The organism is Curtobacterium aurantiacum, assembly GCF_018598555.1.
Lineage (GTDB): Bacteria > Actinomycetota > Actinomycetes > Actinomycetales > Microbacteriaceae > Curtobacterium > Curtobacterium aurantiacum.
Genome location: NZ_JAHEWN010000003.1, coordinates 1 through 114,656, shown reverse-complemented (window position 1 = coordinate 114,656; position 114,656 = coordinate 1). Strand labels below are relative to the sequence as shown.

The 114,656-nt window shown below is 70.1% G+C and carries 115 protein-coding genes (1 of these 115 running past the window's edge); 96 read left to right on the top strand and 19 right to left on the bottom strand.

What is annotated here, in order from left to right; all coding sequences use genetic code 11:
- From fusA to map, 27 genes are all read left to right on the top strand, one after another.
- A protein-coding gene (fusA, locus tag KK087_RS04135; protein WP_214529442.1) for an elongation factor G crosses the window boundary here: on the top strand, positions 1-1,609 show its 3' portion. 509 nt of this gene lie to the left of the window's left edge; the window shows 1,609 of its 2,118 coding nt (coding positions 510-2,118); its start codon lies off the left edge, out of view; the stop codon is at positions 1,607-1,609.
- 147 nt (positions 1,610-1,756) lie between these two features.
- A complete protein-coding gene (gene tuf, locus KK087_RS04130; RefSeq protein ID WP_214529441.1) occupies positions 1,757-2,944 on the top strand; it encodes an elongation factor Tu in 1,188 nt (395 codons plus the stop codon).
- A gap of 172 nt (positions 2,945-3,116) precedes the next feature.
- Complete coding sequence (locus tag KK087_RS04125) at positions 3,117-4,094, top strand: DNA topoisomerase IB (RefSeq protein ID WP_214529440.1); 978 nt, start codon at positions 3,117-3,119, stop codon at positions 4,092-4,094.
- A 79-nt stretch (positions 4,095-4,173) separates the two neighbouring features.
- Complete coding sequence (locus tag KK087_RS04120) at positions 4,174-5,001, top strand: DarT ssDNA thymidine ADP-ribosyltransferase family protein (protein ID WP_214564290.1); 828 nt, start codon at positions 4,174-4,176, stop codon at positions 4,999-5,001.
- A gap of 521 nt (positions 5,002-5,522) precedes the next feature.
- Entirely contained in the window at positions 5,523-5,831 is a 309-nt protein-coding gene (gene rpsJ / locus KK087_RS04115) for a 30S ribosomal protein S10 (protein WP_017885534.1), read from the top strand.
- A 12-nt stretch (positions 5,832-5,843) separates the two neighbouring features.
- Positions 5,844-6,500: a 50S ribosomal protein L3 gene (gene rplC / locus KK087_RS04110; RefSeq protein WP_017885533.1), complete on the top strand. Its 657-nt coding sequence runs from the start codon at positions 5,844-5,846 to the stop codon at positions 6,498-6,500.
- 2 nt (positions 6,501-6,502) lie between these two features.
- Positions 6,503-7,162, top strand: coding sequence for a 50S ribosomal protein L4 (gene rplD, locus KK087_RS04105; RefSeq protein WP_214564289.1), 660 nt, complete (start codon positions 6,503-6,505; stop codon positions 7,160-7,162).
- Positions 7,159-7,458 carry a 50S ribosomal protein L23 gene (gene rplW / locus KK087_RS04100; protein ID WP_027466729.1) on the top strand — a complete coding sequence of 100 codons (300 nt, stop codon included), beginning with the start codon at positions 7,159-7,161 and terminating at the stop codon, positions 7,456-7,458. Before rplD ends, rplW begins: the two co-directional genes overlap by 4 nt.
- An 18-nt stretch (positions 7,459-7,476) precedes the next feature.
- Positions 7,477-8,316, top strand: a complete 840-nt coding sequence (gene rplB / locus KK087_RS04095; RefSeq protein ID WP_194651094.1) for a 50S ribosomal protein L2 — start codon at positions 7,477-7,479, stop codon at positions 8,314-8,316.
- Positions 8,317-8,327: 11 nt separating this feature from the next.
- On the top strand, positions 8,328-8,609 hold the full coding sequence (rpsS, locus tag KK087_RS04090; RefSeq protein WP_017885529.1) for a 30S ribosomal protein S19: 282 nt from the start codon (positions 8,328-8,330) through the stop codon (positions 8,607-8,609).
- A 25-nt stretch (positions 8,610-8,634) separates the two neighbouring features.
- A complete protein-coding gene (gene rplV / locus KK087_RS04085; RefSeq protein WP_017885528.1) occupies positions 8,635-9,027 on the top strand; it encodes a 50S ribosomal protein L22 in 393 nt (130 codons plus the stop codon).
- The gene (gene rpsC / locus KK087_RS04080; protein WP_017885527.1) at positions 9,027-9,839 is read left to right on the top strand and encodes a 30S ribosomal protein S3; all 813 of its coding nucleotides are present in this window, start codon (positions 9,027-9,029) and stop codon (positions 9,837-9,839) included. Before rplV ends, rpsC begins: the two co-directional genes overlap by 1 nt.
- A 2-nt stretch (positions 9,840-9,841) precedes the next feature.
- Positions 9,842-10,261 carry a 50S ribosomal protein L16 gene (rplP, locus tag KK087_RS04075; protein WP_017885526.1) on the top strand — a complete coding sequence of 140 codons (420 nt, stop codon included), beginning with the start codon at positions 9,842-9,844 and terminating at the stop codon, positions 10,259-10,261.
- The gene (rpmC, locus tag KK087_RS17605) at positions 10,261-10,581 is read left to right on the top strand and encodes a 50S ribosomal protein L29 (protein ID WP_017885525.1); all 321 of its coding nucleotides are present in this window, start codon (positions 10,261-10,263) and stop codon (positions 10,579-10,581) included. Before rplP ends, rpmC begins: the two co-directional genes overlap by 1 nt.
- Entirely contained in the window at positions 10,581-10,865 is a 285-nt protein-coding gene (rpsQ, locus tag KK087_RS04065; RefSeq protein ID WP_017885524.1) for a 30S ribosomal protein S17, read from the top strand. The genes rpmC and rpsQ overlap by 1 nt, the downstream gene beginning before the upstream one ends.
- Before the next feature lie 31 nt (positions 10,866-10,896).
- Positions 10,897-11,265 (top strand): 50S ribosomal protein L14, encoded by a 369-nt coding sequence (rplN, locus tag KK087_RS04060; RefSeq protein WP_017885523.1) that lies wholly within the window; start codon positions 10,897-10,899, stop codon positions 11,263-11,265.
- Positions 11,266-11,268: 3 nt separating this feature from the next.
- Positions 11,269-11,628, top strand: a complete 360-nt coding sequence (gene rplX, locus KK087_RS04055; RefSeq protein ID WP_214529438.1) for a 50S ribosomal protein L24 — start codon at positions 11,269-11,271, stop codon at positions 11,626-11,628.
- A complete protein-coding gene (gene rplE, locus KK087_RS04050; protein ID WP_214529437.1) occupies positions 11,628-12,218 on the top strand; it encodes a 50S ribosomal protein L5 in 591 nt (196 codons plus the stop codon). The genes rplX and rplE overlap by 1 nt, the downstream gene beginning before the upstream one ends.
- Positions 12,219-12,371: 153 nt before the next feature.
- Complete coding sequence (gene rpsH, locus KK087_RS04045; RefSeq protein ID WP_017885519.1) at positions 12,372-12,770, top strand: 30S ribosomal protein S8; 399 nt, start codon at positions 12,372-12,374, stop codon at positions 12,768-12,770.
- A 6-nt stretch (positions 12,771-12,776) separates the two neighbouring features.
- Entirely contained in the window at positions 12,777-13,313 is a 537-nt protein-coding gene (rplF, locus tag KK087_RS04040) for a 50S ribosomal protein L6 (RefSeq protein ID WP_017885518.1), read from the top strand.
- Positions 13,314-13,315: 2 nt separating this feature from the next.
- Entirely contained in the window at positions 13,316-13,690 is a 375-nt protein-coding gene (gene rplR, locus KK087_RS04035) for a 50S ribosomal protein L18 (RefSeq protein WP_031259041.1), read from the top strand.
- Positions 13,687-14,550: a 30S ribosomal protein S5 gene (gene rpsE / locus KK087_RS17240; RefSeq protein WP_214529436.1), complete on the top strand. Its 864-nt coding sequence runs from the start codon at positions 13,687-13,689 to the stop codon at positions 14,548-14,550. The genes rplR and rpsE overlap by 4 nt, the downstream gene beginning before the upstream one ends.
- Positions 14,550-14,735, top strand: coding sequence for a 50S ribosomal protein L30 (gene rpmD / locus KK087_RS04025; RefSeq protein WP_173168934.1), 186 nt, complete (start codon positions 14,550-14,552; stop codon positions 14,733-14,735). The genes rpsE and rpmD overlap by 1 nt, the downstream gene beginning before the upstream one ends.
- The gene (rplO, locus tag KK087_RS04020) at positions 14,732-15,196 is read left to right on the top strand and encodes a 50S ribosomal protein L15 (RefSeq protein WP_110893938.1); all 465 of its coding nucleotides are present in this window, start codon (positions 14,732-14,734) and stop codon (positions 15,194-15,196) included. The genes rpmD and rplO overlap by 4 nt, the downstream gene beginning before the upstream one ends.
- Positions 15,197-15,343: 147 nt before the next feature.
- Positions 15,344-16,666: a preprotein translocase subunit SecY gene (secY, locus tag KK087_RS04015; protein ID WP_214529435.1), complete on the top strand. Its 1,323-nt coding sequence runs from the start codon at positions 15,344-15,346 to the stop codon at positions 16,664-16,666.
- Positions 16,663-17,253, top strand: a complete 591-nt coding sequence (locus KK087_RS04010) for an adenylate kinase (protein ID WP_214529434.1) — start codon at positions 16,663-16,665, stop codon at positions 17,251-17,253. Before secY ends, KK087_RS04010 begins: the two co-directional genes overlap by 4 nt.
- An 8-nt stretch (positions 17,254-17,261) precedes the next feature.
- Positions 17,262-18,092, top strand: coding sequence for a type I methionyl aminopeptidase (gene map / locus KK087_RS04005; protein WP_214543353.1), 831 nt, complete (start codon positions 17,262-17,264; stop codon positions 18,090-18,092).
- Between the two features lie 149 nt (positions 18,093-18,241).
- On the opposite strand, the gene KK087_RS04000 is transcribed toward map, so the two are convergent.
- Complete coding sequence (locus KK087_RS04000) at positions 18,242-19,522, bottom strand: LCP family protein (protein ID WP_214564288.1); 1,281 nt, start codon at positions 19,520-19,522, stop codon at positions 18,242-18,244.
- Positions 19,523-19,813: 291 nt separating this feature from the next.
- Between KK087_RS04000 and infA the strand changes: the two genes are divergently transcribed.
- From infA to glmM, 17 genes are all read left to right on the top strand, one after another.
- Entirely contained in the window at positions 19,814-20,035 is a 222-nt protein-coding gene (gene infA / locus KK087_RS03995) for a translation initiation factor IF-1 (protein WP_017885509.1), read from the top strand.
- Positions 20,036-20,105: 70 nt separating this feature from the next.
- Positions 20,106-20,222, top strand: coding sequence for a 50S ribosomal protein L36 (gene rpmJ / locus KK087_RS03990; RefSeq protein ID WP_071276701.1), 117 nt, complete (start codon positions 20,106-20,108; stop codon positions 20,220-20,222).
- 186 nt (positions 20,223-20,408) lie between these two features.
- Positions 20,409-20,783, top strand: a complete 375-nt coding sequence (gene rpsM, locus KK087_RS03985) for a 30S ribosomal protein S13 (RefSeq protein ID WP_017885508.1) — start codon at positions 20,409-20,411, stop codon at positions 20,781-20,783.
- Between the two features lie 9 nt (positions 20,784-20,792).
- Positions 20,793-21,191 carry a 30S ribosomal protein S11 gene (rpsK, locus tag KK087_RS03980; protein WP_017885507.1) on the top strand — a complete coding sequence of 133 codons (399 nt, stop codon included), beginning with the start codon at positions 20,793-20,795 and terminating at the stop codon, positions 21,189-21,191.
- A gap of 205 nt (positions 21,192-21,396) precedes the next feature.
- Positions 21,397-22,392 (top strand): DNA-directed RNA polymerase subunit alpha, encoded by a 996-nt coding sequence (locus tag KK087_RS03975; protein ID WP_214529429.1) that lies wholly within the window; start codon positions 21,397-21,399, stop codon positions 22,390-22,392.
- A 63-nt stretch (positions 22,393-22,455) separates the two neighbouring features.
- Positions 22,456-23,034, top strand: a complete 579-nt coding sequence (gene rplQ / locus KK087_RS03970; RefSeq protein WP_214529427.1) for a 50S ribosomal protein L17 — start codon at positions 22,456-22,458, stop codon at positions 23,032-23,034.
- Positions 23,035-23,175: 141 nt separating this feature from the next.
- On the top strand, positions 23,176-24,294 hold the full coding sequence (locus KK087_RS03965) for an FUSC family protein (RefSeq protein ID WP_214529426.1): 1,119 nt from the start codon (positions 23,176-23,178) through the stop codon (positions 24,292-24,294).
- Positions 24,295-24,370: 76 nt separating this feature from the next.
- Complete coding sequence (gene truA / locus KK087_RS03960) at positions 24,371-25,279, top strand: tRNA pseudouridine(38-40) synthase TruA (RefSeq protein ID WP_214564287.1); 909 nt, start codon at positions 24,371-24,373, stop codon at positions 25,277-25,279.
- Entirely contained in the window at positions 25,276-26,019 is a 744-nt protein-coding gene (locus tag KK087_RS03955; protein WP_214564286.1) for an MBL fold metallo-hydrolase, read from the top strand. Before truA ends, KK087_RS03955 begins: the two co-directional genes overlap by 4 nt.
- Positions 26,020-26,224: 205 nt before the next feature.
- Complete coding sequence (locus tag KK087_RS03950) at positions 26,225-26,680, top strand: hypothetical protein (RefSeq protein WP_214564285.1); 456 nt, start codon at positions 26,225-26,227, stop codon at positions 26,678-26,680.
- A 61-nt stretch (positions 26,681-26,741) separates the two neighbouring features.
- Positions 26,742-27,599 carry an ATP-binding cassette domain-containing protein gene (locus KK087_RS03945; RefSeq protein ID WP_214564284.1) on the top strand — a complete coding sequence of 286 codons (858 nt, stop codon included), beginning with the start codon at positions 26,742-26,744 and terminating at the stop codon, positions 27,597-27,599.
- The gene (locus KK087_RS03940) at positions 27,596-28,306 is read left to right on the top strand and encodes a hypothetical protein (protein ID WP_111224633.1); all 711 of its coding nucleotides are present in this window, start codon (positions 27,596-27,598) and stop codon (positions 28,304-28,306) included. Before KK087_RS03945 ends, KK087_RS03940 begins: the two co-directional genes overlap by 4 nt.
- A gap of 1 nt (position 28,307) precedes the next feature.
- Positions 28,308-28,556 (top strand): hypothetical protein, encoded by a 249-nt coding sequence (locus KK087_RS03935; protein WP_214564283.1) that lies wholly within the window; start codon positions 28,308-28,310, stop codon positions 28,554-28,556.
- A 91-nt stretch (positions 28,557-28,647) separates the two neighbouring features.
- Positions 28,648-31,725 carry an ExeM/NucH family extracellular endonuclease gene (locus tag KK087_RS03930; RefSeq protein WP_214564282.1) on the top strand — a complete coding sequence of 1,026 codons (3,078 nt, stop codon included), beginning with the start codon at positions 28,648-28,650 and terminating at the stop codon, positions 31,723-31,725.
- Positions 31,726-32,054: 329 nt separating this feature from the next.
- Complete coding sequence (gene rplM / locus KK087_RS03925; RefSeq protein ID WP_194629034.1) at positions 32,055-32,501, top strand: 50S ribosomal protein L13; 447 nt, start codon at positions 32,055-32,057, stop codon at positions 32,499-32,501.
- A gap of 36 nt (positions 32,502-32,537) precedes the next feature.
- Positions 32,538-33,023: a 30S ribosomal protein S9 gene (rpsI, locus tag KK087_RS03920; protein ID WP_027466716.1), complete on the top strand. Its 486-nt coding sequence runs from the start codon at positions 32,538-32,540 to the stop codon at positions 33,021-33,023.
- A 22-nt stretch (positions 33,024-33,045) separates the two neighbouring features.
- Entirely contained in the window at positions 33,046-34,419 is a 1,374-nt protein-coding gene (gene glmM / locus KK087_RS03915) for a phosphoglucosamine mutase (RefSeq protein WP_214543348.1), read from the top strand.
- 94 nt (positions 34,420-34,513) lie between these two features.
- On the opposite strand, the gene coaA is transcribed toward glmM, so the two are convergent.
- The 3 genes from coaA to KK087_RS03900 all read right to left on the bottom strand — a co-directional run bounded on the left by coaA (position 34,514) and on the right by KK087_RS03900 (position 37,248).
- Positions 34,514-35,458 carry a type I pantothenate kinase gene (gene coaA, locus KK087_RS03910; protein WP_214529416.1) on the bottom strand — a complete coding sequence of 315 codons (945 nt, stop codon included), beginning with the start codon at positions 35,456-35,458 and terminating at the stop codon, positions 34,514-34,516.
- A 106-nt stretch (positions 35,459-35,564) separates the two neighbouring features.
- Positions 35,565-36,050, bottom strand: coding sequence for a glutathione peroxidase (locus tag KK087_RS03905; RefSeq protein WP_071245463.1), 486 nt, complete (start codon positions 36,048-36,050; stop codon positions 35,565-35,567).
- A 10-nt stretch (positions 36,051-36,060) separates the two neighbouring features.
- Positions 36,061-37,248, bottom strand: coding sequence for an ATP-binding protein (locus KK087_RS03900; RefSeq protein WP_214529413.1), 1,188 nt, complete (start codon positions 37,246-37,248; stop codon positions 36,061-36,063).
- A gap of 116 nt (positions 37,249-37,364) precedes the next feature.
- Here KK087_RS03900 and glmS point away from each other — a divergent pair, with 116 nt between their 5' ends.
- The 11 genes from glmS (at position 37,365) to KK087_RS17810 (ending at position 46,620) form a co-directional block, all read left to right on the top strand.
- Complete coding sequence (gene glmS, locus KK087_RS03895; protein ID WP_214543347.1) at positions 37,365-39,212, top strand: glutamine--fructose-6-phosphate transaminase (isomerizing); 1,848 nt, start codon at positions 37,365-37,367, stop codon at positions 39,210-39,212.
- Between the two features lie 7 nt (positions 39,213-39,219).
- Complete coding sequence (locus KK087_RS03890) at positions 39,220-39,615, top strand: holo-ACP synthase (RefSeq protein ID WP_214543346.1); 396 nt, start codon at positions 39,220-39,222, stop codon at positions 39,613-39,615.
- Positions 39,612-40,715, top strand: a complete 1,104-nt coding sequence (gene alr, locus KK087_RS03885; protein WP_214564281.1) for an alanine racemase — start codon at positions 39,612-39,614, stop codon at positions 40,713-40,715. Before KK087_RS03890 ends, alr (KK087_RS03885) begins: the two co-directional genes overlap by 4 nt.
- Positions 40,712-41,878, top strand: a complete 1,167-nt coding sequence (gene alr / locus KK087_RS03880; protein ID WP_214564280.1) for an alanine racemase — start codon at positions 40,712-40,714, stop codon at positions 41,876-41,878. Before alr (KK087_RS03885) ends, alr (KK087_RS03880) begins: the two co-directional genes overlap by 4 nt.
- On the top strand, positions 41,875-42,390 hold the full coding sequence (gene tsaE / locus KK087_RS03875) for a tRNA (adenosine(37)-N6)-threonylcarbamoyltransferase complex ATPase subunit type 1 TsaE (protein ID WP_307859968.1): 516 nt from the start codon (positions 41,875-41,877) through the stop codon (positions 42,388-42,390). Before alr (KK087_RS03880) ends, tsaE begins: the two co-directional genes overlap by 4 nt.
- Before the next feature lie 92 nt (positions 42,391-42,482).
- The gene (locus KK087_RS03870) at positions 42,483-42,845 is read left to right on the top strand and encodes a GNAT family N-acetyltransferase (RefSeq protein ID WP_307859967.1); all 363 of its coding nucleotides are present in this window, start codon (positions 42,483-42,485) and stop codon (positions 42,843-42,845) included.
- 40 nt (positions 42,846-42,885) lie between these two features.
- A complete protein-coding gene (locus KK087_RS03865; RefSeq protein WP_214564279.1) occupies positions 42,886-43,485 on the top strand; it encodes an NAD(P)H-dependent oxidoreductase in 600 nt (199 codons plus the stop codon).
- Positions 43,486-43,525: 40 nt separating this feature from the next.
- The gene (gene tsaB / locus KK087_RS03860) at positions 43,526-44,161 is read left to right on the top strand and encodes a tRNA (adenosine(37)-N6)-threonylcarbamoyltransferase complex dimerization subunit type 1 TsaB (protein ID WP_214564278.1); all 636 of its coding nucleotides are present in this window, start codon (positions 43,526-43,528) and stop codon (positions 44,159-44,161) included.
- Positions 44,158-44,703: a ribosomal protein S18-alanine N-acetyltransferase gene (rimI, locus tag KK087_RS03855; RefSeq protein ID WP_214564277.1), complete on the top strand. Its 546-nt coding sequence runs from the start codon at positions 44,158-44,160 to the stop codon at positions 44,701-44,703. Before tsaB ends, rimI begins: the two co-directional genes overlap by 4 nt.
- Positions 44,690-45,745, top strand: coding sequence for a tRNA (adenosine(37)-N6)-threonylcarbamoyltransferase complex transferase subunit TsaD (tsaD, locus tag KK087_RS03850; RefSeq protein ID WP_111023300.1), 1,056 nt, complete (start codon positions 44,690-44,692; stop codon positions 45,743-45,745). Before rimI ends, tsaD begins: the two co-directional genes overlap by 14 nt.
- A gap of 86 nt (positions 45,746-45,831) precedes the next feature.
- A complete protein-coding gene (locus KK087_RS17810) occupies positions 45,832-46,620 on the top strand; it encodes a DUF4190 domain-containing protein (RefSeq protein WP_214564276.1) in 789 nt (262 codons plus the stop codon).
- A gap of 39 nt (positions 46,621-46,659) precedes the next feature.
- Here the strand turns inward: KK087_RS17810 and KK087_RS03840 are convergent, their stop codons facing one another.
- Complete coding sequence (locus tag KK087_RS03840) at positions 46,660-47,862, bottom strand: class I SAM-dependent methyltransferase (protein WP_214564275.1); 1,203 nt, start codon at positions 47,860-47,862, stop codon at positions 46,660-46,662.
- 160 nt (positions 47,863-48,022) lie between these two features.
- On the opposite strand from KK087_RS03840, the gene groES reads away from it, so the two are divergent.
- Positions 48,023-48,319, top strand: coding sequence for a co-chaperone GroES (groES, locus tag KK087_RS03835; protein ID WP_017885484.1), 297 nt, complete (start codon positions 48,023-48,025; stop codon positions 48,317-48,319).
- 165 nt (positions 48,320-48,484) lie between these two features.
- Positions 48,485-49,447, top strand: a complete 963-nt coding sequence (gene rarD, locus KK087_RS03830; RefSeq protein WP_214564274.1) for an EamA family transporter RarD — start codon at positions 48,485-48,487, stop codon at positions 49,445-49,447.
- Positions 49,448-49,558: 111 nt separating this feature from the next.
- On the opposite strand, the gene KK087_RS03825 is transcribed toward rarD, so the two are convergent.
- Positions 49,559-50,887, bottom strand: a complete 1,329-nt coding sequence (locus tag KK087_RS03825; RefSeq protein ID WP_214529390.1) for an ABC transporter substrate-binding protein — start codon at positions 50,885-50,887, stop codon at positions 49,559-49,561.
- A gap of 261 nt (positions 50,888-51,148) precedes the next feature.
- On the opposite strand from KK087_RS03825, the gene KK087_RS03820 reads away from it, so the two are divergent.
- The gene (locus KK087_RS03820; protein WP_214564273.1) at positions 51,149-51,949 is read left to right on the top strand and encodes an SDR family oxidoreductase; all 801 of its coding nucleotides are present in this window, start codon (positions 51,149-51,151) and stop codon (positions 51,947-51,949) included.
- A 172-nt stretch (positions 51,950-52,121) separates the two neighbouring features.
- On the opposite strand, the gene KK087_RS03815 is transcribed toward KK087_RS03820, so the two are convergent.
- Both KK087_RS03815 and guaB read right to left on the bottom strand, forming a co-directional pair.
- Positions 52,122-53,018 (bottom strand): hypothetical protein, encoded by an 897-nt coding sequence (locus KK087_RS03815; RefSeq protein ID WP_214564272.1) that lies wholly within the window; start codon positions 53,016-53,018, stop codon positions 52,122-52,124.
- 194 nt (positions 53,019-53,212) lie between these two features.
- Complete coding sequence (gene guaB / locus KK087_RS03810; RefSeq protein WP_214529385.1) at positions 53,213-54,715, bottom strand: IMP dehydrogenase; 1,503 nt, start codon at positions 54,713-54,715, stop codon at positions 53,213-53,215.
- 325 nt (positions 54,716-55,040) lie between these two features.
- On the opposite strand from guaB, the gene KK087_RS03805 reads away from it, so the two are divergent.
- The 7 genes from KK087_RS03805 (at position 55,041) to KK087_RS03775 (ending at position 62,528) form a co-directional block, all read left to right on the top strand.
- Positions 55,041-56,351: a branched-chain amino acid ABC transporter permease gene (locus KK087_RS03805; RefSeq protein ID WP_214564403.1), complete on the top strand. Its 1,311-nt coding sequence runs from the start codon at positions 55,041-55,043 to the stop codon at positions 56,349-56,351.
- A 12-nt stretch (positions 56,352-56,363) separates the two neighbouring features.
- Complete coding sequence (locus tag KK087_RS03800) at positions 56,364-57,350, top strand: branched-chain amino acid ABC transporter permease (RefSeq protein ID WP_214543335.1); 987 nt, start codon at positions 56,364-56,366, stop codon at positions 57,348-57,350.
- Positions 57,343-58,233: an ABC transporter ATP-binding protein gene (locus KK087_RS03795; protein WP_214529381.1), complete on the top strand. Its 891-nt coding sequence runs from the start codon at positions 57,343-57,345 to the stop codon at positions 58,231-58,233. Before KK087_RS03800 ends, KK087_RS03795 begins: the two co-directional genes overlap by 8 nt.
- Positions 58,230-59,048 (top strand): ABC transporter ATP-binding protein, encoded by an 819-nt coding sequence (locus tag KK087_RS03790; protein ID WP_214529379.1) that lies wholly within the window; start codon positions 58,230-58,232, stop codon positions 59,046-59,048. Before KK087_RS03795 ends, KK087_RS03790 begins: the two co-directional genes overlap by 4 nt.
- Before the next feature lie 145 nt (positions 59,049-59,193).
- Positions 59,194-59,385: a hypothetical protein gene (locus KK087_RS03785; protein WP_214564271.1), complete on the top strand. Its 192-nt coding sequence runs from the start codon at positions 59,194-59,196 to the stop codon at positions 59,383-59,385.
- Positions 59,386-59,461: 76 nt separating this feature from the next.
- Entirely contained in the window at positions 59,462-60,580 is a 1,119-nt protein-coding gene (locus KK087_RS03780; protein WP_027466694.1) for a GuaB3 family IMP dehydrogenase-related protein, read from the top strand.
- A gap of 61 nt (positions 60,581-60,641) precedes the next feature.
- Positions 60,642-62,528 carry a glycerol-3-phosphate dehydrogenase/oxidase gene (locus tag KK087_RS03775; RefSeq protein WP_214529375.1) on the top strand — a complete coding sequence of 629 codons (1,887 nt, stop codon included), beginning with the start codon at positions 60,642-60,644 and terminating at the stop codon, positions 62,526-62,528.
- A 180-nt stretch (positions 62,529-62,708) separates the two neighbouring features.
- On the opposite strand, the gene KK087_RS03770 is transcribed toward KK087_RS03775, so the two are convergent.
- On the bottom strand, positions 62,709-63,212 hold the full coding sequence (locus KK087_RS03770; RefSeq protein ID WP_214564270.1) for a hypothetical protein: 504 nt from the start codon (positions 63,210-63,212) through the stop codon (positions 62,709-62,711).
- Between the two features lie 75 nt (positions 63,213-63,287).
- Between KK087_RS03770 and KK087_RS03765 the strand changes: the two genes are divergently transcribed.
- From KK087_RS03765 to guaA, 5 genes are read left to right on the top strand one after another with little or no spacing between them, the layout of a single operon-like run.
- Positions 63,288-63,818 (top strand): cation:proton antiporter regulatory subunit, encoded by a 531-nt coding sequence (locus tag KK087_RS03765; protein WP_017885470.1) that lies wholly within the window; start codon positions 63,288-63,290, stop codon positions 63,816-63,818.
- A 3-nt stretch (positions 63,819-63,821) separates the two neighbouring features.
- Positions 63,822-65,273 (top strand): cation:proton antiporter, encoded by a 1,452-nt coding sequence (locus tag KK087_RS03760; protein ID WP_214564269.1) that lies wholly within the window; start codon positions 63,822-63,824, stop codon positions 65,271-65,273.
- Positions 65,274-65,278: 5 nt separating this feature from the next.
- The gene (locus KK087_RS03755) at positions 65,279-66,055 is read left to right on the top strand and encodes an SURF1 family cytochrome oxidase biogenesis protein (protein ID WP_214529370.1); all 777 of its coding nucleotides are present in this window, start codon (positions 65,279-65,281) and stop codon (positions 66,053-66,055) included.
- Between the two features lie 10 nt (positions 66,056-66,065).
- A complete protein-coding gene (locus tag KK087_RS03750) occupies positions 66,066-66,512 on the top strand; it encodes a DUF3817 domain-containing protein (protein ID WP_214529368.1) in 447 nt (148 codons plus the stop codon).
- The gene (guaA, locus tag KK087_RS03745; RefSeq protein ID WP_214564268.1) at positions 66,509-68,089 is read left to right on the top strand and encodes a glutamine-hydrolyzing GMP synthase; all 1,581 of its coding nucleotides are present in this window, start codon (positions 66,509-66,511) and stop codon (positions 68,087-68,089) included. Before KK087_RS03750 ends, guaA begins: the two co-directional genes overlap by 4 nt.
- A 324-nt stretch (positions 68,090-68,413) precedes the next feature.
- On the opposite strand, the gene KK087_RS03740 is transcribed toward guaA, so the two are convergent.
- Positions 68,414-69,277, bottom strand: a complete 864-nt coding sequence (locus tag KK087_RS03740) for a Bax inhibitor-1/YccA family protein (protein ID WP_214564267.1) — start codon at positions 69,275-69,277, stop codon at positions 68,414-68,416.
- A gap of 31 nt (positions 69,278-69,308) precedes the next feature.
- Positions 69,309-70,304, bottom strand: coding sequence for a DUF817 domain-containing protein (locus tag KK087_RS03735; protein WP_214564266.1), 996 nt, complete (start codon positions 70,302-70,304; stop codon positions 69,309-69,311).
- Between the two features lie 106 nt (positions 70,305-70,410).
- On the opposite strand from KK087_RS03735, the gene KK087_RS03730 reads away from it, so the two are divergent.
- From KK087_RS03730 to KK087_RS03705, 6 genes are all read left to right on the top strand, one after another.
- Positions 70,411-71,421 (top strand): glycerophosphodiester phosphodiesterase family protein, encoded by a 1,011-nt coding sequence (locus tag KK087_RS03730; RefSeq protein WP_214564265.1) that lies wholly within the window; start codon positions 70,411-70,413, stop codon positions 71,419-71,421.
- A 12-nt stretch (positions 71,422-71,433) separates the two neighbouring features.
- Positions 71,434-73,872: an ATP-dependent helicase gene (locus tag KK087_RS03725; protein ID WP_214564264.1), complete on the top strand. Its 2,439-nt coding sequence runs from the start codon at positions 71,434-71,436 to the stop codon at positions 73,870-73,872.
- A gap of 99 nt (positions 73,873-73,971) precedes the next feature.
- Positions 73,972-75,918 (top strand): LamG-like jellyroll fold domain-containing protein, encoded by a 1,947-nt coding sequence (locus tag KK087_RS03720; RefSeq protein WP_214564263.1) that lies wholly within the window; start codon positions 73,972-73,974, stop codon positions 75,916-75,918.
- A 119-nt stretch (positions 75,919-76,037) separates the two neighbouring features.
- Complete coding sequence (locus KK087_RS03715; protein WP_214564262.1) at positions 76,038-77,462, top strand: pyridoxal phosphate-dependent decarboxylase family protein; 1,425 nt, start codon at positions 76,038-76,040, stop codon at positions 77,460-77,462.
- The gene (locus KK087_RS03710) at positions 77,459-78,889 is read left to right on the top strand and encodes a lysine N(6)-hydroxylase/L-ornithine N(5)-oxygenase family protein (protein ID WP_214564261.1); all 1,431 of its coding nucleotides are present in this window, start codon (positions 77,459-77,461) and stop codon (positions 78,887-78,889) included. The genes KK087_RS03715 and KK087_RS03710 overlap by 4 nt, the downstream gene beginning before the upstream one ends.
- Positions 78,886-81,300: a GNAT family N-acetyltransferase gene (locus tag KK087_RS03705; protein ID WP_214564260.1), complete on the top strand. Its 2,415-nt coding sequence runs from the start codon at positions 78,886-78,888 to the stop codon at positions 81,298-81,300. Before KK087_RS03710 ends, KK087_RS03705 begins: the two co-directional genes overlap by 4 nt.
- A 29-nt stretch (positions 81,301-81,329) precedes the next feature.
- Here KK087_RS03705 and KK087_RS03700 read toward each other — a convergent pair whose 3' ends face one another.
- From KK087_RS03700 to KK087_RS03680, 5 genes are all read right to left on the bottom strand, one after another.
- Entirely contained in the window at positions 81,330-81,968 is a 639-nt protein-coding gene (locus tag KK087_RS03700) for a pyridoxine/pyridoxamine 5'-phosphate oxidase (RefSeq protein WP_214529350.1), read from the bottom strand.
- 64 nt (positions 81,969-82,032) lie between these two features.
- A complete protein-coding gene (locus KK087_RS03695) occupies positions 82,033-82,866 on the bottom strand; it encodes an oxygenase MpaB family protein (protein ID WP_307859962.1) in 834 nt (277 codons plus the stop codon).
- The gene (locus KK087_RS03690) at positions 82,863-83,228 is read right to left on the bottom strand and encodes a hypothetical protein (protein ID WP_214564259.1); all 366 of its coding nucleotides are present in this window, start codon (positions 83,226-83,228) and stop codon (positions 82,863-82,865) included. The genes KK087_RS03695 and KK087_RS03690 overlap by 4 nt, the downstream gene beginning before the upstream one ends.
- 50 nt (positions 83,229-83,278) lie before the next feature.
- Positions 83,279-83,578, bottom strand: a complete 300-nt coding sequence (locus tag KK087_RS03685) for a hypothetical protein (protein WP_214529345.1) — start codon at positions 83,576-83,578, stop codon at positions 83,279-83,281.
- A 230-nt stretch (positions 83,579-83,808) separates the two neighbouring features.
- The gene (locus KK087_RS03680; RefSeq protein ID WP_214564258.1) at positions 83,809-85,440 is read right to left on the bottom strand and encodes a RecQ family ATP-dependent DNA helicase; all 1,632 of its coding nucleotides are present in this window, start codon (positions 85,438-85,440) and stop codon (positions 83,809-83,811) included.
- A 220-nt stretch (positions 85,441-85,660) separates the two neighbouring features.
- Between KK087_RS03680 and sucC the strand changes: the two genes are divergently transcribed.
- From sucC to KK087_RS03640, 8 genes are all read left to right on the top strand, one after another.
- Positions 85,661-86,830 (top strand): ADP-forming succinate--CoA ligase subunit beta, encoded by a 1,170-nt coding sequence (sucC, locus tag KK087_RS03675; protein WP_214564257.1) that lies wholly within the window; start codon positions 85,661-85,663, stop codon positions 86,828-86,830.
- 11 nt (positions 86,831-86,841) lie between these two features.
- A complete protein-coding gene (sucD, locus tag KK087_RS03670) occupies positions 86,842-87,729 on the top strand; it encodes a succinate--CoA ligase subunit alpha (protein WP_214543322.1) in 888 nt (295 codons plus the stop codon).
- Between the two features lie 140 nt (positions 87,730-87,869).
- The gene (locus KK087_RS03665; RefSeq protein WP_214564256.1) at positions 87,870-89,909 is read left to right on the top strand and encodes a cell division protein PerM; all 2,040 of its coding nucleotides are present in this window, start codon (positions 87,870-87,872) and stop codon (positions 89,907-89,909) included.
- Between the two features lie 41 nt (positions 89,910-89,950).
- The gene (purN, locus tag KK087_RS03660; protein ID WP_071404669.1) at positions 89,951-90,544 is read left to right on the top strand and encodes a phosphoribosylglycinamide formyltransferase; all 594 of its coding nucleotides are present in this window, start codon (positions 89,951-89,953) and stop codon (positions 90,542-90,544) included.
- The gene (gene purH / locus KK087_RS03655) at positions 90,541-92,175 is read left to right on the top strand and encodes a bifunctional phosphoribosylaminoimidazolecarboxamide formyltransferase/IMP cyclohydrolase (protein WP_214543320.1); all 1,635 of its coding nucleotides are present in this window, start codon (positions 90,541-90,543) and stop codon (positions 92,173-92,175) included. The genes purN and purH overlap by 4 nt, the downstream gene beginning before the upstream one ends.
- Positions 92,176-92,756: 581 nt before the next feature.
- A complete protein-coding gene (locus tag KK087_RS03650; RefSeq protein WP_214564255.1) occupies positions 92,757-94,565 on the top strand; it encodes an ABC transporter ATP-binding protein in 1,809 nt (602 codons plus the stop codon).
- A gap of 161 nt (positions 94,566-94,726) precedes the next feature.
- A complete protein-coding gene (locus KK087_RS03645) occupies positions 94,727-96,526 on the top strand; it encodes an ABC transporter ATP-binding protein (RefSeq protein WP_214531516.1) in 1,800 nt (599 codons plus the stop codon).
- Positions 96,527-96,563: 37 nt separating this feature from the next.
- The gene (locus tag KK087_RS03640; RefSeq protein WP_214531506.1) at positions 96,564-96,992 is read left to right on the top strand and encodes a DUF805 domain-containing protein; all 429 of its coding nucleotides are present in this window, start codon (positions 96,564-96,566) and stop codon (positions 96,990-96,992) included.
- A gap of 48 nt (positions 96,993-97,040) precedes the next feature.
- Here KK087_RS03640 and KK087_RS03635 read toward each other — a convergent pair whose 3' ends face one another.
- Both KK087_RS03635 and KK087_RS03630 read right to left on the bottom strand, forming a co-directional pair.
- Positions 97,041-97,415 (bottom strand): MGMT family protein, encoded by a 375-nt coding sequence (locus tag KK087_RS03635; RefSeq protein WP_307859959.1) that lies wholly within the window; start codon positions 97,413-97,415, stop codon positions 97,041-97,043.
- A 14-nt stretch (positions 97,416-97,429) separates the two neighbouring features.
- Positions 97,430-97,885: a GNAT family N-acetyltransferase gene (locus KK087_RS03630; protein WP_027466669.1), complete on the bottom strand. Its 456-nt coding sequence runs from the start codon at positions 97,883-97,885 to the stop codon at positions 97,430-97,432.
- 85 nt (positions 97,886-97,970) lie between these two features.
- Between KK087_RS03630 and KK087_RS03625 the strand changes: the two genes are divergently transcribed.
- The 3 genes from KK087_RS03625 (at position 97,971) to KK087_RS03615 (ending at position 102,982) form a co-directional block, all read left to right on the top strand.
- On the top strand, positions 97,971-99,224 hold the full coding sequence (locus KK087_RS03625; RefSeq protein ID WP_214531507.1) for an ROK family transcriptional regulator: 1,254 nt from the start codon (positions 97,971-97,973) through the stop codon (positions 99,222-99,224).
- Positions 99,225-99,350: 126 nt separating this feature from the next.
- Positions 99,351-100,292 (top strand): hypothetical protein, encoded by a 942-nt coding sequence (locus KK087_RS03620; protein ID WP_214564254.1) that lies wholly within the window; start codon positions 99,351-99,353, stop codon positions 100,290-100,292.
- Between the two features lie 275 nt (positions 100,293-100,567).
- Complete coding sequence (locus KK087_RS03615; RefSeq protein WP_214564253.1) at positions 100,568-102,982, top strand: lamin tail domain-containing protein; 2,415 nt, start codon at positions 100,568-100,570, stop codon at positions 102,980-102,982.
- Between the two features lie 159 nt (positions 102,983-103,141).
- Here the strand turns inward: KK087_RS03615 and KK087_RS03610 are convergent, their stop codons facing one another.
- Positions 103,142-103,654: a hypothetical protein gene (locus tag KK087_RS03610; RefSeq protein WP_214564252.1), complete on the bottom strand. Its 513-nt coding sequence runs from the start codon at positions 103,652-103,654 to the stop codon at positions 103,142-103,144.
- A 138-nt stretch (positions 103,655-103,792) separates the two neighbouring features.
- Here KK087_RS03610 and KK087_RS03605 point away from each other — a divergent pair, with 138 nt between their 5' ends.
- From KK087_RS03605 to KK087_RS03565, 9 genes are all read left to right on the top strand, one after another.
- Positions 103,793-104,347 carry a DUF805 domain-containing protein gene (locus KK087_RS03605; RefSeq protein ID WP_214564251.1) on the top strand — a complete coding sequence of 185 codons (555 nt, stop codon included), beginning with the start codon at positions 103,793-103,795 and terminating at the stop codon, positions 104,345-104,347.
- A 9-nt stretch (positions 104,348-104,356) separates the two neighbouring features.
- Positions 104,357-104,764: a PhzF family phenazine biosynthesis protein gene (locus tag KK087_RS03600; protein WP_250900803.1), complete on the top strand. Its 408-nt coding sequence runs from the start codon at positions 104,357-104,359 to the stop codon at positions 104,762-104,764.
- 213 nt (positions 104,765-104,977) lie between these two features.
- Complete coding sequence (locus KK087_RS03595) at positions 104,978-106,336, top strand: extracellular solute-binding protein (protein ID WP_214564250.1); 1,359 nt, start codon at positions 104,978-104,980, stop codon at positions 106,334-106,336.
- 107 nt (positions 106,337-106,443) lie between these two features.
- On the top strand, positions 106,444-107,394 hold the full coding sequence (locus tag KK087_RS03590) for a carbohydrate ABC transporter permease (protein ID WP_017888131.1): 951 nt from the start codon (positions 106,444-106,446) through the stop codon (positions 107,392-107,394).
- 5 nt (positions 107,395-107,399) lie between these two features.
- Complete coding sequence (locus KK087_RS03585; RefSeq protein WP_439647685.1) at positions 107,400-108,293, top strand: carbohydrate ABC transporter permease; 894 nt, start codon at positions 107,400-107,402, stop codon at positions 108,291-108,293.
- Positions 108,294-108,404: 111 nt separating this feature from the next.
- Positions 108,405-111,488, top strand: a complete 3,084-nt coding sequence (locus KK087_RS03580; protein ID WP_214564249.1) for an alpha-mannosidase — start codon at positions 108,405-108,407, stop codon at positions 111,486-111,488.
- Positions 111,489-111,811: 323 nt separating this feature from the next.
- Positions 111,812-112,771 (top strand): hypothetical protein, encoded by a 960-nt coding sequence (locus tag KK087_RS03575; protein WP_214564248.1) that lies wholly within the window; start codon positions 111,812-111,814, stop codon positions 112,769-112,771.
- Between the two features lie 47 nt (positions 112,772-112,818).
- Positions 112,819-113,559 (top strand): histidine phosphatase family protein, encoded by a 741-nt coding sequence (locus tag KK087_RS03570; RefSeq protein WP_214564247.1) that lies wholly within the window; start codon positions 112,819-112,821, stop codon positions 113,557-113,559.
- Positions 113,549-114,412: an NAD(P)H-hydrate dehydratase gene (locus KK087_RS03565; RefSeq protein ID WP_214531515.1), complete on the top strand. Its 864-nt coding sequence runs from the start codon at positions 113,549-113,551 to the stop codon at positions 114,410-114,412. Before KK087_RS03570 ends, KK087_RS03565 begins: the two co-directional genes overlap by 11 nt.
- Positions 114,413-114,656: the final 244 nt, after the last annotated feature.

Genomic DNA, 114,656 nt, shown 5'->3' with positions numbered 1-114,656 from the left:
CGAGAGCTCGTTCGAAGGCGTCGTCGACCTCGTCCAGATGCGTGCACTCACCTGGCGCGGCGACGCCAAGGGTGACGTCGCGATGGGCGCGAAGTACGAGATCGAAGAGATCCCGGCCGACCTGCAGGACCGTGCCGCCGAGTACCGCGAGAAGCTCATCGAGCGCGTGGCCGAGGCGGACGACGTCCTCATGGAGCGCTACCTCGAGGGCGACACCGACTTCTCGGTCGCCGAGATCAAGGCAGCCATCCGTGCCCTCACCGTGAGCAGCACGCTCTACCCGGTCCTCTGCGGTTCCGCGTTCAAGAACCGTGGTGTCCAGCCGATGCTCGACGCCGTCATCGACTACCTCCCGTCCCCGCTCGACGTGCCGCCGATGATCGGCCACGACGTCAAGGACGAGGAGAAGGAGATCATCCGCAAGCCCGACGCGACCGAGCCGTTCTCGGCCCTCGCGTTCAAGGTCGCGGTGCACCCCTTCTTCGGTCGTCTCACGTACGTCCGCGTCTACTCCGGCTCGATCGAGTCCGGTGCCCAGGTCATCAACTCGACCAAGGGCAAGAAGGAGCGCATCGGGAAGATCTTCCAGATGCACTCCAACAAGGAGAACCCGGTCGCCAACGTGACCGCTGGCCACATCTACGCGGTCATCGGCCTCAAGGACACCACCACCGGTGACACCCTGTGCGACCCGACCAACCAGGTCGTCCTCGAGTCGATGACGTTCCCGGAGCCGGTCATCGAGGTCGCCATCGAGCCGAACACGAAGGCCGACCAGGAGAAACTCTCCACGGCCATCCAGAAGCTCGCCGAAGAGGACCCGACGTTCCGCGTCGAGCTCAACGCCGAGACCGGTCAGACGACGATCAAGGGCATGGGCGAGCTCCACCTCGACATCCTCGTCGACCGCATGAAGCGCGAGTTCCACGTCGAGGCGAGCGTCGGCAAGCCCCAGGTGGCCTACCGCGAGACGCTCACCAAGGTCGTCGAGCGCTACGACTACACCCACAAGAAGCAGACCGGTGGTTCCGGCCAGTTCGCGAAGGTGCAGATCGCGCTCGAGCCGATGGAGGTCACGAGCGAGAAGGTCTACGAGTTCGTCAACGCGACCTCGGGTGGCCGTGTCCCGCGCGAGTACATCCCGTCGGTCGACGCCGGTATCCAGGACGCCATGCAGGTCGGCATCCTCGCGGGCTACCCGACGGTCGGCGTGAAGGCCACCCTCAAGGACGGCGCGGCGCACGACGTCGACTCGTCCGAGATGGCGTTCAAGATCGCCGGTTCGATCGCCTACAAGGAAGCCGCTCGCAAGGCGGGTCCGGCGATCCTCGAGCCGATCATGGCCGTCGAGGTCCGTACTCCTGAGGAGTACATGGGCGACGTCATCGGTGACCTGAACTCCCGTCGTGGCCAGATCGCCTCGATGGAGGACGCCTCGGGCGTCAAGGTGGTCCGCGCGAGCGTGCCGCTGTCCGAGATGTTCGGCTACGTCGGCGACCTGCGGTCGAAGACCTCTGGTCGTGCGGTCTACTCGATGACCTTCGAGACCTACAGCCAGGTCCCGGCCAAGGTCGCCGAGGAGATCATCGCGAAGAACGCGGGGGAGTAGCGCTCAGCGCTTCTCCACAGGCGGGGGCGCCCGGCGACGGGCCCCTCGCCACCAAGTAAAGTACAGACACACACCGCGCACCAACGGTCCCGAGCCCATCCAGGGCCGGCCGGGGGTGACGCTTCCGAGTCCTGAGGAGGACCCACAGTGGCCAAGGCCAAGTTCGAGCGCACCAAGCCGCACGTCAACATCGGAACCATCGGTCACGTCGACCACGGCAAGACCACGCTCACGGCGGCGATCACCAAGGTTCTGCACGACCAGTACCCGGACCTCAACGAGGCCCGCGACTTCGCGCAGATCGACAACGCTCCCGAGGAGCGCCAGCGCGGCATCACGATCAACATCTCGCACGTCGAGTACCAGACCGAGAAGCGTCACTACGCGCACGTCGACGCCCCCGGTCACGCCGACTACGTGAAGAACATGATCACGGGTGCGGCACAGATGGACGGCGCGATCCTCGTGGTCGCCGCCACCGACGGCCCGATGCCCCAGACGCGTGAGCACGTCCTGCTCGCCCGCCAGGTCGGCGTCCCCTACATCGTCGTCGCACTGAACAAGTCCGACATGGTGGACGACGAGGAGATCCTGGAGCTCGTCGAGCTCGAGGTCCGCGAGCTCCTCGGCTCGCAGCAGTTCGACGAGGACGCCCCCGTCGTGCAGGTCTCGGCGCTCAAGGCGCTCGAGGGCGACGAGAAGTGGGTCAAGTCGGTCCAGGACCTCATGGCCCAGGTCGACGAGCACGTGCCGGACCCGGTGCGCGCCACCGACCAGCCGTTCCTGATGCCGATCGAGGACGTCTTCACGATCACCGGTCGTGGCACGGTCGTCACCGGTCGCGTCGAGCGTGGCACGCTCAACCTGAACGAGGAGGTCGAGATCGTCGGCATCCGCGCGACGCAGAAGACCACCGTCACGGGCATCGAGATGTTCCGCAAGCTGCTCGACCAGGCGGTCGCCGGTGACAACACCGGTCTGCTCATCCGTGGCCTCAAGCGCGAGGACGTGGAGCGCGGCCAGGTCGTCGTGAAGCCGGGTTCGGTCACGCCGCACACCGAGTTCCAGGCGAACGCGTACATCCTGACCAAGGACGAGGGTGGGCGTCACAACCCGTTCTACGCGAACTACCGCCCGCAGTTCTACTTCCGCACCACGGACGTCACCGGCGTCATCACGCTGCCCGAGGGCACCGAGATGGTCATGCCCGGTGACACCGTCGCCATGACCGTCGAGCTGATCCAGCCGATCGCCATGGAGGAGGGCCTCCGCTTCGCCATCCGTGAGGGTGGTCGTACGGTCGGCGCCGGTACGGTCGAGAAGATCCTCAAGTAACTCTCGTTACCTGCGACAGCGGGGTCGGGCCTCCGGGCCCGGCCCCGCTTCGTCGTGTGCGGCCGCTGCCGGGCCGTACAGGGCACCGGACGGGAGGCTCGGGGCTGCGTCCGCCCCGCGCCTCCCGTCCGCCCCGTGACCCGTCACAGGCGTCCCGGAGTTGGCTCGACGAGTGACACGTCTCCGCAGATCCGCGACCTCCGGTCGCGGCTACCACCGCGTCCGATCCGGGAGCGGTTTCTCGTTCCGCGACCCCGACGGCAAGACGGTGACCGACCCGGAGGAGCGCCGTCGGCTCGAGGAGTTCGTGATCCCGCCGGCGTGGGACGACGTCTGGATCTCCCCGTACGCCAACGGGCACATCCTCGCCACCGGTACGGACGGGGCCGGCCGACGGCAGTACATGTACCACCCGTCGTGGCGTGAACGGATGGACCGCATCAAGTACGACCGCGCCCTCGCACTCGCCGAGTCGCTGCCGGTCGCCCGACGTGGTGTGACCCAGGACCTCCGTCGCCCTGAGCCGGACCGCCGCCGGGCGCTGGCCGCGGCGTTCCGCATGCTCGACCAGGGATCGCTCCGGGTCGGGTCCGAGCGGTACGCGACCGAGCACGGCAGCCGGGGACTCTCGACGCTGCTCTGCGCGCACGCCCACGTCTCGGGTGACGACATCGAGCTCGACTTCCCGGGCAAGAGCGGACAGGAGTGGTCGTCGTCGATCCACGACCACGACCTCGCGCGTGTCATCGCGGGCATGAAGCGCCGTGGCCCGAACGCGCGGCTGCTGTCGTTCCGCGAACGTCGTGGGGCCGAGTGGGAGCCCCTCTCCGCCGAGGACATCAACGCCTACGTGAAGGAGCGCGCCGGCGACGAGTTCACCGCGAAGGACTTCCGCACGCTGCACGGGACGGTCGCCGCTGCCGTGGACCTGGCGAAGACCGGGCCGCAGTCGTCGCAGGCGAAGCGGAAGAAGGCCGTTTCGCATGCCGTGAAGGCCGCCAGTGAAGAACTCGGCAACACCCCGACGGTGTGCCGACAGAGCTACATCGACCCCCGTCTGCTCGACGCGTACGATCACGGGGAGACCATCGATCCGAACCGCCTGGCGTCAGCCGAGGCCGAGGTCCGGGCCCTGCTCTACCGACAATGACCCCGGGACGGCCCGGATGACGTAGCGTTGGTCGACGTGCCGGACCACCCCACACGGCACGGAAGGACCCACAACAGTCGTGACCGACGAGTGCATCCACGGTTTCCCCACCGAGCTCTGCGACATCTGCGCACCCCGGCAGCGCGAAGCGTCGGAGATCCCAGCCACCCCGGCCCCCCGCCGGACCCGCATCACCACCAACCTGCGCGTCGACCCACCGGCCTCCGGCCCCGGGACGTCGCTCCGGTCGCCGACGTCGCTCCGCTCGTCGTCCGCCGACCTCCCCGAGGCGCGTGAGTTCGCAGCGCTCCGTGCCCACCACGTGACCCACATCGACAACCTCGACGGCATCGTCGGGGCTGCTGCGATCCTCGCATCCGACCAGGCCGAGCCCGTCGTCGACGTCAGCTCCGCCGGTACCCGCGCCGCCCGCGCCGAGGCCGAGGCGCCGGACGGCTCCTCGATCGCCGGGCACGTCCCGTTCATGCTCTCGCCCGATGCCACCCGCTGGGACGAGCTCCGGACGGGCGCCGAGGGTGAGCGCTGGTCGGACGCGGCCCGCCGGACACGTGCCGTCGACTACGTCGTGCTCGTCGTGCCGGTCTCGGCGTTCGGTGCCTCCGTCATCGTCGCCGACCAGGACGCCGACGCCGACGACGTCCGGTTCGCCGTCGGCCCGGACGCCGCGACGAACCTGATCCGGCGCACGGACTTCAGCGACCCGGAGATGCACGGCCTCGAGCTGCTCGCCGGCCCGAGCGTGCCGTTCACCTCGGTGGCCGTCATCGGTGTGCCGAACGACAAGGCTCGGCAGACCGTCCGCGCCGTGCTCGCCGACCACGGGGGACACGCGCCCCGGGTGGCCGTCTTCCCGCCGTGGTTCGTGCCGCCGGTGACCGCCGAGTGACGGTCTCCTGACACGTGTCGACGCACCCTCCGGACCATGTCCGGAGGGTGCGTCGCGTTGCGGGGCCGAGCCGGGCCTCCATGCCGTCCGATCCGCGTGCATCCGGGAAAACGAGCCGGCGGGACACGCCCGGCAATTCACGACACGCCCGGGTTGCACGTGGGCCGGGGCTATGCGAGACTTGTCCGGTTCCGAATTCCCCGTGGGTGTACGCCCACAGGATCACTGCTCTGGCAGTGCACAACCCCCTTGTTCAGCAGGGCTGGGTTGGGCCGCAGGCAGCAGAACACGACTCCCCGAGAGGTGACGGACGCAGTGTACGACTGCTGCGCCCGGAGCACGAGGCAGTCGATTGCCCACGCTGGACGGCCACGGTCGCCCGCGAGGTTGACAGGTGAACAGCGGTCATCCCCAGTGGATGCGGCCGGTTGGTTCAGGAAAACAGCACGGTCCGCAGGAATGCGGAACCGAGCGGCGTCAGGCGGCCAGAGGGTGCGCGGCGCAGAGAGGACAAGAGACACATGGCGGGACAGAAGATCCGCATCCGGCTCAAGTCGTATGACCACGAGGTCATCGACACGTCGGCCCGGAAGATCGTCGACACGGTGACCCGTGCCGGTGCGACCGTGGTCGGCCCGGTGCCGCTCCCCACCGAGAAGAACGTGATCGCAGTGATCCGTTCCCCTCACAAGTACAAGGACTCGCGCGAGCACTTCGAGAAGCGCACGCACAAGCGGGTCATCGACATCGTCGACCCGACGCCGAAGGCCGTGGACTCGCTCATGCGACTCGACCTGCCGGCCGACGTCAACATCGAGATCAAGCTGTAAGGGGGCTGACCAATGGCGAACTCAACCAAGACCGTCAAGGGCCTCCTCGGCAAGAAGCTCGGGATGACCCAGGTGTGGGACGAGAACAACAAGTTCATCCCCGTCACCGTGATCGAGGTCGGCCCGAACGTGGTCACCCAGATCCGCAACGCTGAGCGCGACGGCTACGAGGCGATCCAGATCGCCGCCGGTGCGATCGACCCGCGCAAGGTCAACAAGCCGGCCGCTGGCCACTTCGAGGCCGCTGGCGTGACCCCGCGTCGCACCCTCACCGAGATCCGTACCAACGACTCCGCTGAGTACACGCTCGGCCAGGAGCTCACCGTGGACAGCACGTTCACGGCGGGCCAGAAGGTCGACGTCGTCGGTACCTCCAAGGGCAAGGGCTTCGCCGGTGTCATGAAGCGCCACGGCTTCCACGGCGTCGGCGCCTCGCACGGTGCGCACCGCAACCACCGCAAGCCCGGCTCGATCGGTGCTTCCTCGACCCCGTCGCGCGTCTTCAAGGGCATGCGCATGGCTGGTCGTATGGGTGGCGACCGCGTGACCGTCCTCAACCTCACGGTGCACGCCGTCGACGCCGAGAAGGGTCTGCTGCTCGTCAAGGGCGCCGTCCCCGGTGCTCGTGGCCGCTCCGTCTTCGTCCGCACCGCCGTGAAGGGTAAGTGATCATGGCCACCACGACCGCAACCACGATCGACGTCCTCGACGCATCGGGTGCCAAGTCCGGCACCGTCGAGCTCCCCGCAGCTCTCTTCGACGTCGAGACCAACGTCCCGCTGATCCACCAGGTCGTCACCGCGCAGCTCGCAGCCGCGCGTCAGGGCACCCACAAGACCAAGAACCGTGGCGAAGTCCGCGGTGCCGGTCGCAAGCCGTTCAAGCAGAAGGGCACCGGCCGCGCCCGTCAGGGTTCCGTCCGTGCTCCTGAGCACACCGGCGGTGGCGTCGTCCACGGACCGACCCCGCGCGACTACTCGCAGCGCACCCCGAAGAAGATGATCGCCGCTGCTCTGCTCGGCTCGCTCTCGGACCGCGCCCGCGGTGGCCGCATCTCCGCTGTGGAGGGCTTCGTCGCGGCTGAACTGCCGTCGACCAAGACCGCCCGCACGCTCCTCGAGAAGGTCGCGCCCGTCAGGAACGTGCTCGTCGTGCTCGAGACGGACGACGAGCTGACGCTCAAGTCGATCCGCAACCTGTCGAACGTCCACGCGCTCTCGTACGGCCAGCTCAACGCCTACGACGTGCTGCGTTCGGACGCCGTCGTCTTCAGCAAGAGCGCCCTCGACGCCTTCATCGCGTCGAAGACCGCGAAGGAGATCACCGCATGAGCGGCTTCAACAAGGACCCGCGCGACGTCATCATCTCGCCGGTCGTCTCGGAGAAGAGCTACGCGCTCATCGACCAGGGCAAGTACACGTTCATCGTGGACCCCCGCTCGAACAAGACCGAGATCAAGCTCGCCATCGAGAAGATCTTCGACGTCAAGGTCGCGAGCATCAACACGCTGAACCGTCCGGGCAAGACCCGTCGCACCAAGTTCGGTCTCGGCAAGCGCAAGGACACCAAGCGCGCCATCGTGACGCTCAAGTCCGGTTCGATCGACATCTTCACGGCTGTCGGCTGAGGACCAGAGGGATAAATCATGGCTATTCGTAACTACAAGCCGACGACCCCCGGTCGTCGCGGCTCGTCGGTCGCCGACTTCGCTGAGATCACCCGTTCGACTCCGGAGAAGTCCCTGCTTCGTCCGCTGCCGAAGACCGGTGGTCGCAACAGCTCCGGCCGCATCACCACGCGTCACATCGGTGGTGGCCACAAGCGCCAGTACCGCGTGATCGACTTCCGTCGCTCCGACAAGGACGGTGTCGACGCCAAGGTCGCTCACATCGAGTACGACCCCAACCGCACTGCGCGCATCGCGCTCCTGCACTACGTGGACGGCACGAAGCGCTACATCATCGCGCCGAACAAGCTCAAGCAGGGCGACGTCATCGAGCAGGGCGCCGGCGCCGACATCAAGCCCGGCAACAACCTGCCGCTGCGCAACATCCCCGTGGGTACCGTCGTGCACGCCATCGAGCTCCGCCCCGGTGGCGGCGCCAAGATGGCCCGCTCGGCCGGCGCTTCGGTGCGTCTCGTCGCCAAGGACGGCCCCTACGCGCAGCTCCGTCTGCCGTCGGGCGAGGTCCGCAACGTCGACGCACGCTGCCGCGCCACCATCGGCGAGGTCGGCAACGCCGAGCAGTCGAACATCAACTGGGGCAAGGCCGGCCGCATGCGCTGGAAGGGCGTCCGCCCGACCGTCCGTGGTGTCGCGATGAACCCGGTCGACCACCCGCACGGTGGTGGTGAGGGCAAGACCTCCGGTGGTCGCCACCCGGTCAGCCCCTGGGGTCAGTCCGAGGGCCGTACGCGCAAGCCGAACAAGCCGAGCGACAAGCTCATCGTCCGTCGCCGTAACGCCGGCAAGAAGCGCAAGTAGGAGTTCAGAAGATGCCACGCAGTCTGAAGAAGGGCCCCTTCGTCGACGAGCACCTGCTCCGCAAGGTCGTCACGCAGAACGAGGCCAACACCAAGAACGTGATCCGCACCTGGTCGCGTCGGTCGATGATCGTCCCGAACATGCTCGGTCACACGATCGCCGTCCACGACGGTCGCAAGCACATCCCGGTGTTCGTCACCGAGTCAATGGTCGGTCACAAGCTCGGCGAGTTCGCGCCGACCCGCACCTTCCGTGGTCACGTGAAGGACGACAAGAAGGGCCGTCGCCGCTAAGGCGGCGACGCAGAGGAGGAACGAAATGGTGGAGTCGATCGCACGCGTGCGACACATCCGCGTCACGCCTCAGAAGGCCCGTCGCGTCATCGAGCTGATCCGCGGCAAGCAGGCCCACGAGGCCCTCGCCATCCTGAAGTTCGCCCCCCAGGGCGCTTCGGAGCCCGTGTACAAGCTGGTCGCCTCGGCGATCGCGAACGCACGGGTCAAGGCGGACTCGACGAACAGCTTCCTCGACGAGCGCGATCTCTACGTGAGCCGCGTCTTCGTCGACGAGGGCACGACCCTGAAGCGGTTCCAGCCGCGCGCCCAGGGCCGCGCCTTCCGCATCAACAAGCGCACCAGCCACATCACGGTCGTCCTCGCGACGCCGGACGAGGTCGAGGCTGCCGCGACGAGCAAGAAGGCGAGCAACTAATGGGCCAGAAGGTCAACCCGTACGGTTTCCGTCTCGGGATCACGACGGACCACGTCTCGCACTGGTTCACCGACAGCAAGAAGGCCGGTCAGCGCTACGCCGACTACGTGGCCGAGGACATCAAGGTGCGCGAGTACCTGAAGAAGACCCTCGACCGCGCAGGTGTCGCCCGCATCGAGCTCGAGCGCACCCGTGACCGTGTCCGCGTGGACATCCACACGGCTCGTCCCGGCATCGTCATCGGTCGCCGCGGCGCCGAGGCGGAGCGCGTTCGCGGTGAGCTCGAGAAGCTCACCAAGAAGCAGATCCAGCTGAACATCCTCGAGGTCAAGAACCCCGAGACCGAGGCTCAGCTCGTCGCGCAGGGCATCGCCGAGCAGCTCTCCGCTCGTGTCGCGTTCCGTCGCGCCATGCGCAAGGGCCTGCAGGGTGCACAGCGCGCCGGCGCCAAGGGTGTCCGTATCCAGGTGTCGGGCCGTCTCGGCGGCGCCGAGATGTCGCGTTCGGAGTTCTACCGCGAAGGCCGTGTGCCGCTGCACACGCTCCGCGCGAACATCGACTACGGCTTCTACGAGGCCCGGACCACGTTCGGCCGCATCGGCGTGAAGGTCTGGATCTACAAGGGCGACATCACGAACAAGGAGCTCGCTCGCGAGCAGGCGAACCAGCGTTCGTCGCGCCCCGAGCGTCGTGGCGGCCCGCGCGGTGAGCGTGGCGACCGTGGCGGCGACCGTCGTGGCGGCGACCGCGGTGACCGCCGCCCGCAGCAGGCCCCGCAGGACGCGCCGGCCGGCGCAGGAGTTGAGGCGTAACCATGCTTATTCCCCGTCGAGTCAAGCACCGCAAGCAGCACCACCCGAAGCGTTCGGGTCAGGCCACCGGTGGCACCAAGGTCAGCTTCGGCGACTACGGCATCCAGGCCCTCACCCCGGCGTACGTGACCAACCGTCAGATCGAGTCCGCTCGTATCGCCATGACGCGTCACATCAAGCGTGGTGGCAAGGTCTGGATCAACATCTACCCGGACCGTCCGCTGACCAAGAAGCCCGCCGAGACCCGCATGGGTTCCGGTAAGGGTTCGCCCGAGTGGTGGGTCGCGAACGTGAAGCCGGGCCGGGTGCTCTTCGAGCTCTCCGGCGTCAGCGAGGAGATCGCCCGTGAGGCGTTGACTCGTGCAATCCACAAGCTGCCCCTCAAGGCACGCATCATCAAGCGCGAGGAGGGCGACGCATAATGGCGATCGGTTCCAAGGAGCTCCGTCCGACGGAGCTCGACACGTTCGAGAACGAGCGTCTCGCTGACGAGCTGAAGAAGGCCAAGGAGGAACTCTTCAACCTCCGCTTCCAGTCGGCCACCGGCCAGCTGGAGAGCCACGGTCGTCTCCGTGCCGTCAAGCGCGACATCGCCCGCATCTACACCGTCCTCCGCGAGCGCGAGCTCGGCATCCGTGCCACTCCCGCGCCCGTCGAGACCGCCCCCAAGGCCAAGAAGACGACGAAGAAGGCTGACAAGCCGGCCGAGTCGACCGAGGCCGAGACCGCCGAGGAGAAGTAATGGCGAACGAAGAGAAGAACTCCGCCGCCCTCACTCGCGGCTACCGCAAGACGCGTCGCGGCTACGTGACGAGCGACAAGATGGACAAGACCATCGTGGTCGAGGTCGAGGACCGCGTGAAGCACGCGCTCTACGGCAAGATCATCCGTCGTACGTCCAAGGTGAAGGCCCACGACGAGCTCGGCACCGCTGGTGTCGGCGACCTCGTCGTGATCAGCGAGACCCGTCCCCTCAGCGCCTCCAAGCGCTGGCGCCTGGTCGAGATCCTCGAGAAGGCCAAGTAGGCCTCGGCCTGCTTCGGAATAGGAGACAGCAGTGATTCAGCAGGAATCCCGCCTGAAGGTCGCCGACAACACGGGTGCCAAGGAGATCTTGACCATCCGCGTGCTCGGTGGCTCGGGTCGTCGCTACGCCGGTCTCGGTGACGTCATCGTCGCCACGGTGAAGGACGCCATCCCCGGCGGCAACGTGAAGAAGGGTGACGTCGTGAAGGCGGTCATCGTTCGCACCAAGAAGGAGACCCGTCGTCAGGACGGCTCCTACATCAAGTTCGACGAGAACGCGGCAGTGATCCTCAAGGCCGACGGCGACCCGCGCGGTACGCGCATCTTCGGTCCGGTCGGTCGCGAGCTCCGTGACAAGAAGTTCATGAAGATCATCTCGCTCGCGCCGGAGGTGCTGTAAGCCATGGCGAACATCAAGAAGGGTGACCTCGTCCAGGTCATCACGGGCGCGACGCAGGAGCGTGGCGGCGACCGTGGCAAGCAGGGCAAGGTCATCGAGGTCCTCAAGGACAAGAACCGCGTCGTCGTCGAGGGCGTGAACTTCATCACGAAGCACGTCCGCGTCGGCCAGACGCAGCGTGGTTCGAAGACCGGTGGCATCGAGCAGCACGAAGCCTCGATCCACGTCTCGAACGTCGCGCTCGTCGACCCGAAGACGAAGAAGCCGACCCGTGTCGGCTTCCGCACCGAAGAGGTGGAGAAGGACGGCGTCAAGAAGACCGTCCGTGTCCGCTACGCGAAGAAGTCTGGTGAGAAGCTCTGATGACTGACACGACTGCTGCGCCCGCTGGCAAGACCCAGCCGCGCCTCAAGCAGAAGTACCTGGCCGAGATCAAGACGGCCCTCACCGAGCAGTTCGGCTACGCGAACGTCAACCAGGTCCCCGGCCTGGTCAAGGTCGTCGTGAACACCGGTGTCGGCGAGGCCGCTCGTGACTCGAAGATCATCGAGGGGGCCATCAAGGACCTCACGGCGATCACGGGCCAGAAGCCCCAGGTCAACATCGCCCGCAAGTCCATCGCACAGTTCAAGCTGCGCGAGGGTCAGGCCATCGGCGCGCACGTCACCCTCCGCGGTGACCGCGCGTGGGAGTTCATCGACCGCCTGGTCACGCTCGCACTGCCCCGCATCCGCGACTTCCGCGGTCTCAGCGACAAGCAGTTCGACGGCAACGGCAACTACACCTTCGGTCTCACGGAGCAGTCCGTGTTCCACGAGATCGACCAGGACCGCATCGACCGTGTCCGCGGCTTCGACATCACTGTCGTCACCACCGCGAAGACGGACGACGAGGGACGCGCGCTGCTCCGTCAGCTCGGCTTCCCGTTCCGCTCCAACGAGCAGACGGTCTAAACTACTTCGGGCGGTGCGGGCCGGAGGATTCACGTCCTCCGGCCCGCACGCACGAACACACCGATCCTGGGGAACCGCTCCGGGATCACTCGATCGCTCAGGTCGGCATTCGTGGAACGGGTGTCGAAACCAGGCGAGAAATGGACGAACATCATGACGATGACCGATCCGGTCGCAGACATGCTGACCAGATTGCGGAACGCGAACTCCGCGCACCACGACGCCGTCGCGCTCCCGAGCTCCAAGCTCAAGAAGAACATCGCCGACATCCTCAAGCGTGAGGGCTACATCAGCGAGTGGAAGGTGGAGGACGCTCGAGTCGGGCAGACCCTCACCATCGACCTGAAGTACGGCCCCGAGCGCGAGCGTTCGATCGCCGGCATCAAGCGTGTCTCGAAGCCGGGCCTCCGGGTCTACGCGAAGTCGACGGAGATCCCCCAGGTCCTCGGTGGCCTCGGCGTGGCGATCCTCTCGACCTCCTCCGGCCTCCTGACCGACCGCGAAGCCGAGCAGAAGGGCGTGGGTGGGGAAGTCCTCGCCTACGTGTGGTGATCGACAATGTCACGAATCGGACGTCTTCCCATCGACATCCCCGCCGGCGTCACCGTCTCCGTTGACGGTCAGAACGTGGCGGTCAAGGGCCCGAAGGGCGAGCTCGCGCTCGTCATCGCGGAGCCCATCCAGGCCAAGGTCGAGGAGAACCAGGTCCTCGTCACCCGTCCGGACGACGAGCGCGAGTCGCGGTCGCTCCACGGACTGACCCGGACCCTCATCGCCAACAACATCATCGGCGTGACCCAGGGCTACACCAAGGGCCTCGAGGTCGTCGGCACCGGTTACCGTGTCGCGGCCAAGGGCTCGAACCTCGAGTTCGCGCTCGGGTACTCCCACTCGATCACGGTCGAGCCGCCCGCGGGCATCAGCTTCGCGGTCGAGGGCAACAACAAGGTCACGGTCGCCGGCATCGACAAGCAGGCAGTCGGCGAAGTGGCGGCGAACATCCGGAAGCTCCGGAAGCCCGAGCCGTACAAGGGCAAGGGTGTCCGTTACGCCGGCGAGAACGTGCGCCGCAAGGCCGGAAAGTCAGGTAAGTGATCATGGGACTCCTCAAGACACGAGGCAAGAGCAAGGCGGCCGCCAAGGCGCGTCGTCACAACCGTCTCCGCAAGAAGATCACCGGCACCGAGGCTCGTCCCCGTCTCGCCGTCACCCGCTCGTCGCGTCACGTGTTCGTGCAGGTCATCGACGACGCGAAGGGTCACACCCTCGCCAGCGCCTCGACGATGGAGGCAGACCTCCGCTCGTTCGATGGCGACAAGACCGCCAAGGCCCGTCGCGTCGGTGAGCTCCTCGCCGAGCGCGCGAAGTCGGCTGGCGTCGAGGCCGTGGTCTTCGACCGCGGTGGCAGCAAGTACGCCGGTCGCGTCGCCGCGATCGCCGATGGTGCCCGTGAAGGAGGGCTGAACCTGTGAGCGACAACGCGAACACCAACGAAGACGCCAAGACCGAGGCCGTCGAGGCCACGGACGCCGTCGAGACCACGGAGGCCACTGCGGCCCCCGAGGCGAGCACGGAGGCACCCGCAGAGGGCGCCGAGGCACCTGCAGAGGGTGCCGAGGCCACCGACACGGCCGCGAAGGGCAAGGAGGCGGAGGCACCTGCCGTCGCCGAGCGCCCCGTCGAGACCGCCGCCGGTTCCGCGTCCAACAACCGCGACTCGGCCGACAACCGTGGCCGTCGTGGTGGCGGTCGTGACCGTCAGCAGGGCCGCGACCGCAACAACCGCGGTGGCGACAGCCAGTTCCTCGAGCGCGTGGTGACCATCAACCGCGTCTCGAAGGTCGTCAAGGGTGGTCGTCGCTTCAGCTTCACGGCGCTCGTCGTCGTCGGTGACGGCAACGGCCTCGTGGGCGTCGGCTACGGCAAGGCCAAGGAGGTCCCCACGGCGATCTCCAAGGGCGTCGAAGAGGCGAAGAAGAACTTCTTCCGCGTCCCCCGCGTCGGCAACACGATCCCGCACCCGGTGCAGGGTGAAGCCGCCGCTGGCGTCGTCCTCCTGCGTCCGGCCGGTCCCGGTACCGGTGTCATCGCCGGTGGTCCGGTCCGTGCCGTGCTCGAGTGCGCCGGCATCCACGACGTCCTGAGCAAGTCGCTCGGTTCGTCGAACACCATCAACATCGTGCACGCGACCGTCGAGGCTCTGAAGCAGCTCGAGGAGCCCCGCGCCGTCGCGAGCCGTCGTGGCCTCGACGTCGAGCGGGTCGTCCCGGCTCGTCTGCTCCAGGCCGAGGCCGCAGCCCTGCGTGCCACGACCGAGAAGGCAGGTGCGTGATGGCGACGCTGAAGATCACGCAGATCAAGTCCGTTATCAGCGAGAAGCAGTACCAGCGCGACACCCTGCGCAGCCTGGGCCTCAAGCGCATCGGCCGTACGGTCGAGCGTGAGGACAACGCCCAGAACCGCGGGTACATCGCAACGGTGGCGCACCTCGTGAAGGTCGAGGAGGTCGACGCATGAGCGACGAGAAGAACGAGCGCGTGCAGGTGCTGAAGCTGCACCACCTCCGCCCCGCCGAGGGCGCCAAGAAGGACCGCACCCGTGTGGGTCGCGGTGAGGGCTCGAAGGGCAAGACCGCTGGACGTGGTACCAAGGGCACGAAGGCCCGTTACCAGGTCCGGGTCGGCTTCGAGGGTGGGCAGATGCCGCTGCACATGCGCACCCCGAAGCTCCGCGGGTTCAAGAACCCGTTCCGGGTCGAGTACCAGGTCGTGAACCTGGACAAGATCTCGGAGCTCTACCCCGACGGTGGCGACGTCACCGTTGCGGGCCTGGTCGCCAAGGGCGCCGTCCGCAAGAACGAGAAGGTCAAGGTTCTCGGTCAGGGTGACATCAACGTGAAGATCACGGTCACGGTCGACAAGGTCTCGGCGTCCGCAGCCGAGAAGATCGTGGCTGCTGGCGGCACCGTCTCCCAGTAACCCCCGTCGGCGGCCCGTGCGTTTGCGCACGGGCCGCCGTTACGGTTTCCTTGACAGTGGCCGGCATCCGCCAGCCGGGTCGGCCCTGCCGACCGACACCGGTACGGCCTCAATCGACGGCCCCGGTCCCAGAAGTTCGGAGTCCTCGTGTTCAGAGCGGTCGCGCGCATCATGCGCACCCCTGATCTTCGCAAGAAGATCGGCTTCACCCTCGCGATCATCGCGCTGTTCCGTCTCGGGTCGTACATCCCGGCACCGTTCGTCGACTACGCCGCTGTGCAGAGCTGTCTCGCCAGTGCGTCGTCGTCCGGTGGCCTCTACGACCTGATCAACCTCTTCTCCGGCGGCGCGCTGCTGAAGCTCTCGGTCTTCGCGCTCGGCATCATGCCGTACATCACGTCGTCGATCATCGTGCAGCTGCTGCGCGTGGTCATCCCGCACTTCGACTCCCTCTACAAGGAGGGCCAGTCGGGCCAGGCGAAGCTGACGCAGTACACGCGCTACCTCACGATCGCGCTCGGTGTCCTGCAGTCGACCACGCTGATCACGGTCGCCCGTTCTGGCGCCCTCTTCGGCACGAACGCCTCGGCGTCCTGCACGTCGATCATCTCGAACGACAGCTGGTACGCCATCATGCTGATGGTCGTCACGCTGACCGCCGGCACCGGCCTCATCATGTGGATGGGCGAGCTCGTCACCGAGCGCGGCATCGGCAACGGCATGTCGCTGCTCATCTTCACGTCGATCGCGGCGCAGTTCCCGTCGGCGCTCTGGGCGATCGAGCAGTCGCAGTCCTTCGAGCTCTTCCTGTTCGTGATCCTGGTCGGACTCGTGATCATGATGGCCGTCGTGTTCGTCGAGCAGTCACAGCGGCGGATCCCCGTGCAGTACGCCAAGCGTATGGTCGGGCGGCGGACGTACGGCGGCAACAACACCTACATCCCGATCAAGGTGAACATGGCCGGCGTCGTGCCCGTCATCTTCGCCTCGTCGCTCCTGTACCTGCCGGCCCTGGTCGCGCAGTTCAACCAGCCCTCCGACGGCTCCGAGCCGGCAGCGTGGGTGACCTGGGTCCAGAACAACCTGACCTCGGGTGACAACTGGTTCTACATGGTCCTGTACTTCCTGCTCATCGTCGGGTTCACGTACTTCTACGTGGCGATCACCTTCAACCCCGAAGAGGTCGCCGACAACATGAAGAAGTACGGCGGGTTCATCCCCGGCATCCGTGCCGGTCGTCCGACCGCCGAGTACCTCGACTACGTCCTCACCCGGGTGACGCTGCCCGGCTCGCTCTACCTCGGTCTCATCGCGCTCATCCCGCTGGCAGCACTGGCGCTGTTCGGCGCGAACCAGAACTTCCCGTTCGGTGGCGCGAGCATCCTCATCATCGTGGGTGTCGGTCTCGAGACCGTGAAGCAGATCGACTCCCAGCTGCAGCAGCGTCACTACGAAGGGCTTCTCCGTTGAGCGCACGTCTCATCATCGTCGGACCTCCCGGAGCCGGGAAGGGCACCCAGGCAGGCCGCATCGCCGAGTCCTTCGGGATCCCTGCCATCTCCACCGGGGACATCTTCCGCAAGAACGTGGCAGAGGGCACGCCGCTCGGTGTGCAGGCGAAGGCGATCATGGACGCCGGCGACTACGTGCCGGACTCGCTGACGAACGAGCTCGTGAAGTCCCGCCTGCAGGAGCCCGACGCCGAGCACGGCTTCCTGCTCGACGGCTATCCCCGCACGGTGGGCCAGGTCGAGTACCTCGACGCGTTGCTCGCTGAGCAGGGCACCGGGATCGACGCGGTCGTGCAGCTCGTCGCCGACCAGGACGAGCTCGTCGGCCGCCTGCTGAAGCGTGCCGAGGACCAGGGTCGCAGCGACGACAACGAGGAGACGATCCGTCGTCGCCAGCAGGTCTACGCCGAGCAGACGGCACCCATCGTCGCGGCGTACGGCGAGCGCGGCCTCGTGGTCGACGTCGACGGCCTCGGCGGCATCGACGAGGTCGGCGACCGCATCCAGACGGCACTGGCGGGCCGCGGGCTCTCCGCGACCGTCTGACCAGCGCGGTGCGGTTCAAGAAGCCCTCGATCTACAAGACCCCGGACGAGCTCCGGGCGATGGTCCGGCCGGGTCAGCTGACGGCCGAGGCGCTCGACGCCGTCCGTGCTGCGATCCGCCCCGGCACCACCACCGGTGAGCTCGACGCCATCGCCGAGCGGACGATCCGTGACGGCGGCGGCATCCCGAACTTCCAGCTGGTCCCCGGCTACCGCCACACGCTGTGCGTGTCCGTGAACGACGAGATCGTGCACGGCATCCCCGGAGACCGCGTGCTCGCGCCCGGCGACATCGTGTCGGTGGACGCGGGCGCCGAGGTCGACGGCTGGAACGGCGACAGCGCGTTCACCACGGTCGTCCCCGGCGGCGACGCGGGGATCACGACGGCGCGTCAGACGCTCTGCGACACGACGGAGCGGTCGCTCTGGCACGGCATCGCTGCGCTCGCGCACGCGAAGAACCTGCACGAGGTCGGCTCTGCCGTCGAGGACGCGATCGACGAGACCGGTTCGTGGGGCATCGTCGAGGACTACACGGGGCACGGCATCGGTCGCTCGATGCACGAGGATCCCCCGGTGTTCAACTACCGCGTCCGTGGCGCCGGTCCTGCTGTCAAGCCGGGCCTGGTGGTCGCGATCGAGCCGATGGTCACGGCCGGCACCATCGACAGCTCGACGGACGACGACGAGTGGACCGTCCGCACGCTGGACGGGTCCGACGCCGCGCACTGGGAACACAGCGTCGCGGTGCACGCAGACGGCATCTGGGTGCTCACGGCCGCCGACGGCGGCGCTCGGGGCCTGGCCCCGCTGGGTGTGACGCCCGTCCCGATCCCGTAGGACGGGCCTCCAGTCCAGAGCGCTGCCAGCGTTCGGTGCCTCTCCCCGTGCGACGGCCGGGAGGCCCGGTTCGGCTCCGCCCGTTCCGTACCCCGCGCAGACGCTCCCGTCCATGGCACGTGTGCGGCCGGCGGCGCCGGCGGCCGCCGTCAGTTGCCGACGGAGCAGGTCTCCTCGGAGGCGCTCTGCCCGGTGATCGAGGACGGCAGTGGTGTCGCCGATGCGGTCGGGGTCCGTGTGGCGGTCGTGTTCGGCGTCGGCGCGGGGGTGCCCGTGGGCGACGACGTGTCGGTGGAGGTTCCGGTGGAGCCCGCCGACCCGGTACCGCCGGACGACGTCCCGCCGCTCGACGACTCCTCGGACGCGCGACCGGTGCTCGAGTCGCTCAACGAGGACCGGACGTCGTTCTGCAGCGCCACGTTGAGGGTGTGGGCCGTCTCCTGGTCCACGATCACCCGGGCACTGTCGGCGGGGTCGTCGGCGACCGGGTACTGCACGAAGAGCATGTTGGCGGTGCTCATGCCGCGGAGCGCGGAGGCGAGCCCGACGAGGGTGCGGGTCTGGGCGAGGCCGTCGGACAGGGTCATGTTGGACAGGGCGGCACCGGCCAGCTTGTAGAGCGTGATCGGGTTCGAGAGCGTGCCGTCCGAGGTGACCTTGCGGAGCAGCGCCGACAGGAACACCTGCTGCGAGCTGATGCGGGCGAGGTCGCTGCCGTCACCGACGCCGTGGCGGGTGCGGAGGAAGGCGAGGGCGTCCGAGCCCTCGAGCGAGTGCGAGCCCGCGGTGAGGTGCAGACCGGTGAACGTGTCGTCGATCGGCTGGGCGACGCAGACGTCGACGCCACCGAGGGCGTTCGACATCTCGATGACGCCGTCGAAGGTGATGAGGCCGGCGTAGGGGATGCTCAGGCCGGTGAGGTTCTCGACAGTGTCCACGACGCAGGAGACGCCGCCGTTGCCGAGCGCGGTGTTGAACATCGCGGCCGTCGCCGCCGGGTAGGTGGTGCCGGTGGCGGGGTTGGTGCACGCCGGGATCGGGACCATCAGGTCGCGGGGGAAGCTGACCGCGGTGAGCTGCTGGTGGTCCTCGGAGATGTGGATGAGCATCGTGACGTCGTTGCGCGCGCCCTCGACGTCCTCGTCGGAGTCGAACTGCCCCACGCGGGTGTCGCTGCCGATGAGCAGGATGTTCGCGCCGCCCTTGATGGCGGTGATGTCGGCGGTCTTCGCGGTGCTCTGGTCGTCGGTGCTGAGCTGGACGGTCTGCGGTGCGGTCGCGAGCTGTGCCCCGGCGATCGCGGCGACGCTCGTGCCGCTGACGAGCACGACGGCGACCGCCGACGCCACGACGGTGACGAGCGTGCCCCAACCCCGGCGACGGGCCTGCTTGCCGTGTCGGGCGAAGGGACGTCGGGTGGCGTCGGGCACGTGGTCTCCGTTCGGTGGTCCGGCGCGCTGTGCTCGCACGGACGTGGCTGCGGAGCAAAACTACGGTCCTCGCGCATGTGCGCGCCCGGAGCGCGCCGTCAAACCACTGTGGAGCGCTCAGACACGACGCCGGAAGCCCCAGACAGGGGGCGTTCCGCACCAGCACTTGGCAATTGGGGGATTACCACATAGGATCGATCTTTGGTGTGTCATGCCCTCTCGGGTGTGGCGACCGACCCGCAGACCGGTTCGGGGATCACACCAGTTCCACAACCAAGCGACAGTGAGGCTATGGCCAAGAAAGACGGCGTCATCGAGATCGAAGGCTCGGTGCTCGAAGCTCTGCCCAACGCGATGTTCCGCGTTGAGCTGACGAACGGACACAAGGTCCTCGCGCACATCTCCGGGAAGATGCGCCAGCACTACATCCGCATCCTCCCCGAGGACCGCGTGATCGTGGAGCTGAGCCCGTACGACCTGACCCGCGGCCGGATCGTCTACCGCTACAAGTGATCCGCGAGCTGGAAAGGAACGGCACGGCAATCCTGCCGAGCACGAAGCCAGCGAGCACGAGGAAAGAACCATGAAGGTCAACCCCAGCGTCAAGCCCATGTGCGAACACTGCCGAGTGATCCGCCGCAAGGGCCGCGTCATGGTGATCTGCAAGAGCAACCCGCGTCACAAGCAGCGCCAGGGCTAGTCCCGGGCGCGTGACCGGCGCCGACAGTGTCCAGCGGACACCAGGCTGCTCGAGCACGACCCACAACTGAAGATCGACAACGCAGTACCAGAACCCGGTCGCACGACGGCCGGGGGACACCTCGGGGCGGAGGCCCGAGCACCGGTACTGCGCCACACCTCCATCGACAACAGGAGCAGCCATCACATGGCACGTCTAGCAGGCGTCGACATCCCGCGCGAGAAGCGCGTGGAGATCGCACTCACGTACATCTACGGCGTCGGCCGTACCCGCGCCGTCCAGGCACTCACGGAGACCGGTATCTCCGGTGACATCCGCGTCAAGGACCTGACCGACGACCAGCTCGTCGCCCTCCGTGACTTCATCGAGGGCAACTTCAAGGTCGAGGGTGACCTCCGCCGTGAGGTCGCCGCCGACATCCGACGCAAGGTCGAGATCGGCAGCTACGAGGGTCTCCGCCACCGTCGTGGTCTCCCGGTGCGCGGTCAGCGCACCAAGACCAACGCTCGTACCCGCAAGGGACCGAAGCGCACCGTGGCAGGCAAGAAGAAGGCTCGATAGGAGACCCCGATGGCTACCCCCAAGACTGCCGCGCGCAAGCCGCGCCGCAAGGAGAAGAAGAACGTCGCCGTGGGCCAGGCCCACATCAAGAGCACGTTCAACAACACGATCGTCAGCATCACCGACCCGTCGGGTGCCGTCCTCAGCTGGGCGTCCTCGGGAGCCGTGGGCTTCAAGGGTTCGCGCAAGTCGACGCCGTTCGCGGCGCAGCTCGCCGCCGAGTCCGCTGCGCGTCAGGCGCAGGAGCACGGCGTCAAGAAGGTCGACGTCTTCGTGAAGGGCCCGGGTTCGGGTCGCGAGACCGCGATCCGCTCGCTCCAGGCCGCTGGCCTCGAGGTCGGCTCGATCAACGACGTCACGCCGCAGGCGCACAACGGGTGCCGCCCGCCCAAGCGCCGTCGCGTCTGACGCGAGGAGCAACCGGCCGCGCCCTGCTCGTCCCCTGACCGGACCCAGTCCGGCGGGGGCGGGCAGGGCCCGCGGCCATTCCTGGTCGTTCGATCGCGCACGTGTGTGCGCGTGATCACAACTCAACAGACCCGTCGGGGCCCATGCGGCCCCGTCGTACCGCCAAGTGTCATATAGCGGACACTTCGCCGAAAGGAATCCCACAGTGCTCATTGCACAGCGCCCCACCCTGACCGAGGAGCCGATCTCCGAGCACCGCTCGCGCTTCGTCATCGAGCCGCTCGAGCCGGGCTTCGGTTACACCCTCGGCAACTCGCTGCGCCGCACGCTCCTCTCCTCGATCCCCGGCGCGGCTGTCACCAGCATCCGCATCGACGGCGTCCTCCACGAGTTCAGCACCGTTCCCGGTGTCAAGGAAGACGTCACCGAGATCATCCTCAACATCAAGAGCCTGGTCGTCTCCAGCGAGCACGACGAGCCCATCACGGCGTACCTGCGCAAGCAGGGTGCCGGTCAGGTCACCGCAGCGGACATCTCCGCTCCGGCCGGCGTCGAGATCCACAACCCGGAACTCGTCATCGCGACCCTGAACGACACCGCGCGCTTCGAGCTCGAGCTCACGATCGAGCGTGGCCGTGGCTACGTCTCGGCCACGCAGAACCGTTCCGAGTTCAGCGAGGCCGGTCAGATCCCGATCGACTCGATCTACTCGCCGGTCCTCAAGGTCACCTACCGCGTCGAGGCGACGCGTGCCGGTGAGCGCACGGACTTCGACCGCCTGGTCGTCGACGTCGAGTCGAAGCCGGCGATCACGCCGCGCGACGCCATCGCGTCGGCCGGTCGCACGCTCGTCGAGCTGTTCGGGCTCGCCCGCGAGCTCAACACCGCGGCCGAGGGCATCGAGATCGGCCCCGCGCCGGTCGACGCCGTGCTCTCGAACGAACTGCAGACCCCGATCGAGGACCTCGACCTGTCGGTCCGCAGCTACAACTGCCTGAAGCGGGAGGGCATCAACACGGTGTCCGAGCTCGTCGCCCTGTCGGAGACGCAGCTCATGAACATCCGCAACTTCGGTCAGAAGTCGGTGGACGAGGTCAAGGACAAGCTCACCGAGCTCGGCCTGTCCCTCAAGGACACCGTCCCCGGATTCGACGGCGCCCACTTCTACAGCGGGTACGACGAGGACGAGTCCAACAACTGACCTCGCGCTCACGCGCAAGCGCGCTGACACCGCGCGCACCACTTTCACCACTGGAGAACTGACATGCCGAAGCCCACCAAGGGCCCCCGCCTCGGTGGCGGTCCCGCCCACGAGCGCCTGCTCCTGAGCAACCTCGCCAACGCCCTCTTCACCCACGGTCGCATCACGACCACCGAGACGAAGGCCAAGCGCCTCCGTCCGGTCGCCGAGCGTCTCATCACGTTCGCGAAGCGTGGCGACCTGCACGCGCGTCGTCGCGTGATCGGCATCCTGCGCGACAAGTCCGTCGTGCACACGCTGTTCACCGAGATCGCTCCGCAGGTCGAGGACCGCCAGGGTGGTTACACCCGCATCACGAAGCTCGGCTTCCGCAAGGGCGACAACGCCCCGCTGGCGTCGATCGAGCTCGTCCTCGAGCCCGTCTCGAGCACGCCCGCCCCGGTGAAGCGCGACGCTGCTCCGGCCGCTGCCGCTGCTCCGGTCGCCGAGCCCGCCGCCGACGAGACCACCGAGGAGGCCCCGGTCGAAGAGACCGAGACCACCGAGGAGTCCGCCCCGGTCGAGACCGAGACCGAGACCGACGCTGCCGCTGAGGTCGAGGCCGACGCCGCCGAGAAGTCGGACGACGCCGACACCAAGTAGTCCGGTGCCCTCCGGGGCGCTGAACCACCACGAGGAAGCCCCCGCGACCCAGGTCGCGGGGGCTTCCTCGTGTCCGCAGGGCCGACGGCAGCTGCGCCGCGCCGCGTACGGTGGCCGATCAGCAGGACAGGGAAGGAAGTCATGGCGTTCCAGCACGTGACGGGTCTGGGCACCCGGGTCTGGCGGTGGAGCCGGACCTCCGGCACGCAGCCCCGCCTGCTGCACGCCGGCAAGGCAGCCGCCGCCGCGGTGATCGCATGGTTCATCGCGCAGCACATCCCCGGCGTCGCGGCCGAGTACCCGTACTACGCGCCGCTCGGTGCCGTCGTCGCGATGCAGACCACGGTCTTCGCGGGCATCCGGAGCGGCGTGCAGACCCTGGTCGGCATCGCGCTCGGCATCGTCATCGCCGGTTTCACGATGTGGGTCGGCGACCCCGGCTTCCTGGCGATCGCGCTCGCGGTCGGCGTCGGGGTGCTGGTGGGCGGGTTCCGCGTACTGGGGGAGGGCAGCTCGTGGGTGTCCACCGCGGCACTCTTCGTCCTGCTCGTGGGCGGTGCGCACGCTGAGGGCTACTCGCTCGGGTACCTGGTGCAGATGGCCGTGGGCGTCGTGGTCGGCCTACTCGTGAACTTCCTGGTGTTCCCGCCGCTGCACTTCTGGGACGCCGAGCACCGCATCGACGCGGTCAACGGCGTGCTGGCGGACCACCTCGACGGCCTGGCTGCCGTGCTCGAGGAGGGCAAGCGCGACGAGAAGGCGTGGGACCACCAGCAGGACCGCCTGGACCGTGCGATCGCCGACGTGCGGTCACGGGTGGCGATCGCCCACGAGAGCCGCCGGCTCAACCCCCGCGGCGCCCTTCGCGGGTCCCGCGCCCGGCTGCAGAAGGACGGCGCCCGCTTCCGGGCCCTCGAGCGGGTCGCCTGGTACACGACCGACCTCACCGAGCTCGTGGCACGCTCCGGCCCGGTGTCCGAGGGGGTCGGGCGTCCCGACCCGGCGTTCGCTGCCCCCATCGCCGAGGCACTGCGGAAGATCGCGAGCACGATCCGCGGTGACTCCCCGGAGGACCAGGCCGAAGAGGCCATCGCACGCCTCGAGACCGCGCTCGACGCATCGCGTGAGAACCCCTCCCACGTCGCGGTCACCTCGGCCGCGCTCGTCGCCCTGCGCGGGATCGTCGAGTCCGAGCGGCGTGCGACCGACGACCTCGACACCCGGACCGGTCCGTCGGCGTTCGGTCGTCCGCGCGGCTGAGCGGCTGCGGGCGGTCGCCGTCCGGCAGACCGAGCGCGGGCCGGGAGGCACGGATCACCCCCGCTACGGTGGTCACGTGGACGAGACGGTCGGCTTCCAGGACCCCGACAGCGCGGACGACGTGCGGCTGCGGCTGGACATCGCCTACGACGGTGCGTCGTTCTCCGGGTGGGCCCGACAGCCCGGGCTCCGGACCGTGCAGGGCGCGCTCGAGACCGCACTCGCCACCGTCTTCACCCGCTGGGGCGAACCGCCGTTGCTGACCGTCGCCGGACGCACCGACGCCGGGGTGCACGCCACCGGGCAGGTCGCGCACCTCGACCTGTCGGCAGAGCAGTGGGCAGCGCTCGCCGCCAAGCGCGGTTCGGGACGCTCACCCCTGGACGGACTGGTCAAGCGGATCAACGGCATCGCGGGCCCCGAGGGGGACGTCGTCGTCACCGGTGCCTCGGTGGCGCCCGCCGGGTTCGACGCCCGGTTCTCCCCGCTCTGGCGCCGGTACGAGTACCGGATCGCGGACGCCGACGCCCCGCGCGATCCACGTCGACGCGGGCACACGGTCTGGCACGGGGCGCGGCTCGATCCGGCAGCGATGGAGCACGGTGCGCTGACGCTGCTCGGGTTGCACGACTTCGCGACGTTCTGCAAGCCGCGCGAGGGGGCGACGACCATCCGGACGCTGCAGCAGTTCCGCTGGGACCGTGAGCCGGACGGCGTGCTGGTGGCGCGCCTCCAGGCCGATGCCTTCTGCCACTCCATGGTGCGGGCGATGGTGGGGGCGACCATCGCCGTCGGCGAGGGCCGTTTCGGCCCGGACCGCCTCGAGGAACTGCGCGTCGCCGAGGAGCGCACGAGCGCCTTCAAGACGGCACCGGCGAAGGGACTGACGCTGACCGAGGTGGGGTACCCGGCGGACGCGGAGCTCGCGGAGCGGGCGGAGCAGACCCGGGCCCGACGGTCGGTGGACGGTACCGTCGAGGGATGAGCCCGCGCGAACCCCGTTCCGTCGTGTCCGTCGCCCCAGGAGTCGTCTTCGTCGAGGGCCCGGTGTCCAACTGGGTGGTCCTGGCCGAAGAAGACGGCGTCGCACTGATCGACGCCGGGTACCCGGCCGACACCGAGCTCGTGCTCGACACCGTGCGGGCAGCCGGCCACGACCCTGCCGACCTCCGGCGCGTCTACGTCACGCACGGACACGTCGACCACGTCGGAGGCATCCCCGGGATCCTCGAACGCCATCCCGACGTCGAGGTGCTCGCCCACGCCGACGAGCTCGGCAACGTGCGCGGACCGGAGCGGCAGCAGGTCACACCCGCGGAGATCGGTGGTCGGCTCGCCAGTCCGCGCGTGCTCGCCTGGCTGGCCCGCGCGATCCGCTCCGACGCCCTGCGGCCGACCACCGTGCCGTCGGCACGGGCCTTCACGGGTGCGGACTTCGCCGGACGGGCGATCACGCCGTTCCCGGCGGTCGGGCACACGGACGGCTCGACCGCCTACCTGCTCCCCGCCGCGGACGCGATCGTCACGGGTGACGCGGTCGTGAGCCGGCACGACACCCAGCCCGGGTCGTGGGCCCCGCGGCCCCGGATGATCACGTCGTTCTTCACCGCCGACCAGGACCGCGCGCTCGAGTCCGCGCGGGCGCTGCCGTTCCCGGCGCTCGTGCTCCCCGGGCACGGACCGGCCGTCCGTCGCGTCGGGGGGACATGGTTGCCCATCGGCTGATGTTGCCGGACGTGATCGTCCGCCCTGGCCCCCTGGCCCCCTGGCCCCTGGCCGACGTGGACCAGCCGGCGGGCGCGGAGCTTGCGGAGCGGGCGGAACTCGTGCGAGCGCTGCAAGCCTGACGACTGTTCGACACTTCGTTGTGGTGTTGTTATATATCTCAGACCGAAACGCTGGAATATGAGCGTTTGGTCTGGCACGATCGGTGCACGGCGAAGAAGCCGCAACGATTGGGGTAAGGATGAATCGAATTCGTACGGTCGGGGTGATCGGGGCGATCGTCACCGGCGCCATGCTGAGCACGGTGGGCGCAACAGCTGCGGCGGCAGCGCCTGCGTCGACGATCTCCGTATCGGCCAATGCCGGAGAGCGCGGCGTTTCAGGAGTAGTCCCGATGAGATCGAGCCCCGTGCCGAGCTCACCTGTTCCTCAGGGGGAGAACTCGACCAACAGGGTGCCGATCGGATCGATCGTCAACTGGATCAAGAAAAACGCCTCGTCGATCATGACCGGGATGAAGAACGCGGTCCGAGGGGGAATCAACAACTTCAAGAGGTGGTGGAACGGACTGGCGGGGTGGATCCGCGCTGGCATCACCGCAGTCGGGAACATGAGCGTAACCGAACTGTTCAGCGCGCTCTGGAACTACTTCTTCGGTTGATCGATGACGGCTGCGGGGAGTGGTGCAACGCTCCCCGCAGCCGTAGCGCGAGAGGAGCACAATGCTCGAAATGGTCGACGTTCGCTTGCGCGGGCGTGGCCGTCCACGCCTGGACGGAGTGAACCTCCGGCTCGCTCCAGGCGTCGTGTACGGCCTGATCGGTCCGAACGGGGCGGGGAAGTCCTCGCTGATGTCAGTCCTTGCGCGTTTGGTCCCGGCCTCGTCGGGAGAGCTGTCGTCGCCTCCGACCCTCGTCGGGGCCGTTCTGTCGGAAAACGGACTTCACCCGGGTCGGACTGTCCGCGAGACGATTCGCCTCCGCGGCTCCTACGCGCGGTTGGGACGGGAAGTCGCGGACGATGCGCTCCGCCGAGCCGGCCTGGAGTCCGTTGCGCGCCGGAAGGTCGGTGCGCTGTCTCTCGGGATGCGCATGCGCCTGGCGATCGCCGCGGCGACCATCGGCGAGCCCGGTCTTCTGATCCTCGACGAACCGATGAACGGTCTCGACCCGGACGGTATCTCGTGGGTCAGGTCGGTCATCGCGGACATGCGGAGCCGGGGCGTGATCGTCGTGGTGTCGAGTCATCTCTTAAGCGAACTGGCACAATTCATCGACGTCGCGGTGATCATCAGCGCCGGAACGATCACCCGCATCGAGTCGATGCGCCGCGTCACACAACCCGGCTGTCTCATCCGGGTGAATGATCCGGCTGCTTTGGTAGACATCTTCGGGCTGAAGGGGTGCTGCAGCACGATCCGCGGTGAATGGGTGAGCGTCGACCTGCCTGCGCCGGAAGCTGTTCGTGAAGCGGTCACCAACTCACTCGACGTCTTCGGCGTCGAGGAACGTGGGACCGACCTCGAGGACCTCTACGCGACCACAACAACGGGTGAGTACTTGGCAGGGGGCGCGCGATGATCTCCTTCGTCCAGAGCTCGCTCCTGGAGCTCCGCAAGCGCACCGACACGCAGGGCTCCATCACTGCATACGCGCTGTTGAGTGCCTTGGTCATCGCGTGCGGTGTGCTCAGTGTCTGGGTGGTGAAGTCCGCTCCCTCCTTCGGAGCCGGCGAAGTGCTCGTGATCGTCGGTCTCCCGGCCGCGCTCGCCTCGGCGATCGTCGGCGTCGTGTTCGGCGTGGGTGACGGACGGGTGGGCGGGGAACGCGACGGGATACTCACTTGCCTCTCCCGCGACACCCTCTACCTCGCGCGTGGATGTGCCTGTGTCGCGATGGTGGCTGGTCTGGTCATTGCGAGCACAGCTGTGGCACTTCTCTCCGTCGTGGTGGCCAGCGCGCTCGGCGGCGAGTTGTCGTCGGTGTCCTTCGTGACGCAACTCGGAGAGGTCGCATCGCTCGCTCTCGCGGCGGCAGCCCTGGGCTTTGGCATCGGTGCGTCGCTCAGAGGTCTCGCGGTTGCACTGGCGAGTGTCCTCTTGATCATCCTCGTCGTGGACACGACACTGGCGCTCGCCGGCCCCTGGACGGACTTCATCCGGTTCAGCACCGTTCAAGCCGGAGTGACCGGGGATGCTCCTTTCCTGCCTTCCTTGACGTCTGGGCTCCTGTGGATCGGTGTGCCTCTGGTCGGAGGCTGGCTCCGCACGCGTTCAGCGGAGGTGTGACGTGGCAGGCACAAGAACGCTCCGTCGAAGTCGATCGGTCGGCACCGCGAGCCTCATCCTCATTGCGACCCTCGGCGTGTTCGTCGTCGGGGTCGACGGCCAGGTGCCGCTGATCCGACTCGTCGCTGCCGGAATCGCGGTGCTCGCTGGTGCGGCCTCGCTCTGGCTCACGCGCAAGCGGAGCGGCCTGTCCAGTTGGTACGCGATCACCATCGCTGTCGTGCTCCTCCGGCTGGCGAGCGGAGCATGAACCGGGGGCCCAGCCCGCCCCTGATGTTGCCGAGCGCAATCATTCACCTCGGCGCAACCTGAACGTCCCCGCAGATCGGTAGCCTGCGGGCATGGCCAACACCCTCGGACGCACGTTGTTGTGCGCCACCGCGGCCGCGACGCTCCTCGCGGCCCCGCTCGTCACCGTCACCGCAGCGACCGCGAACCCCGAGGGGACCGACCTCGTCATCGAGGAGGCCTACCTGAAGGCGGGCAGCAAGGGCGCGTTCTACAACCAGAAGTTCGTCGAGATCGGCAACCCGACCGACGCCCCGGTGTCGCTCGAAGGATGGTCGCTGCAGTACCGCTCCGCGACGGGCACCGGCACGTTCTCGGCCAGTGCGCTCGAGGGCACCGTGCCGGCGAAGGGCACCTTCCTGGTGTCGATGGCGGGCAACGGCGGGGCCACCGCGGCCGGTGAAGACCTGCCCGCAGCCGACGACACCGCGTCGCTCAACCCGTCCGGCACCACGGGCACGCTCGTGCTCTCCGACGCGACCGCACCCCTGGCGCTCGCCGCCGGCCCCGTCGCCACCGGCACCGACGGCGTGGTCGACCTGCTCGGCTACGGCGCATCGAACACGTACGAGTCGACCGTGCGCACCGTGACCGGGGACAACTCCGTGCCGAACGGCCTGGTCCGCCAGGGCACCACGGACACCGACGTCAACGGTGCGGACTTCTCGGTGACGACGACGCTCACGCCGCGGAACGCCGCGGGCGAGACGACGGCACCGACCGAGCCCACGGAGCCGACCGACCCGGGTGACGGCGGGACCCCCGCGCCCGGCACCCCGGCCGAGACGGTGACCATCGCCCAGCTGCAGGGCACCACGGACACCTCGCCGTACGCCGGCAAGAACGTCACGACCGACGGTGTCGTCACCGCGGTCTACGGCACCGGCGGCTTCAACGGGTACACGATCCAGACGCCGGGCACCGGCGGCGCGATCGACCTCGGTGCCCACACCGCGTCCGACGCCGTTTTCGTCTTCTCGTCCGCCACCGCCGGCCTCGTGCAGCAGGGCGACCACGTCCGGGTCACCGGTGCCGTGTCCGAGTACTTCGGCCTGACCGAGCTCACCGTGTCGGCGGCGTCCTCGCTCCAGAAGCTGACCGACCCCGTTGTGGCGCCGCAGCCCGCCGCGGTCGCGTTCCCGTCGTCCGACGCGCAGCGCGAGTCGCTCGAGAGCATGCTCGTCGCACCGCAGGGCGCGTACACCGTCGCCGACAACTACACCACGAACCAGTACGGCGAGGTCGTGCTGGCCAGTGGCGAGGGGCGGCTCGTGCAGCCGACCGAGGTCGGACGTCCGGGATCTGCCGAAGCGAAGGCCGCCGAGACGTCCAACGCCGCACGCAAGGTCACGCTCGACGACGGCGCGAGCACGAACTTCCTGACGCAGGCCAACAAGGGCATCCCGGTGTCGTGGCTCACCCAGGGCCCGGTCACCGTCGGAGCCACCGCCAGCTTCACGGATCCGGTCGTCCTCGACTACCGCAACAGCGGATGGAAGTTCCAGCCGACCGCGCCGATCACGGGCGCGACCCCGGCGGCCGACCTGCCGGCGTCCTTCTCGGACGTGCGACAGCCGAAGCCGCAGGACGTCGGTGGCGACCTGAAGCTCGCCGGCTTCAACGTGCTGAACTACTTCCCGACCACGGGTGACGAGCTCACCGGCTGCACGTACTACACGGACCGCGCCGGCGACCCCGTGACCGTGAACTCCGGCTGCGACGCCCGCGGTGCCGCCGAGCAGGAGGACTTCCTGCGCCAGCAGGTCAAGATCGTCAAGGCGATCAACGGCCTGGACGCCGACGTCGTCTCGCTCGAGGAGATCGAGAACTCGGCCCGCTTCGGGCAGGATCGCGACGCCGCCGTGGCCACCCTGGTCGACGCGCTCAACGCCGCCACCGGCCAGGACACCTGGGCCTACGCGAAGTCCCCGGCCGTCGTGCCCGCGAGCGAGGACGTCATCCGCCTCGCCCTCATCTACAAGCAGGACCGCGTCGAGCCCGTCGGTGAGTCCACGATCCTGCTCGACGACGCGTTCACGAACGCCCGCCAGCCCGTCGCGGACGCGTTCCGCCCGGTCGGCGGCACCGCGGACGACGACTTCCTGGTGATCGCGAACCACTTCAAGTCGAAGGGCTCCGGCACCGGCGAGAACGCCGACCAGGGTGACGGACAGGGTGCGTCGAACGCCGACCGCGTCGAGCAGGCGAAGGCCCTCGTGACGTTCTCCACCGACATGCAGGAGCAGTACGGCACCGACAAGGTGTTCATGCTCGGCGACTTCAACGCCTACAGCAAGGAGGACCCGGTGGTGGTCCTCGACGAGGCGGGGTACACCGACCTCGGCCCGGCGCTCGACAGCACCGAGTACTCGTACGTGTTCTCCGGCCTGAGCGGCTCGCTCGACCACGTGTTCGCGTCGGAGGCCGCGCTCGAGACGGTCACGGGCGTGGACATCTGGAACATCAACTCGGTCGAGTCGGTGGGCCTGGAGTACAGCCGCCACAACTACAACGCGACGAACCTGTACACCGACGACGTGTACCGGGCGAGCGACCACGACCCGATCCTCGTCGGCTTCGACCTCGACGCTGAGGGGACGGACCCGGGCACCGACCCGGGCACGGACCCGACGCCGGTGCCGACGCCGACGCCGGTGCCGACCCCGACCCCGGTGCCGCCGTTCGACGGGATCACCCCGCCGGCCGGCCCGGTGGCACCGTCGGAGTCGCTGTTGACGGAGACGAACCGTGGTGGGGTGTCCGCTCCGGCGTCGGCTCGTGCGGGGGAGACGATCACGGTGACGGTCGGCACGGCGTCGACCGGTGACACGGTCAACGTGTGGCTGTTCTCGACCCCGACGCTGATCGGTACGGCTACGGTCGCATCCGACGGGACGGTTCGGGTGACGATCCCCGCGGACACGATGGCTGGGGTGCACCGGTTGGCGGTGACGGCTGCGGACGGGTCACTGATCGGGTGGACCCCGATCACGATCACGGTTGATGGTCAGTTGGCGTTCACGGGTGCCGAGGGGCTCGGTGCCGGTGCGCTGGTGGCGTTCCTGCTGCTCGCGGCGGGTGCGGGTGTGCTGATCGTGCGTCGCCGACGTCGGGCTGCGGCTGCGGAGTAGTCCCCACGCCCCACGGGGGCGATGCGTGTGCAGAAGACGTCGGGTTCGCGGTGCGGACCCGACGTCTTCTGCTCACTCGGTGCAGTGTGCTGGGCCCAGGGCGGCCTGGAGGCGCGGTGCGGGGCCGGCACGCGCCTCCAGACCGGCAAGCGGCCGCGTTTGACCGCGGTGACCCGCATCGGCTAGGCTCTCACCTTGGTCTGCGCGCTCCGCGCGCGGACAGTCAGATGAGCCCTCCACCCGAGGTGTTCCGCGTGCTTCTGCACGGGGAACCCCCGACCGGAGCGGGATTCACGGACTCCTCACCTCGACACGAAAGCAGCACTCCTGTGACTCGCACGTTCTCACCGAAGCCGGCAGACGTCCAGCACGACTGGATCGTCATCGACGCCACCGACGTCGTCCTCGGCCGCCTCGCCACCCACGCCGCGGCGCTCCTGCGCGGCAAGCACAAGGCCACCTTCGCCCAGCACATGGACATGGGTGACTTCGTCATCATCGTGAACGCCGACAAGGTCGCCCTGACCGGTTCGAAGCTCGCGAAGAAGGTCTACTACCGTCACTCGGGCTACCCGGGCGGCCTGACGGCGACCTCCTACCCGGAGATGCTCGAGAAGCACCCCACCCGCGCCGTCGAGAAGGCGATCCGCGGCATGCTGCCGAAGAACACCCTCGGCCGCGAGCAGCTCAAGAAGCTGAAGGTCTACGCCGGCGCGGAGCACCCGCACGCCGCGCAGCAGCCCAAGGCGTACATCTTCGACCAGGTCGCACAGTAGTTCCGGCCACGACGACTTCAAGGACACAGAAAACTCATGGCTCAGATCGCTGATTCCCTCGACCAGACCCCGGAGAGCTTCACCACGGAGAGCGCACCCGCCGCTGCCGAGGCCGCTCCCCGTCAGATCCTCAACGTCTCCGGCGGTGCCGTCGGGCGCCGCAAGGAGGCCATCGCGCGCGTTCGCCTCGTCCCGGGCTCCGGCACGTTCGTCGTGAACGGCCGCACGCTCGAGGACTACTTCCCGAACAAGCTGCACCAGCAGCTCATCAACGACCCCTTCAAGGTGCTCGAGCTCCTCGGCTCGTACGACGTCGTCGCCCGCATCACCGGTGGTGGCCCCTCGGGTCAGGCCGGCGCGCTCCGCCTCGCCATCGCCCGCACCCTGAACGAGATCGACCGCGAGAACAACCGCGCGACCCTCAAGAAGGCCGGCTTCCTCACCCGTGACGCTCGCGTCATCGAGCGCAAGAAGGCCGGTCTCAAGAAGGCCCGCAAGGCTTCGCAGTTCTCGAAGCGCTAGTCGTCACCGGCTGAAGATCGCCATGCCGCGTCTGTTCGGTACCGACGGGGTTCGTGGTCTCGCCAACGGCGAGCTGACGGCCGCGCTCGCACTGGGTCTTGCCCAGGCGAGCGCGGCCGTCCTCACACACGGACACCACGCCGACGCCCGCCGGGCGTCCGGTCGCCCGCGCCCGCGCGCGGTCCTGGCGCGCGACCCGCGCGTCTCCGGTGAGTTCCTCGGTGCCGCCGTCGCGGCCGGGCTCGCCTCCGCCGGCGTCGACGTGCTCGACGCCGGGGTCATCCCCACCCCCGCTGCGGCGTACCTGGTCGCGGACATCGACGCCGACTTCGGCGTGATGATCTCCGCATCGCACAACCCCGCTCCCGACAACGGGATCAAGTTCTTCGCCACGGGTGGCCGCAAGCTGCCGGACGAGGTCGAGGACCGCATCGAAGCGGCCATGCACGACCACTCCGCGCCCACCCCCACCGGCATCGACGTCGGGCGCATCTCGCGGTTCGCCGACGCCGAGGACCGTTACGTGGTGCACCTGCTCGGCACGCTGCCGCACCGGCTCGACGGCATCCACGTCGTCCTCGACTGCGCCAACGGTGCCGCCGCCGGCGTCTCGCCCGAGGTCTTCGTCAACGCGGGGGCCCGCGTGACGCTCATCGGCGCCGACCCCGACGGCTGGAACATCAACGACGGTGTCGGCTCGACCCACATCGACAACCTCGCCCGCGCGGTGCTCGAGCACGGTGCCGACGTCGGCATCGCGCACGACGGCGACGCGGACCGCTGCCTGGCGGTCGACGCCGCGGGCAACGCGATCGACGGTGACCAGATCATGGCGATCCTCGCGCTGTCCCTGCAGGAGCGCGGACGCCTGAAGGACGACACCCTCGTCGCCACGGTCATGTCGAACCTCGGGCTGAAGCGCGCCATGGCCGACGCGGGCATCACCGTGATCGAGGCCGGCGTGGGCGACCGCTACGTGCTCGAGAAGATGACCGAGGGGGACTACTCCATCGGTGGCGAGCAGTCCGGTCACATCATCTTCAACGAGTTCGCCACCACGGGCGACGGCATCCTGACCGGGCTGCACCTGGTCGCCGAGATGGCACGGACGGGCAAGACCCTGCAGGAGCTCGCCTCGTGCATGACGGTGTTCCCGCAGGTGCTGCTCAACGTCCGGGGCGTCGATCGCCACGGGCTCGCCGACCAGGGGGTGCAGGACGCCATCGCCGCCGCCAGCGAAGCGCTCGGGGACAGCGGCCGCGTGCTGCTCCGTCCGTCGGGCACCGAGCCGGTCGTGCGCGTGATGGTCGAGGCCGCCTCGCAGGACGACGCCCAGCGCATCGCCGAGGAGCTCGCCGCCGTGGTGCAGGACCGCCTGGCGCTCGACGCCGCGTAGGGGTTCTCCTCCGCAGAACACCGGTGTTCGCCGGTTGAACACGCGCAGACCGCGGTTCAGCTCGCGAACACCGGTGTTTTGCTGTCCCCCCAGCTCAGATCTTGCGGAGCAGGACCGAGTTCACCTTGTGGTTCGCGCCCTTCTTCAGCACCAGGGTGGCGCGGGAGCGCGTGGGCAGCACGTTCTCGAGCAGGTTCGGCTCGTTGATCGCCCGCCAGACCTCGGTCGCGGTCCGCACGGCGTCCTCCCGCGAGAGCGAGGCGAACCGGTGGAAGAACGAGTCGGGGCTCGAGAACGCCTCCTCCTGCAGGGCGAGGAACCGGTCGACGTACCAGGACTCGATGTCCTTCGTCTTCGCGTCGACGTAGATGGTGAAGTCGAACAGGTCGGACAGTGCGAGCCGCCCGTGCACCGGCGGGGCCAGCACGTTCAGCCCCTCGACGATGAGCACGTCGGGCTGCCGGACGACGATCTCGGCATCCGGCACGATGTCGTAGACCAGGTGCGAGTAGTACGGCGCGCGGACCTCGGTCGCCCCGCTCTTCACCTGGCTCACGAAGCGCAGCAGGGACCGTCGGTCGTACGACTCCGGGAAGCCCTTGCGGTCCATGATCCCGCGGCGCTCGAGCTCGGCGTTCGGGTACAGGAAACCGTCGGTCGTCACGAGCTCGACCCGAGGCGTGTCCGGCCAGCGCTTCGTCAGCTCGCGCAGCAGACGCGCGACGGTGGACTTGCCGACGGCCACCGAGCCGGCGACGCCGATGACGAAGGGTGTCCGGCTGGCCCGCTCACCGAGGAACCGGCTCGTCTCGGCGTGCAGGTTCCGCGCGCCGGCGGCGTAGAGCGTGAGCAGGCGGGACAGGGGCAGGTAGACCTCCTGCACCTCCTGCATGTCCAGCCGGTCGCCGAGACCGCGCAGCTGCACGATCTCGGTCTCGGTGAGCGACAGGTGCTCCTTCGGGGCGAGCTGCGACCACTCGTCACGCGGGATCTCCACGAAGGGGGTCGGGTGCGCGACGGCGGTCTCCGAGAACGGCATGGGATCGAGCGTACAGACGCCAGGCCCGGGGAACGTGAGCCGGTCCGCTCACGTGCCCCGGGCCTCCCGGCCAGTGCTCGGTGCGCGTCCGGCAGGACGCGGCGCGTCAGGCGGGGAGGGCCGCCTCGATGGCGGCGACGACCTCGGGGGCGTCCGGCTTCGTGGTGGGACGGAAGCGCGTGACGGTGCCGTCGGGGGCGACGAGGAACTTCTCGAAGTTCCACGCGACCCGGCCGGCCTTGCCGTCGGCGTCCGGGGTCTCCTTGAGGGCCTGGTAGAGCGGGTGAGCGCTCTTGCCGTTGACCTTGACCTTCTCGGACATCGGGAACGTCACACCCCACGTGGTCGAGCAGTACTCGTCGATCGCCTCGGACGAGCCGAGCTCCTGCAGGAACTGGTTGCTCGGGAAGCCCAGCACCGTGAACCCGCGGGGGCCGTACTGCTTCTGCAGGGCTTCGAGCTGCTCGTACTGCGGGGCGAGGCCGCACCGGGACGCGACGTTCACGACCAGGACGGCCTTGTCGGCGTAGGCGCCGAACGTGGTGTCCTCGCCGTGCAGCGTGGTGATGGCGATGTCGTCGAAGCGTCCCATGGCCCGGACGCTAGTCCACGATGTCGAGATCGGCCTGACGGCGGACGAACTCGCCCATGTTCGGCACCGTGAACGCCACCTTGCCACGCTCGGGAGCGTAGATGATGCCCTTCTCGATCAGTCCCTGTCGTGCCGGGCTGGTCCCCTTCGGTTCCGCACCGAGGCGCGATGCCACGACGGCAGTCCCGGAGACGCCGGCCGAGTCGTCGGACATCGCCACGAGGTACTGCCGCTCTGCGGGTGTGGCACGGTCCCAGCGGGCCGGGAAGAAACCGCTGTCGAGTTCTGCGTTACCGCGGTCGACGGCGGCTGCTGCGTCATCGTGGGTGATCCGTCGGTCGGCCGCGAGGTCCCACGCCGCCGCCCCGTAGGTCTGGAGGTAGTACGGGTACCCGCCCGAGGCATCGATGAGGAGATCGAGCGCGGCGGCGTCGAAAGCCACCCCGGAGCGGGCGGCCGGAACCGTGAGTGCGTCAGCGGCTGCTCCCGACGGGAGCGACCCGATCTCCCGGTAGTCGAAGAGGCGCTCGGCGTAGGACCGGGCCGCCGTCAGCTTGGCCGGTACGTTCGGCAGACCGGCCCCGACCATCACGAACGGCCAGCCACGTTGTCCGGCCCGGTGCTGGACGGACAACAGCGCGGAGAGCAACTCGATGTCGAGGTCCTGGACCTCGTCGATGAAGAGTGCGAGCGCCCGGTTCTGCTCCCGCAGCGCAGGGGCGAGGTCCTCGACGAGTTCCTCGAGGTCGATCTCGATGACGCCGGAGTCCGCGCGACCCTCGACGGCGGAGAACCCCAGGTCGAAGCCGATGTTCCCGAAGTGCACACCGAACGACGTGACCGTGCCGAGCGCGCGCTGCACGGCTGCGCTGACCGAGCGGCCGCGGGCGAGGCGACGTGCTGCGAGCGCGATCTCTCGCGCGAGCCTCCGTCGAGCACCCTCGCGGCCGGACACGCTCGTCTGTCCTTCGACGTCGACGACCAACCACTCCGCGGCGTCAGCCTGCATGCGGAACTGGTTCAGGAGGACGGTCTTCCCGACCCCACGCAGCCCGTGGAGGATCATGCTGCGCGTTCCGAGCGCGCGCCGCGACCGTGCCACGACGAGGTCGAACGCCTCGATCTCGGCGTCGCGCCCGACCAGCTCCGGGGGGCGCAGGCCGGCGCCTGGCGAGTACGGGTTCAGTGCGGCGTGCATCGAGAAGACTCTACGCTTGTCTAACGTATCCCGCAGAAAGCTCCCGATTGTGCTCGATTCGTTCCCCTCGGTCGCTTCGCAGGGTCGGCGTCCAGGCAGACCGTAGGATCGGTTCCATGTGTGGAATCGTCGGCTACGTCGGCAGCAACAGCAGCCAGGACGTCCTCCTCGGTGGTCTCCGTCGTCTCGAGTACCGCGGGTACGACTCGGCGGGCATCGCCGTCGTCGACCCCGCCGGAGACCTCGTCTCGGCCAAGAAGGCGGGCAAGCTCCAGGCCCTCGTCGACGAGCTCGAGTCGTCGCCGATCCCGGACGGCACGACCGGCATCGGGCACACCCGCTGGGCGACCCACGGCGGGCCGACCGACGGCAACGCCCACCCGCACCTGGCCGACGGCGACAAGCTCGCCCTCATCCACAACGGCATCATCGAGAACTTCTCCGAGCTCCGCGCCGAGCTGCAGGCCGAGGGCACCGAGTTCCGCAGCGAGACGGACTCCGAGGTCGCCGCGCACCTGGTCGGACGGGCCTTCCGCGAGACCGGTGACCTGACCGCCGCCATGCAGCAGGCCGTGCAGCGGCTCGAAGGGGCGTTCACGCTCCTCGTCGTGCACGCCGACCAGCCCGGCGTCGTCGTCGGCGCCCGTCGCAACTCGCCCCTCGTGGTCGGACTGGGCGACGGCGAGAACTTCATGGGCTCGGACGTCGCCGCGTTCGTCGCCTACACGCAGCGCGCGCTGTCGATCGGGCAGGACGAGATCGCCACGATCCGTCCCGACGGCGTCGACGTCATCCACTTCGACGGCACCCCTGCCACGCCGAGCGAGTTCGAGGTGAACTGGGACGCCTCCGCCGCCGACAAGGGCGGCTGGAGCTCGTTCATGGCGAAGGAGATCAGCGAGGAACCCGAGGCCGTCGCGAAGACGATCCTCGGCCGCGTCCACGACGGCGCCGTCACCCTGACCGACCTCGACCCGATCGCCGAGCGCCTGGCGACCGTCGACCGGGTCATCGTGATCGCCTGCGGCACCGCGGCCTACGCCGGCATCCTCGGCAAGTACGCCATCGAGCAGTGGGCACGCGTCCCGGTCGAGGTCGAGCTCGCCCACGAGTTCCGCTACCGCGACCCGGTGCTGAACGAGCGCACCCTGGTCGTCTCGATCAGCCAGTCCGGCGAGACCATGGACACGCTCATGGCCGTCAAGTACGCCCGCGAGCAGGGCGCGCAGGTCCTGTCGATCTGCAACACCCAGGGCGCCACCATCCCGCGCGAGTCCGACGCGGTCATCTACACGCACGCCGGTCCCGAGGTCGCCGTCGCGTCGACCAAGGCGTTCATCGCCCAGGGCGTCGCGCTGTACCTGCTCGGACTGCACCTGGCGACGCTGCGCGGCACGCTCACCACAGAGCAGATCGCGGAGCAGGTCGCCGAGCTCGAGGGGCTCGCGCCGAAGCTGCAGCAGACCATCGACGACGCTGCGGGCATCAAGGACCTCGCCCGCTGGATGGCGGACACCCGGAGCGTGCTGTTCCTCGGCCGCCACGTCGGGTACCCCATCGCGCTCGAGGGTGCGCTGAAGCTCAAGGAGCTCGCGTACATCCACGCAGAAGGCTTCGCCGCCGGTGAGCTCAAGCACGGTCCGATCGCGCTGATCGAGCCGGGCCAGATCGTCTTCGTGATCGTGCCGTCGCCGCGTGACCCGCGGTCGCTGCACCCGAAGGTCGTCTCGAACATCCAGGAGATCCGCGCCCGCGGAGCCCGGGTGATCGCGATCGCGGAAGAGGGCGACGCCGCGGTGCTGCCCTTCGCCGACGAGGTCCTGCGGATCCCGCTCGCGACGCCGCTGTTCGAGCCGCTGCTGGCCGTGGCACCGCTGCACATGTTCGGCATGGAACTCGCCGCGGCCAAGGGCCTCGACGTCGACCAGCCACGCAACCTCGCGAAGTCGGTCACCGTCGAGTAGTCGAACGGTGATCATCGGCATCGGGGTCGACGTGGTCGACCTGGAGCGGTTCGAACGGGTGCTGTCGCGCACGCCGGCGATGCGGGCGCGGCTGTTCACGCCGTCCGAGCAGGTCCGCGAGGGCGAACCCCGGCCGATCGCGTCCCTCGCGGCTCGGTTCGCGGCCAAGGAAGCCCTGATCAAGGCCTTCGGGTCGAGTGCCGGGCTCAGCTGGCAGGACCTCGAGGTCGTGTCGGACGACCAGCGCAACCCGTCGCTGACGTTGCACCAGGGCGCACGGCAGGTGGCGGATGCGCGTGGCGTCACGGCGGTGCACCTGTCGCTCTCGCATGATGGAGGGATCGCGACCGCGTTCGTGGTCCTGGAAGGAACAGACGTGGTCCTGGAAGGAACGGTCCAGTGAGTGCGTTCACCGGCATCACGGTCGATCGCGGAGCCCTGATCGAGAACTACGCGACGATCGCCGACCGGGTCGCCCCGGCCGGGGTCATCGCTGTCGTCAAGGCGAACGCCTACGGCCACGGAGCACTCGACGCCGCACAGGCGTTCGTCGACGCCGGGGCCGAGTGGCTCGGGGTCGCCGACATCGACGAGGCCGTCGCGCTCCGTCAGGGCGGCATCGACGAGGGCGTCCGGATCCTCGCCTGGCTCCACGCCCCCGACGAGGACTTCCGCCGCGCAGCGCAGTTCGACATCACTCCGGCGGTGTCGAGCGTCGAGCAGCTCTCCGCGGCCGCCGACTCCGACGTCCGCGCCGTGCACCTGTGCGTCGACACGGGCCTGAGCCGCAACGGCGCGGTCGAGTCCGAGTGGGCCGAGCTCTTCGCGACGGCCGGCGCCCTGGCCCGTGGTGGCAACCGCACCCGGGTCGAGGGGCTCATGTCCCACCTGTCGAACGCGTCGCGCACCGACGACCTCGACCAGGACGCCGCACTGCAGCGGGCGCTGGACGGCCTCGCCGCGAACGGCATCGTGCCGGACGTGGTGCACCTCGCCGCGAGTGCCGCGAGCATCGCCGTGCCGGAGACCCGCCATGACCTGTCCCGTGTCGGGCTCGCACTGTACGGGTTGAGCCCCTTCGACGGCCGTACCTCGGCCGACCTCGGGCTGCGCCCGGCGATGCGGGTCACCGCCGCCGTCCTGCGCACCGTGCCGGTCGGCGCGGGCGAGGGCGTCTCCTACGGCTACACCTGGCGTACCGAGACGGAGACCCGTCTCGCCGTGATCGGCCTCGGCTACGCGGACGGCTTCGACCGTGACTTCGGCAACCGGGTCTCGGTCCGCATCGGCGACCGGCTGTTCCCGGTGGTCGGCCGGGTCGCCATGAACGCCATGCACGTCGACATCGGTGACGCCGACGTGCAGGTCGGCGACGAGGCGGTGCTGTGGGGCGACCCCGCGAACGGCGACCCCGCCGTCGAGGACTGGGCCGACGCCGTCGGCACGATCAACTACGAGGTGGTCGCCCGCATCGGCCGCAGCGTGGAACGGAGGACGACGTGAGCTCGGCTCCGCTGCGTCAGGCGCGCATCGACCTCGATGCCTACCGCGCCAACCTCGACCTGGTCCGCGAGTGGATGGACCCGGTCGCCGTCATGGCGATCATGAAGGCCGACGCCTACGGGCACGGCCTCGAACCGATCGCGCTCGCCGCGGTGGACGCCGGCATCCGCTGGATCGGTGTGCTGACGGTCCCCGCCGCCCTGCGCCTGCGCTCGATCGGCGTCGGCGAGGACGTCCACCTGTTCACCTGGCAGCACGACCCCGACCTCGACTTCCGCGATGCCATCGACTCGGCCGTCGACCTCGGCGTCTCGAACGTCGCCGAGCTGCAGCGCATCGTCGAGGCCGTCGACCAACGTCCGGCCCGTGTGCACCTGGGCGTCGACTCCGGCCTGCACCGCGACGGCGCCACCCCGGCGGACTGGCCGGCGCTCGTCGAGCTCGCCCGGGATGCCCAGCGGAACGGCCGCATCGAGGTCGTCGCCGCGTACACCCACCTGGCGGAGTCCTCCGACGACGAGGACAGCGCCGCGGTCGCCGTGTTCGACGCCGCGGTCGAGATCGCCGAGGACCTCGGGCTCGACGTCCCGATGGAGCACGTCGCCGCGTCGCTCGCCGGGCTCGAGCGCAAGGAGTTCCGCAAGGACATGGTCCGGATGGGAGCGAACCTGTTCGGTATCCCCGGGGCCGACGGCGTCTCGGCGGCCGACCTCGGGCTCGAGCCGGTGATGACGCTGACCGCCTCGGTCGCGAAGACGAAACGCGTCCCCGTCGACACCGGTGTCTCGTACGACTACACGTACCGGACCGCGACCGAGACGACCCTCGCACTCGTGCCCGTCGGGTACGCCGACGGGGTCCCGCGTCTGGCACAGGGCCGCATCGAGGTCGCGATCCGCGGCAAGCGCTACCCGATCGCCGGCCGTGTGGCGATGGACCAGTTCCTGGTGGACGTCGGTGACGACGACGTGCAGACCGGCGACACCGTCGTGCTCTTCGGGACCGGCGAGCACGACGAGATGACCGTGCTCGACTGGGGCCGGTCCCTCGACACCATCGGCGAGGAGATCGTCTGCCGGATCGGGGCCCGCGTGCCCCGGGTCTACGAGGGACACGAGGTCGAGGGTCGGGTCGGCGCCTACCTGCGGGGCGAACGGCCGTGACCGGGTCGGCTCACGTCCTGCTCGACACGACCGTCGACAGCACCGAGGCCATGGGGGAGCTGGGCGCCCGGCTGGCCGCCGTGCTGCGTGCCGGCGACCTCGTCGTGCTGACGGGGCCGCTCGGTGCCGGCAAGACCACCATGACCCGGGGCCTCGGCGCCGCACTCGGCGCTCGGGGGCAGGTGTCCAGTCCGACCTTCGTGCTCGCCCGGACGCACCCCACCACGGCCGGCCCGGACCTGGTGCACGTCGACGCCTACCGCCTGTCCGACCCGGTCGAGCTCGACGACCTCGACCTCGACTGGGACGCCGCGATCGTCGTCGTCGAGTGGGGCCGCGGCATGGTCGACGACATCAGCGACAGCGTGCTCGACGTCGCGATCACCCGCGCCACCGGTGCCGACGAGGCCGACCCGGACGCCGACGACACCGACCCGGACGACGTCCCCGACGAACCCCGCCGCGTCGTCGTCACCGCGACCGGTCCGCGCTGGGCGGGCGTGACCCTCTGACCCTCCAGCCCATCGGTGCCGACGACGTCGGGGCGCTCCGTGCGTTCCTCGTCGAGGCGGACCTGACCCTGGCTGGTCTCGACGCACCGACCGTGCGGCTGTGGGTCGACCGCGACGACGACGGCAGCGTGGTCGGCAGCACCGGGTACGAGACGAGTGCCGACGGTGTGCACGTCCTCGTCCGCAGCGTGGCCGTTGCGCCGCAGCACCGCGGGGCCGGGGGCGGCACCCGCCTCGCGCGGTTCGCGATCGACCGCGCGGCAGAGGGCGGTGCCGAGCGTGCGTGGCTGTTCTCGCGCCGGTCCGGTCCGTTCTGGCAGTCGCTCGGCTTCACCCCTGCCGACCGTGACGCCCTGGCCGCCGCGCTGCCGGACACCCACCAGGTCCGACTGTTCGGCAGGACCGGGCAGCTGGAGCACGAGGTCGCGTGGTCCCGCGACCTGGCAGCCCTCTGACCGATCCGGTGCCACCCAGCCGGTCTCGCGAAGATGGGGTGTGCCGACTCTCATCGTGACCGCCCACCCCGACCCCGATTCGCTGACGCACCACGTCGCGCACCGGCTGCGCGACGCCCTGCCGTCGGGTTCCACGGAACTGGCCGACCTCGCCGCCGAGGGCTTCGACCCACGGTTCACCCTCGCCGACCGGCAGACGTACCGCACCGGGGCGGACACCCCGCCCGACGTGGTGGCCGAGCAGCAGCGGATCGACCGTGCCACCGACCTCGTGCTCGTGTTCCCCGTCTGGTGGTGGTCGATGCCCGCACTGCTCAAGGGGTGGATCGACCGGGTCTTCGTGAACGGCTGGGCGTTCGACGTCGGACTCGAGGGCGGCATGCGTCGGAACCTCGACCGCCTGACCGTGCACCTGGTGCCGATCGCCGGTGACGACGCCGGTGTCTACGAGCGCCACGGGTACGGCGAGGCCCTCCAGACGCAGGTCGTGCACGGGATCGTCGACTTCTGCGGGGCTCGGCGAGGCATCACCGCGTTCGTGCACGAGTCCGAGTCCGACGACAGCGCGGTCCGGGAGCGTGCGGTCGCGTCGGCCGTCGACGTGGTCCGGCACCGCATCGTGGGCGACCACGAGCACTGAGCGGCCCGGAAGCACCGGACGACCCGCCTACGATGGACGGGTGCTGCTCGCGATCGACACCTCCGCCGGGACCTCCGTCGCCGTCGTCGACCCGGCCACCGGCCGGGCCCTCGCGACCCGGGACACCGAGGACAGTCGCCGGCACGCCGAGGTCATCGGCCCGTTCCTCGCCGAGGTCCTCACCGAGGCCGGCATCACCGCCGCGGACGTCACCGGCGTCGTCACGGGCACGGGCCCCGGCCCCTTCACCGGCCTGCGCGTCGGCATCGCCGCCGCCCGCACCTTCGCCGCAGCCCGCGGCGTCCCCGTCCTGCCCCTCGTCAGCCACGACGCCGTGGCCGCCGACCAGCGGGCCGACGGCCTCGCCGGCCCGTTCGTCGTCCTCACGGACGCCCGCCGCCGCGAGGTCTACTGGAGCGCCTACGACGCCGACGGCGTCCGCGTGGCCGGCCCCGGACTCGCCAAGCCCGCCGATCTCGACGAGGCGATCCGCGCCTCCCGGTCCGGAGCGGTCGGCTGGGACCGCGTGACGGCCCTGTCCATCCCAGCCTGGAGGCTCGGTGCGCTCGCCGCGGACCGGCTCGCGTCCGGCACGGCGTTCGATGCGGACACCCCCCTGTACCTGCGCGACCCCGACGTCACCGTGCCGGGTGCGCCGAAGCGGGTGAAGCAGTGACCCTGCCGGACGGGCTCCGCCTGCGGCGGGCCCACCCGCAGGACCTCGACGACATCATGTGGCTCGAGCACGTCTCGTTCCCGACGGACGCCTGGTCGGCGTCGCAGATGTCGGGCGAGCTGTACTCGCCGCACGGGTACTACATCCTGATCGAGACGGTCGACGACACGTCCGCGCCGCTCGTCGTCGGCTACGCCGGGCTCTCGTCGCTCGCAGGCAACCCGGTGGCCGACGTGCAGACCATCGCGGTCGCGGCGGACCAGCGCGGCAAGGGGCTCGGTCGGGTCCTGTTCACGGAGCTGCTCGACGAGGCACGACGCCGCGGTGTGCGCGAGGTCTTCCTCGAGGTGCGCGCGGACAACCCCGTGGCGCAGGCGATGTACACCGCGTTCGGGTTCGAGCACATCGCGACGCGTCCCCGCTACTACCAGCCGGACGGCGTCGACGCGTGGGTGATGCGGGCGGAGCTGCCCGGCCCGGACGTCGAGCGGTCGTCGGGCGTCGGACCCATCGGACAGGAGGCCCTCGGTGAGCGCGACTGAACCACTGGTGCTCGGCATCGAGACGAGCTGCGACGAGACGGGCGTCGGCATCGTGCGGGGGAGCACCCTGCTGGCGAACGTGATCGCCTCGAGCATGGACGAGCACGCGCGCTACGGCGGGGTCGTGCCCGAGGTCGCCGCACGGGCCCACCTGGAGGCGATGACCCCGACGCTGCACGAGGCGCTCGAGCGTGCCGGCGTCACCCTCGACGAACTCGACGCCGTCGCGGTGACCGCCGGGCCGGGCCTGGCGGGGGCGCTCATGGTCGGGGTGGGAGCCGCGAAGGCGCTCGCCGTGGCCACGGGCAAGCCCCTGTACGGCGTGAACCACCTGGTCGGGCACGTCGGCGCCGACGTGCTGCGCGAGGACGGCAGCGAGATCGAGCTGCCGACGATCGCGCTGCTGGTCTCCGGCGGCCACACGTCACTGCTGCTGGTGCGCGACCTGGTCGGCGACGTCGAACTGCTCGGCGAGACGATCGACGACGCGGCGGGCGAGGCCTTCGACAAGGTCGCCCGGTTGCTCGGGCTGCCGTACCCCGGCGGGCCGCAGATCGACCGTGCCGCGGCCGAGGGCGACCCGACGGCGATCCGGTTCCCCCGGGGACTGACGCTGCCGAAGGACATGGCGGCGCACCGGTACGACTTCTCGTTCTCGGGACTCAAGACCGCCGTCGCGCGGTGGGTCGAACGCTGCCGCGACGAGGGGCGCGAGGTGCCCGTGGCCGACGTCGCCGCGAGCTTCCGCGAGGCCGTCGTCGACGTCCTGCTGACCAAGGCGCTGAACGCCTGCCGCGACACCGGCGTCGATCGGCTGCTGCTCGGCGGTGGTGTCGTCGCGAACGCCCGGCTGCGCCAGGTCGCCGAGGAACGCTGCGCCGCCGCCGGGGTGCGGCTGCGGATCCCGCCGTTCGACCTGTGCACCGACAACGGCGCGATGATCGCCGCCGTCGGGGCGCGCCTGGTCGCCGAGGGGCACGCCCCGAGCGACCTCGGCATCGCCGCGGACTCCACCCTGCCGGTGACGACCGTCCAGGTCTGACCCGGTCGGCCCCGGTCCTTCTTCGGGAGCCTGTGGGAGGATTCACACGGGCGTCGGAGAGACCGGACGCCCGAGAGGGGTGGACGGTGTCCGATCAGAACGAGTGGCCGAAGCCGGGCGAGACGCCGAACGGAGGCGCCGACGGACAGCCCGACGGCACGCCCGCCCCGGACGCACCGCAGGCTCCTGACGCACCGCAGGCCCCGTCAGCACCGGAAGCGCCTCAGCACCCGTACGGCCAGCAGCAGCCGTCGAACCCGTACGGCCAGCAGCAGGACCCGTACGGTTCTCCCCAGCAGCAGAACCCCTACGGCGCTCCGCAGCAGCAGAACGCGTACGGCGCGCAGCCGTCGAACCCGTACGGCGCTCCGCAGCAGCAGAACCCCTACGGTGCGCAGCAGCAGCAGCAGAACGCGTACGGCCAGCCGCAGCAGCAGAACCCGTACGCCGCTCCGCAGCAGAACGCCTACGGCGCCCCGCAGAACCCGTACGGCCAGCAGCAGAACCCGTACGCGCAGCCGCAGCAGCAGCCCTACGCGTCGAACCCGTACACGTACCAGCCCTACGCGCAGCGGCCGAAGACGAACGTGCTGTCGATCCTGTCGATCGTCTTCGCGTTCGGCGGCATCATCGTCTGGCCGATCATCATCCTGACGAGCCCGGCCGGCGCCATCATGGGCCACGTCGCCCTCGGCAAGATCAAGCGGACCGGTGAGGGCGGCCGTGGGCTCGCCCTGGCCGGCATCATCGGTGGCTGGATCATGACGGGGCTGTTCATCCTGATCGTCGCCCTGGTGTGGATCTCGATCGCGAACTCGTCGGGGTACTCGGACTACTCCGACTACAGCTCGAACTCCGGCGCCTTCGTCAACTGACGCTGACGCTCACGCGGGACCGCTCGCGGCCCCCGACCGTCAGCCGACCGCGTCGGCGAGCCGCTCGCACAGGATCGCCGTGTGGCGTCCCTCCAGGCGGGTGAGCACGAGCGTGACGCGACCCGACCCGCGCAACCGCAGCCGCTTGCGGAACTGCGCCGGGTCGACGTCGACGCCGCGCTTCTTGATCTCGACGGTGCCGATGCCGTCGGCGGCGAGCCGTGCCGACAACCGCTTGACGTCGAGCGGCATGGTGTCGAGCACGCGGAAGCCCTGCGCGAAGGGCGTGGCGACGGCGCGGTCGGACGTGACGTAGGCGATGCCGTCGGAGAGCATGTGCCCGTCGAGGCCCCGAGCCAGGTCGCCGATCAGCCGGGCGCGGATCACGGCGCCGTCGGGCTCGTACAGGTAGTCGCCGAGCGGTCCGACCTCGGCGTCGTCGGCGTCGGCCGCTCCCGTCATCTCGGCGATGCCGTGCGCGCCGATGACGGTGGCCGCGCGGCGGATCCCGGGGCGGGCGAGGGGCCCGAACCACAGGGCGAGCTCGACGACCTCGCGGTCGACGGACGTCCACTGCGCCTCGGCCGTGTCCGGGATCAGGTCGCGGTCGATGCCCGGCCCGAGCTTGACGCCCGTCGGGGTCGTCGTCGCGGTTGCGAACACGGTGTCGAGCGAGGGGGACCAGTCGTCCGGGTCGGCGAGCCGGCGGGTGTCCGAGTGCCCGGAGGTGCGTCGGGCCGGATCCATCCAGACGCCGTCCACCGAGGAGACGTCGAAGGACGCGGCATCGCCGAGCTCCACGCGCGCGTTCGGCCACAGCGCCAGGTTGTGCGTCGCGACGGCCGCGGTGACCTCGTCACGGTCGACCGCGGTGACGTCGAGGTCGAGCGCGGCCATCGCCATCGCGTCCCCGCCGATGCCGCAGCCGAGGTCGGCGACCCGGGTGATGCCGGCGGCGGCGAAGCGTCCGGCGTGCTGCGCCGCGACCTGCAGCCGGGTCGCCTGCTCGAGCCCGGCTTCGGTGAAGAGCATCCGGGACGCGAAGTCACCGAACTTGCCGCGGGCCTTCAGCCGCAGCTTCGCCTGGGTCAGCACGGCTGCGACCAGCCGGGGATCGTGTCCCTCGGCGCGCAGCTGGGACACCACGCGGACGATCTCGCCGCCGTCGGAGACACCCGGGGTACGGTCGAGCAGGGCCATCCCGTCCGTGGTCAGCAGTGCGGTGAGTTCGGCGGCGTCCATGCGTCGATCCTCGCAGGTGCTGCGTGTTCTCCGGATGTGCTGGCACTCGGATTGACCGAGTGCCAGAGGCCCCCTAGAGTTGGCGTTGGCACTCTCCTGTGCGAAGTGCCAACCCGGTTTTCATCTGTACCGAGTCCGTACCGAGAAAGAAGAGGTCACCGTGGCCGTCAGCATCAAGCCGCTCGAGGATCGCATCGTCATCCGCCAGGTCGAGGCGGAGCAGACCACCGCTTCCGGTCTGGTCATCCCCGACACCGCGAAGGAGAAGCCCCAGGAGGGCGAGGTCGTCGCCGTGGGTCCGGGTCGGATCGACGACAACGGCAACCGCGTCCCGCTCGACGTCGCCGTTGGCGACAAGGTCATCTACTCCAAGTACGGCGGAACCGAGGTCAAGTACTCGGGCGAGGACCTGCTGGTCCTGTCGGCCCGCGACGTCCTCGCGGTCATCGTTCACTGAGTCGAGTACTCACCACGGACGCCCCGTCCGGCCTTCGGGCCGACGGGGCGTTCGTGCGTCCGGGGCCGGTCGCCCGGGTGCTCCGGTCCTGGTCAGCCCGCTTCCACCCCGCCTGGAGTCCCGGTGCGCGTCCCACGGGTCGGTGGTCGTTCCTAGGATGGTTCCGTGAGTGAACCGAGTCCGGCTCGACCCGTCCGCAGCGAGGCATCCGTCGGCGTGGTGCAGGCCATCGTGGCGTACGGGCTCTGGGGACTCATGCCCCTGCTCTTCGCGGCCATGGCACCGGCGGCGGCGTTCGAGATCGTGTCGTGGCGGATCGTGTTCGGCCTGGTGTTCTGCGCGGTCGCCATCGCCCTCACCCGGTCGTGGCTCCGGACCCGCACACTGATGGCCCAGCGCCGCGTGATGCTCGTGATGGGCCTCGCCGCCGTCCTGATCCTGGTGAACTGGACCGTGTACGTCCTCGCGACGACGACCGGCCACACCGTCGAGGCGGCGCTCGGCTACTTCATCAACCCGCTCGTCACGATCGCGCTCGGCGTCCTGGTCCTGCGCGAACGCCTGCGTCCGGCGCAGTGGGCCGCTGTCGGCCTGAGCGTGGTGGCGGTCGTCGTCATCGCCGTCGGGTACGGCCAGATCCCGTGGGTCGCGCTCGCACTGGCGTTCTCGTTCGGTGCGTACGGTCTGGTGAAGAAGCGCGTCGGCGGCACCGTGGACGCCCTGAGCGGGCTGACGATCGAGACCGTGTGGCTGCTGCCGATCGCGGTCGTGGCACTGGTGGTGCTCGGCGTGACCGGGCTCGGGGGCGGCGTGACGTTCACGAGCGAGGGCTGGGGGCACGTCGTCGTCACCGTGCTGACCGGGCCGGCGACGGCGGTGCCGCTGCTGCTCTTCGCGTCCTCGGCACGCCGGGTGAGCCTGTCGACCCTCGGGCTGACCCAGTACCTGGCGCCCGTGATGCAGCTGCTCGTCGGCGTCCTGGTGCAGCACGAGGAGATGTCGGCCGGCCGGTGGTTCGGCTTCGGCATCGTGTGGCTCGCGCTCGTGGTGCTGACGGCGGACTCGTTCGCCGCGGCGCGGGCGTCCCGTCGCCGGGCGCTCGCACCCACCCCGGTCGAGCCGGTCTGACGGACGCGCCACGGGCCTCCAGGTCGTCCCGGTCACCGACGCGAAAGCGACAGTCCCCCACGGAGGTTCCGTGGGGGACTGTCGCTTTCGCGAGCGGTGCCGGGCTGTGCCCTACTTCTTCACCGCACCCTGGATGGCGCTCTGGTAGACGGGCTTGTTGTCGCCGTCGAACTTGTAGATGCCGATGTAGGCGGCCGACGGGTCGTTGTTCTCGTCGAACGGACCGATGCCGGACGGGCCGGTGTAGTGGATGTCCTCACCGTCGTCGAGCATCGTCTTGCACTCCTTGAAGGTGGCGCACTCGGTGCCGCCGTCCGCACCCGACACGGCAGCCATGTTGGCCTGGATCGTGCCCGAGTCGGTGCCCTTGCCCTTCACCGCGGCCAGGGCGGCGAGGATCGTGGCGTCGTACGACTCAGCCGCGTACGAGTAGTCGGCGAGCGTCTTGCCCGACGAGTCCTTGTAGAAGGCGGCGAGCTGCTTCTTGAAGTCGTCCTTCGGCGACGCACCGGGGATGGTGCCCTGGGCGCCGGTCAGGGTGCCCTTGTCGAAGTCCTTCGAGTAGTCCGCGGTGTTGCCGTCGGACATGTAGATCTTCGCCTCGTTGCCCTGCGAGACGAGCTCCGGGATGATCGACTTCGTCTCGTCGAAGGCGAGGACGACGATCGCGTCGGGCTTCGCGGCCAGCGCCGCGGTCACCTCGGACGAGAACGTGGTCTGTCCGGGCGGGAACTCCTGGCCCTCGCCCTTGCCGCCGTAGACGACCTGGCCGCCCGAGGCCTCGACCGCGGACTGCACCGAGTTGCGGAGGCCGGTGCCGTACGTGTCGTTGAAGACCAGGAAGGCGACCTTGGCGTTGCCGTCGCCGGTCACGAGCTGGCCGAGCGCGGAACCCTGCACCGAGTCCGGCGGTGCGGTCCGGTAGTAGTACGACGAGTAGCCGGAGAGGTCGGTCGCGGTGTTCGCGGGCGAGATCTCGACGATGCAGTTGCTCGTCAGCTGGTCGATGACGTTCAGCGTGACGGACGAGGACTCGGCGCCGATCGCGACCGGGACCTTCGCGTTGACGAGCTTCGTCGCGGCGGAGCTCGACACGGTCATGTCGTTGCTGTCACCGGAGTCGGTCGCCGGGTCGATCGTGACGTCCTTGTCGAGGACGCCGCCCGCGGCGTTGATGTCCTTGACGGCCAGGCCGACACCGGACTCGGCCGGCGGGTTGAGGTAGGCCAGCGAACCGGTCAGGGGCAGGATCGTGCCGATCTTCAGCGCGTCCGTACCAGGGGTGTCCGGGGCCTTGCAGCTGGCGGCGGGATCCTTCTTCGCATCGCTCGACGCCGAGCTCGAGGGGGAAGCACTGCCGGTGGTGGAACACGCGGCGAGGAGGACGGCTGCTGCGCCCGCCAACGCCAGTGCCGCGGTGGCACGGGTGGTTCTGATCATCCGTGGAGCCCTTTCTCTGCGCGGAGGCTGTGCCGCTTCGGGTGAATGCGACGCCTCCACTGGATGTCGAGAAACGTAGGGTCCATGTGTTTCGCCCGTGTGACGGGGCGGTACGCAAATGTGTTTCGTTACCGAGCCGTGACGTTCCTGTGCGTGGGGACAGGGATCGGCGCGTTCGGTGCCTGGCCGGGTCGCAGCGCTGCCTGCGCCAGGCGGATGGTCCGGCAGGGCACCCGGGAGGCCCGGCGTACGTTCCGCCGCATGAGCGACTTCCAGCCCACCAAAGCCATCCTCACCGGCTCCGAATCCGGGATCGGCCGTGCGACCGCCGTCGCGCTCGCCGAAGCCGGCATGGACGTCGGCATCACCTACCTGTCCGAGCCGCACCGCGCCGAGGAGACCGCCGAGGAGGTCCGGAAGACCGGCCGCCGCGCCTTCGTCGAACAGATCGACGTCTCCGATCTCGCGGGTGCGGCTTCGGTGATCGACCGGCTGGTCTCCCAGCTCGGCGGCGTCGACGTCTTCGTCGCCGACGCCGGAACCGGCGACAACGCCCCGTTCCTCGAGATGACCCTCGACCAGTGGCGCCACACGGTGTCGACCGACCTCGACGGTGCCTTCGTCACGATGCAGGCCGCCGCGAAGCACATGGCGCAGGCCGGCACCGGCGGCCGGATCATCGGCATCACGAGCGTGCACGAGCACCAGCCGCGCTACGGCTCGAGCGCGTACGACGCCGCGAAGCACGGGCTCGGTGGTCTGCTGAAGACGATGGCGATCGAGCTCGCCGAGCACGGCATCACGGTGAACGCCGTCGCCCCCGGCGAGATCGCCACGCGGATGACGGGAGCCGAGGACGAGGACCCGCACACGATCGACCGACCCGGGGTGCCGCTCGGCCGTCCGGGGAACGCGTGGGAGATCGCGGCCGCGGTGGCGTTCCTGGCCTCGCGGGCGTCGTCGTACATCACGGGGGTGTCCCTGCCGGTGGACGGCGGGATGCTGCAGATGGGGCCGCACGGCGGCTCGCACATCACGTCGAACGACTGGCGCTCCGCCTGACCCGTCGGCGCGCCTGCGTCCGGTGCGGCGGTGCGGCGGTGTGGCGGTCGGCTGTCGGCTCGAGGACGCCGTCGTGTTGTTCTGACGCCGCGGTGACAGCGAGACGCCTCCGAATTCGGCGGCGTCTCGCGCACTCGGCGGCGTGCGGCGGACACGACGGCGTCTTCTGCCCTCATGCTCGGAGCCCTGTCGGTCCCGCGGATTGTGCTGCACGGAGGACCGGGAGACCCGCGGCCGACAGCACCGCGGCCAGCGACCGGGCATCGGTGGCCTCCCGCACCGTCCAGCGCGCGAACCCGCGTACCCCGGGCAGTCGTCGGAGCGCGTCCTCCCGGACCTTCTCGTCCCAGAGCGCCCCTGCGTCGTCGTACTTCAGGCGACCGTCGAACTCCCCGATCACGCCGGCGTCGGGCCACCAGAAGTCCGTCCTGAACCGGCCCCGCGATGTCTCGAACCCGCGCTGCAGCTCCGGAGCAGGAACCCCGAGGTCACGGGCGGTGACCCGGCTGATCGACTCCCCGGGCGATTCGGCACGGGAATCGGCGAAGGCGATCGCCGCGGCAGCCTGCCGACATCCGCGCACGCGCCCGAGTGCGTCGAGTGCGCCGGCGAGTCCTTCGCGGCGGAGCAGGTCGAACCGGAGCACGTGGTCGAGGACGACGACGGCGTGGGTGAACGACTGCCGACGTGCGATGTCGAGGACGGTCCGCTCGAGGGACGTCGTGGGGATCCCGTCGATGACGACGCGTTCGTCGCTCCGGATCCGGCCGGTGTGACGGACGACGCCCCGCCCGGTGTGTGTCTTGTCGAGCCGGACGTCGATGACGTGCAACCGCCAGTCGGCCGCGTCGAAGTCGGGCAAGCCCCAGAGCGCCGCGGCCGAGGTCCCCGAGACGACGCACTCGGACTGCAGGGAGTCGTACCGTGCGCGGACGAACAGGCGCCGGCGTTCCAGGAGTGAGAGCTCCTCCCACTCCGGGCGCTCGACGGCCGCTCCGTGGAACAGGCGCACCGGCTCGTGGAGGTCCGACGGGACACGGACCAGGACGGTCTGGGCGAGCGCGTTCATGCCCACAGCATGGAACGCGGCCACCGCGCGAGGTGACTCGCATGTCGGACCGGTGGAGAGCCTCCAGGCCGTTGCCGGTTGTGGAGGAGTCTCAAGACGCCGTCGTCATCGCACCACGCCCGGAAATCGGCGAGACGCCGCCGGATTCGGCGGCGTCTCAACGACACGACGGCGTCTTGCGGAAGGAACCAGACTCAGCTGCGGTAGTTCGGCGCCTCGACGACCATCTGGACGTCGTGCGGGTGGGACTCCTTGAGCCCCGCTGCCGTGATGCGGACGAACTTGCCACGGGCCTTCAGCTCGGCGATGGTGCGACCGCCCACGTAGAACATCGACTGCCGCAGGCCACCGGTGAGCTGGTAGACGACGTTGCCGACCGAGCCGCGGTAGGGCACCTGGCCCTCGATGCCCTCGGGGATGAGCTTGTCGTCGTTCGGGACGTCGGCCTGGAAGTAGCGGTCCTTCGAGTACGAGGTCTTCTTGCCGCGGGTCTGCAGGGCCCCGAGGGACCCCATGCCGCGGTACGCCTTGAACTGCTTGCCGTTCACGAACACGAGGTCACCGGGGGACTCGTCGGTGCCGGCCAGCAGCGAGCCGAGCATGACCGTGTCGGCACCGGCGACCAGGGCCTTCGCGATGTCGCCCGAGTACTGCAGACCACCGTCGGCGATGATCGGAACGCCGGCTTCGCGTGCGGCGAGGGAGGCCTCGTACACCGCGGTCACCTGCGGCACACCCACACCGGCGACGACGCGCGTGGTGCAGATGGAGCCCGGGCCGACGCCGACCTTGACGGCGTCCACACCGGCGTCGATGAGCGCCTGGGCGCCCGCGCGGGTGGCGACGTTGCCGCCGATGACGTCGATCGCGGCGAACGACGGGTCGGCCTTCAGACGGCGGACCATGTCGAGCACGCCTTCGCTCTCGCCGTTGGCGGTGTCGACGACGAGCACGTCGACGCCCGCGTCACGCAGGGCCTCGGCGCGCTGCCAGGCGTCCCCGAAGAAGCCGATCGCGGCACCGACGCGGAGCCGGCCCTCGTCGTCCTTGGTCGCGTCCGGGTACTGCTCGCTCTTGTCGAAGTCCTTGACGGTGATGAGGCCGCGGAGCTTGCCCTCGGCGTCGACCAGCGGCAGCTTCTCGATCTTGTGCTGCGCGAAGATGGCGATCGCCTCTTCGGGGTCGATGCCCTCCATCGCGGTGATCAGCGGTGCCTTGGTCATCACGTCGCGCACGTAGGTGGTGGCCTGCTCGAACGCGGCCACGAAGCGCATGTCGCGGTTCGTGATGATGCCGACGAGGGTGCCGTCCTGCTCCACGACCGGCAGGCCGGAGACGCGGAACTGGCCGCAGAGTGCGTCGACCTCGGCCACGGTGGCGTCCGGGGTGGTGGTCACCGGGTTGGTGATCATGCCCGACTCGGAGCGCTTGACCTTGTCGACGTAGGCCGCCTGGTCCTCGATGGACAGGTTGCGGTGCAGGATCCCGATGCCGCCCTGGCGCGCCATGGCGATGGCCATGCGGGCTTCGGTGACGGTGTCCATCGCCGCGGAGAGCAGCGGGACGTTGACGGAGATCCGCTTGGTGAGCCGGGACGCCGTGGACGCCTCGCTCGGGATGACGTCGGTGTGCCCGGGCAGGAGCATGACGTCGTCGTACGTGAGTCCGATGAATCCGAACGGATCCGGCTGGTCCATGGGTCCCCTTCGTGGGCGAGTGAAGTGTCGAGACACCGGGAACACGACGACGGGTTCCGGATAGGACATGGTAACGCGAGCGGCTGTCGCCGCATTCCGCCTGGAGGCACGGATCGCGCCCGCCTCGAGCGTTCCTCCACAACGTCACAGTTCGGGTACGAATCACACAGGGAACGTGTTGGAAACACGGGTGTCACAAAATCCCCATAGGTTCCTCGTCATCCGAACGAGAGGCTCTTCCGTGGGATCCATCACTCCTCCGGGACGGGCGCAGCCGCGCCTGTTCCGCCTCCGCCACGCGCGACGTCGACCGGTCCTCGCGGCCGTGCTCGTCGCCGCGTTCCTGGCGACCTTCCTGATCGACTGGGCGGTCACCCTGCCGGCCTTCAGCGCCACGTCGGCGCCGGCGACCAGTCAGGCGTGCACCGTCAGCCCCGACAACGGGTGCATCCAGGGCACGATCACCGACTCCGAGCGTGAACCGGCCGAGGGCGTCGACGTCGACGTCACCGGCCCGGGCGGCTTCGACGAGACCGCCACCACGAACGACACCGGCCGCTGGTCGGTCAGCGTCGACGAGGCCGGCGAGTACACCGTGAGCGTCGACCAGAGCACCCTGCCGAAGGGGCAGTACCTGACGAACGCCGCCGACGCCGACCGCAAGGTGCAGGCGACGCTGAACGCCAACGTCGGGCAGATCTTCCAGCTGTCCGACCAGAAGGGCGCGACGACCTCGACGGACTCGACGGGCGTCAGCGCACAGCGGGCCTGGCAGCAGTTCGCCTCGGGGCTCCGCCTCGGGTTGCTCATCGCCCTGGCCTCCATCGGCCTCTCGCTCATCTACGGCACGACGGGGCTGTCGAGTTTCTCGCACGGTGAGCAGGTCACCCTCGGCGGACTGCTGGCCTACGTGTTCGCGAACCAGCTCGGGTGGAACATCTGGGTCACCGGGATCGTGGTCACGCTGCTCTGCGCGGCGACGGGCTACCTGCAGGACGCCGCGATCTGGCGGCCACTCCGGCGCCGACGCATCAGCCTCACGCAGCTCATGATCGTGACGATCGGTCTGTCGATCGCCGCCCAGTACGCGTTCCAGTACTTCTTCGGCGCCTCGACGGTCCGCATCCAGCAGGGCAACCCGGAGACCGTGCGGTTCGCCGGCGTCACCCTGACGGTGCAGTCCTACGTCGCCATGGGGATCGCGCTCGTCGTCCTCGTCGCGACCGGGCTCTTCCTGGCGAAGACCCGCTTCGGTCGGGCCACCCGCGCCGTCTCGGACAACCCGGCGCTCGCCGCGGCCTCCGGCATCGACGTCGACCGGGTGATCCGGTTCGTGTGGACGCTCGCCGCGGGCCTCGCGGGTCTGTCCGGCGTGATGCTCGGACTCGTCCTCAACGGCGTGAACTGGCAGACCGGGCTCCAGCTGCTCCTGCTCATGTTCGCCTCGGTCACCCTCGGTGGTCTCGGCACCGCGTACGGCGCCCTGGTCGGCTCGTTGATCATCGGCGTCGTCGTGGAGCTCACCAACCTGGTGCTCCCCGGTGACTTCAAGTACGCCACCGCCCTCGTCATCCTCATCCTCATCCTGCTGTTCCGGCCGCAGGGCATCTTCGGCCGCGCCGAGCGGATCGGCTAAGGGAGCACGCGCATGGACTACATCCTCAACCTGCTGTCCTCGCTCACCCAGGAGGCACTCGCCCCGACCACGGCGGCGTTCGCCCTGGCCGCGATCGGCCTGAACGTGCACTTCGGCCTCACCGGGCTCGTGAACATGGGCCAGGCGGCGTTCCTGCTGCTCGGCGCCTACGGCTTCGCGATCTCGATCACCAACGGGCTGCCGTTCGTCATGGCCGTGCTCATCGCCCTGCTCGTCGCGATCGTGTTCGCGATCATCCTCGGCATCCCGACCCTGCGGTTGCGCGGCGACTACCTGGCGATCGTCACGATCTCCGGCGCCGAGATCATCCGCATGGTGGGCCGCTCGAGCCTGCTCACCACGACCACGGGTGGCTCGAACGGCATCACCGGGTCGAGCTACCGCGACCCGTTCACCGCCCTCAGCCCGCTGCCCGACGGCACGACCACGATCCTGTGGTTCACGTACGCCAACAACGGTGTCAACGGCTGGTGGATCCGCATCGCGGCGTGGGCCATGGTCGCCCTGTTCACCCTCGTGCTCTTCCTGCTCATGCGCAGTCCGTGGGGCCGCGTGGTGAAGGCCATCCGCGAGGACGAGGACGCCGTCCGCTCGCTCGGCAAGAACGTCTACTCGTACAAGATGCAGGCGCTCGTGTTCGGTGGGGCGCTCGGTGCGATCGCGGGCATCATCTACGTGCTGCCGAGTTCGGTGCAACCGGACGCCATGGGCCGTTCGATGACGTTCTTCATCTGGACCGCGCTCATCCTCGGTGGTGCTGCGACGGTGTTCGGACCGGTGCTCGGCGCGGTGCTGTTCTTCGTCGTCCGGCTCTTCGTCCGCACGCTCGCCGGCGACTTCATCCCCGACTCGATCATGAACGCGCAGCAGGCCGAGCAGTTCTCGTACGTGCTCGTCGGCGTCGCGCTCATGCTGCTCATCGTGTTCCGTCCACAGGGCCTGCTCGGCAACAAGAAGGAGCTGACGTTCAGTGTCTGAGACCTACGGCCACCCCAAGGCCGACCCGATCCTCACCGTCGACGACGTGACCCGGCGCTTCGGTGGCATGACCGCCGTGGACGTCGACCACCTCGAGGTCCAGCGTGGCTCCATCACGGCCCTCATCGGCCCGAACGGCGCCGGCAAGACGACCTTCTTCAACCTGCTCACGGGCTTCGACAAGCCGAGCTCCGGTGCGAAGACACAGTTCAACGGCGACACGCTGCAGAAGACGAGCGCGACGCACATCGCGAACAAGGGCATGGTCCGCACCTTCCAGCTGACCAAGGCGCTGTCGCGGCTCACCGTGATGCAGAACATGCTCCTCGGTGCCCGCGACCAGCCGGGTGAGAACTTCTTCGCCGCCCTGGTGAAGCCGGTGTGGGCGAAGCGGGAGCGCGAGATCACGGCGAAGGCCGAGGACCTCCTCGCCCGCTTCAAGCTGGACACGAAGGCGGACGACTACGCGGGCTCGCTGTCCGGCGGGCAGCGGAAGCTGCTCGAGATGGCCCGCGCGCTGATGTCCGATCCCACGATGATCATGCTCGACGAGCCGATGGCCGGCGTGAATCCCGCGCTCACCCAGTCGCTGCTCGGGCACATCCAGTCCCTGCGCGACGACGGCATGACCGTGCTGTTCGTCGAGCACGACATGCACATGGTCCGGCACATCTCGGACTGGGTGGTCGTGATGGCCGAGGGCAAGGTCGTCGCCGAGGGCCCGGCGGACACGGTGATGGACGACCAGGCCGTCATCGACGCCTACCTCGGTGCGCACCACGACACCGACCTGGGTGACGACTCGCTCCTCACCGAGGAGACCTTCGAGGAACTGGCGGAGGAAGTCGCCGAAGAGGACGCAGCAGAGGAGACGACCCGATGACGGACGCAACGGACCCCACGAACGCGAGCAGCGCCTCCAGTCCGGGAACGCCGGAGGCGACGACGGCCACGCTCGATCGCGAGCCGGTGCTCAGCGCGAAGAACCTCGTCGCCGGGTACCTGCCGGGCGTGAACATCCTGAACGGCTGCGACCTGGACTGCTACCCGGGCGAGCTCATCGGCATCATCGGCCCGAACGGTGCGGGCAAGTCGACGCTCCTCAAGGCGTTGTTCGGGCTCGTGTCCATCCGCGAAGGCTCGGTGACCCTGCAGGGTGACGACATCACGAACCTCAAGGCGAACAAGCTCGTGCAGGCCGGCGTCGGCTTCGTGCCGCAGACGAACAACGTGTTCCCCTCGCTCTCGATCGAGGAGAACCTGCAGATGGGGCTGTACCTGCGGCCCCGGAAGTTCGCCGAACGGCTCGAGGTCATCTACGACCTGTTCCCGGTCCTCGCGCAGCGGCGGAACCAGCGGGCCGGATCGCTCTCGGGTGGTGAGCGGCAGTCCGTCGCGATGGCCCGAGCGCTGATGATGGACCCCAAGGTGCTGCTGCTCGACGAGCCGAGCGCCGGACTCTCCCCCGTGCGTCAGGACGAGACGTTCCTGCGGACGCGCCGGATCAACAAGGCCGGTGTGTCGATCATCATGGTGGAGCAGAACGCGCGACGCTGTCTGCAGATCTGCGATCGTGGGTACGTGCTCGACCAGGGGAAGAACGCGTACTCGGGCACCGGGAAGGAACTCGCTGACGACCCCAAGGTCATCGAGCTCTACCTGGGGACGCTCGCCAAGGACGTCGACGCGCAGCGCTAGCGCTGTCGTCGGCTACGGGTACCGCTGTGGGGGTGGTATCCGTGACGGGTGGGGCCGTGCGTTGTCGCTTCGCGCCGCACGGCCCCGCTCCTCCACCCGGCCTGGAGGCGCGGCTCGCCCCGAGCGGGTCGGTATCGTTCCGCGGGTGCGCACCTCCGGACCCCTCGTGCTCGACGCCCTCGTGTGGCTCGTGTTCATCGCGCTCCTCGTCGGGGCGGCGTTGCTCGTCAAGGTCGCGGCCGTGCTCCTCGTCGTGCTCGTGGTGCTCGCGCTCCTGCTCGGCTTCGTGCTGCGGGCGCTCCGGAAGCGACGGCACGCCCCGCGGCGCCCGCGCTGACGACTCCGCCCGCCGCATCGCCGTCCGCACCGTCCGGCCCGTGCACGCCGCAGAGCCCGCCCGGTAGGCTGTCCGAGTGAGCGAAGTCGAGATCGGTGCAGGCAAGCGCGGACGTCGGGCGTACGCGTTCGACGACATCGCAGTGGTCCCCTCCAGGCGGACGCGTGACCCGCGCGACGTCAGCGTGCAGTGGTCGATCGACGCGTTCACGTTCGCGTCGCCGATCCTGTCGGCGCCGATGGACTCCGTGTCCTCGCCGGCGACGGTCATCCAGATGGGCAAGCTCGGCATCCTCGGTGTGCTCGACCTCGAGGGCCTGTGGACCCGGTACGAGGACCCGACGCCGTACTACGACGAGATCAAGTCGCTGACCGACGGCAACGTCACGAAGCGCATGCAGGAGATCTACTCCGAGCCGATCAAGGCCGAGCTGATCACCGCGCGCCTGGCCGAGATCCGTGCAGCCGGGGTGCCGGTCGCCGGTTCGCTCAGCCCGCAGCGCACGCAGGAGTTCTCGAAGACGGTCGTCGACGCCGGTGTCGACCTGTTCGTCATCCGCGGCACCACGGTCTCGGCCGAGCACGTCTCCCAGACCGAGGAGCCCCTCAACCTCAAGAAGTTCATCTACGAGCTCGACGTCCCGGTGATCGTGGGCGGTGCCTCGACGTACACGTCGGCGCTGCACCTCATGCGCACCGGTGCCGCCGGCGTGCTCGTCGGCTTCGGTGGCGGCGCAGCGTCGACCACCCGCGCCGCACTCGGCATCCACGCCCCGATGGCCACCGCCGTCGCGGACGTCGCCGGTGCCCGTCGTGACTACCTCGACGAGTCGGGCGGCCGCTACGTGCACGTCATCGCCGACGGCGGGCTCGACACCGCCGGCGACATCGTCAAGGCCATCGCCGTGGGTGCCGACGCCGTCATGCTCGGCACCGCACTCGCCCGTGCGACCGAGGCTCCCGGTGGCGGCTACCACTGGGGTGCCGAGGCGCACCACCCCGAGCTGCCGCGTGGCCGCCGGGTCGAGGTGGGCACGATCGCCCCGCTCGAGAACGTCCTGAACGGCCCGACGCCGACGCACGACGGCCGCGCCAACCTGGTCGGTGCCCTGCGCCGCTCGATGGCGACGACCGGATACTCCGACGCCAAGGAGTTCCAGCGAGTAGAAGTGGTCGTGGCGCCGTACCACCAGTGACGGTGGCACCCGGGCACTGCCCCGGGTGACGCCACGGCGCCGACCTGACCCGGAGGCGACGATGGCGAAGTCCAGCACGACGAAGCAGACCAGCACGGCCGGACGTCCACGTGACGTCGCGCCCGGCGTGGGGTTCGACCCCGCGGCGAAGCTCGGCCCGGACGAACGCGCAGCCGCGATCGAGACGCTGAAGACCAAGGAGCTCGACGTCCTGGTCGTCGGTGGCGGCATCGTCGGTGCGGGCAGCGCGCTCGACGCCGTGACCCGTGGGCTGAGCGTCGGCATCGTCGAGGCCCGCGACTGGGGCTCGGGCACCTCGAGCCGCTCGTCGAAGCTCGTGCACGGCGGCATCCGCTACCTCGAGCAGCTCAACTTCGCGCTCGTCCGCGAAGCCCTCATCGAACGCGGCCTGCTGCTCCAGCGCATCGCCCCGCACCTGGTGAAGCCCGTGCGCTTCCTCTACCCGCTCAACCACCGGGTGTGGGAGCGCTTCTACATCGGCATCGGCATGGCGATGTACGACGTGTTCAGCTGGTCCGGCGGCCGTCCGCCCGGCGTCCCGCACCACCGGCACCTCAGCCGGAAGCAGGTGCTCAGGAACATGCCCGGGCTCAAGAAGGACGCCTTCGTCGGCGGCATGACCTACTACGACGCCCAGGTCGACGACGCGCGCTACGTCGCGTCGCTCGTGCGCACCGCGGCCTCGTACGGCGCCGAGGCAGCGAGTCGCGTCCGCATCGAGGGGTTCATCAAGGTCGGGGAGCGCGTGGTCGGCGCGCAGGCCCACGACATCCAGACTGGCGAACGGTTCGAGATCCGCGCGAAGCAGGTCGTCAACGCCACCGGCGTCTGGACCGACGACACCCAGGCGATGATCGGCACCCGCGGACAGTTCAAGGTGCGGGCGTCGAAGGGCGTCCACCTCGTGATCCCCCGGGACCGGTTCCAGTCGAACACGGGCATGATCCTGCGCACCGAGAAGAGCGTGCTGTTCGTCATCCCGTGGGGCCGGCACTGGCTCGTCGGCACGACCGACACCGACTGGTACCTCGACAAGGCGCACCCCGCAGCGACCGCGGCGGACATCGACTACATCCTCGAGCACGTGAACAAGGTGCTCGCCGTCCCGCTGACCCGCGAGGACGTCGAGGGCGTCTACGCCGGACTCCGCCCGCTGCTGGCGGGGGAGTCGGACCAGACCTCGAAGCTCAGCCGCGAGCACGTCGTCGCGCACACCGTGCCCGGGCTCGTCGTGGTGGCCGGCGGCAAGTGGACGACGTACCGCGTGATGGGCAAGGACGCCATCGACGAGGCGGTCGCCGCGATGGACGGCAAGGTCCCCGAGTCGACGACCGACGACATCCCGCTCCTCGGCGCCGAGGGCTACCCGGCCGCGTGGAACCGTCGTGCCCGCACCGCACGGAGCTTCAACGTGCACAAGGTCCGCATCGAGCACCTGCTCAACCGCTACGGCACCCTCGCGACCGAGGTGCTGCAGCTCGTCGAGCAGGACCCGGCACTGGCCGAGCCGCTGCCCGGGGCCGACGACTACATCGGCGCCGAGGTCGTGTACGCCGCCTCGCACGAGGGCGCCCTGCACCTGGAGGACGTCCTCGCCCGCCGCACCCGCATCTCCATCGAGGCCTGGGACCGCGGCGAATCAGCAGCGCCGGTCGCCGCGAAGCTCATGGCGGACGTGCTCGGGTGGGACCAGGAGACGACCGAGCACGAGGTCGCGAACTACCTGAAGCGCGTCGCCGCCGAACGCGAGTCGCAGCTGCAACCCGACGACGAGAGCGCGGACCGCGTGCGGCTCGAGGCCCCGGACATCGCGTTCGGCTTCGACGAGGACGACGTGGTCGTGGGCGGTGGACGCTCGGACGGCGCCGAGGGTGCGAAGGCCTCCGACGAGCAGGTCATCGGCGAGAAGACGAGCGAGCCGGAGTAGCGAGGCCAGCAGACGCCGTCGTGTCGTGTTGACGCCGTCCGGTCGTCGAGACGCCGCCGGATTCGGCGGCGTCTCGGTGTCGACGAGGCGTCTCGACAAGACGACGGCGTCTTGCGGAGTCCACCCGCGCCTCCAGACCGGCAGGACGGAAGACCGGACTGGAGGCCCGGGGTGCGTCCGTCAGGCGGCGCGCGTCCGCAGGGTGGTGCGGCGCGCGTGGACTGCCTGGCCGACGACGAGCACGAACGGCAGCGCGATCAGCGCGACGAGGCTCGTGATGTACAGCACGCCCGACCAGACGGTGTGGTCACCGCCACCCACCCCGTAGGCGTCCGCGACGTCCATGCCCAGGGCGAACCCGCTCCAGAACGACGCCGGTCCGCCCAGCACCACGACGGCGAGCAGCACCGTCGCGATGACGTGGGCCGTCGCCCGGGTGATGAGCAGCAGCACCGACAGCCCTGCGGCCAGCGCGATCCCGACTACGGCGACGCCGATGACGACCGCGGTGTCGGTGGGCACGGAGAACCCCTGTGCGTCGAGGTGCCGGTGGATCTCGGCCAGGGTCGCACCGGGGACCGCGGCGAGCGGGTCCAGCACCAGTGCGTTCACCGCCAGCAGCGCTGCGTACAGCGTCACGACCAGCACCCCGACGACGGCCACGACGATCCGTGTTCTCCCCATCCACAGAACAGTAGCGGGAGGAATGCGCGGGGTCACCGGGTGGTTAGCATGGGAGTACTCGAAGAGGGAGCCATCATGGTCGACGTCCATCGCGTCAAACTCCCCGGAGTCGGCGTGCTGCACAGCTTCTACACCGACGACGGTGGCAAGTGCGGTGTCATCACGCACCGGTCGGGGCACTCCGACCTCATCTCGTTCGCCGACGTCTCCGACGGCGCGGACAAGTCCGAGAAGGTCTCGCTGCGCCTCAGCGAAGACGAAGCACACACGCTCGCCGAGCTCCTCGGCGGCACCCGGATCACCGAGGGCCTCGACAAGCTCGACGAGATTCCCGGCCTGTCCATCGACTGGTTCTCCGTCGACTACGACGACGCCATCGCGGGCAAGCCCCTCGGCGACCTGCACGACTCGGGCTTCATCGGCCTGACCGTCGTCGCCGTGGTCCGTGGCGACAGTGCCAACCCGGCGCCCTCGTCGGACTTCGTCGTCTTCCCCGGAGACACGATCGTGGTCGCCGGTTCCCCCGAGAAGGTCGCCAAGGCGTTCTCCTTCTACCGCAGCGGAGAGCTTGCGGCCGCCTCGGCCGAGGCCCCGCGGAAGAGCTAGCGCATGCACCTGGGTGGTGAGCTGCTCACCATCGGTGTGCTCTTCGTCATCGCCTACGTCCTGGGCCGGCTCGGCAAGACCATCGGTCTGCCGGCCATCCCGATCTACATGGTGGTCGGGCTCGTCGCGAGCCCGAACACGCCGTGGTTCGGGCTGAGCGTCGAGTCGCACACGATCGAGCTCATCGCGACGTTCGGGCTCATCCTCCTGCTGTTCAACCTCGGTCTCGAGTTCGACCAAGAGGAGTTCTACGGCAACGCCGGCAAGCTCCTGGTCTCCGGTGGAACCTACGTGGTCATCAACATGGGCGTGGGGTTCGCCTTCGGGTTCTCGCTTGGTTGGGGCACCCGTGAAGCCCTGATCATCGCGGGCATGACGGCGACGTCGTCCAGCGCCATCGTGACGAAGCTCCTCATCGAGCTCCGACGCCTGGCGAACGACGAGACCCCGATGATCCTCGGCGTCACCGTGATCGAGGACGTCTTCATCGCCGTGTACCTGGCGATCGTCTCCGTCGTGCTGTCCGGCGACACCAACGTCTGGGCCGTCGTCGGCAAGCTGGCGCTCGCGTTCGGGTTCCTCATCGTGATGTTCACACTCGCGCGCTTCGCGGGCAAGTGGGTCTCGAAGATCTTCGCCACCCGTGACGACGAACTGTTCACGGTGCTGTTCTTCGGCCTCGCGGTCATGTTCGGTGGCATCGGCGACCTGCTCGGCGTGACCGACGCCATCGGCGCCTTCGTCATCGGCCTGCTCTGCGGTGCCACCCGGTACCGCGACCGCATCGAACAGCTCGCCCTGCCGATGCGCGACGTGTTCGCCGCCTTCTTCTTCGTGAACTTCGGGCTCGGCCTCGACCTGTCGACGTTCGGCGAGGTCCTCTGGCCCGTCCTCGGCGCCATCGGCATGACCGTCGTCCTCAACGCGGTCGCCGGGCAGATCGTCGCCCGGATGAACGGCTTCAACGTCCAGCAGGGCATCAACACCGCCGTCATCCTGGTGAACCGTGGCGAGTTCGCGCTGATCCTCGCGACCCTGTCGGCTGCCGCCGGGCTGGAGGCACGGATCACCGCGTTCGCGGGCCTCTACGTCCTCTGCATGGCCGTCCTCGGGCCGCTGCTCGCGGTGAACTCGGACCGGATCGGCCGCCTCGTGGTGCGTCCGGGTCGGCTCATCCGCCTGCGCGGACGCCTCGGTGGCCGCCGTGCCGTCGCCGCGGCTGCCGCCGCCGAGAACGCCGAGGCGGCCGAGGCCGAGGCGGACGTCACCGCGGCCGCGCGCAAGGCCGAGCGGGACCGCCAGTTCGCGGAGGAGTTCGCCCTCGTGGAGGCCGCTGGCAGGGACGAGCGAGAGAATGAGGGGCCCGAGACGACGTCCACCCCCGTGACGTCGCCGGTCGAGATCCCCGCCGAGCGCCCCGAACGCCCGGTCCGACAGCGCGATCCGGAGTACTGATACAGATGTGGGCCGTTGCCCGACGACCGAGGTGGATCGCGCTGCTGTTGCTGGCGCTCGTGCTGGCGGGGGTGTTCGCCGGGCTGGGCAAGTGGCAGCTCGAGCGGTCCATCGCCAACGGCAAACCGCTGCCGGCGACCACCGAGACCCGCCGGACGCTCGAGGCGGTCACCACGCCCGAACGACCGGTCAGCGAGAGCCTCGCCGGCCAGAAGGTGACCGTCACGGGGACCTTCGTCGCCGGCGACACCACCGTCCTGACCGGCCGCACCGGGGGTGGGACGTACCAGACCGTGGGACACCTGGTGGACTCGGATGGTGGGGCGAGCCTCCCGGTCGTCATCGGGTGGTCCGACCAGCGGTCGGCCGCCGTCGCCGGGGGTGACCGCCTGACGGACGGGCAGACGCTCACGATCCAGGGCCGCTACTACCCGGCCGAGTCGCCCGACCAGGACGCCTACAAGGACGCCGAGTACTCCGCCGTCGCGCCGGCCCGGTTCGTGAACACCTGGCAGGCCTTCGACGACCGCATGTACCTCGGGTACGTCGTCGCCGACGGCACCACCGCGAAGGCCGCCGACCTCGGCACCATCGCCGACCGGGCGCCGTCGCGCGAGGTCCAGTTCGACTGGCTCAACCTGTTCTACGCGATCGAGTGGGTCGTCTTCGCCGGCTTCGCCGTGTTCCTCTGGTACCGGTTCGTGAAGGACGCCTGGGAGCGCGAGCAAGAGGAGGAGCGCGAGGCAGCGCTCGCCACCGAAGCCGACGCGCTCCGACGGTAGGATTGCCGGCATGGCCCTGACCGTCCGAACCCGTGACATCCCCAAGATCCCGGGGGCGGTGAAGTGGTACCGCGTCTCGGCGTACATCACCGGCGTGCTGCTGCTCGCCCTGGTGGTCGAGGTCATCATCAAGTACACGCCGCTGCAGCTCGAGATGCAGCTCGGCAACGGACCGTTCTTCGTGCCCAACGGCACGGCGGGCGAGACCCCGGGCACGTTCAACCTGTCGATCGCGATCCTCATCGCCCACGGCTGGCTGTACGTGCTCTACCTCTTCACCGACTTCCGTCTGTGGAGCATCATGCGCTGGCGGCCGTCGCGCTTCCTGCTCATCGCCCTCGGGGGCATCATCCCGTTCATGTCCTTCGTGGTCGAGCACCGCATGCAGCAGCGGGCCATGGACACCTACCACGACCTGATCGCTGCCCAGCAGCGTGAGAAGGAGGCCGCTCGGTGAGCGAGACCGAACAGCGTCCCGTCCTCGTCGTCGACTTCGGGGCCCAGTACGCGCAGCTCATCGCGCGTCGGGTCCGTGAAGCGAACGTCTACAGCGAGATCGTGCCGCACTCCATCACCGCGGACGAGATCCGCGCCAAGGACCCGGCGGCCATCGTGCTGTCCGGTGGTCCGTCGTCCGTGTACGAAGCGGGCGCGCCGTCGCTCGACGGTGACATCCTCGACCTCGGCGTCCCCGTGCTCGGCATCTGCTACGGCTTCCAGGCCATGGCGACCGCCCTCGGTGGCGAGGTCGCGAACACCGGTCTGCGCGAGTACGGCGCCACCGACGTGACGCTCGCACCCGGCAGCAGCACCCTGCTCGGCGACCAGCCGGCGGACCAGGTGACGTGGATGTCGCATGGCGACTCCGTGGCCAAGGCGCCGGCCGGCTTCGAGGTGCTCGCCTCGAGCGCATCGACGCCCGTCGCAGCGTTCGCGTCCGACGAGCGCAAGCTCTACGGCGTGCAGTGGCACCCCGAGGTCAAGCACTCCGTGTACGGCCAGGCCGTGCTCGAGAACTTCCTGCACCGTGCCGCGGGCCTGCCCGGCGACTGGAACTCCAGCAACGTCATCGAGGAGCAGGTCGAGCGCATCCGGGCGCAGGTCGGCTCCGCGCGGGTCATCGCCGGGCTCTCCGGTGGTGTCGACTCCGCCGTCGCCGCAGCCCTGGTGCACAAGGCCGTCGGCGACCAGCTGACCTGCGTCTTCGTCGACCACGGACTCCTCCGGGCCGACGAGCGCAAGCAGGTCGAAGAGGACTACGTCGCCTCCACCGGTGTCCGCCTCATCACGATCGACGCCGAGCAGCAGTTCCTCGACGCCCTCGCCGGCGTGAGCGACCCCGAGCACAAGCGCAAGATCATCGGGCGCGAGTTCATCCGCACGTTCGAGGGCGCGGCCGAGGCACTCGTGCTCGAGGCTCGCGGTGACGACGAGGCGGGCGAGGTCAAGTTCCTCGTGCAGGGCACGCTCTACCCCGACGTCGTCGAGTCCGGCGGCGGAGCGGGCACCGCGAACATCAAGTCGCACCACAACGTCGGTGGCCTGCCCGAGGACATGACGTTCGAGCTCGTCGAGCCGCTGCGCACCCTGTTCAAGGACGAGGTCCGTGCGGTCGGCCGTGAGCTCGGGTTGCCCGAGGTCATCGTCGGCCGCCAGCCGTTCCCCGGGCCGGGCCTCGGCATCCGCATCGTCGGTGAGGTCACGAAGGAGCGGCTCGAACTGCTCCGGGCGGCCGACAAGATCGCCCGCGAAGAGCTCACCGCGGCTGGCCTCGACCAGGAGATCTGGCAGTGCCCGGTCGTGCTGCTCGCGGACGTCCGCTCGGTGGGTGTGCAGGGCGACGGTCGGACCTACGGGCACCCGATCGTGCTCCGTCCGGTCTCGTCGGAGGACGCCATGACCGCCGACTGGACGCGTCTGCCGTACGACACCCTCGCGAAGATCTCGAACCGCATCACGAACGAGGTGCCCGACGTCAACCGGGTCGTGCTCGACGTCACGTCGAAGCCGCCGGGGACGATCGAGTGGGAGTAGGGCTCCCCTGAGCCACGGAAGGCCCGGTACGCGTCACGCGTGCCGGGCCTTCGTGCGTCCGGGGTGGCGTTGCCGGAGCCGTTGAGTGGTCACAACACCCCGGGGGCCCGGTGCCGAGTGGTCAGGAAGTGTCGGCTGGCCCTTGCCCGGGCGACACTTCGTGACCACTCGGCGGGCGACCGGCGGGGTGTTGTGACCGCTGGGACCGGCGCCGGGACCGCCACTCGGGCCGCCACCGCCCCGCCGCCCCGGCTGTCGCCTACCACCGGCCGGGAACGACGAAGGGCCCCGGCAGCGCCGGGGCCCTTCGCGTGTGCGGTGGTACTAGTTGCGCGAGCTGCTCGCGACGATGGCGAGGATGCGCAGGATCTCGAGGTACAGCCAGACGATCGTCATGATCAGGCCGAACGCCGCGGTCCAGGCGTAGATCCGGGGAGCGCCACGACGGACACCGGTCTGGATCTGGTCGAAGTCGAGGATCAGCGAGTACGCCGCCATGACCACGACGAGGATGCCGATGATCACACCGAGCGGGATGCCGAAGATCGTGATGCCGAGTGCGCCGAACGCGGTGTTCGTCACACCGGTCCACATCAGGACCAGGTTGATGAGCGAGAACACCATGTACCCGACCATCGCGACGAGGAAGAAGCGCGTGGCCTTCGGTGTGGCGCGGACCTTGCCCGATGCGAACAGCGCGAGCGTCACGGCGAAGACACCGAGCGTCCCGAACACCGCCTGGGTGACGATGCCACCCCACATGGAGTTGTACGCGCCGGAGATGCCACCCACGAACAGGCCCTGGGCGAAGGAGTACGCCAGGACGAGGCCCGGGGAGGGCTTCTTCTTGAACATGTTCACGAGCGCCAGGACGAACCCGACGACGGCGCCGATGACCCAGACGATCGGCGGCAGGTTCCAACCGGCCACCGCGCCGACGACGAGCACGCCGAACGCGAGCAGCGTCTTGACGATGGTGTCTTCGTACGACATGCGGTCGGTGTCCACCGGGGACGCAGTCGGGCGGTCGTACATGTACTGCAGCTGCTCGGGGGTCATGCCGCCCTGTGCCTGCTGCGGGGTCTGTCCCCAGCCGGCCTGCTGCTGACCAGCACCGCGCCCGCCCCAGGTGTTGGCCCCCTGTGCGTTGAAGGCGGGGGACTGGTCGAAACCGGGCTTGAAGGCCATGGTGTCCTCTTCCTAGGAGATTCGAGTCCTCTCAGCCTAGGTGCGCTCGGTCGCGGAAGGCTGAGGATTCGCGGCGAGCGGACGCGGGCCCGGAAGGCCCTGCCGAGGGAAGCCTAGGGTTGCACGCTGCGCGCATGCCTCGAAGACGTCGAGAGTCCGCCGTCGAGCGCGCCGAGCCCGACGGCAGCGCCGGGTACAGCCACGTGACGAGCGTGACCGAGATCGTCATGAGCAGGAACCACGCCACGATCTTGGTCGGGGCCACCGGCTGCCACACCGCGAGCTGCGCCGGGTAGCTCCACGCCCCGGCCCAGGTGGCGACGTTCTCGGCCGCCCAGATGAACACCGCGACGAGGGCCATCGCCACGAGCACGGGCATCCGCATCGTCGCCCGGTGGACCCGGACGTGCATGGTGGTGCGGGCGAAGAGCAGCAGCACGAGCGCGAGCAGGACGTACCGGGCATCTGCGACGAAGTGGTGGCCGAAGAAGTTCAGGTAGACACCGCCCGCGACGACGGCCAGCAGCCACTGCCGCGGGTACCGGTCGAACCGCAGGTCGAACAGCCGGTACACCCGCACCATGTACGAGCCGACGGCGCCGTACATGAACCCCGAGAACAGCGGCACCCCGGCGACGACGAGCAACCCGCCGGGCTCGTAGGTCCACGAACCCATGTGGGTCTTGAACACCTCCATCGCGGTGCCCACGACGTGGAAGAGCAGCACGACCCGGAGCTCCCGCAGGGTCTCGAGCCCGAACACGAGCATGCCGACCTGCAGCAGCACGGCCGCGATCGTCAGCACGTCGTTCCGCATCGCTGCCGGCACGGTCAGGTGCACCACGGCCATCGTGCCGAGCAGCAGCGCCCCGAACGCGCACGCCCAGGCCTGCTTCGCGCCGAACACCAGGAACTCGGTGACGAACACCCGGACGGGCCGGTGCGGTTGGCGCCCGGCATCGAGCACACGGCGTGCGGCACGGTCGATCCGGGCCTCGACGGCGGTGGAGAGCGAACGGACGGTCATGCGGCGATGCTCGGCGCCGACGCTGGGAACGACGGACTCCGGAGCGAGGAGTGTGTCCCGCGACACAGGCGGCCCGCCGGTCACCCACGGCAAGTAGGGTCGCGCCATGACCCTCGTCATCGCCCACCGCGGCGCGTCCGGCTACCGCCCCGAGCACTCGCGGAGTGCCTACGAGCTCGCGATCGAGCTCGGAGCCGACGCGATCGAACCGGACCTGGTGCCCACGAAGGACGGCGTGCTGGTGCTCCGGCACGAGAACGAGGTGTCGGGCACCACGGACGTCGCCGACCGCCCCGAGTTCCGGCACCTGCGCACGACGAAGACCGTCGACGGCCAGACGCTGACCGGCTGGTTCACCGAGGACTTCACGTGGTCCGAGCTGCAGACGCTCCGCACCCGCGAGCGCCTGCCGGTGCTGCGCCCGGGATCGGCCGAGCACGACGGGGAACAGCCGATCCTGCGGCTCGAGGACCTGCTCGCGATCCTCGACGCTGCGCCCCGCCCCGTCGGGCTCGTCGCCGAGGTCAAGCACGCCGCGTTCTTCGACCGCGCGGGGTTCCCGATGGGCGAGCTCATCGACGCTGCGCTCGGCGAGGCCGGGTGGCGGCAGGACGAGCGGCTCACGGTGGAGAGCTTCGAGAAGGGCGTGCTCCGGGACCTGCGTGCGCGTGGGACCGGCGGTCGGCTCGTGTACCTCCAGGAGGCCCGTGGCAGCGCCGCCGACGAGGTCGCGTCCCACGGGACGCTCGCACCGACCTACGCCGCCGAACGTTCCGAGGACGCGCTCGCGTCGTTCGCGGCCGAGTTCCACGGCATCAGCGTCGACCTGGGCACCCTGATGGCCGGCGTGGACAGCGTCGCACTCGACGACCCGACCCCGGTCCGCAGCGCGATCGTCGACCGCGCCCACGCCGCAGGCCTCGCGGTCTACACGTGGACCCTCCGTCCGGAGAACCGGTTCCTGCCGTCGCCACTGCGTCGGGGCGGCGACGTCGCGGCCTTCGGCGACTGGGAACGCTGGTTCGCGTCGGTGATCCGCACCGGACTCGACGGGGTGTTCGCCGACCACCCCGACCTGGCGGTGCTCGCTCGGTCCGCTGTCGGGGGTCCGGCCTAGACTGTTGCGGACATGACGATCGTGCTCGACCCCTTCGAATCGACGCCCGAGCCGGGCGCCGGTGCCCGCGCGTACGAAGACCCGTTCACCGCGGGTCTGAACCCCCAGCAGAAGGAAGCCGTCGAGTACCGCGGCGAGTCCCTGCTGATCGTGGCCGGCGCCGGTTCCGGCAAGACGAGCGTGCTCACCCGCCGCATCGCGCTGCTGCTCGCCAACCGCGAAGCCTGGCCCTCGCAGATCCTGGCGATCACGTTCACGAACAAGGCCGCGGCCGAGATGCGCGAGCGCGTCCGGGCACTGGTCGGTGGTGAGGCCGAGGGGATGTGGATCTCGACGTTCCACTCGGCGTGCGTGCGGATCCTCCGTCGTGAAGCCGAGCGGTTCGGGTTCCCGCAGTCGTTCACGATCTACGACTCCGCCGACTCCAAGGCGCTGCTGAAGCGGATCATCAAGGAGCTCGAAGCCGACTCCCTCGGGCTGACCGTCGGTGCCGCGGCGTCGAAGATCTCGAAGCTCAAGAACGAGCTGCAGGACATCGACACCTACGCGCGCAACATCAACGTGAACGACCCGCAAGAAGTCATGTTCACCGAGGTGTTCCGGCGCTACACGAACGAGCTCCGCCGGGCGAACGCGTTCGACTTCGACGACCTCATCGGCCAGACGGTGTTCCTGTTCCGGGCCTTCCCGGACGTCGCCGCGCTGTACCAGCGGCGTTTCCGGTACATCCTGGTCGACGAGTACCAGGACACGAACCACGCCCAGTACGCCCTGATCCGCGAGCTCACCCGCCCGGTGCCGGTCGAGCAGGTCGACAAGCTCGAGGACTCCGGCCAGCACGTCGCCCGGATGCGCGAGACCGACGGTTCCATCGCCCCCGCGTCCCTGACCGTGGTCGGCGACTCCGACCAGTCCATCTACGCGTTCCGCGGAGCGGACATCCGCAACATCGTCGAGTTCGAGCGCGACTTCCCGAACTCCAAGACGATCCTGCTCGAGCAGAACTACCGGTCCACGCAGAACATCCTCGACGCCGCGAACGCCGTCATCGCGAACAACTTCGACCGCCAGGCGAAGAGCCTGTTCACGGACGTCGGCGCCGGCGAGAAGATCATCGGCTTCACCGGGTACACCGGCCACGACGAGGCCCAGTTCGTCGCCGACGAGATCCAGCGCCTGCGCGAAGACGGCATGGACTACCGCGACATGGCGGTGTTCTACCGGACGAACTCGCAGACCCGTGCGCTGGAAGAGATCTTCATCCGCGCGGCGATCCCGTACCGGGTGCTCGGCGGCACCAAGTTCTACGAGCGAGCCGAGATCAAGGACGCGATGGCGTACCTGATCACCGTCGCCAACCCGGCCGACCCGATGTCGCTGCGGCGCATCCTCAACGTCCCGAAGCGCGGCATCGGCGCGGTCACCGAGACCACGCTGCAGCGCTACGCCGACGAGCACGAGACGACGATGCGCGACGCCCTGCGGCACGCGGGTGAGCTCGGGTTCGGGCCGAAGGTGCGGAACGCCATCACGGAGTTCGCCGCCCTGCTCGACTCGGTGTCCGAGAAGGCCCAGACCCAGCCGGTGGTCGACACCCTGACGCAGCTGCTCGACGGCTCCGGGCTGCTCGACAACCTGCGGAAGTCGCCCGACGCGCAGGACGCCGCTCGCGCCGACAACATCGACGAGCTCGTGGCCGTCACGCGGGAGTTCCAGAAGAACAATCCCGAGGGCACCCTGTCGGACTTCCTGACCGAGGTGTCGCTGGTCGCCGCGGCGGACGAGCTCGACGACTCCTCGGGCACGGTGTCGCTGATGACCCTGCACACCGCGAAGGGCCTGGAGTACGACGCGGTGTTCCTGACCGGCGTCGAGGAAGACCTGCTCCCGCACCGGATGTCCGCCAACGAACCCGGTGGTCCGTCCGAAGAGCGCCGGCTGTTCTACGTGGGCATCACCCGCGCCAAGAAGGTCCTGTTCCTGTCGCTCGCGATGACCCGCGCCCAGTTCGGCGACGTGAACGTGGCGATGCCCTCGCGCTTCCTGCAGGAGATCCCCGAGGGGCTCATCGAGTGGAAGCAGTCCCCGGGCATGGCCAACAGCCGCGGTGGCACGCAGCCCCGAGCCCTGAACGCCAAGCGTGACGGCGGCTTCAACGGTGGCGGCGGCTACCGCGGTGGTGGCGGCTGGGGCGGCGGCTCGTACGACCGTGCAGCGGCGGCCTCGAAGACCCGCCCGAAGACCGAGTGGGCGAACCGGGTGTCCGGGCAGGTGCGCGACAACGGCGACATGGAACTCGTCGCCGGCGACCGCATCAAGCACGTCGACTTCGGCGAGGGCACGGTGTCCGCGGTGACGGGTCAGGGTGCCAAGCGGATCGCCGAGATCGCGTTCGACTCGGCGGGCCGCAAGAAGCTCCTCATCAAGATCGCCCCGATCGAGAAGCTGTAGGAGTCCTCACCGGTCCACACCGAACTGGGGGGATCGGGAGATCTGGTGTTCACGGGGCCGACCCGGGGCGTTCCCCCACGGTCCGTACGGTGCCGAGCTGTGCAGAACACTCCTGGAGACCGCGACCGTACCCCCGTCTCCCGCCGCGGCTTCCTGGTCGGTTCCGGCCTGGCCGGTGCCGCGGGCCTCATGGCGTCGAACGGACTCGGCAGCGACCCGGCCGTGGCAGACGCGCTGACCGCGGCACCCGCCGTCGCCCCGGGGGCGCTCGGTGGACCAGCCGTGACGGCCCAGGCAGCGGTGACACGAGGACACACCGGTCGGTGGCACCCGGACACGACCTCGCCGCGCTTCACCGTCGCGGTGATGCCGGACACGCAGTACATGTTCGACGGGGCCGCGGTCGACCCGGCGCCGATGCGCGCCTCGCTCGAGTACGTCGTCCGCGAGCAGGCCCGGCACAACACGGTGTTCCTCGTCCACCTCGGCGACCTGACCCAGAACGGCGCGGCCTCCGAGATGCGTGCGTCCGGTGCGGTCTTCGACGTGCTCGACCGTGCCGGGGCGCCCTACAGCGTGCTCGCCGGGAACCACGACGTCGACTCGTCGACGGACGACCAGCGCGGCCGCACCCCGTACCTCGACGTGTTCGGCCCGCAGCGGTTCCGGAAGGCACCGGGCTGGATCGGTTCGAGCCCCGACGGCTACAACACCGCCCACCGGTTCACCGCGGCCGGCCGCGAGTGGGTCGTCCTGGCGCTCGACTGGCGGACGAGCGCGAGCGGGCTCGCCTGGGCCAGCTCCGTGCTCGCAGCCCGGCCGCACGCGCCGGTCATCCTCACGACGCACGCCCTCGTCGACTCGGACGCCGCCGGTGGGGCGGCGTTCGACCCCTACGGTCAGCAGCTCTGGGACTCCTTCATCACGAAGCACGACCAGGTGTTCCTGACGCTCAACGGGCACTACTGGGGGCCGGGTCGCACGACGGCGAAGAACGCCGTGGGACACGACGTCGCCCTGCACCTGACCAACTACCAGAACCGCTACTACGGCGGGGCGGCCATGATCCGGCTGTACCACGTCGACCTCGAACGGAACGTCATCGACGTCGAGACGCTGTCGCCGTTCCTGCTCGCTGGTGGGCTCGGCGAGGCGAACGAGCTCGCGGCCCAAGAGACCGCGCTCAGCGGCGACGTCGACCGCTTCACCATGGCGGTGGACTTCGACGCGCGCTTCGCGGGGTTCGCGCCGGTCGCACCACGGGCCTCCCGGCCGGCGGCACGCATGGTGGTGCCGGGGACGCTGGCGTACTGGCGGTTCGACGGCAACCCGGACGGGGCGGCGCTCGCGCCGACGACGCGGGTGCGCGACCAGAGCGGACGGGGGAACGACCTGGTGGTCGCGCGCCGGACCGGTGCCGTCGCGGGGGCGTTGCGCTGGACGGCGGCGCACCACCCCGACCAGCCGGGCGCCGGCGGCCTCGCACTGCAGGGCGGCAAGACCGGTGGGGACCACCTGCAGACCGTCGACACGGCTCCGCTCAACCGGACCCGGTTCCCCCACGGCTACACGGTCGAGGCGTTCTTCGCGCTGCCGACCACGTTCGACCCGAGCGCGAACGGGTTCAGCGCCCTGCTGTCGCAGTACTCGAGCGCCGGCCAGGTGGGGAAGGCGACCGGAGCCGACGGCGACCCGGACGAACCCGCCGTGACCCTGAGCCTGTCGGGGGACCGTGAACTGCAGTGGTGCGTGTACCCGGCGAGCCAGGACGGATCGCTGACGAACTGGGGCCACGAACTGCCACTCGGAGCCTGGTGGCACGTGGCCGTGGTGAACGACGGGACGCACACCGTTCTGTACGTCGACGGGTGCCCGGTCGTGCGGAACCCGTCCACCCCGAACCGCGGTCTGAGCACCGTCGGCAAGCCGTGGCTGCTCGGTGGGTACCGGTACGGCGGCAAGCTCGACAACGTGTTCGTCGGGTCGATCGGTGACGTGCGCATCGTCGGCCGGGCCCTGCAGCCGAGCGAGTTCATGAACGCCTGACGCCCCGGCGGGCGGACGCCTGACCGCCCCGGCAGACAAGCGTCTGACACGCCCGGCCGGTCGGAACGGCCCTCGTTCGGGTGGCACGATCGCGCTTTGTGAGGTTAGCCTTACCTAACGTGACACCTCCCATCGAACTCCTGACCACCGCCACCGCCGAGCGCTACCGCTCCGCCGTGACGTCGACGGTGGACCGTCTGGCCGACCGCTTCGCCGCCGCCGACCGTCCGACGACGGACACCGCTCCCGACGTCCTCCGGGCCCGGGTGCACGACGTCGACCTCGACGCCGAACCCCTCGGGACCGACCGCGCGCTCGCCGAACTCGACGAGCTGTTCGTCCGCGAAGCCGTCTGGTTCCACGACCCGGCCTACCTCGCGCACCTCAACTGCCCGGTCGCGCTGCCCGCGGTCGCCGCCGAGTCGGTCCTGGCCGCCGTGAACCCCTCGGTCGACACCTGGGACCAGTCCCGCATCGGCACCGAGATCGAGCGGCACGTCGTCGCCTGGCTCGCCGGTCGGATCGGGTTCGCCGCGGGGGACGGCATCTTCACCTCGGGCGGCTCGCAGTCGAACCTGCAGGCCCTGCTGCTGGCGCGCGAGGCCCTCGGCACCAACGGCACGGTGTTCACGACCGCGGAGACCCACTTCAGCATCGCGAAGTCCGCGCGGCTGCTCGGGCTCGAGGCCGTGGTCGCCGTCGCCACCGACCACACCGGCCGGATGGTGCCGGCCGCCCTCGCCGAGGCGATCGCCTCCGCCCGCGCAGCCGGGCAGACGCCGATGGCCGTCGTCGCGACCGCCGGCACGACCGACCGCGGGGTGATCGACCCGCTCGAGCCGATCGCGGACGTCTGCGATCTTGAGGATGTCTGGCTGCACGTCGACGCCGCGTACGGCTGCGGTCTGCTCGTGTCCCCGACCCGCCGGCACCTGCTCGACGGCGTCGAACGGGCCAGGAGCGTGACCGCCGACCTACACAAGTCGTTCTTCCAGCCGGTGTCGTCGAGCGCCCTGCTCGTCCAGCGCCCGGAGGACCTGCGCCGCACCGCCTGGTACGCCGACTACCTGAACCCCGAGGACGCCGCCGAGCCGAACCAGGTCGACAAGTCCCTGCAGACCACCCGCCGGTTCGACGCCCTGAAGCTCTGGGCCACCCTGCGCGCGACCGGGGCCGACGCGATCGGGGCCGCGTTCGACGCCGTCATCGACCTCGCCGCGGCCACCCACCGGATCGTCGACGAGCACCCCGACCTGGTGCTCGTCGCGCCGACGCAGCTCAGCACGGTGCTGTTCCGCTGGCAGCCCGCGGGCATGACGGACGCCGACGCCGACGCGCTGGTCGCCCCGATCCGCTCGGCCCTGCTCGCCGAGGGCCGGGTCCTCATCGCCAAGACGGTCATCGACGGCCGCCCGTGCAACAAGCTCACGCTGCTCAACCCGGAGACGACCCCCGCGCAGATGCGCACATCGCTGGAGCACGTCGTCGCGACGGCCGAGCGCGTCCGAGCGACCACCACCACGACCGAGGGAGCGACCCGATGACCGCCGACCGCACCGCCGACAGCGCAGGCGCCGACCGCACCGCCGACACCGCCACCGTCCACGACGTCGTCGGCATCGGCATCGGCCCGTTCAACCTCGGCCTCGCCTGCCTGACCGACCCGATCGCCGACCTCGACGCGGTGTTCCTCGACGCTGCCGACGGCTTCGCCTGGCACCACGGCATGATGCTCGACGACGCCACGATCCAGGTGCCGTTCCTCGCCGACCTGGTGACGATGGCCGACCCGACCTCGCCGTTCTCGTTCCTCGCCTGGCTCAAGGAGACCGGGCGGCTGTACCCGTTCTACATCCGCGAAGACTTCCACCCCCTGCGCAGCGAGTACGACGCCTACTGCCGCTGGGCAGCCGACCGGCTCGACACCCTGCGGTGGGGCCGCCGGGTGACCGCCGTCGAGCACGACCCGGTCACCGACACGTTCACGGTGCACGCCGAGACCGATCAGGGTCCCGAGACGTACCGCGCACACCACGTCGTCGTGGGCATCGGCACCGAGCCGTCCGTCCCCGCCCCGCTGCGCGGGATCGGCGGACCGGCGATCCACTCCGCCGAGTTCCTGCCGAACCGCGACGCCCTGCGCGACGCCGGGTCCATCGCCGTCGTGGGCAGCGGGCAGTCCGCCGCCGAGGTCTACCGCGAACTGCTCGAGGACGTCCGGCAGGACGGCTACCGCCTCGACTGGATCACGCGCTCGCCCCGGTTCTTCCCGATGGAGGACACCAAGCTCACCCTCGAGATGACGAGCCCGGAGTACACGGACCACTTCCACGGGTTGCCCGAAGCCGTCCGTGACCGCCTCGGCCGGGAGCAGCGCGGCCTGTACAAGGGCATCAGCGCCGACCTGGTCGACGACCTGTACGACCAGCTCTACCGGATCAGCGCGCGCGGCCCGGTCCCGACGACGCTCCGGACCGAGACGAGCGTCGTCGACGCCGCCTGGCTCGCCGACCGCGGTACCTACCGGCTGACGCTCCGCCACGAGCAGCTCGACCAGACGTACGAGCACGAGGTCGAGCAGCTGGTGCTCGCCACCGGGTACACCCCGCGGGTGCCGCGGTTCCTCGACCCGGTCGAGCACCTCGTCGCCCGCGACTCCCGCGGTCGCCTGGCCGTCGCCCGCGACCACCACGTCGACACCCTGGGCGGACGCATCTGGGTGCAGAACGCCGAGGAGCACACGCACGGCCTGACCGCACCCGACCTCGGCATGGGTGCGTGGCGGAACGCGTCGATCATCCGGTCCGTCACGGGTCGCCCCGTCTACGGCCTGGAGGCCCGGATCGCCTTCCAGGAGTTCGGCCTGCCCGCCTCGGGGCAGTCAACAGCAGCGCCGTCCACCGCCCACCCCGGCGCCGCGGAGCGGGCACCGGCCCGGCCAACGGCCGAGCGCGCGGAGGTGTCCGCATGAGCACGACCGTGACCACCACGGCGCCGGACGCGACCGCGCCTGGAGGAGCCGGGCCGGGCCTCCTGACCATCGAACCCGTGGACCCGGAACGCGACGCCGCCGTCGTGCAGTCGTGGCTCGCCCACCCGGCGTCGTCGTGGTGGGAGATGGGCGACCTCGACGTGGACGGCGTCCGCACCTACCTGGCCGGCGTGCAGGCAGACCCGGCGCAGGCAGCGTGGCTCGGCCGCCGGAACGGCGAACCGTGCTTCCTGGCGGAGACCTACGACCCCTCCGCCGTCCTGCTCACCGACGTGTGGGCCGCCGAACCCGGCGACGTCGGCATGCACCTGCTCGTCGCGCCGGCGCCGACCGAGGGCCGCGTGTCCGGGCTGACGAGCGCCGTGATGCGCGCGGTCGTCGAACACTGCCGCGACGTCCTGGGCGCGCGGAGGGTCGTCGTCGAACCGGACGTGCGGAACACCGCCGTGCAGGCGAAGAACGCCGAGGTCGGGTTCCGCGCGCTCCGTCAGGTGGACGTCGACGGCAAGCGGGCACTGCTGTCGGTGCTCGACACCGGTCGCATCGGCGTGCCCGACGATGACGGGCCCGCCGCACACCTGCGGCCCGAGCACCTGGAACCCGCCGAACGACACCTCGTCGCGAAGGTGATCGCGGAGTTCACCCACGAACGGCTGATCGCTCCCGTGCCCGACGGGGACGGGTGGCGGCTCGCCGCGGGGGAGTCGACCTACCGGTTCCGGGCGCGGCAGCACCTGCTCGAGCACTGGTCGATGGACGAGGGCTCGCTGACGCGGACGCGTGCGGGGGTGCCGGCGCCGCTCAGCGCGCAGGAGCTCGTGCTCGAGCTGGGCGCGGTGCTCGGGATCCCCGACGAGTTGCTCGGCACGTACCTGGAGGAGATCGCGTCGACGCTGGCGAGTGCCGCGGCGAAGCACCGGCGGGGCGGGCCGTCGGCTGGGCAGTTGGCGTGGGGGCGGGGCGGGGCCCGTTCGTCCGGTTCGGCTGGTCCGTCCGGTTCGGCCGGTTCGGCGGGTTCGTCCGTCGAGGACGTCGTCGCGTCGTTCCAGGACGTCGAGGCGGCGATGACCGAGGGGCACCCGGCGTTCGTCGCCGCCAACGGTCGGATCGGGTTCGGACTCGACGAGTACCGGGCGTTCGCGCCCGAGTCCGGCGGGCGGTTCCGGTACCGGTGGCTCGCCGCCCGACGCGAGCACACGCACCTGGCGCTCGCCGCGGACCGGACCGAGCAGGCGCACTGGGAGTCCGAGCTGTCGGCGGCGGTCGTGGCCGGGTTCCGCGCCACGCTGGAGCGTCGCGGGCTCGACCCCGACGACTACGTGTGGCTGCCCGTGCACCCGTGGCAGTGGCAGCACCGGATCGCCGTGACCTTCGCACCCGACCTCGGGCGGCAGGACCTGGTCGACCTGGGCGAGGGACCCGACGAGTACCAGCCACAGCAGTCCATCCGCACCGCTTTCAACCGCACCGAGCCGTCACGCTCGTACGTGAAGACGGCGCTCGCCGTGCAGAACATGGGGTTCCTGCGGGGGATGTCCCCCGCGTACATGCGGAACACCCCGGCGGTGAACGACTGGGTCGAGTCGATCGTCGCCGCCGACCCGACGCTCGCGTCCGTCGGGTTCTCGGTGCTCCGGGAGCACGCCGCCATCGGCTACACCGGGGACGCCTACCACCGGGTCGACGTGTCCTCGCCGCAGCGCAAGATGCTCGCGGCCCTGTGGCGGGAGAGCCCGATCCCCCGGAGGGCCGATGGGGAGCGGCTGCTCACGATGGCCGCACTGCTGCACCGGGACGCCTCGGGGAACGCCGTGGTCTCGGCGCTGATCGAGGCCTCCGGCCTGCCCGCCGACGTCTGGGTCCGGCGGTGGCTCGACGCCTACCTGCTGCCCGTCGTGCACTGCCTGACCGTGCACGACCTGGTGTTCATGCCGCACGGCGAGAACCTGGTGCTCGTCGTGCGCGACGGTGTCGTGGTCCGCGCCGTGATGAAGGACATCGGCGAAGAGGCCGCGGTGCTCGGTCGGCACGACGACCGCCCGGTACCCGCCGACATCGACCGGATCGTGCACCCGGTGTCCGACGACGAGGCCGCGCTCGCGGTGTTCACCGACGTGTTCGACGGGGTGCTGCGGTTCGTCGCCGCGATCCTCGACGACGACGGGGTGCTGCCGGAGTCCCGCTTCTGGCAGGTCGTGGGGGAGTGCATCGACGACCACGCCGCCGCGCACCCCGACCGTCGTCGTCCACTGGACCTGCGGGTGCCGACGTTCGAGCACTCGTGCCTGAACCGGTTGCAGCTGCGGAACACCCTGTCGATGGTCGACCTGGCGGACCAGTCGGCGTCGCTCATCCGGGCGGGGGCGATGGCGAACCCGATCGGGCGGTAGGCGGGCGCCGGGCACCGGCAGGTGCGGGGCTACGGCTGGAGGCGGGTGGCCGTCCAGGCTCCCTCGGCGAGGGCGTACTGCAGTCGTCGGTGCATCCGGTCACGGCTGCCGTGCCAGAACTCCACGATGTCGGGCTCGAGACGCCAGGCGACCCACCGCGCCGGGCGGGGGACGTCGTCGCCGGACTCGTCGAGCAGGTCGTTCGCGTCGTCGATCAGGTCCTGCAGTGTCCGTGGCTCGAGCACGGCCGACTGGTCCGCGATGGCCGTCGCGGCGCGTGACTTCGGGGAGCGGTCGGCGAACAGGGCGTCGGACTCGGCGTCCGACAGCCGGACGACGTGGCCCTCGAACCGGAGCTGCTGCATCGTCTCGCGCCAGTACGCCTGCAGGGCCGCGTGCGGGTTCTCGGCGAGCTGCCGGCCCTTCGGACTGTCCTCAGACGTGCCGAAGACCAGTCCGTCCGCCTCGATGCGCTTCACGTCGACGGTGCGAGCGGACACGCGGCCGTCGGCACCGGCCGTGGCGAGGGTCATCGACAACGGCTCGGAGACCTCCCGGTCCTCCGCTGCGGTCAGCCACTCGCGAGCGAGGTCGAGCGGAGACGCCGGCGGGCTGTCGAACTCGGGCAGGTGCAGGGAGTCGTCACCGGAGAGCGGAGCAGAGGACATGGACCCACCCAACCGTGCGCAGGTCGTCGACGCCCAGGAAGTCCGGTGTCCGCGCCGAGGCGGGTCACACCGCGTACCGCCGAGCGGTCCGCCGCATCGCCCGCAGCAGCAGCGGACCCGGCACCCGCAGCAGCACCCCCGGCACCAGTGCCCGCACCCTGGCCACCACCCGGACGGTGCGCCGGAAACGCCGTTCCTCCCGCGGCCCCCACGCGAAGCCGTACGCCGTGCGCACCCGCTCCGGCAGCATCCCCACCGTCACGATGCGCACCAGGGGCATCACCGACCGCACCCACAGCGGCGCGAACCGCGGGTGCAGCAGGTCACGGACGACCCCACGGGCGTCGTCGGTGACCTCGAGCCCGTCCAGCGTCCGCTGCCAGTACCGGTCGAACGCCGCCACCGAGGCCGGCCAACGCTCCGCCGGCACCCGCAGCGCGGTCGCGATCGGGGCGTAGGCGGCGAGGACCTGTTCGGCGCGGTCAGCGGAGACGCGTGTGCCGAACAGGTCGTGCGCCTGCCGGGCCGAGTCGAACAGGGTCGCGGCCACCCAGAGCTGCCGGTCGACGTCGTCGGCGCCGGCGACGGGCCGGTGCGCACGGTTGACGAAGCCCGCTGCGGTCGCCGAGTCGGATTCCGTGCCGACGACGACGGCGTAGATGAACATCAGGGTGTGGGCGAGCCGCTGCTGGGGGCGCCGGGCGAAGTCCGAGTGCCGCCGGACACCGGCCGCGACGACCGGGTCGGCGATCTGCAGCAGGATGGCGCGGCCGCCCGCGGCCACGGGCGTGCTGTCGGCGAGGAAGCGACGCAGGCGACGGTCGTGGACGCGCCCAGCAGGCGGACGGGAGGCACGGCGCGGGTCGTGTGCCGCGCCTCCAGGCCGTGGGGTGGTCACGCCGCACCCCGTCGACGTCGCGCCCGCAGGACGGGCCACAGGTCCACGGCGATCGCCGCGAGGAGCGCGACTGCGCCCAGAACCAGGGCGACCAGTGCGTACGAGGCGTCGACCGGTGCGTCACCGGTCAGGGCGAGGAGCGTCGCGACGAGCCAGATCGCGGGGAGCGGCCAGAGGCGGGTCGGCGATCCGGTGACGATCGCGACGACGACGCCGATGACGAGCAGCGGCACCCATCGCCCGGTCGGTTCGGAGCGGGCGGCGAGGTGTGCCGAGGCCGCGACCAGGAGCATCGCGGCGACCGCCACCAGCCGCGCTGCCGAGGGCATGCTGCGGACACTGGCGCGGACTCGTCGGAACACGGCCCGATGCTACCGAGCCGTGTTCCGGATGAGCCGGGTCGCGGGGAGGGTCAGAGCGGCTTCGTGCCGAGGTCGTTGCCCAGGTCGGCGCGGTCCTCGTCCTGCTCGTTCTCGTGCTCCCACAGGTCGGGCGAGCCCTCGCGCGGGGAACCGCCGGTCGGACCGTCGTCGGTGCCGTCACCGGGCTGCGGCTCCACCGTCTCGCCGGCGACCGCGTCGTTCGTCACCGTCTCGAGGGACTCCTCGGCCTCGTCCACCTCGTACGGGCCGACGTGCTCACGGTCGATGTCGTCGTCACGACGCTGGTGGGCGTCGAAGCCGTCGACGGGGCTGATGCCGGGGTCACTCATGGTGGTTCCTTTCCGTAGCGGGCTTCCTGCCTACCCGTCGGTGCTTGGCGACTGTCCGGTTTCGTGTCGTGTTCACCCGGGCGTCACCTCCCGGTCACACCGCCCCGGCAGCATCGCCGATGCTCGGGGGAGTGGAGCGCGGTCGCCGACGGGTGGTCGAGCGACCGCGCCTTCCCCGCCCGGGCCGGCTGCGCCGGTGCGCTGGCCGGTGCGCTTCGTCCGCGCCGCGGTCAGACGCGTTCGAGCAGGTCGCGCTGCTCGACGTCGGCGAGTGCCAGGGTGCGGTACCCGGCGGACTCGAAGAACACGGTGATGCGGTCTTCCTCGGTGCTCATCACCACGCCCGTGCCCCACTCGGCGTGCTCGACCCGGGCGTCCGGCGGCCAGGCGTCGTCGTTCGCACCGTCGGCCACGTGGGTGGAGGCGTCGTGGGCGGTGCCGGAGGAACAGGTGTCGCAGTTGCCGCACGGTTCCGGCAGCTCGTCGCCGAAGTAGCCGAGCAGGAACTGCCGTCGGCACCCGTTCGTCTCGGCGAGCTGCCGCATCATCGCGATGCGGGACTCCTCGACCCGTTCCCGCTCGGCCGCTCGGTCGGCGGTGGCGCGCGCCGCGTGGTCCGCGTCCTGCGGGCCGTCCGGCACCCGGGCGACACCGTCGACGTCGTCCCGCAGCGCGCCGGCGTCGAGCAGGGCGTTGAGCGCACGACCGGCGGTCCGGGCGGACAGACCAGACGCCTGCACGAGGGCGGACCGCGCGATGGAGCCGGTCGCCGGGACCGCGTCGAACACGGCCCGGACCGATGCCGGTCGTGGCGATCCGGAGGCGAAGAAGGTGCGCAGGCCGAAGTCCTCGGCGCGGTAGTGCAGGGTGGCGCCGGCCGGTTCGGCATCCCGCCCGGCCCGCCCGATCTCCTGGTAGTAGGCGTCGATCGACTCGGGGACGTCGGCGTGCACGACGTTCCGGACGTCGGGTTTGTCGATGCCCATGCCGAACGCACTCGTCGCGACCACCACGTCGACGTCGCCGTCGAGGAACCCGGTGTGCACGGCCTCGCGCTCCGCCACCCGCATGCCGGCGTGGTACGGCTGGGCCCGGCGACCGCGGGCTGCGAGGGCGTCGGCGTACTCGGTCGTCGCCGCGCGGGTGGCGACGTAGACGACCGTGGGCCCGTCGAGCTCGGCGACCTGGTCGACCACGGCCCGGCGCTTCTCGGTGTCCTCGGCGTGCCGGACCACCTCGAGCCGGATGCCGGGACGGTCGAACCCCGAGGCGAGCACGAACGGGTCGCGCATCCCGAGCCGGTCGACGATGTCGTCCCGGACCGGAGCGGAGCCCGTCGCGGTCAGGGCGAGCACCGGCGGGCGGCCGAGACGCTCCGTGACCTCGCCGAGCGCCAGGTAGTCCGGTCGGAAGTCGTGGCCCCAGGACGAGATGCAGTGGGCCTCGTCGACGGCGACCAGCGCGACCCCGGCGTCGCGGAGCCGCTCGAGCACGTCGTCCTTCACGAGCTGCTCGGGCGCCAGGAACACGTAGCCGGCTGCACCCCCGGCGACGGCGTCCCACGCATCGGCGACGTCCCGTGCCTTCTTCGTGGCGTTCAGGGCGACGGCGCGGGGTGCGTCCGGATGGTGCTCGAGCCCGACCACCTGGTCCTCCTGCAGCGCGACGAGTGGGGAGACGACCACGACGAGGCCGTCCAGCCCGAGGCCGGCGACCTGGTAGATGGCGGACTTGCCCGATCCGGTCGGCATGACGGCGAGGGCGTCGCGGCCGTCCAGCACGGCGTCGATGACGGATTCCTGGTCGGGACGGAGCTCCCAGCCGAAGACCTCGGTGGCGCGGGTACGGAGTGCAGGCTTCACCGATCCACCGTGCCGAGCAGATCCTGGAACCCTTCGCGGCGATGCGCGCAACGGCTGATGCGGCTTCCGGCGCCCGGTTGCACCAGCCTGCACCGGCCGTCCACCGAGCAGCGCTAGGCTGCGTGGCGGCCGTTGTCTCGACATCGAGCGACCCTCGATGTGGAGAGCGCGACCGGGAAACCGATGCCGATCGCACGAACCGTGCGGGAAGAAGAACAGCGTGGATCTTTTCGAGTATCAGGCCAGGGACCTCTTCGAGTCCTACGGCGTCCCCGTGTTGCAGGGGATCATCGCCGACACCCCCGAGCAGGCGAAGGCGGCGGCCGAGAAGATCGGTGGCGTCGTGGTCGTCAAGGCGCAGGTGAAGGTCGGCGGTCGCGGCAAGGCCGGTGGCGTCAAGGTCGCGAAGACCCCGGACCAGGCGTTCGAGCACGCGCAGGCCATCCTCGGCCTCGACATCAAGGGCCACACGGTCCAGCGCGTCATGGTCGCCCAGGGCGCCGACATCGCCGAGGAGTTCTACTTCTCCGTGCTGCTCGACCGCGCGAACCGCTCCTACCTCTCGCTCACCAGCGTCGAGGGCGGCATGGAGATCGAGCAGCTCGCCGTCGAGAAGCCCGAGGCGCTCGCCCGCGTCGAGGTCGACCCGCTCACAGGCATCGACAAGGCAGCCGCGCTCGAGATCGCCACGCAGGCGAACTTCCCGGAGTCGCTCCGCGATCAGGTCGCCGACGTCTTCGTGAAGCTCTACGACGTCTACAAGGGCGAGGACGCGACCCTCGTCGAGGTGAACCCGCTCGTCCGCACCGGCGACGGCCAGATCCTGGCACTCGACGGCAAGGTCTCGCTCGACGAGAACGCCGACTTCCGGCACGAGGGCCACAAGCAGCTCGAGGACACCGCCAGCGAGGACCCGCTCGAGGCCAAGGCGAAGGCCCACGGGCTGAACTACGTCAAGCTCGACGGCCAGGTCGGCGTCATCGGCAACGGCGCGGGGCTCGTCATGTCGACGCTCGACGTCGTCGCCTACGCCGGTGAGCGCCACGGCGGCGTGAAGCCCGCCAACTTCCTCGACATCGGCGGCGGTGCTTCGGCCGAGGTGATGGCCAACGGCCTCGACGTCATCCTCGGTGACCCGCAGGTGAAGAGCGTCTTCGTGAACGTCTTCGGCGGCATCACCGCCTGCGACGCCGTCGCGAACGGCATCGTCGCCGCGCTCGGCATCCTCGGCGACGCGGCCACCAAGCCGCTCGTCGTGCGCCTCGACGGCAACAACGTGGAAGAGGGTCGCCGGATCCTGGCGGAGGCAGCGCACCCGCTCGTCACCGTCGCCGCGACCATGGACGATGCGGCCGAGAAGGCCGCCGAACTCGCCGCCGCAGCGGCCTGAAGGGACTGACCATGTCGATCTTCCTCAACAAGGACTCCAAGGTCATCGTCCAGGGCATCACCGGTGGCGAGGGCACGAAGCACACCGCCCTGATGCTCAAGGCCGGTACGAACGTCGTCGGCGGTGTCAACGCCCGCAAGGCCGGCACCACCGTCACCCACGGCGACGTGTCGCTGCCGGTCTTCGGCACCGTCCGCGAGGCCATCGACACCACCGGTGCCGACGTCTCGATCGTCTTCGTCCCGCCGGCCTTCGCGAAGGACGCCGTGCTCGAGGCCATCGACGCCGAGATCCCGCTCGTCGTCGTCATCACCGAGGGCATCCCCGTGCAGGACTCGGCCGAGTTCTGGGCGCACGCCAAGGCGAAGGGCGGCGCGACCCGGATCATCGGCCCGAACTGCCCCGGCATCATCACCCCGGGGGAGTCGCTCGTCGGCATCACCCCGGCGACGATCACCGGCAAGGGCCCGATCGGACTCGTCTCGAAGTCCGGCACCCTGACCTACCAGATGATGTACGAGCTCCGTGACCTGGGCTTCTCGACCGCCATCGGCATCGGCGGTGACCCGGTCATCGGCACGACGCACATCGACGCGCTCGCCGCGTTCGAGGCCGACCCGGAGACCGAGGCCATCGTGATGATCGGTGAGATCGGTGGCGACGCGGAAGAGCGTGCAGCCGAGTTCATCAAGGCGCACGTCACCAAGCCCGTCGTCGGTTACGTCGCGGGCTTCACCGCTCCGGAGGGCAAGACGATGGGCCACGCCGGCGCGATCGTGTCCGGTTCGGCCGGCACGGCCGAGGCGAAGAAGCAGGCGCTCGAGGCCGCCGGGGTCAAGGTCGGCAAGACGCCGTCCGAGACCGCCGCGCTGCTGCGCGAGGTCGTCGCCGCTCGCTAGCGGTTCGTCCTCCCGCAAAACACCGGTGTTCGTCGATTGAACCGCGTCCTGCGCGTGTTCGTCCTGCGAACACCGGTGTTTTGCGTCGGCAGCCGCGCGGCTCCAGGGTGCCCGCGCGAGGGGCACGTATCCTCGCTGCGATGAACCGCCTGGGAACCGCTCTGCTCGCCGCGATCGAGGCGGTCGTGACGGTCGGCGTCGGCATCGGGATCGCCCTCGTGCCCCTGACGCTGCTCTGGGGGTTCGAGTACGGCCTGCAGGTCGACTGGGACGTCTTCTGGAAGGCCACCGGCAGCGTCTGGCTCGTCGGCCACGGCGTCGACGTCTCGTTCCTGCTCGGGTCCGCCCTGGCGAAGAGCACCGGGGTCAGCGGCGCCGCCGATCCCATCCACGTGACCCTCGCCGCGCTCGGGTTCGCGGTCGTCACCGCCTGGCTCGGTGCCCGCGCCGGTCGTCGGTTCGCGGAGACCGAGCACCGCACCACCGGGCTCCTGGTCGGCACCGCGGTCGTCGCGGTCCTCGGCCTGGCCGTCGCCCTGTCGTCGACGTCCGCCGCCACCCGCCCGACCATCTGGCAGGCCGTGGTGCTGCCAGCACTCTGGTTCGGGATCCCGGCACTCGTGACCTCCGAGGTCTGCCGGCGTCGCCGCGGCATGCCGGCCGACGCCGGGACCCAGCGGGTCATCGACCTGCTCGACCGCGTCCCGGCGGTCTGGCGTGCCGTCGCCACGTTCGGTCTGCGCGCCGGGACCGCCGCGACCGCCGTGGTCGTCGGGGTCGCCGCGGTGCTGGTCGGCCTGCTCCTCTTCACCTCGTTCGCCGAGGTCATCACCCTCTACGAGCAGTCGCACGCCGGCGTCATCGGCGGGATCGCGCTCACCGTCGGGCAGCTCGCGTTCCTGCCGGACTTCGTCGGGTGGGCGACCTCGTGGCTGATCGGCCCCGGTTTCGCGATCGGCACCGGGTCGAGCGTGTCCCCGATCGCGACGACCCTGGGCCCCATCCCCGGTCTGCCGGTCTTCGGCGCGCTGCCGACCTCGGGGCACACCTTCGGGCTCGTCTGGATCCTCGTGCCGGTCATCGCCGGGTTCGCGGTCGGCGGGTCGATGCGGCCGCGGCTGGTGCGCGCACTGGGCGCCGCCGACTCCGCGCTGCACCGTGCGCTCGGCGGTGTCGTCGCAGGACTCGTGGCCGGTGTGCTCACGGGGCTGATCGCCTGGGTGTCGTCCGGCTCGTTCGGCCCCGGGCGCCTGGCCGACGTCGGCCCGAACGCCCTCGCGGTCGGTGGGTTCGCCGCGCTCGAGGTCGGCCTGCCGGCGATCATCGCCCTCGCCGCGGGCAGCGACCTCGTCCGGCTGCCGGACCGCGGCTGGACGCGCGAGCGCTGGACCGAGGTCGACGACGACGACACGGCGCGCGACGGGGTCGACGTCGGTGAGGGTTCCCTGCTCGCCGCACTCGACCAGGCCGGGGCCGGGCGCACCACCGACGTGCACCGCTTCGTGGTCGAGGAGTCCCACGACGGGTCAACCGCTGCACGATCCCGCGCAGCGACCGAGCACGTGACCGAGCCGATCGGCACCGAGCCGGTCACCGACGAGCCCGCCGAAGCGGACCCGGCACCCGAACGGCCCGCACCCGCACCCCCGTCCGTCGCACCGCGCGCTGGCGACACCGAGCACGACGTCGAACTCCCCGACTGGGCGAAGACCGACGCCGTGGCTTCCGAACGCCTGGCCGCCGAGCCCGGGCCGCCGCGCCGGAGTGCCGGGCGTGCGGCGCTCAGTGGTCTCCGCGACCGTCTCGCGGGCGCTGCCGACGGCATCCGCGGCCGGGCCGGCGAGCTCCGCGACCGCGTGACGGGGTCCGACGCCGAACCGCAGCAGCTCAGCCCCGAGCAGCCCAGCCCCGAGCGACCCGCAGCGCCCGCCCCGGCAGCTGCACCCACCCCGGTGCCCACCGACGCCCAGCCCGCGTTCCCGTGGAGCACCGAGGAGTTCGTCGCCGGCCGCGACGACGTGGACGTGACGGCCGAGGCGGACCGCTTGGACGTCGCGCCCGACACCCGAGCGTCCGCCTCGAAGCCGGCGGAGCCGTCCCGCCCGGCGAAGTGGGACGTCACCGACCAGATCCCCGAGGACGAGCTGCCCTGGTGGCGGCAGCCGAAGGACGACCGGTAACAGCGCCCGTCGGGTCCGTGCCTGCCGGTAGGGTTGGTGCCGTGCTCGAACTGGTCGTCCTGATCTCCGGTACCGGGTCGAACCTCCGAGCCCTGCTCGAAGCGACCTTCGACGCCGAGTACCCCGCCCGTGTCGTCGCCATCGGTGCCGACCGTGACGCCGAGGGCCTCGGCCTGGGCGAGGAGTTCTCGATCCCGACCTTCACGGTGCCGTTCACCCGCTACGACTCGCGCGCCGAGTGGGGCCAGGCCCTGGCGGAGCAGATCCGCCCGTGGTCGCCCGACCTGCTCGTGCTCTCCGGCCTCATGCGCCTGCTGCCCCCGGCCGTGGTGTCCGAGTTCGCCCCGGGGATCATCAACACCCACCCGGCCTACCTGCCCGAGTTCCCCGGTGCCCACGGCGTGCGGGACGCCCTCGCCGCCGGCGTCACCGAGACCGGTGCGAGCGTGATCGCGGTCGACGACGGCGTCGACACGGGCCCGATCCTCGCCCAGGAACGCATCCCGGTGCTGCCGGGCGACACCGAGTCGACGCTGCACGACCGCATCAAGCCGGTCGAGCGCCGCCTGCTCATCCAGACCATCCTCGACATCGCCAACGGCACCACCGACCTGAAGGGCACCCCGAGCGCATGAGCGTGCACGCAGCCGACCCCAGCCTCTACCGCGACCGCGACGTGGTCCCGGTCCGCCGTGCACTGATCTCGGTGAGCGACAAGTCCGGCCTGCTCGAGCTCGCCGGCGCCCTGGCCGACTCCGGGGTCGAGATCGTGTCGACCGGCTCCACCGCGCAGACCATCCGCGACGCCGGGTACGCCGTGACCGACGTCGCGAGCGTCACCGGTTTCCCCGAGTCGCTCGACGGCCGGGTGAAGACCCTGCACCCGTCGGTGCACGCCGGCCTGCTCGCCGACCTGCGGCTCGAGTCGCACGAGCAGCAGCTCGCCGACCTCGACATCGCGCCGTTCGAGCTCGTCGTCGTGAACCTCTACCCGTTCGTCGAGACCGTGGCGTCGGGTGCCGACACCGCGACCGTGGTCGAGAACGTCGACATCGGCGGCCCGGCGATGGTCCGTGCGTCGGCGAAGAACCACCCGAACGTGGCGATCGTCGTGTCCCCGGCGTCCTACCCCGAGGTCGTCGAGGCCGTGCGTGCCGGCGGCACCACGCTCGAGCTCCGGAAGCGCCTCGCCGCCCAGGCCTTCGCGCACACCGCCGCCTACGACACCGCGGTGGCGTCCTACTTCGCGAGCGACGTCGTCACCGCCGCCGCAGCCCCGACGACCGCCGGCGACATCCGGACCCCGGGTACCTTCGACGAACACCTGTCCTTCGGTGCCGAGCTGTCGGCGACCCTGCGCTACGGCGAGAACGCGCACCAGGCCGCGGCGCTCTACACGTCGACGGACGGCACCGGCATCGCCCAGGCGACGCAGCTGCACGGCAAGGAGATGTCGTACAACAACTACGTCGACGCCGACGCTGCGGTCCGTGCGGCCTTCGACTTCGACGAGCCCGCCGTCGCGATCATCAAGCACGCCAACCCGTGCGGCATCGCGATCGCCCCGTCCGACGCCGCCGACCCCATCGCCTCGGCCCACGCCGCCGCACACGCCTGCGATCCGCTCTCGGCGTTCGGCGGGGTCATCGCCGCGAACCGCCCGGTCACCGTGGCCATGGCCGAGACCGTGAAGGACATCTTCACCGAGGTGGTCGTCGCCCCCGGGTTCGACCCCGAGGCCCTCGAGATCCTGTCGCGCAAGAAGAACATCCGCCTGCTCACGCTGCCGGCCGACTTCGCGCTCGCCGACCGCGAGGTCAAGCAGATCTCCGGCGGGTTCCTGGTGCAGGACGCCGACCGCTTCACCGGCTTCGACCAGGCCACGTGGACCCTGGTCGCCGGCGAGCCCGCGGACGAGCAGACCCTCGCCGACCTGGCCTTCGCGTGGCGTGCGAGCCGTTCGGTGAAGTCGAACGCGATCCTGCTGGCGAACCGGGGCGCGAGCGTCGGCGTCGGCATGGGCCAGGTCAACCGGGTCGACTCGTGCCACCTCGCCGTGAACCGTGCGGGGGACCGGGCGACCGGCAGTGTCGCGGCGTCGGACGCGTTCTTCCCGTTCGCCGACGGCCTGCAGGTGCTGCTCGACGCTGGTGTCCGTGCGGTGGCGCAGCCCGGTGGCAGCGTCCGCGACGACGAGGTCATCGCTGCGGCGAAGGCAGCCGGCGTCACGATGTACTTCACGAGCGAGCGCCATTTCTTCCACTGATGTGAACAATCGGTGGCGAACCATTGCGCGCCGTGAGTCACTGTGAATAGTCTGTAAGGCTCCGCGGCAGGCAGCCGACGATCCCTCGGGACCGGCGGCACCGCGGACACAACGGTGACGAAGACGACGACTGGAGTGACGATGGACAACATGACCGGAACCGTGGCGACGGCCGCCCGTGCAGGTCTCGTGTCCGTCGCGGGGACCGCTCCCGCACGGCGATCCCCGATCGCACCGCGACCCCGCGTCGCGGCCGCCGTCGAGTCGGGCCGTTCCCACGGCCCCGCGGCGTAGCACCACCGGCGTCCGCGAACCACCCGCCTGAACCCGGGGGACGATTGTCCCTCGGTGCCTCCGGCCCGACCGACGTCACGCGAGTGACGGCGGAGACGCGACCACGCGCCCGGCCGATGATCACCACGCAACGCCACACCGAGCCTCCAGGCCGAAGCCGCGCGACGCAAGCAAGCAAGCAGCAAGCAAGCAAGCAAGCAAGCAAGCACGCAAGCAAGCAAGCAGCAAGCAAGCAAGCACCGCGCAGCGCGACCCGGGGACCCGGCAGACGCATGAGGACGCAACGCATGTCCAAGTCGCCCACCACGGCGCGCCCGTCCACCTTCCGTGCGATCGCGCGGATCTACCCCTACGTGAGGCCCTACAAGGGGCGCCTCATCGGCGGCATGGCCGCAGCGATGGGAGCCTCCCTCGTGGCGCTCGCAATCCCCTACGTGCTGCAGTGGCTCGTCGACGGTCCGCTGTCGTCGCGCGACTCCTCCCAGATCTGGCCCGCCGGGCTCGGGGTGCTCGCCCTCGGTGCGCTCGAGGCGTTCTTCATCGCCTCGCGCCGCCGCCTGGTGATGCGTCCCTCGACCCGCATCGAGACGAGCATGCGCAACTCGCTCTACGCGAAGCTGCAGGACCTGCCGGTCGCGTTCCACGACCGCTGGGAGTCCGGGCAGCTGCTGTCCCGTTCCGTGTCGGACCTGTCCCTGATCCGCCGCTGGCTGGCGTTCGGTGTCGTCCTGCTCGTGGTCAACGCCGTGACGATCGTCGTCGGTTTCGTCGTGCTCTTCACCTTCGGGTGGATGCTCGGCCTGATCTTCCTGATCGCCTCGATCCCGCTGTGGATCAACGGCCTGCTGTTCGAGCGCCGGTACTCCGCCGTCGCCCGCCGCAGCCAGGACCAGGTCGGTGACCTCGCCACGAGCGTCGAGCAGTCGGTGCACGGCATCCGCGTGCTCAAGGCCTTCGGTCGTGGCGGCGCGAAGCTCGAGGAGTTCAGCGAGCAGGCCGAGGCCCTGCGCGGCACCGAGATCAAGAAGGCGAAGGCCATCGCGGGCATCTGGCTGTGGTTGCTGCTCGTGCCGGACGTCGCGTTCGCCCTCTGCCTGCTGGCGGGCATCTACCTGGCATCGCAGGGACAGCTCACCGTCGGCCAGTTGTTCGCGTTCTTCGCGACGGCGACGGTGCTGCGGTTCCCGATCGAGTCGATCGGGTTCCTGCTCTCGATGACGTTCGACACCCGCACCGCGGTCGACCGCTTCTTCGAGGTGATGGACTCCGAGAACACGATCACGGACCCGGAACACCCGAAGACGATCGCCCAGCCGCACGGCGCCCTGTCGTTCAACGGCGTGCACTTCCGCTACCAGGACTCCGCACCGCAGTACCCGGACCTGATCAACGGCGTCGAACTGCAGCTGCAGCCGGGCGAGACCATGGCGCTCGTCGGGCTCACCGGCTGCGGCAAGACGACGCTGCTCTCGCTCGTCCCGCGCCTGTACGACGTGACCGGTGGTTCGGTGACGATCGACGGGGTCGACATCCGCGACCTCACCCGCGAGGAGCTGCGCCGCCACGTCGGTGTCGCCTTCGAGGACGCCACCCTGTTCTCGTCGACGGTGCGCGAGAACGTGTTGCTGGGTCGGCCGGACGTCCACGGTGACGAGGCCGAGGCGCTGATGCGCGAGGCGCTCGACATCGCGCAGGCGTCCTTCGTGGACGACCTGCCCGACGGCGTCGACACCCGGGTCGGTGAAGAGGGGCTGTCGCTGTCCGGTGGGCAGCGCCAGCGCCTGGCGCTCGCCCGCGCGATCGCCGCACGGCCGTCGGTCCTGGTGCTCGACGACCCGCTGTCGGCCCTCGACGTCGACACCGAGGCGCGGGTCGAGGCGGGCCTCCGCCGCGTGCTCGCCGAGACCACGTCGCTCATCGTGGCGCACCGTCCGTCGACGGTGACGCTGGCCGACCGGGTCGCCCTGATGGAGAACGGCGTCGTCACGGCCGTCGGGACCCACCACGACCTGATGGCCACCAACGAGCACTACCGCTACGTCATCTCGTCGCTCGACGACGACGACCAGACCGCACGACAGGAGGCGATGGCATGAGCCAGCAGACCGACCAGAACCTGCCTGGGCCCACGCCTGCCGGTTCCGACGCGTCGCGCAGCGACGTGGCGGCCGAGCAGGTGGGGAGAGGCACGGCGTCCGTCCCGCAGGAAGCTCCGGACGAGCAGTCTGCCGCGCCCGTCACCGCCTCGATCACCACCATGGGCGTGCGCGGCGAGGAGCGTGAGGACTTCACGAAGGCCGAGAGCAAGCGCCTGCGGCGCCGCTCCCTCGCCCTGCTCGGGTCCCTCGCCGCACCGCTGAAGCTCCGGCTGGTGCTGCTCGGCATCGTGGTCGTGGTCTCGACCGCGGGGACCGTCGCTGGTCCGGCGCTCATCGCGTGGGGCATCGACAACGCCCTGCCCGCGGTGATGGACCAGAACGACTGGGTGCCGGCGTTCGGGGTCGTCGCGACGTACATCGTCGTGGCCGTCCTCGGTGCGGTGTTGACGGCCTGGTACACGGTGCTCGCGGCACGGATCAGCCAGGCGATCCTGTTCGACCTGCGCAAGCGGGTGTTCCTGCACACGCAGCGGCTGTCGCTCGAGTTCCACGAGACCTACACGTCGGGCCGGATCATCTCGCGTCAGACGAGTGACCTCGACTCGATCCGCGAGCTGCTCGACTCCGGGCTGAACCAGCTCATCCAGGGCGTGCTCTACATGGTGTTCACCGCCGTGGCCCTGGTGCTGCTCGACCCGACGTCCGGGCTCGTGCTCGCGGTGTCGCTCGTGCCGCTCTGGTTCCTGATCCGCTGGTTCCAGACGAACTCGCAGACGCTGTTCCGCTCCACCCGTGTCACCTCGGCGCGCGTGATCGTGCACTTCGTCGAGACGATGACGGGCATCCGCGCGGTGCAGGCGTTCCGCAAGGAGTCCCGCAACCGTGACGAGTACGGCGGCTACGTCGAGGACTACCGGGTGGCGAACACGAAGGTGTTCAACCTGTTCGGGACCTTCGACCCGGTGCTCGTGCTCATCGGCAACGCGACGCTCGCCGCGGTCGTCATCGTCGGCGGCTTCCGGATCGTCGGCGGGACGCTCGAGGTCGGTGCGCTGCTCGCGGTCGCGCTGTACGCCAAGCGCTTCTTCGACCCGGCGCAGGAACTCGCGATGTTCTACAACGGGTACCAGTCGGCTTCGGCGGCGATGGAGAAGATCTCCGGCGTCCTCGAGGAACGGCCGAGCGTGCCGGACCCCGTGAAGCCGACCCGTCTGGCGGACGCCACCGGGAAGATGGACTTCGACGACGTCGTCTTCGCCTACAACAAGGGCAAGGTCGTGCTGCCGGAGTTCGACCTGCACATCCCGGCGGGGCAGACCATCGCCCTCGTCGGGTCCACCGGTGCCGGCAAGTCGACGCTCGCCAAGCTCATGGCGCGCTTCTACGACCCGACCCAGGGCTCGGTCAAGCTCGACGGTGTGGACCTGCGCGACCTCGACACGAAGGACATGCGCCGCGCGATCGTCATGGTCACACAGGAGGCGTACCTGTTCTCCGGCACCGTCGCGGACAACATCGCGCTCGGCAAGCCCGGGGCGTCGCGCGCGGAGATCGAGGCGTCGGCCAAGGCGGTCGGCGCGCACGAGTTCATCATGGCGCTGCCCGACGGGTACGACACCGACGTGAACAAGCGCGGTGGTCGTGTCTCGGCGGGCCAGCGGCAGCTGCTCTCGTTCGCGCGGGCGTTCATCGCGGACCCGAAGGTGCTCATCCTCGACGAAGCCACTGCGTCGCTCGACATCCCCTCGGAGCGACTGGTGCAAGAAGGTCTGGAGACCCTGCTCGCCGACCGTACCGCGGTGATCATCGCGCACCGGTTGTCCACCGTCGCGATCGCGCACCGGGTGCTCGTGATGGAGCACGGGAAGATCGTCGAGGACGGCACCCCCGCCGACCTCATCGCCGGCACCGGGCGGTTCGCCCAGCTGCACGCGGCCTGGCGCGACTCGCTCGTCTAGGCCCCGGTCGGGCTGCACCACGTGGTTGGCTTGCTCCATGAGCAACGACAGCGTGGTGCAGCCCGGCGGCGTCGCCCTGCACGACCCCTTCTACGGTGCCCCCTTCGCCGAGGCCGTCCGACGGTTCTGGAAGAAGTACACCGTGTTCACCGGGCGGGCATCGCGCGCCGAGTTCTGGTGGTGGTGGCTGACGTCGTTCGCGATCGGGCTCGTGCTGCAGCTCGTCCCGCAGGTGTTCACGCCGGACACCCCGGTGCTCGAGAACCCCGTCGGCTCGTACCTGTTCATGCTGTGGGTGCTCGCGACGCTCATCGGCTCGCTCGGCCTCGGCGCCCGACGCCTGCACGACGCGAACCTCTCCGGCTTCTGGCAGTTCCTGCACATCGTGCCGGGCATCGGCTCGCTGATCGTGTACGTCCTGTGCCTGCTGCCCGCGAACCCGAAGGGTGCGCGCTTCGACCGCTGACGGTCGGTCGGTCGGCCGATCCGCCGGCCGACCCGCGTCGCCGGGGGATCAGAACGGGTCGTCCGCATCCGTGGCGGGCGACCAGCGCGCACGACGCATGTCGAGCCTCCAGGTCGACGTCCCCTGCACGAGCGGCGTCCCCTCGACGCGGTAGTGCTCGAGTGCCCTGGCCTCGTGGCGGAGCGGCGGGTGCCCACCCGCGCGCACCACGCGCCACCAGGGCAGGTCGGCGCCCTCGTGCGCCATCACCTTGCCGACGGCCCGCGACGCCCGCGATCCGAGGGCTGCTGCGACGTCGCCGTACGTCATGACGTGGCCGGGCGGGATCATCCGGACAACCTCGGCGACGGCGGCGCCGAAGTCGACGGCCGCCCCGGACTCGCTGACCGTGGCGTCGGACGGCGCCGTGTCGTCGGAGAGCACGTCGTCGGAGCGTGCTAGAGCGTCAGGACCGCGAAGTGGTCGCCGTACTGGGTCTCGCGCACGACCTCGAAGCCCACGGCGCGGAAGAACGCCTCGGGGCTGTCGTCGCCACCCGGTTCGTACACGACCGTGAGCCGCTCGAACCCACGGCTGCGGGCCTCGTCCGCCAGACCGTGCACGGCGAAGCGGCCGACACCGCGGCCCTGCGCGCTGGCCGCCACGTTGACGCGCCAGATGCAGCTGCGCAGCTCTTCCTGCGCGTTGTCGGCGTCGAACGAGCCGATGATCAGGCCGAGGACCTCGTCGTCGTCGAGGACGACACGGGTCCACGCGGAGCTCGGCTTGACGTCGGACTCGGCGACCCCGTAGGTGGTCGGCTGCACGAACTGTTCCTGGCCCGGCTTGAGCGTCAGGGAGTTGGCCGCGGCAGCGGTCTTCGCGGAGAGTTCTTCCAGGCGCAGGTCGGACATGCGGCCAGGCTAACGGTGCGACCCCTGTGGGGGCCAGTGACGACGGCAGACCGAGACCGCACCGTTGTCACGGTATCGTCGCGGCATGGCAGAGCATCGACGGGGAGCGAACCTCCCGTCGATCGGCGGGTTCAACCGCACGGTGGTCCTCGATGCCGTCCGCCGCTCACCCGACGGCCTGAGCCGCGTCGAACTCGCAGCCCGCACGGGGCTCAGCGCGCAGACCGTGTCGAACGTCACCCGGTTCCTGATCGAGGCCGGGATGATCGCGGAGTCCGGCACCGTCGTCTCGGGTCGCGGCAAGCCCCGTACCATCCTGCGGCTCGAACCGGGCAGCCGGTACGCGGTCGGCGTGCACGTCGATCCGGCGGTCGTCACCTACGTGCTGCTCGACCTCGCCGGCACCGTCGTGGCCGCGTCCACGACCTCGACCCCGACCGCCGACGATCCGTCTCAGGTGGTGCGCACCATCGCCTCGGCCGTCGACGGGCTCGTGGCCGACGCCGGGGTCGCCGTCGAGAGCGTGCTGGGCGTCGGGATCGCGAGCCCCGGACCCATCGACGTCGAGGCGGGCATCGTGGTCGACCCGCCGTTCCTGCCCCGCTGGCGGGACGTGCCCCTGCGCGACGCGGTCGCCGAGGCCACCGGCTACCCGGTGCTGCTCGAGAAGGACGTGACGGCCGCCGCGGTCGGCGAGATGTTCCTGGCGGGGGAGTCTTCGGCGCGGAACTTCGCGTTCGTGTACTTCGGCACCGGGTTCGGCGTCGGGCTCGTCGTCGACCACGAACCCGTGCGCGGCGTGGGGTCGAACGCGGGCGACGCCGGGCACATCATGGTCGACCAGGGCTCGCTGGCCGGCACCCCGGACGGTTCGGGTACGCGCGGTGAGGTCGGTGCCGCCGTCGCACCGGACCGGCTGGTCCGGGTCGCGCGGTCGCGGGGGCTGGCGTTGTCGGGCGGCGGCGCTGCAGCCGACTCGGTCGACGCCGTGGACGCCGCGTGGGACGAGCTCGCGGCAGCCATCGCCGCCGGGGACGACACCGCCGTCACGCTCGCCGCCGAGGCCGGCACCGTGATGGGCAACGCCGTCGTCCTCATCGTGAACCTGCTCGACGTCGACCGCGTGGTGTTCGGCGGGCCGTTCTGGTCCCGCATCGCGAGCGCCGCCCTGCCGGCGGCGCGGACCGCCATCGTCGGGTCGCCGCTGCTCGTGCCGAAGCACCCGGTGCAGGTGGTCGAGAGCGACCGTGGGGCCGACGTCGCCGCGGTCGGTGCCGCGTGCCTGGTGCTCGACGCCGCCCTGTCACCGCGGGCGAGCGCCCTCCTCATCCGGCGCTGACGACGCGGTTCATCGGGCGCTGACGGCGCGGTCGGCGGGCGGCCTGGCCGGTCGGTGTGGACCACCACGGCCCGCTACGCTGCGGAACGATGATCCGCCAGGTGCGCGGAGGACGGTGGGGGACGCATGACGGACAGCACGGACGACACGAACGGCACGATGGATCCGCGGTGGGCGAAGGTGCGCCCGCTCGTGTTCCGGACGATCATCGGCGCGGTCGTCGCCGCGGGCCTGGTCGGCATCGCCGCGGTGCTGCTCGGTGACTTCGGCATGGTCGCGGTGCAGCTGCTCCTGACGATCGTCGTGGTCGTCGTCTTCGCGCTGCTGTCCTGGTACGACGCCGACGTCTCGTCCAGGCGGTCGGGGACGTTCGCGTTCGCGAGCATCGCCACGTCGATGTACCTGCTCGTCGCCGGCCTGTACAAGGTGTGGATCGTCCCCACGGGGGTCGACGGTGACGGCATCTGGTTCGTCGTGGAGCACTTCTGGCACTGGATGTGGCTCGTCGGCGTCGCACGCGTGGCGCTCCTGCACGTGCACCTGCTGCTCGTCATCCACCGGCGCTACCCGACGCCCGCTCTGCAGGTCGTCGCCAAGGCCACCGTCGGCGTGATCGCCCTGCTCGCCCTGCTGCTGTCGATCCCGCTGCTCGCACCGGACGTCGACTACGCGCGGGGCTACTGGCGACTCGTCTGGGTGGTCGTGATCCTCGACCTGCTCGGGACCGTCGTGGTCCCGCTGAGCAACGCGCTGTTCCGCCCGCGGGGCGCCCTCCCGTCGGCGACGTGGCCGGTGCCCGAGCAGCAGCCGGCGTGGAGCTCGACGCCGACGCCGGCCGCTCCCGCACCTGCACCCGAGGTCCCGCTGCCGCCCGCTCCCGCACCTGCGCCCGCTCCCGCCTCCACCCCCGGTCCCGCGCCCGAAACGGTCGTCGCGTCCGACGGGCGTCGCTACGCGTCCCGTCCGTCGGCCTCCCGCGCCCTGGCCTGGCCGCGCTACGTCGACGGCACGCCCCTGCCCGCACTCCCCGACGGCACTCCGGACTTCTCGGAGGTCACCGAGCGCTGACACCTCGAGCAACACGTGTGCAGAAGACGTCGGGTTCGCCATGCGGACCCGACGTCTTCTGCTCACCATGTGCGGTAGGCGCGACCGCAGGGCGGACGGGAGGCGCGGTGCGGGGCCGCCCCGCGCCTCCCGTCCGCCCTCCGTGCGTCCAGAGCGCCGGGCGCGGCCCGGGGACACCGCGCGTTCACCGACCGGCCACCGGCCGGACGCCTGGGTGCTGAACAGTCGTGCAGGTCCCGCCCTCCTCTTCCCCGAGCACCCGAGAAGGACCCTGCATGCGCGCTCCCGCCCTGCGCCCGCCCACACTCCGCATCGGCGCCGCCATCGCGGCCGCCCTGGTCGTCGCCACCGGTGTCGTCACGGCCAGCCCGGCGCTCGCCGCCGTCGGGGACGACGACCCGGCCGTCGGGGCCGTCGCGGCCAACGGCCTCGTCGTGAACGAGGTCGAGTCGAACGGCGACGACACCGACTGGGTGGAGTTGAAGAACACCTCGGGCGCCGCGATCGACCTGACCGGGTACGCGTTCCTCGACAACGACAGCTCGCACGACGCGTACGTCCTGCCGAGCGGCTCGACCATCGCCGCCGGCGGGTACTTCGTCGTCGACCAGCTGTCCGCGACCGCCCCGGGCTTCGACTTCGGACTCGGCGGCGCCGACACCGCACGCCTCTACGACCCCGCCGGTGACCTGGTGCTCCGGTACGCGTGGACGACCCACGCGGGTGTCACCTACGGTCGCTGCGCCGACGGCGTCGGGACACTCGTCGACACCACGGCCTCGACCAAGGGCGCGGCGAACGACTGCTCCTCACCGGTGCGGATCAACGAGGTCGAGTCGCAGGACGGCACCCCCGGCGACTGGGTGGAGCTGACCAACACCGGCAGCACCGCCGTGGACCTCGGCGGGTACGTGTTCAAGGACAGCGAGGACGACCACGCCTCCACGATCCCCGCGGGCACGACCGTCGCGGCCGGGGGCTTCACGGTGCTCGACGAGTCGGACTTCGGGTTCGGACTCGGCAAGGCGGACTCCGCCCGGCTGTTCGATGCCCGGGGCACGGCCGTGGACTCGACCTCGTGGACGGCGCACGCGAGCACGACGTACGGCCGCAACCCCGACGGCACCGGTGACTTCGCCGAGACCTCGGCACCCACGAAGGGCCTGGCGAACACGTTCGCCGGCGTCGTCACCGCCGAGGTCTGGCCCGGCGGCCCGGACGAGACCGTGCTCGACGACGAGGCCACCTTCACCGGTGACCTGAGCGGCCTCGACTGGACGACGTCGAAGTCCTCGCGGGACGGGCAGCTCTGGGCCGTGCAGAACGGCGACGGGCTGCTCTACCACCTGACCTCGGACGGCACCGGTGGCTGGGCGCCGTCGAACGCCGCCGGCACCGACCTGCGCTACGCCGACGGCACGGGCACCCCGGACGCCGAGGGCGTCACCGTCACGAGTGACGACCCCGGTGCCGTCTACGTGTCGACCGAGCGGAACAACGACGTGTCGAGCACGAGCCGCCCGTCGGTCCTGCGCTACGCCACCACCGACGGCTCCGAGGCAACGCTCCGGGCGACCGACGAGTGGAACCTCGCGGCGGACTTCCCCGGGCTCGGCGCCAACGCGGGCCTCGAGGGCATCACCTGGGTCCCCGATGCCTGGCTCACCGCGCACGGCTTCGCCGACGAGCGCACCGGCACCGCCTACGCGCCGTCGGCCTACGCCGGGCACGGCGACGGCCTGTTCTTCGTCGGGGTCGAGGGCACCGCGAGCGTGTACGCCTACGCCCTGATGGACGACGGGTCCTCGGCACGGGTCGCCACCATCGCGACGTCGCTCGCCGTGGTCGCCGACGTGCAGTTCGACCCGACGCTCGACGCGCTCTGGGTGGTCTGCGACGAGGTGTGCTCCGGCCGCACCGCGCTGTACGAGGTGACGGACGGGGCCTTCGCCGCCTCGACGCTGTACGAGGCGCCCTCGGCCGCCGACCGCACGCTCGCCAACGAGGGCTTCGCGATCTCGGGCGTCTGCACCGACGGGGAGCGCCCGACGTTCTACGCGGACGACAACGACACGGACGGGTTCTCGCTCCGCACGGGGACGTACCCGTGCGAGGGCGGCGACACGGACCCGGGCACCGACCCGACGCCGGTGCCGACGCCGACGCCGACGCCGGGTGACGGCGGTCAGACGCCGACCCCGAGCCCGACCCCGGGTGGGACGCCGACCGGTGGCCCGACGACCGGCCCCTCGGCTGCGCCGGTCGTGCCGGTGGCGCCGTCGGAGTCGCTGTTGACGGAGACGAACCGTGGTGGGGTGTCCGCTCCGGCGTCGGCTCGTGCGGGGGAGACGATCACGGTGACGGTCGGCACGGCGTCGACCGGTGACACGGTCAACGTGTGGCTGTTCTCGACCCCGACGCTGATCGGTACGGCTACGGTCGCATCCGACGGGACGGTTCGGGTGACGATCCCCGCGGACACGATGGCTGGGGTGCACCGGTTGGCGGTGACGGCTGCGGACGGGTCACTGATCGGGTGGACCCCGATCACGATCACGGTTGATGGTCAGTTGGCGTTCACGGGTGCCGAGGGGCTCGGTGCCGGTGCGCTGGTGGCGTTCCTGCTGCTCGCGGCGGGTGCGGGTGTGCTGATCGTGCGTCGCCGACGTCGGGCTGCGGCTGCGGAGTAGTCCCCACGCCCCACGGGGGTGGATGGTGTGCAGCAATGGTCGGGTCCGCAGTGGGACCCGACCATTGCTGCACACCATGGGTGGTGGAGGCGCCCCCAGGGCGGCCTGGAGGCGCGGTGCGGGGCCGGCACGCGCCTCCAGACCGGTGGGTGGTCGCGTTCAGTGTTCGGCGTCGTGCATGGTCTGGTCGTCGTCCTGACCGGGGATCGCGTCCTTCGTGGTCCAGCCGTACCAGCGGCCGTCGATCTCGGTGACCGCGCGACCGTCGCCGCAGGTGACGAGGCCCTTGGTCGGGAGTTCCTCCGGCATGAAGTCCGCGGTCATCGCCGTGCCGCCGTACGACTCGTCGAGCGGGGTGCAGTCGTCCACGTCGACGCCGTCCTTCGACGCGAACCCGATGACGTAGCCCGGCTGCGAGGCGTGGAGGCGGACGTCGATGTCCTTCGCGTCCTTCGGCACCCACTTCGGCATGAAGAACGCCAGGTCCTCCGACTCGCCGGAGCGCGGGGCGTCGGAGTACGTGGCGAAGTGCTTCTGCGGGGTCTTGTTCGGCACGATGTCCTGGATCGCGCTGCAGCCGGCGGTCAGCAGCAGGGCGGTCACTGCTGCGGTGGAGGCGAGGGCGATCCGGAGGGTTCGGCGGGCGGTGGTGGGGCGCGTGTCGGTGCTCATGGATCCAGTCTCCCGACGGAGGCGGCGCTGAAACATCACGTGCACACCCGGAAGCAGCCGGGGGTTACCCCCACCCGCGGCGCCGGGCCTGCCGAGGAGTGCTCAGGAGTGCTCAGGTCGCTTCGGTAAGCAGGTTCGGTGCACCAGACGCAGCAGCCACCGGTCGGGGTCCCCTGGCACCAGGCCACCTTCACCGCCTCGTTCTCGCGGTTCTGGCGGGGGTACCTCGTGTTCCGCGGTCGTGCCGCTCGCGCCGAGTTCTGGTGGTGGGCACTGTGGTGGATGATCATCTCGAGTGCGATCAACGTCGTGTCCGGCGTCGGACTCGTCACGATGCCGCCGCCGACGACGAGCCCAGAGGAGGCACGCGTCCTCGACGAGGCGCTGCGGTCCTTCAACCCGTTCCCGGTCTGGTGGTTCCTGCTCACGTCGATGCCGGTCTTCGCCCAGATCGCACTGGGGGTCTTCGTGGTCGTCGGTCTCGCGGCGCTGCTGCCCTGGATCGCCATCGTCGTGCGGCGGCTCCACGACACGAACCGCTCCGGGTGGTGGGTCCTGCTGTACTTCGTGCCCGCCGGCTACATCGTGCTCGCCGTGTTCCTGGCGCTGCCCTCGGAGCCGCCCGTGGAACCGCAGCAGCCCGGGCCACCCGTCGGTGATCGGCCCGCGCACCCGGTCGTGACGCCGCAGTAGCGTCGGGGCATGCAGCAGGAGATCCTCCGGTACACCGCCTTCGCCGGCAACTGGCACCCGGTCCTCGTGCTGCACGACCGCGAGCTGTTCCACCAGTTCCGGTTCGCGCCGGGGCCCCTGGCTGAACTCAAGCAGGAGGCAGGCTGGGCGGGGACCGTCACGGCGCTGCACCGCACCGGCGACCGGGAGTACGAGGCGCGCAACCTGTTCCCCGCCGGGCGCATCACCGAGGACCCGGCGACGGGATCGGCTGCGGCGTCGACCGGGGCGTACCTGCGGCAGATCGGTGCGGCGCAGCCGGGCGACCGCATCACGATCCGGCAGGGGCGGCATGTCGGGCGTCCGAGCCTGCTGCTCGTGGACGTGCCCGAGGCCGGCGGGATCACGGTGACGGGGAGCGCGACGCCGATCTCCTGACGGACGTTCCTTCCCAGAACGCACGCGATGGGAAGCGGAACCGGGCGTGCCTGGTCGAAACTTCCGACCCGGTACGCCCGATTCCGCCCGGTACGCCCGATCCGACCCGGGACCGGCCCCAGAAACTCCTTGACACGGTTAAGTCAATACGCTGGACTAATCCTGCGCGCGGGCGATGGTGCCCGCGGACATCACCCGTGCAAAGGAGCACCGATGAAACGCACCCGCATCATCGCCGGACTCGCAGCTGTGGCCGTGGCCGCAGTCGGTCTGGCTGGCTGCTCGAGCTCGGGGTCCGCCTCGAGCGACACGATCAAGATCGCGTACCAGAAGTTCGGCGCCTTCCAGCAGCTCGACGCCCAGATGAAGGTCGTCAAGAAGCAGTACGAGAAGGACAACCCCGGCAAGAAGGTCACCCTCGTGCCCATCCAGGCGCAGGGCAACGACTACTACACGAAGCTCGCGCTCATGAACAAGGCGCCGGCGACCGCCCCGGACGTCATGTACGAGGACACGTTCCTCGTCAAGGCCGATGCCGAGGCGGGCTACCTGCTGCCACTCGACGAGTACACGGACAAGTGGGACGAGTGGGACCAGTTCTTCGACAACGCCAAGCAGGCCGGGCAGGGTGACGACGGCAAGATCTACGGCGTCCCGATGGGCACCGACACCCGAGCCCTCTGGTACAACAAGGACATCTTCGAGAAGGCCGGACTCGACGTCCCGTGGAAGCCGAAGACGTGGGACGACGTACTCGCGGCGGCGAAGACCATCAAGGAGAAGCAGCCCGACGTCATCCCGTTCAACATCTACTCGGGCAAGGCGCAGGGCGAGGCCTCGACCATGCAGGGCTTCGAGATGCTCCTGTACGGCGCCGACGGCTCCGGCAACACCCTGTACAAGGACAAGAAGTGGGTCACCGGCTCGAAGCAGTTCGAGGACTCGCTCAAGTTCGTGGAGGACGTCTACCAGGGCGGCCTCGGCCCGACACCGCAGCAGGCGCTCGACACGAACGTCGGCACGACCATCGCCCAGACGTGGCTGCCGGAGGGCAAGCTCGCGATCGACCTCGACGGTTCGTGGCAGTCCGGGACGTGGCTGGAGTCCGGTACCGCGCCGTGGCCCGAGTGGAACGACGTGATGGGCCAGGCACCCATGCCGACCCAGAACGGGCAGGCTCCCGGCTACAACTCGATGTCCGGCGGCTGGACGCTGGCGGTCGGCGCGAAGTCGAAGAACCCGCAGGCGGCGTTCGACTTCATCACGACCTTCCTCGACAAGGACGGTTCGCTGAAGTACGACACCGAGAACAGCCAGATCGCCGTGCGCAAGGACGTCGCGGAGGACCCGGCCTACACGGCCGCCAACCCGACGTTCGAGTTCTTCTCGGGGCTGGTGGAGAACACCAACTTCCGCCCGGCGACGAGTGACTACTCGCAGGTGTCCAACGCGATCCAGGTCGCCATGGAGGCCGTCATGACCGGGCAGCAGTCGCCGAAGGACGCGGCAGCCGCCTACGACGAGGCCGTCACGCAGGTGGTCGGCAAGGAGAACACCGTCTCCGCTGGTTGACGGACGTCACCCACCGACGGACTGGAGGCGCGGGGCGGTCCCGCACCGCGCCTCCCGTCCGCTCTTCCCCACCTTCGGAACCCCTCCGCACCCGGAAGGCACCCATCGTGTCCAGCACCCCCCTCGCGCCGACACTGTCGGCGCCCGGTGCGCCGAAGCGCACCGATCCACCCGTGCCGCGCAAGCGGCGACCACTGCGGAACGTCGGACGAGCGGTCCCGCTCCTGCCCGCGTTGGTCCTCCTCGTCATCTTCCTGCTCGGCCCCGTCATCTCGTCGTTCTACGGGTCGTTCACCAACTCGGCCCTGACCGGCGCGAGTGCTGCAGACCAGCAGTTCGTCGGGTTCCAGAACTACGTCGAGCTGTTCCAGGACCCGGACTTCCCGAAGTCGGTCATCCTGACGATCGTGTTCCTGCTGGCCTCGGCCGTGGTGGGACAGAACGTGCTCGGCCTCGGGCTCGCCCTGCTGATGCGTTCGGCGAACAAGGCCGTCCGGGCGATCGTCGGCACGTTCGTCGTCGCCGCGTGGGTCCTGCCGGAGATCGTGGCGTCGTTCGCGGCGTACGCGTTCTTCAACGACGAGGGGACGCTCAACACGTTCCTCGCGTCGATCGGGATCACCGGCGCGAACTGGCTCTACACGTACCCGATGCTCGCCGTGATCCTGGCGAACATCTGGCGCGGCACCGCGTTCTCGATGCTCGTCTACTCCGCCGCCGTGCAGGAGGTCCCCGAGGAGATCACCGAGTCCGCCGAGGTCGACGGCGCCACCGGCTGGCAGCGGCTCGTCTACATCACGCTCCCGGTGATCCGCCGGAGCATCTCGACGAACCTCATGCTCACGACGCTGCAGACCCTGTCGGTCTTCACGCTCATCTTCGTGATGACCGGCGGCGGCCCGGGCACGAACTCGTCGACCCTGCCGATCCTGGCGTACCAGGAGGCGTTCAAGTTCTCGCAGCTCGGTTTCGGGACGGCGATCGCGACCATCCTGCTCGTGGTGGGGGCGGTCTTCTCGATCATCTACATCCGAGCACTCAAGCCGGAGGTGGACTGATGGCCATGACAGCGCCGTCCCTCGACCAGACCACGACCCGTTCGGTGACCGCACCGGGGTCGATGCACATGACCTCGCCCCGGGGTCGCACCATGCGGTGGGTGTCGAACACCGTGCTGCTCGTCATCGCGGTGTGCTTCGCGGTGCCGTTGCTCTGGCTCGTGCTCGCCTCGTTCGACACGCAGGCGTCGCTGTCGGTGAAGCTGCCGTCGCAGTTCACGCTCGACAACTTCGCCCAGGTGCTCACGCCCGAGCTTTCGTTCATCCCGCTGGCGAACAGCCTGCTGCTGTCCGGGGGGACGGCGGTGGTGACCGTGGTCTTCGCGCTGCTGGCCGCGTACCCGTTGTCCCGGTACAAGATGCGGGTCAACAAGCCGTTCCTGTACAGCATCCTGTTCGGCACCGGCCTGCCGATCACCGCGATGATGGTGCCCGTCTACGCGCTGTTCGTGTCGCTCAACCTGATCGACAACGTGTGGGGTTGCATCTTCTTCCTCGCCGCGACGTCGCTGCCGATGGCGATCTGGATGGCGAAGAACTTCATGGACTCGGTGCCGATCTCGCTGGAAGAAGCGGCGTGGACCGACGGCGCCTCGATGCTCACGACGCTCACACGGATCGTCATCCCGCTCATGCGCCCGGGCATCGCCGTCGTGTTCATCTTCGTGTTCATCCAGGCGTGGGGGAACTTCTTCGTCCCCTTCGTGCTGCTGCTCTCGCCCGACAAGGTGCCCGCCGCGGTGAGCATCTTCAACTTCTTCGGGCAGAACGGGGCGGTGGCGTACGGCCAGCTCGCCGCGTTCTCGATCGTCTACTCCGTGCCCGTCATCGCCCTCTACGTGATCGTGTCCCGCGGCCTCGGCGGCGGCAACGCCCTCGCCGGCGGCATCAAGGGCTGATCCGACGGCTCCCCGCCCCGCCCCGCAAGACACCGGTGTTCGCGCGTCGAACACCCGCGAACCGCGGTTCCGTTCGCGAACACCGGTGTCTTGCAACCAGAAAGGAAGCACATGCACCAGGACGAACCGCTCGTCGAGGCCCGGATCGCCCGCCTCGTCCGCGACCGTGTCGACCCCGCCGTCCACCGCCGCTCGGCGCCGGTGACGATCGAGGCGTGGGAGGTGCCGGGCGAACCGGTGCCGTTCGACACCGCCGTCGGCGAGACGTACACACCGTTCACGGTGGGGTCGCACTGGGGCGGACGACCGTGGGGCACGACCTGGTTCCGGGTGACCGGCACCGTGCCGGCGGACTTCGGCACCGTGCCGGGGACCACCGCCGAGCTCCTCGTCGACCTGGGGTTCACCAAGCGGCAGCCCGGGTTCCAGGCCGAGGGACTCGCGTTCCGCGCCGACGGCTCCACGATCAAGGCGATCGAGCCGCGGAACGACACGGTGCCGCTCGAGGTCGGCCCGGGGGAGTCCTTCGAGCTCTGGATCGAAGCCGGGGCGAACCCGGACATCGGCGGCGACTCGTTCCAGGGTGCGACGCCGCTCGGCTCGCGCTCCACCGCCGGCGACGACCCGATCTACCGGCTGAAGGCCCTCGAGGTCGTCGAGCGCGACGACACCGTGTGGGAACTGCAGCAGGACCTCTGGGTGCTGCGCGGGCTGATGGCCGAGCTCCCCACCGACGGCACCCGCGGCGCCGACATCCTGCGGGCACTCGAACGCGCCGCCGACGCGCTCGACCCGGACGACGTCGCCGGCACGGCCGCGGACGCCCGTCAGGTCCTGGCGCCCGTGCTCGCCGTCCCCGCCAGCCCCGCCGCCCACCGCGCGATCGCCGTCGGACACGCCCACATCGACTCCGCCTGGCTGTGGCCCGTGCGCGAGACGAAACGCAAGTGCGCCAGGACGTTCTCGAACGTGCTCGACCTGATGGACCGCGACCCCGACTTCACGTTCGCCTGCTCGTCCGCGCAGCAGTACGCGTGGATCCGCGACGAGTACCCGTCCATCTGGACCCGCATCAAGCAGCGCGTCGCCGAGGGGCGGTGGACCCCCGTCGGCGGCATGTGGGTCGAGTCGGACACCAACCTGCCCGGCGGTGAGGCCCTGGCCCGCCAGTTCGTCGCCGGCAAGCGCTTCTTCCTGGAGGAGTTCGGCATCGACACCCCGGAGGCCTGGCTCCCCGACTCGTTCGGCTACTCGGGCGCCCTGCCGCAGATCGTCCGTGCCGCCGGGTCGAAGTGGTTCGTCACCCAGAAGCCGTCGTGGAACGAGACGAACGTCATCCCGCACACCTCGTTCCACTGGGAGGGCATCGACGGCTCGCGCGTCCTGACGCACCTGCCCCCGGCCGACACCTACAACTCCGACGTCTCACCGGCCGACCTGCGTCGGGGCGAACGGAACAACAAGGAGCGCGGCACCGCCAACACCTCGATGCTGCTCTACGGCTTCGGGGACGGTGGCGGCGGCCCCACCCGCGAGATGGTCGGCGCGGCACACCGTCAGCACGACCTCGACGGGTCGCCCCGCGTGACGCTCGGCACCCCGGCGCAGGTGTTCGAACAGCTCGAGGCCGAACTGCCGACGCCGGGCGTGTGGTCGGGGGAGATGTACCTCGAGTTCCACCGTGGCACCTACACGTCGCAGATCCGGACGAAGCAGGGCAACCGCCGCTCCGAGCACCTGTTGCGCGAGGCCGAGCTCTGGGCGGCGACGGCGGCCGTCCGGCTCGGCAGCGAGTACCCGTACGCCGAACTCGAGGAGGCCTGGCACACCGTCCTGCTCCAGCAGTTCCATGACATCCTGCCCGGGTCCTCGATCGCGTGGGTGTACGAGAACGCCGAGGAGCAGTACGCCCGGGTCGCCGAGGTGCTCGACGGGCTGATCGGCAGCGCGACGACGGCGCTCGCCGCAGGCGGGACCGGGACCGGCGCAGCCGACACCGGCACCGCGAGCACGGGCGCCGCCGGTGCCGCTGACCCCGCGTCGGTCGTGCGCTTCAACGCCTCGCCGGTCGCGGCAGGGGACGTGACCGCCCTGGGAGGTTCGGTGGTCCACGCGCCGCGACCCGCGCCTCCCGTCCGGAGCGGCGACCGCTTCGTCTTCGACACCGGCGTCGTCACCGCGACCATCGACGCTGCCGGCCACGTCGTCTCGTTCGTCGACCACGCCACCGGACGCGACGCGATCGCGCCCGGCGCTGCGGCGGCGGAGTACACGGTGTTCCGGGACACCCCGAACCAGTGGGAGGCGTGGGACATCGACCGCGCGTACCAGCGCAACGGCACCGTCCTGTCGGCGTCGTCCGTCGCGATCGCAGGCGACGAGCTCGTGGTGGAACGGTCCTTCGGATCGTCGACGCTCACCACGCGCTACTCCGCGGTGCAGGGCGAACCGGAGCTGACCGTCGAGACCGAGGTCGACTGGCACGAGCACCAGAAGCTGCTGAAGCTCGCGTTCCCGATCGACGTGCTCGCGTCGTCGGCCTCGAGCGAGATCCAGTTCGGGCACATCGACCGGCCGACGCACCAGAACACCTCGTGGGACCACGCCCGCTTCGAGACCTCGGCACACCGCTGGGTGCACGTCGCGGAGCCCGGGTTCGGCGTCGCGGTGGCGAACGACTCGACCTACGGTCACGACATCACGCGCGAGACCCGGCCGGACGGCGGGATCACCACGCTCGTGCGGGAGTCGCTGCTGCGCGGGCCGACGTTCCCGGACCCGGACGCCGACCAGGGGCACCACGTGTTCCGGACGGTGCTGCGGATCGGGGCCTCGGTGCTCGACGCCGCCGACTCCGGGTACCGGCTGAACCTGCCGGTGCGGAGCGTCCCCGGGTCAGCCGAGGTCGCGCCGCTCGTCACGGTGTCGTCGCCGCAGGTGTTCGTCGAGGCCGTCAAGCTCGCCGAGGACCGCTCCGGTGACGTCGTCGTGCGCCTGTACGAGGGGCTCGGCGGCCGGGCGGCGGACGTCGGGGTCTCCTTCGGGTTCGACGTCGAGTCGGTGTCGCAGGTCGACCTGCTCGAGCGGCCGGTGGCGGCGTCGTCGGGTGCGGCGGCTTCGTGGGCTGCCGGGGAGCCGGTCGTGCTGACCCTGCGTCCGTTCGAGATCGTGACGCTGCGGGTGCGTCGGGCCTGAGGCAGCGGGCCCGACGCGCGACCGGGGAGAGACCGCGGCGCCGGACGGGACACGGGTGCGTTCCGTCCGGCGCCGTGTTGCGGGGTGCGGGGTGCGGGGTGCGGCCGGGCGGGTGCGGGTGTGGCCGGGTGGAATCGGGCGTGCTGGGTGGAATCGGGCGTACCTGGTCGGAACTTTCGACCAGGTACGCCCGATTCCGCTGGGCATCGCGCGCGTTCTGGGAAGGAACGTCTTCCCTCCACAACCGCCCAGGCCTGGAGGCCCGTCCACAGTTCTCGACGTCGGCCCGCGAGACGGGTGGCTGGTCCGGCATCGTCACGTGCATGAACGAGTCGCTGCCCATCCTCCGAGCATCCGCCGCGCGCGAGGCCGGTCTCGACGCCACCACCCTCCGGCGCCGGACCCGGATGGCGGGGGCCCGTCGCCTCGTCCGCGTCGGGCCGAACGCCTTCGTCGAGGGGGCCGCCTGGGACGCCGCCGGGCCTCGTCAGCGGTACGTCACCCGCGTCTTCGCACGGCTCGGTCGGCTCGGCACCCGGGCGACCGCCTCGCACCAGTCGGCAGCGGCCGTGCACGGGCTCCCGGCGCTCGGCGGGTGGGACGTGGCGGTGCACGCGACGGTCCCGGAGTCGATGTACCGGGGTCGGAGCGCCGGCCTGGTCCTGCACACGAGACCCGTCGCCCGAGCGGAACGGGTCACGGTCGGTGCGGTCGCGGTCACCTCCATCCCCCGCACCGTCGTCGACATCGCGATGGCCGGCGATCTCCACTCGGGAGTGGTCGTCGCGGATGCCGCTCTGCGCCGCGGCGTCCACACCGACGATCTCCGACGAGCGGTCCCTCCGAAGGCCCGTGCCCGCGCCCTGGCACAGCAGGTGCTCGACCTGGCCGACGGACGCTCCGGGTCGCCGGCCGAATCGCTCGCGCGGGTCGTGTTCCGGGAGCTCGGATTGCCCGCGCCGGTGCTGCAGCAGGAGTTCGTCGTCGACGGCCGTCGTTCCGCCGTGGACTTCTGGTTCCCGGACCACGGGGTCATCGTCGAGATCGACGGACGGGCCAAGTACTCCCAAGAGCGCTACCTGGGTGGCCGGAGCCCGACCGAGGTGTTCCTCGACGAGAAGCGGCGGCACGGCAGGTTGCTCACGGTGCCGGGCGTCCGCACGATCATCCGGCTGGAGTGGCGTGACCTGTTCGACCTCGAGGCGCTGGCGCTGCGCCTCCGGGCGGCGGGGCTCCCGTGCGCGGCCCGCCCGGTCCGGAGCGCTCGGCGCCGGACGGGGTGATCCCGCACCGGGGAACCGGCACAGCGCACTCTGGCTAGCGTGGCCGCATGGCAGTGCAGGAGATCTGGCTCGTCCGTCACGGCGAATCGGTCGCGAACGTCGCAGCGGCTCGCGCCGAAGCCGCTGGCGACGACGTGATCGACGTCGAGTTCCGGGACGCCGACGTCCCGCTCAGCCCCCTCGGCACCGATCAGTCCCGCGCCCTCGGGCAGGAGCTCGCCGACCGCGGGATCGACGACGTCCCCGTCGCGCTCTGGGTCTCCCCGTACCTGCGCGCACAGCAGACCATCGCGATCGCGCTCGAGGAAGCCGGTCTCGCCGAACCCGAGAAGCGGGTGGACGAACGGCTCCGTGACCGCGAACTCGGCGTCCTCGACCTGCTGACCCTGCAGGGTGTCCGCCACCGCTACCCGGACGAGGAACGCCGTCGGCAGTGGCTCGGCAAGTACTACCACCGGCCTGCGGGCGGGGAGTCCTGGGCCGACGTGATGCTCCGGCTCCGCTCGGTCCTCGGCGATGTCGAGCGGGTCGAGGGAGCGGAGCGCCTGGTGATCGCCGCGCACGACGCCGTCGTGATGCTCGCCGTCGCGGTCTGTCTCGGCCTCGACGAGCCGGCACTGATGGAGTTCGCTCGGACGCACGCCGTCGCGAACGCCTCCCTCACACGACTCCGACGCGACGACGCCGGGGCGCCGTGGGTGCTCGAGGAGTTCTCCTCGGTCGGGCACCTGGACGACGACGAGGTCACCCAGCACACCGGCCGGAAGGACGACGAACATGTCCGTTGAACCCGTCACCCCGAACTTCCTCCGCGACTGGCCGCTGCCCGAGGTGGGTGCCGGCAAGTACGGCCGTGGGCAGGTGCTCATCGTCGGCGGTGCCGCGCGGACCCCGGGCGCAGCGATGCTCTCCGCGCTCGCCGCACTCCGGGTCGGCGCCGGTCGCCTCACGCTGGCCGTCGGCCGGAGCGTCGCGAACGAGGTCGCCGTCGCGGTGCCCGAGTCCGGGGTCGAACCCCTCGACGAGGACCAGGACGGACACATCGCCGTGGGCGCGATCGAGGGCATCGCCGGGAGCGCCTCGAGCGCCGACGCGGTGCTGGTCGGGCCGGGGCTCGACGAGCCGGACGGTTCCCGCGACCTCGTGGCCGGGCTCGCCGACGTGATCGGACCGCAGACCACCGTCGTGCTCGACGCCTTCGCCCTCGGTGTCGCCGCCGATGTGCGCGAGCACCTCGAACCACTGCGGGGTCGACTGGTGATGACGCCGAACTCCGGCGAGGCCGAGCGCCTGCTCGGCCGGGAGTGCAGCGACGACGACGTGGCCGACGCCGTGGCGATCGCGAACCGGTTCGGTGCGGTCGTGGCCCTCGGTGACGCCATCGCCACGCCGCACGGTCGGGCATGGCTCAAGGGCACCGGCTCGGGCGGCCTGGGCACCAGTGGCAGCGGCGATGTCCTGTCCGGCGCGGTCACCGGGCTGCTCGCACGCGGCGCCGATCCGGCACAGGCCGTGGCGTGGGCGTCCTACGTGCACGCTGCCGCGGGCGACCGGCTCGCGGTGCAGGTGGGGCCGCTCGGGTACCTGGCGAGCGAACTCGTGACGGAGATCCCGCGGGTGCTCGTCGAGCTCGGGGCCTGAGCGCGCCCGTTCCTTCCCAGAACGCCCGCGATACCTGGTGTTTTCGGGCGTACCTGCCCAGAACTTCCGACCAGGTACGCCCGAATCGACCAGGTATGCCCGGAACGACCACCCCGCCCGAGCCCACGAGACCTTACCGCACATCTCGTATGCCGTCTTCTGCTTGAAAAAGGGGGGGGGGGGGGGGGGGGGGGGGGGGGGGGGGGGGGGGGGGGGGGGGGGGGGGGGGGGGGGGGGGGGGGGG

What these genes read in the sequence shown, in the direction of transcription:
- rpsJ (WP_017885534.1), top strand. Translation starts at nt 5,523, where the DNA reads ATGGCGGGACAGAAGATCCGCATCCGGCTCAAGTCGTATGACCACGAG.
- rplC (WP_017885533.1), top strand. Translation starts at nt 5,844, where the DNA reads ATGGCGAACTCAACCAAGACCGTCAAGGGCCTCCTCGGCAAGAAGCTC.
- rplD (WP_214564289.1), top strand. Translation starts at nt 6,503, where the DNA reads ATGGCCACCACGACCGCAACCACGATCGACGTCCTCGACGCATCGGGT.
- rplW (WP_027466729.1), top strand. Translation starts at nt 7,159, where the DNA reads ATGAGCGGCTTCAACAAGGACCCGCGCGACGTCATCATCTCGCCGGTC.
- rplB (WP_194651094.1), top strand. Translation starts at nt 7,477, where the DNA reads ATGGCTATTCGTAACTACAAGCCGACGACCCCCGGTCGTCGCGGCTCG.
- rpsS (WP_017885529.1), top strand. Translation starts at nt 8,328, where the DNA reads ATGCCACGCAGTCTGAAGAAGGGCCCCTTCGTCGACGAGCACCTGCTC.
- rplV (WP_017885528.1), top strand. Translation starts at nt 8,635, where the DNA reads ATGGTGGAGTCGATCGCACGCGTGCGACACATCCGCGTCACGCCTCAG.
- rpsC (WP_017885527.1), top strand. Translation starts at nt 9,027, where the DNA reads ATGGGCCAGAAGGTCAACCCGTACGGTTTCCGTCTCGGGATCACGACG.
- rplP (WP_017885526.1), top strand. Translation starts at nt 9,842, where the DNA reads ATGCTTATTCCCCGTCGAGTCAAGCACCGCAAGCAGCACCACCCGAAG.
- rpmC (WP_017885525.1), top strand. Translation starts at nt 10,261, where the DNA reads ATGGCGATCGGTTCCAAGGAGCTCCGTCCGACGGAGCTCGACACGTTC.
- rpsQ (WP_017885524.1), top strand. Translation starts at nt 10,581, where the DNA reads ATGGCGAACGAAGAGAAGAACTCCGCCGCCCTCACTCGCGGCTACCGC.
- rplX (WP_214529438.1), top strand. Translation starts at nt 11,269, where the DNA reads ATGGCGAACATCAAGAAGGGTGACCTCGTCCAGGTCATCACGGGCGCG.
- rplE (WP_214529437.1), top strand. Translation starts at nt 11,628, where the DNA reads ATGACTGACACGACTGCTGCGCCCGCTGGCAAGACCCAGCCGCGCCTC.
- rpsH (WP_017885519.1), top strand. Translation starts at nt 12,372, where the DNA reads ATGACGATGACCGATCCGGTCGCAGACATGCTGACCAGATTGCGGAAC.
- rplF (WP_017885518.1), top strand. Translation starts at nt 12,777, where the DNA reads ATGTCACGAATCGGACGTCTTCCCATCGACATCCCCGCCGGCGTCACC.
- rplR (WP_031259041.1), top strand. Translation starts at nt 13,316, where the DNA reads ATGGGACTCCTCAAGACACGAGGCAAGAGCAAGGCGGCCGCCAAGGCG.
- rpmD (WP_173168934.1), top strand. Translation starts at nt 14,550, where the DNA reads ATGGCGACGCTGAAGATCACGCAGATCAAGTCCGTTATCAGCGAGAAG.
- rplO (WP_110893938.1), top strand. Translation starts at nt 14,732, where the DNA reads ATGAGCGACGAGAAGAACGAGCGCGTGCAGGTGCTGAAGCTGCACCAC.
- infA (WP_017885509.1), top strand. Translation starts at nt 19,814, where the DNA reads ATGGCCAAGAAAGACGGCGTCATCGAGATCGAAGGCTCGGTGCTCGAA.
- rpmJ (WP_071276701.1), top strand. Translation starts at nt 20,106, where the DNA reads ATGAAGGTCAACCCCAGCGTCAAGCCCATGTGCGAACACTGCCGAGTG.
- rpsM (WP_017885508.1), top strand. Translation starts at nt 20,409, where the DNA reads ATGGCACGTCTAGCAGGCGTCGACATCCCGCGCGAGAAGCGCGTGGAG.
- rpsK (WP_017885507.1), top strand. Translation starts at nt 20,793, where the DNA reads ATGGCTACCCCCAAGACTGCCGCGCGCAAGCCGCGCCGCAAGGAGAAG.
- rplQ (WP_214529427.1), top strand. Translation starts at nt 22,456, where the DNA reads ATGCCGAAGCCCACCAAGGGCCCCCGCCTCGGTGGCGGTCCCGCCCAC.
- KK087_RS03965 (WP_214529426.1), top strand. Translation starts at nt 23,176, where the DNA reads ATGGCGTTCCAGCACGTGACGGGTCTGGGCACCCGGGTCTGGCGGTGG.
- KK087_RS03955 (WP_214564286.1), top strand. Translation starts at nt 25,276, where the DNA reads ATGAGCCCGCGCGAACCCCGTTCCGTCGTGTCCGTCGCCCCAGGAGTC.
- KK087_RS03945 (WP_214564284.1), top strand. Translation starts at nt 26,742, where the DNA reads ATGCTCGAAATGGTCGACGTTCGCTTGCGCGGGCGTGGCCGTCCACGC.
- KK087_RS03940 (WP_111224633.1), top strand. Translation starts at nt 27,596, where the DNA reads ATGATCTCCTTCGTCCAGAGCTCGCTCCTGGAGCTCCGCAAGCGCACC.
- KK087_RS03930 (WP_214564282.1), top strand. Translation starts at nt 28,648, where the DNA reads ATGGCCAACACCCTCGGACGCACGTTGTTGTGCGCCACCGCGGCCGCG.
- rpsI (WP_027466716.1), top strand. Translation starts at nt 32,538, where the DNA reads ATGGCTCAGATCGCTGATTCCCTCGACCAGACCCCGGAGAGCTTCACC.
- glmM (WP_214543348.1), top strand. Translation starts at nt 33,046, where the DNA reads ATGCCGCGTCTGTTCGGTACCGACGGGGTTCGTGGTCTCGCCAACGGC.
- coaA (WP_214529416.1), bottom strand. Translation starts at nt 35,458, where the DNA reads ATGCCGTTCTCGGAGACCGCCGTCGCGCACCCGACCCCCTTCGTGGAG.
- KK087_RS03905 (WP_071245463.1), bottom strand. Translation starts at nt 36,050, where the DNA reads ATGGGACGCTTCGACGACATCGCCATCACCACGCTGCACGGCGAGGAC.
- KK087_RS03900 (WP_214529413.1), bottom strand. Translation starts at nt 37,248, where the DNA reads ATGCACGCCGCACTGAACCCGTACTCGCCAGGCGCCGGCCTGCGCCCC.
- glmS (WP_214543347.1), top strand. Translation starts at nt 37,365, where the DNA reads ATGTGTGGAATCGTCGGCTACGTCGGCAGCAACAGCAGCCAGGACGTC.
- KK087_RS03840 (WP_214564275.1), bottom strand. Translation starts at nt 47,862, where the DNA reads ATGGACGCCGCCGAACTCACCGCACTGCTGACCACGGACGGGATGGCC.
- KK087_RS03825 (WP_214529390.1), bottom strand. Translation starts at nt 50,887, where the DNA reads ATGATCAGAACCACCCGTGCCACCGCGGCACTGGCGTTGGCGGGCGCA.
- KK087_RS03820 (WP_214564273.1), top strand. Translation starts at nt 51,149, where the DNA reads ATGAGCGACTTCCAGCCCACCAAAGCCATCCTCACCGGCTCCGAATCC.
- KK087_RS03815 (WP_214564272.1), bottom strand. Translation starts at nt 53,018, where the DNA reads ATGAACGCGCTCGCCCAGACCGTCCTGGTCCGTGTCCCGTCGGACCTC.
- guaB (WP_214529385.1), bottom strand. Translation starts at nt 54,715, where the DNA reads ATGGACCAGCCGGATCCGTTCGGATTCATCGGACTCACGTACGACGAC.
- KK087_RS03800 (WP_214543335.1), top strand. Translation starts at nt 56,364, where the DNA reads ATGGACTACATCCTCAACCTGCTGTCCTCGCTCACCCAGGAGGCACTC.
- KK087_RS03790 (WP_214529379.1), top strand. Translation starts at nt 58,230, where the DNA reads ATGACGGACGCAACGGACCCCACGAACGCGAGCAGCGCCTCCAGTCCG.
- KK087_RS03775 (WP_214529375.1), top strand. Translation starts at nt 60,642, where the DNA reads ATGGCGAAGTCCAGCACGACGAAGCAGACCAGCACGGCCGGACGTCCA.
- KK087_RS03770 (WP_214564270.1), bottom strand. Translation starts at nt 63,212, where the DNA reads ATGGGGAGAACACGGATCGTCGTGGCCGTCGTCGGGGTGCTGGTCGTG.
- KK087_RS03765 (WP_017885470.1), top strand. Translation starts at nt 63,288, where the DNA reads ATGGTCGACGTCCATCGCGTCAAACTCCCCGGAGTCGGCGTGCTGCAC.
- KK087_RS03760 (WP_214564269.1), top strand. Translation starts at nt 63,822, where the DNA reads ATGCACCTGGGTGGTGAGCTGCTCACCATCGGTGTGCTCTTCGTCATC.
- KK087_RS03755 (WP_214529370.1), top strand. Translation starts at nt 65,279, where the DNA reads ATGTGGGCCGTTGCCCGACGACCGAGGTGGATCGCGCTGCTGTTGCTG.
- KK087_RS03750 (WP_214529368.1), top strand. Translation starts at nt 66,066, where the DNA reads ATGGCCCTGACCGTCCGAACCCGTGACATCCCCAAGATCCCGGGGGCG.
- KK087_RS03740 (WP_214564267.1), bottom strand. Translation starts at nt 69,277, where the DNA reads ATGGCCTTCAAGCCCGGTTTCGACCAGTCCCCCGCCTTCAACGCACAG.
- KK087_RS03735 (WP_214564266.1), bottom strand. Translation starts at nt 70,304, where the DNA reads ATGACCGTCCGTTCGCTCTCCACCGCCGTCGAGGCCCGGATCGACCGT.
- KK087_RS03730 (WP_214564265.1), top strand. Translation starts at nt 70,411, where the DNA reads ATGACCCTCGTCATCGCCCACCGCGGCGCGTCCGGCTACCGCCCCGAG.
- KK087_RS03725 (WP_214564264.1), top strand. Translation starts at nt 71,434, where the DNA reads ATGACGATCGTGCTCGACCCCTTCGAATCGACGCCCGAGCCGGGCGCC.
- KK087_RS03710 (WP_214564261.1), top strand. Translation starts at nt 77,459, where the DNA reads ATGACCGCCGACCGCACCGCCGACAGCGCAGGCGCCGACCGCACCGCC.
- KK087_RS03705 (WP_214564260.1), top strand. Translation starts at nt 78,886, where the DNA reads ATGAGCACGACCGTGACCACCACGGCGCCGGACGCGACCGCGCCTGGA.
- KK087_RS03700 (WP_214529350.1), bottom strand. Translation starts at nt 81,968, where the DNA reads ATGTCCTCTGCTCCGCTCTCCGGTGACGACTCCCTGCACCTGCCCGAG.
- KK087_RS03685 (WP_214529345.1), bottom strand. Translation starts at nt 83,578, where the DNA reads ATGAGTGACCCCGGCATCAGCCCCGTCGACGGCTTCGACGCCCACCAG.
- sucD (WP_214543322.1), top strand. Translation starts at nt 86,842, where the DNA reads ATGTCGATCTTCCTCAACAAGGACTCCAAGGTCATCGTCCAGGGCATC.
- KK087_RS03665 (WP_214564256.1), top strand. Translation starts at nt 87,870, where the DNA reads ATGAACCGCCTGGGAACCGCTCTGCTCGCCGCGATCGAGGCGGTCGTG.
- purH (WP_214543320.1), top strand. Translation starts at nt 90,541, where the DNA reads ATGAGCGTGCACGCAGCCGACCCCAGCCTCTACCGCGACCGCGACGTG.
- KK087_RS03650 (WP_214564255.1), top strand. Translation starts at nt 92,757, where the DNA reads ATGTCCAAGTCGCCCACCACGGCGCGCCCGTCCACCTTCCGTGCGATC.
- KK087_RS03645 (WP_214531516.1), top strand. Translation starts at nt 94,727, where the DNA reads ATGGGCGTGCGCGGCGAGGAGCGTGAGGACTTCACGAAGGCCGAGAGC.
- KK087_RS03640 (WP_214531506.1), top strand. Translation starts at nt 96,564, where the DNA reads ATGAGCAACGACAGCGTGGTGCAGCCCGGCGGCGTCGCCCTGCACGAC.
- KK087_RS03630 (WP_027466669.1), bottom strand. Translation starts at nt 97,885, where the DNA reads ATGTCCGACCTGCGCCTGGAAGAACTCTCCGCGAAGACCGCTGCCGCG.
- KK087_RS03625 (WP_214531507.1), top strand. Translation starts at nt 97,971, where the DNA reads ATGGCAGAGCATCGACGGGGAGCGAACCTCCCGTCGATCGGCGGGTTC.
- KK087_RS03620 (WP_214564254.1), top strand. Translation starts at nt 99,351, where the DNA reads ATGACGGACAGCACGGACGACACGAACGGCACGATGGATCCGCGGTGG.
- KK087_RS03615 (WP_214564253.1), top strand. Translation starts at nt 100,568, where the DNA reads ATGCGCGCTCCCGCCCTGCGCCCGCCCACACTCCGCATCGGCGCCGCC.
- KK087_RS03610 (WP_214564252.1), bottom strand. Translation starts at nt 103,654, where the DNA reads ATGAGCACCGACACGCGCCCCACCACCGCCCGCCGAACCCTCCGGATC.
- KK087_RS03600 (WP_250900803.1), top strand. Translation starts at nt 104,357, where the DNA reads ATGCAGCAGGAGATCCTCCGGTACACCGCCTTCGCCGGCAACTGGCAC.
- KK087_RS03595 (WP_214564250.1), top strand. Translation starts at nt 104,978, where the DNA reads ATGAAACGCACCCGCATCATCGCCGGACTCGCAGCTGTGGCCGTGGCC.
- KK087_RS03585 (WP_439647685.1), top strand. Translation starts at nt 107,400, where the DNA reads ATGACAGCGCCGTCCCTCGACCAGACCACGACCCGTTCGGTGACCGCA.
- KK087_RS03580 (WP_214564249.1), top strand. Translation starts at nt 108,405, where the DNA reads ATGCACCAGGACGAACCGCTCGTCGAGGCCCGGATCGCCCGCCTCGTC.
- KK087_RS03575 (WP_214564248.1), top strand. Translation starts at nt 111,812, where the DNA reads ATGAACGAGTCGCTGCCCATCCTCCGAGCATCCGCCGCGCGCGAGGCC.
- KK087_RS03570 (WP_214564247.1), top strand. Translation starts at nt 112,819, where the DNA reads ATGGCAGTGCAGGAGATCTGGCTCGTCCGTCACGGCGAATCGGTCGCG.
- KK087_RS03565 (WP_214531515.1), top strand. Translation starts at nt 113,549, where the DNA reads ATGTCCGTTGAACCCGTCACCCCGAACTTCCTCCGCGACTGGCCGCTG.